The organism is Nonomuraea sp. 3-1Str (assembly GCF_031570565.1).
In the GTDB taxonomy this organism is placed as follows: Bacteria; Actinomycetota; Actinomycetes; order Streptosporangiales; family Streptosporangiaceae; genus Nonomuraea.
In genome coordinates, this window is record NZ_JALHBK010000015.1 from 1 (window position 1) to 110,940 (window position 110,940).

Sequence of the window (110,940 nt, forward strand, 5' to 3'; positions counted from 1 at the left end):
GCACCGACAACATCGACGAGAACTACTGGGTCAACGCCAGCACCTCACCCGCCAGCGGAACCTGGAAACTCCAAGCCGAAGACCTCGCCAAGGGCGACAAGGGCTACATCAACGGATGGACCCTGACGCTCTGAAGGCACCGGCCGCCCGCGCTCCTGCTGCGGGCGGCCGGTCCGCCCGGCGTACCGCACAGGCGTCGTCACACTTCGGTCGTCTGCCCATCGCGGGCGATGTCGATCATGCGAAGCGCGCGGGTCCGCCAGGTCGGCTGGTCGTGTTCGTCCATGAGGTCGTAGCAGCGCATGAAATGCTTCGCCGCTGCCTGCCGCTGGCCGTGGTCCAGGCTGATCTCGCCCAGGAGATAGGCCGAGAGCGCCTCGCTGTACATGTCACTGGCCTTGGTGGACATGAGCGACAGCCGGCGGAGCGCGGTCACCGCGTCGGCGTATCGCCCGACAGCGCGGTAACCCTCGCTCAACCGTCGCAACACATAGCGTTCTCCCGGTCCCCAGCCCAGCTCACCGATGATGTCGAGGCTCTCCTCGTAACGATCGATGGCTCCGCGGAGGTCATTCTCGCGGAAGCACACGATCCCGGTCACGAGGGTGCGCAGGAACCGCATGACCGGTTCGCCGTAGTGTTGGTCTTTGGCGAGCAGCAGCGTCTGCCGCAAGATGCGGATCGTGTCCCGGTGATCCTGCGGCTGTGCCCCGCATATGGCCACCAATGTGTCCAGCAGGGGTCCGACGATGTCGGCGGACTCGAACCGTGACATGGCCGCGCGGATTCCGGTTCGTGCCCCCTGCCCGGGCTCTACGGCCAGAAGGTCACATGCGACGAGGCCGGTGAGCGCGTAGGCGGCCGCGTGAGAGTCCTCTCCGTCGTCGAAGTGATCGAACACGGACTGGAACATGTCCCGCGCCGCCGCGAAGCGCTCGCCATCCAGCTCGATGTCGGCCAGAGCCAGTCGCGCCAGCATCGCCGTGTCCTGCTCGGGCGCTCGCCGGGCGGTGTTCTGCAGGAGGCGGACCGCGTCCGCCCGAAGGCCGCTCGTGACGAGGAACGGTACGAGGCGCAGGGCGAGCTCCGCCGCCGGTTCGGAGGGGACGGCCTGAGCGGCCGCCAGGAGGGTCTCCCGCTCGGCCGACAACCATTCGGCCGACATCCGTTCGGCTGGGCCGGGGAGATGGCCGCCGGAACGCGCCCGCGCCATCAGGGGAACCATCGGCGGCGGATGTTCGAGGCCCGCGACACGCAGTCTCGCCAGGCTCTCGTCAACCAGCCGTTGTATCGCCGTCTGACGCTGCTGGGGTGAATCCTCGGTCGCTGCTCGCTCGGCCGCGAATCTCCGCAAGAGATCATGCATGCGGTAACGAGTCTGCCCGCTTCGATCGACTGTGCTCGCGCGCAACAGTCCAGCCGCGACAAGCGTCTCCAGCGCCGCGTCCGCCTCGCGCACGGATGTGCCCAGCAGCGCGGTCACGCTCCACTCCGCGACGCTGCCGATACCGGACAGGCCGATCAGCCGGAACGCACGGCGGGGCAGCTCCGGCAACAGCTCGTAGCTCACCGAGAAGGTTGTGCGGAGGTCCAGCTCACCGAGGGTCAGTTCGTCCAGGGGGCGACCGTCCGTCAACCGCGTGGCCAGTTCCCGCAACGGCCAGGCGGGCCTGATGGAAAGCCTGGCTCCGGCCACCCTGATGGCCAGAGGCAGCTGTCCGCACGCCAGCACGATCGTCCGCGCCGCCTCAGGCTCGCCCCGTACCCGGTCCGCGCCGACGATCCGCTCGAGCAGCGACTGTCCCTCGGCCTCGGACGGCATGCCGAGCGAGACGCGGGTGGCGCCGGCCAGCGTGGCGAGGGGACCGCGGCTGGTCACCAGCACGGCGCTGCGCGGAGTGCCCGCCAGCAGACATCGCACCTGGCTCTCGTGCTCGGCGTCGTCGAGGACGACGAGCACAGCTCGATCCGCCAGCAGCGACCGATACAGCGCGGCCCTGGCCTGGACCGAGTCCGGGATGTCGGATCCGGGCCACTGCAGTGAGCGGAGAGCCTCGGCGAGGAGCGCGGCGGGTTCGCCCGCGGTGTCGCCGGATCTGAGGTTCAGGTAGAGCTGACCATCGTGAAAGTCGTCGCGAAGCCGGTGGGCGGCATGCACGGCCAGGGTGCTCTTACCCACTCCAGGAGATCCGCTCAGTACGACGACGGCCGGTGCCGTTCTCCGGGGCGCCGGGCGTAGCGCCGTGAGCACGTGGCCGAGTTCCTCGGCTCTTCCCACGAAATCTGCTATGTCCGAAGGAAGCTGGCAGATGCGCTGCCACGTCTGCGGTGCCGGGACGGCCACGGTGCCGGCCAGGATGTCCGTCTGGAGCCGCTGGAGCTGCCGGCTGGGCTCGACTCCCAGCTGGTCGACGATGACGGCGCGGGCCCGCTGATAAGCGATCAGGGCCGCATCACGATGCCCGCTGTGCGCGAGAGCGAGCATGAGCAAGCGCCACGCACTCTCGCTGAGTGGCTGCTCAGCGACCAGGGCGCGAAGGACGTCGATCACGTCGCCGGCTTCGCCCAGGCTGAGCTTCGCCTCGGCCCAGCTCAACCGGACGGCCGTGCGCCGCTCATCCACCTGAGTCGCGCGGGCCAGCGCCCAGCCCGCCAGTTCGGTGCCCTCGGCCACATGTCCCCGCCAGAGCGACAGTGACTTCTCGTACTCGCGGACAGCGCCCCGTACGTTGCCGTGTTCGTGCTCGTCCTGCGCCAGCTGGACCGCATGGTCGAACGCGAGCAGGTCCACCTCTTCAGGGGTCGCCGCGAGAAGGTATCCCGTCCCTCTGGTGAGCAGGCGGGTGTCCGGTGGGAGGGCTCGGCGCAATTGGGTGAGGTAGGCGTGCAGATTGGCGACGGCCGAGTTGGGCGGCCTCTCCCACAACGCCTCCACCAGCCGTTCCCGGGAGACCAGCGTGTTGGCATGAAGCAGCAGGCTCGCCAGCACGGCGCGCTGCTTACCGCTCAATGACGGCTCCCGCCCATCTGACCAGCGCACTTCCACCGGGCCCAGGATCGTGAAGTGCGTACCGCTCATGTCCGGCTCCCCGCCTGTGCCGACTCCATGGTGAATTTGTGGCGTCAGAGCCCCATTGTTGAGCACACGCCGTTCGCGGGTCGAGAGGAGTGGGCGCATGGAGATCAACGGCTCGCGGCGGGGCCGCCGCTCGGGCACGCCATGGGTTCAGGGCGATGGCACAGGCTTCGACGTCAATGAAACTGATCAGCCCGTTCGGAGGCATTCCATGCTGCACGGCTTCACCCTGCCCCTGTCCCCGCGCGGCGAGGCCAACCTCGTCCCGGCACCCCCGTGGCACTACGCGGGCGACGTGATCGGGGTGGAGTTCTGGACCACCCCCGAGGCCGCGGCCGCCACCCTGCCTCCAGGCTTGGCCCCGGATCCCTCGGCATCCGGGCACGGCACCGCCATGTTCATCGACTGGCAGTTCTCCGCCGATGGCCAGGACTATCTCGATCCGGTGCGCAGCCAGTACCGCGAGTTCATGGTCCTCATCGACGCCCTGTGGCAGGACACGCCCGTCGCCTGGTGCCCCTACATCTACGTCGACAATGACGCGGCCCTGGCCCGCGGCTGGATCCAGGGCTTTCCCAAGAAGCTCGGCACCGTACACCAGACCAGGGCCTTCGCCGCACACAGCCCGGCCACACCGCGGGTCGAACCGGGCGGCCGGTTCGCCGCCACCGCCTCGACCGCTGCGCAGCGCATCGCCGAGGCCCTGGTCACCTTGGAACAACCCGTCCCCGACGCGGCAAAACTGCTGACCAGGCCCACCGTCAACCTCCGCCACTTCCCTCGCCTCACCGCCGGCCAGCACGACAAGCCGGCCGTACACGAGCTGGTCATGGCCGTATTCGACGACTTGCGCATCGACAACGCGTGGATCGGGTCCGGAGAGCTGTCCTTCCTCCCGGCCCGTGGCGAGGAACTGGCCGCCCTCCATCCGGAACGCACCGGCATGGGCTTCCGCGCCTCGCTGGCCTACACGGTCAACGACCTCCAGGTTCTCGACGACTGACCCCCGTCGGCTGGTGTGGCAGGGCGTCAGGGAGTCTCTTCGGTCAGGCCGAAAGAGGTCCAGCCGCCGTCGGGGAAACCGGCCGCCACGGCGACGGCGGCCGAGGCCAGGTTGTCCGGGGCGTGCATGTACGTGGGGACCGCCCCCTCGTCGAGGACCCGGCGGGCGGCCTGGGCGACGAGTCCGCGTGCCAGCCCCCGTCCCTGAGCCTGGGGAGCCGTCACGACGGCCAGTTCGTGCCCGTACGCGTCGTGGCGCTTGATCCCGACGCCGGCGAGATGAGCTCCGGTCTCCTGGTCCCGGGCCACCAGCACGTCGCCGCCGAAGGGCCGCAACCACGCCGGGACGTGCGGGTCGTCCGCGGGGACCCACTCTCCGGCCTCGGGCAGTGTCGGGGGCCGGAGGGTCCACCGGTACACGGCGGTGAACCATCCCCGCTGCGGATACCCCACCATGGCCGGGACCTGCGGCCCCACCACGGCGAGGTCACCGTCGGCGGCGTATCGCCGCGAAACCGGCCCGGCATGCTCGGGCGGGACCGACAGGACGCCGCCTTCCGGCCCCGCCACTCCCAGAACCGGATGGAGCCTGCCGTCCCAGCCGGGCCGCGTCCGTCCCGGCTCGCCGACGATGTCAAGGCCGGAAGCGGGCGGCCACGCGCCGAGCCAGCGGGCCAGGTGCTCGGACAGTCGTCGTTCAGGTGTCATTCCCTACCTCCTCGCATATACGGTGCGGGGGTATAGTATCCCGAACCGGATGCTTGAGAAGGGAACCCACATGCGACGCCTGACCGCACTCGACCCCGCCGAAGCGCCGGGGAGATCCCGTGAGCTGCTGGACGACATCATCGCCAGGAGAGGTGGCGTCGGTGAGATGGTCGCCACCATGGCCCACTCCCCCGCGCTGCTCCAGGGCTATCTCGACTTCTCCCGCGCCATGAAGCGGTCCAAGCTCCCCCGCGCCCTCAGCCAGAAGATCTCACTGGCCGTACAGGAGTGGATCGGCTGCGGCCTCTGCCTCGACGCCCACACCCAGGGCGCCCGGGCGGCGGGGCTGAGCGAGGCGGACATCGCCCTGGCCCGCCAGGGCACCTCCACCGACGCCCGCGAGGCGGCGCTCATCGCCGTCGCCGTCCGCGTGCTCGCCGAGCCGTCCTCGATCACCGACCAGGACGTCGCCGACCTCCGGGCGCACGGCTGGAGCGACCGCGTCATCGCCGAGCTCCCCGGCCTCGTCGCCCTCAACCTGCTGACCGGCTCCTTCAACCTCCTGGCCGGGCTCGAACCGGCCGATCAGCCGGCATAGTCCCGCTGCCCCGCTCGCCGGGCCCGTTCCGTCTGCTCCGCGGTCCAGGCGTCACGCAGGTTCCGGCGGCGGCAGGCCGGCTCAGTGATCAGCGGGTTCCCACCACACCAGATTGGCGGCCGCCTGGGCCACCGGCTCGATGATCTCCCACGCCTCGGCGATCAGCCCGTCGTCGATCCGCCAGATGTCGACGACCACGATCTCCGGCCCGCCCCCGGGAAGCCGGCGCCGGGAATGCATCACGACGTGATCGCCGTCGGCCAGCACGTGATGGATCTCGACCTGCATGCCGGCGAGCGGGACGAGGGCGGCGCGTACGGCGGCGAGCCATTCCGCCTTGGTGGAGGAGGTCGAATCCGGCCTGTGGTGGACGAAGTCGTCGCTCAGCAACGGCGCGAGCGCGTCGACGTCGCCCGTCCCGACCAGTTCTGTCAGCGCCTTCTGAACGATGCTCTTGTTGTCCGTGGTCATGTTCTGCGTAGTCATGGGAGCAGTTTTTCCGCCGTCGCGACGATTGTCGATGAACTCGCATGTCATGGCGTACGGCCGCACGAGGAGTAGCATCGGCGGCCATGCACACGGTCGGGGAATTGTTGCGGGAATGGCGGCATCGCCGGCGACTCAGCCAGCTCGATCTCGCGATCGCCGCCGACGTCTCGGCTCGTCACGTCAGCCTGGTGGAGACCGGCAAGTCCAACCCGAGCGCCGACATGGTGCTCCGGCTCGCGGATCAGCTCGATGTGCCGTTGCGTGAGCGCAACCGGCTGTTGCTCGCCGCCGGCTTCGCGCCCCGCTACGCCGAGCGGCCGCTCGACGGGGACGCGCTGTCGGCGGCCTGGGAGGCGGTCGGGAGGGTGCTCCGCGCACACGAGCCGTACCCGGCGCTGGCCGTGGATCGCCGATGGAACATCGTGATGACCAATCGCGCCCTTGAGCCGTTCCTCGCGGACGTCGCCCCCGACCTGCTCCAGCCGCCGATCAACATGGTGCGGCTGGGCCTGGACCCGCGCGGGCTCGCTCCCCGGATCGTCAATCTGGCCCAGGTGCGCGCGGTGCTCCGTACCCGGATCTCGCGTCAGCTCGCCGCTGCTCCCGACCCCGAGCTCACCGCGCTCTACGAGGAACTGCTGACGCCCGGCTCCGGGGACGTGAGCCAGCCGATCGAGTCCGAGGTCGTGATCCCGATGATCTTCAGCTTCGGCGGACGGGAAGTGCGGCTGTTCTCGACCACCACCACGTTCGGCACCCCGATGGACATCACCCTGGACGAGGTCTCGATCGAGTCGTACTACCCGGCGGACGCGGAGAGCGCCGCCTACTTCACCAGGCCCGGCACCGACCCTCACACCGGCGGGTAGCCGCCTGCGCCCGGGGCACTCCGTGCCGGACGGTCCGACGTGATCGCGCGTGCTATATAGTCGAACTCGTCTAGTCGCGTTCGACTATCTGGAGCTCCGGTGCCCGCACGCCCCCTGCGTACCCCGATGACCGTGGCCGTGCTCGGCCTGCTGGCCGAGCGCCCGCGCCACGTCTACGACATGCGCGTCGAGATGCGCGAACGCGGCCACGACCGCACTCTGAAGATCAAGAACGCGTCGTTCTACGACGCCCTGCCCCGCCTCGTCGACGCGGGCCTGATCACCGAAGGCGAGACGGTTCGCGAGGGCGCCCGGCCCGAGCGGACCGTCTACCGCATCACGGAGGCAGGCGGCTCGACGCTACGTGACTGGCTGCGCGAACTGCTCGACGGTCCCGCGGACGACACCTCCGGCTTCACGGTGGCGCTGATGTTCATGTTCGCGTTGCCCAGGACCGAGGTGATCGCCCTCCTCGAACGCCGCGCCGAGCGCATGCGGGAGCATGTCGACGAAACCGGCCACGCCCTGGACGCCGCCGCGCGAGACGGCGTCGCGCCGGTGTTCCTGGCCGACCACGCCTTCCCTCAGGCCCTGCGCCGGGCCGAACTCGACTGGCTACGCGCGTTCACCACCCAGCTCCGCGACCCGGCCACGCACTGGCCCGGCCCCGGTTCCGACTCCCCGACGAAAGAGCGCAGGTAGATGAGCACGTCCTCCCCTCACGAGACCAACCGCCTCCTGGCCCGCACCGTCAACATCGGCGCCGACTTCGGCGCCGCGCTCGAACAGGGATGGACCGTCCCGGTCGGCCCGCGTCATCTGGACCTGTGCCACGAGGCCGGATTCTCCGCCGTCCGGCTGGCGACCTGCTGGGCCGCGCACACCACCGAATCCCGGGGACGATTCACCGTGGACCCGACGATCCTGGACAGCGTCGACCTTCTCCTCGACCAGGCCGCCGAACGCGGACTGAGCGTCGTCCTGAACAACCTGCAGGACCCCGAGCTGATGGCCGACCCACTCCGTCACCTCGACCGGCTGCTCGCCAGCACCCACCAGGTCGCCGAGCGCTTCTCCGGGCGCCCCGCCCAGGTGGTGCTCGAACCCCTGGCCGAGCCCCACGGCCCGCTCGATCCCCTCTGGAACGACTACCTGCGACAGGTCCTCACCGCGCTGCGCGAGGCCGACCCCGCCCGAGCCGTCGTCATAGGCCCGGCCTCCTACAACAACATGCGGCGCCTGCCCGACCTCCGCCTGCCGGAGGACGACCGCAACCTGATCGTCACGGTCCACCAGTACTGGCCGATCACCTTCACCATGCAGGGTGAGACCTGGCTCGGCACCGAGACCCCGTTCGGCGACCCCGTCTCCTGGCTGGGCACGACGTGGCAGGGCAGCCACGAGGAGCGCTCCGTGCTGTCCGACGCCTTCGCCGGCCTGGCGGAGTGGGCGCGCGCGCACGACAGGCCGATCCTCGTCGGCGAGTTCGGCACCTCCGGCAACGCCGACCCGGGCTCACGCGCGCGCTGGGCCGCCGTCAACCGGCGCCTGGCCGAGGAGCACGGCTTCTCGTGGGGTTACTGGTCCTTCGGGCCGACCTTCGCCCTGTACGACGAGAGCACCGGCGGGTGGGACCCCGCGCTGCTCCAGGCCCTCGGCCTCGGTCAGGCGGGAGACGTCACCGCGATCTAGTGCTGCGAGTCGTCCGCCGGCGGCGCGCCGAACAGGCTCAGCACGCCCGCCATCGCCCCGAGGTGGATGCCCTCGGCCGTCGTGCCGCCCTGGACGTCGCGGACATCACTGTTGAGCGCCTCCACCAGGAACGGCTCCGAGGCGCCCGGCCGGACACGGGCCAGCACCCCGGCGTGGACGACGGCGCTCAACGTGGAGCCGTGACAGGTGCGGGCCAGGTAGTAGTCCACCGTCCGCGCCGCGGCCCCGGGGCCCCAGTCGTAGGCGAGCCCGGTGAGAAGCTCCGCCACCCCTTCCTCGCCGAGCAGATGGAAGAGCATGAGCACGTCGGCCTGCTTGGAGGCCTTGTAGCGGTTGGGGGTGTCACCCTCGGCCTCCAGGATGCGGTCCAGGCGCCGGATGTCACCGTAACGGCCCCGGTAGTGCTCCCAGTCCAGCTCCCGCAGGTCGCCGTAGGCCTCGAACTGGCTGATGACCCCGTCATGGAAGTCCACCCGCATCCGCGCGGCCAGGTCGGTGAACCGTTCGGCCTCCCGATCGGTCACATCGCGGGCACCCACCAGGTTCAGGATCTCCAGTGCGCGGCGCATCAGCCAGGCGGTCATCACATTGGTGTAGGCGTTGTTGTCGATGCCCGGTGCCGCCCTGCCGGGGTAGCCGTCGTGGTACTCGTCCGGCCCCATCACGCCCCGGATCGCGTATCGGTCGCCCTCCAGGACGGCCAGCGAGGCGAAGAAGCGGGCGACCTCCAGCAGCAGCTCCCCGCCGAAGCCGGCCAGGAAGGCGATGTCCTTCGTCACCAGGTAGTGCCGCCAGACGTTGTAGGCGACGGCGAGCCCGACATGACGCTGCAGATGTGAGTGGTCGGCCAGCCAGCGGCCCGAGCGCGGGTTGTAGTGCACGCCGGGAGTCTCCTCGCGGCCGTCGCTCCCGCTCTGCCAGGGGAACATGGCGCCGGCGAAGCCCGCGTCGCGGGCGGCCCGGCGCGCCTGCGGCAGGCGGCGCCACCGGTAGCGCAGCAGTGCTTCCGCGATGTCGGGGAAACGGGGCGCCAGGTAGGGGAAGACGAACAGCTCGTCCCAGAAGACGTGCCCGCGGTACGCCTCGCCGTGCAGGCCCCGGGCGGGCAGCCCGGCGTCGAGCTCCACGACGTGCGGAGACGCCGTCTGCAGGAGGTGGAACGCGTACAGGTTGAGGATCTGCTGCACCTCGGCGTCCTCGGAGGCGACGTGCGCCCGCGACCAGAGGCGCTCCCAGGCCCGCGCGTGCCGCTCCAGGAGGACCGCGAAGCCCGCCGCCCTCATGACAGCGGTCCTGGCGGCCTCCCCGGCCGAGGCGATGGCGCGGTCCCGCGAGGTGTGCACCGCCGTGACCTTCTCCACGTGAACCGCCTCGCCGGCCCGTACCTCCACCGCGAGCTCGTCCGCGGCCCAGCCCTCGCCGGCGCGCGCGTGGCGGCGGGCGCCCGCCATCGTGGTCCGTGCGGCGAGCGCGATCTCCACCCGGGAGGTGGCCGTACGCACCAGCACCTCCGTCACCTCGCCGGAGGCGTGCGCGGAGATCGGGACCAGATGGCGTCCGTCCAGCGCCCGATAGCGGGCGACCCCGGCGTTCACGACACGGCCGTCGATCGCGGAACGCACCTCCAGCGATCCGCTCCAGTCTTCGGGCGTGATCGTGACGGCCAGGGCGGTCAGGTGCGGATCGTCCATGGAGACCAGGCGCCGCTCCTCCAGCCGCGTGGTCCGCCCGGCGCGGTCGCGCACCCGTACGAGCCAGGTCAGGGTGCCGGAGAGCATGTCGAGCCGCCGATGCCACGTCAGGATCTCGGCCCCGTCACCTGGGGCGAACCACTGGCCGCCGCCGGTGCGGAAGGTCAGCGGCAACCAGTTCGGCGCGTTGACGAGGTCCTCGTTGCTGACCGGGCGGCCGCCCACCTGGGAGGTCAGCCGGTCGTAGCAGCCCGCGAGGTAGGTGCCCGGGTAGTGGACTCCGTCGGCGCGCGCCTCGGCGGCGGCGCCCCGGGTGGCGACGTACCCGTTGCCGAGCGTCGTCAGCGCCTCCCTCAGCCCTTCCCGCACGGGGTCGAGGCCGTCATAGGTCAGGAGCCAGGGATTCACGTCGTCTCCCGTGCAGTCGGAGGTCGGCCAGGTCGGTCACGACCACGTCGGCGCCCGCGGCCAGCAGGTCCGCGCGCCGGGCGTGCCGGTCGACGCCCACCACGAGACCGAATCGGCCTCGCCGCCCGGCCTCCACCCCGGCGAGCGCGTCCTCGACCACGGCCGTCCGCTCCGGTGCCGCGCGGAGCCGCCGGGCCGCCTCCAGGAACAGCGCGGGATCGGGCTTGCCGGCCAGGCCCAGCCGGGCGGCGTCCACACCGTCGACCCGCACGTCGAACAGGCCGTCGGCCCCGGCCGCCCGCAGGACCTCCGCGCAGTTGCGGCTCGCCGAGACGACGGCCGTGCGCACGCCCCGGCGCCGCAGCTCGCGCGCCAGCTCCACGCTGGACGGGAACGCGGCCACGCCGTGGTCACGGATCTCGGCGAGGAAGCAGGCGTCCTTGCGGGAGGCGAGCTCCCGCACCGTGTCCGGGTCGTGCGGCAAGCCGCGCGAGCCGAGGAAGCCACGCACGCCATCGGTACGGGACCTGCCGTCGACATGGCGCAGATAGTCCTCCCCGGCGTCGAAGGGGCGGAACGGCTCGCCGTACCGGGTGGCCCGCTCGCGCAGGAACGCGTCGAACACCCGCTTCCAGGCGGCGGCGTGCACCCGGGCGGTGTCGGTGACGACCCCGTCGGTGTCGAACACCGCCGCCACGATCCGGGCGAGATCCACCTCGGCGCAGCAGGTCACGGCTTACTCCCTTCCCTCGGACGCTGCGAGGACACGAAGACGGCCTTGCGGAGCCGTCGGTGTCGGAGTGTCATGAAGAAGGGGACCTCAATGGACGAATACATTGTTGTCGGCACAGACGGGTCAGATCTCGCCGTAGCAGCCGTGCGCTGGGCCGCCCGCGACGCCGCCCGCCGCGCTCTGCCCCTGCGCATCGTGCACGTGGTGGATCACCGGCCCTACGGGGTGCCCGCGCCGGACCAGACCGACCCCGGAGTGTCCGCCGGGGAGCGGATGCTCCGCCAGGCGGCCGGTGCCGCCGGTGAATGCGAGCCGGGCGTCGCCGTGGTGACCGCCCTGGCCGAGGGGCCGCCGGGCGAGGTTCTTCGCGACCAGGCCGCGACGGCGGCCGAACTGGTCGTCGGCAGCCGCGGCGTGGGCGGTCCGGCCGGGGCTCTGCTGGGCTCCGTGCCCGTCCAGACGGCGGGTCACGCGCCCGGCGCCGTGGTGGTGGTCCGGCCTGAGCGCGCCGGGTCCGGCCGCGAGATCGTCGTCGGCGTCGACGACTCCCCCGGGTGTGAGCCCGCCCTGGAGTTCGCCTTCGAGCAGGCCCGGGCGCGTGGGTGCGCGCTGCGCGCGGTGCACGCCCGGCGGTCGCCGCAGGAGCGTTCGAGCGAACCCGGCACCGGATCAGTCCTCACCGACCGGCTCGCCGGCTGGCGGGAGCGGTATCCCGACGTCGAGGTGAGGGAAGATCTCCGACACGGCCCGCCGGTCCCCGCGCTGGTGGACGCCTCCGTCGGCGCCCACCTGCTCGTGGTCGGGTCCAGGGGGCTGGGCGCCGTCGGCTCGCTGCTCCTGGGCTCGGTCAGCCGGGAGGTGCTCCACCACGCGCAGTGTCCCGTCGCGGTGGTCCGTGGCGCCGCGGTGGCCGGGCGTGGCGACAGCACGTCCGGTCGGGCCTGAGCGGGAACGGGGCCGGGGCAGGCGATGGCGCTGACAGCGGAGGTGAGCGGCGAGGCCGGGCTTGATGTCGCCGCCGCGGGCGCGCTGCGCGCCGACGAGGTGCTGGCCCGTCTGGGCGGCACGGACGACGGAATGCGCCAGGCGCAGGCGGAGCGCCGTCTGGCGGCGGTGGGTCCGAACGCGCTGCGCACGCATCGGGCGCGGCGCGCCGCGGTGCTCGCCCGCCAGTTGCGCTCGCCCCTGCTGATCCTGCTGGCCGTCACCGCGGCCGCGTCGTTCTTCCTCGGCGAGCCGGCGGACGCGCTGATCATCGGCGTGATCCTGGCGGCGTCGGTCGGGCTGGGGTTCTTCAACGAGTACCGCGCCGAAAAGGCCGCCGAGGCTCTGCACTCCCAGATCCGGCACCGCTGCCTGGTACGGCGTGACGGTCACCCCGGTCTCGTCGACGTGACCGGGCTGGTCCCCGGCGACGTCGTGGAGCTGCGGCTCGGCGACGTCGTACCGGCCGATCTGCGGCTGCTGCGGGTGGCGGAGCTGGAGTGCGAGGAGTCGGTGCTGACCGGCGAGTCGATGCCGGTGGCCAAGTCCACCCGGCCCGTCGGCGCGGGTGCCGCGCTGGCCGAGCTGTCCTGCTGCGCGCTGATGGGCAGCGTGGTGCACACCGGTTCGGGAACAGGCGTGGTGGTGGCCACGGGGGGACGGACGACGTTCGGACGGATCGCGCTCCGGCTGGGCGAGCGTCATCCGGAAACCGAGTTCCAGGTCGGGCTGCGCAGATTCTCCCTGCTGCTGGTGCGGGTCGCGGCCGTGCTGACCGTCGCGATCTTCGTCATCAACATCGTCCTGCGCCGCCCGGTTCTCGACGCGCTGCTGTTCTCGCTGGCGATCGCCGTGGGCATCTCCCCCCAGTTGCTGCCCGCCGTCGTCTCGACCGGCCTGGCCGCCGGCACGCGGCGGCTGGCTCGGCACAAGGTGCTGGTCAAGCGCCTGGTCTGCATCGAGGACCTGGGCGACATCGATGTGCTGTTCACCGACAAGACCGGAACCCTCACCGAGGGACGGATCAGCTTCATGCGCTCGCCCGGCCCCGACGGCCGGCCCGCCGACGAGGTGCTGGAGCTGGGCCTGCTGTGCAACGAGGCCGTCGTCGACCGCCGGAGCGGCCAGGCCGGCGGGCCCGGTGGCGTCGCGGGCGGCAACCCGCTGGACGTCGCGCTGTGGAACGCGGCCACCGCCGGCACGCAAGCCGGTCTGAGCCGCTACCGGCGCCTGGCCATCGTCCCCTTCGACCATGAACGGCGGAGGGTGACGGTCCTGCTCGAACACGCTGACGGCCATCGCCTGATCGTCACCAAAGGCGCCCCCGAGACCGTGCTGGAGCTGTGCACCGGCATCGGGGACCAGGCCAGGATCATGCTGGAGGCCGAGTTCGACGCGGGCAACCGCGTGGTGGCGGTGGCCACCCGGCGGCTCCCGGACGCCGCCTCGCAGGTCGCCGCCCTGACTCCGGCCGACGAGCACGGCCTCACCTTCCGCGGCCTCCTGGTCTTCCTCGACCCGCCCAAGGCCGGCGCCCGGCACGCGCTGGAACGGCTCTCCGGCCTCGGCATCACCGTCAAGGTCCTCACCGGGGACAACCCGGCTGTCGCGGCGAGGCTCTGCGCCGAGCTCGGCCTCACGAGCGGACGCGTGCTGACCGGAGCGGACGTCGACGCCGCCGACGACTCCCGGCTGGCCTCACTGATCGAGCAGTGCTCCGTCTTCGCCCGCGTCAGTCCCGAGCACAAGGCGCGCATCGTGCGGACCCAGCGACGCGGCGGTCTGGACGTGGCCTTCCTCGGCGACGGCGTCAACGACGCCCTCGCGCTGCACGCGGCGGACGTGGGCGTCTCCGTCGACGCGGCCACCGACGTGGCCAAGGACGCCGCCGACGTGCTCCTGCTGGAGAAGGACCTCGGCATCCTGGCCGACGGCGTCACCCAGGGCCGACGCATCTTCGCCAACACCATGAAGTACGTCCTGATGGGCACGTCCAGCAACTTCGGCAACATGTTCTCCGCCGCCGCGGCCTCGGCGTTCCTGCCCTTCCTGCCGATGCTGCCCTCCCAGATCCTGCTCAACAACCTGCTCTACGACTCCAGCCAGCTGGCCATCCCCACCGACACCGTCGACGCCGAGCAGCTGAGCCGCCCCTCCCGCTGGGACGTGCGGCTGATCCGCCGGTTCATGCTCTTCTTCGGCCCGATCAGCTCGCTGTTCGACTTCGCCACCTTCGCGGTCATGCTCGGCGTCTTCCACGCCGCCCCGCCGCTGTTCCGGACCGGCTGGTTCGTCGAATCCCTCGCCACCCAGGTCCTGGTGATCTTCGTGATCCGGACCAGGCGGGTCCCCTTCTTCCGCAGCCGCCCCGGCGTCCCCCTGCTCCTGGCGGCCCTCGGCGTCGTGACCGCCGGCGCGGTCATCCCCTTCACGCCTGTCGCCCCCGCTCTCGGTTTCCAGCCGCTCCCCGGCCCGTTCTTCCTCATCGTGCTGCTGATGGTCGCCGCCTACCTCGCCCTCATCGAGGTGGGCAAACGGTGGTTCTACCGGACCACGCCCGCGGCCCCGGCCGGCCGCGAACGCACGCCCGCCCATCCCCTGCACCGCAGGGCGCACCGGTTCACCACCACCGCCGCCATCACCCGCGGGGCTCTCAGTCCCGCCGTGTCACGGGGTGCAGACGGGAGACGAGCGAGGTGAGGATCATGGCCGGATCTCGCGTCGTCGTCGGGTACGACGGCTCCGACTTCTCCATGCAGGCGCTCGACTGGGCTCTTGACGAGTGTGAGCTGAGACACGCGCAGCTGACGGTCGCGCACGCGTGGAGCTGGCCGTACGGGGAGGCGTCCGAAGAAGCGAAGCTGCACCTGCGCAAGGCCGCGGAGCACGTGCTCCAGCACGGCGCGGACTGCGCCCGGTCCTCCAGCGCGGTCGGCGACGTCGTCGCCGACCTGTACGAGGGCTCGGCGGCCGAGCGGCTCGTGGAGCTGTCCGTCGGCGCGCGCCTGGTCGTGGTCGGTTCGCGCGGCCTGGGTGCGCCCGCCCGCTCCGTGGTCGGCTCCGTCGCCGGCCACGTCACGGCCGGTGCCCAGGCGCCGGTGGTCGTGGTCCGTGGTCCCGGGCCCATCCCCGCGGAGGCGGAACCCGGCCCGATCGTGCTCGGGCTGACCTCCGCCACTCCCGAGGACGCGATGGAGTTCGCCTTCGCCGAAGCCGCTCTACGGGGCCTGCGGTTGACCGCCCTGCACGCCGTCGACCTCCAGGAGCCGGAGTGGGGGATGAAGGTCGCCCCTCCCCCCTGCCTGGATCAGCTCGCGGAAGCGGTCCGTGAGCGCATGGACGATCGCCTGGCGGCATGGCGTGACAGGCATCCGGGGATCCACGTCGAGATCCGCACCGTCATCGCCTCGGCGAGGGATGCGCTGCGCACCGCTTCCGGCGGAGCCGCCCTGCTGGTCGTGGGTGCGGACCGCGCCGGACCCGGCGGACAGCTGGGCACGGTCGCCAGGGCGATGACCGAGACCGCCCTGTGCCCCGTCGCGGTCGTGCCCGCCGGCCGGCCGTCGGGAAAGGGGATTTGACGAAGTTCTTGCACCGCGTTGCACGGGCGGGCGGGGGGGCCGCGCCGGGGCACGGGAAGGTATTCGCACGTGGATCCAGCCGACCGTTCCCATGCGTTCCCGGGCGAGAGCCATGGTGAGATCCTCGATCGCGACGCCTGCATGGCCCTCCTGTCGGCCGCCGTCATCGGTCGCGTCGCCTGGCCGCACCCCGACGGCCGGGTGGAGGTCATCCCGGTGAACTTCGTGGTGGACGGCGACGACCTCGTGTTCAGGACCGCGCGGGGTGACAAGCTCACCGCCGTCGAGCGGGGTGTGCCGGTGTCCTTCGAGGTGGACGACGTGGAGCCGGCCCTGCGCGTGGGCTGGAGCGTTCTGCTGAGCGGCCACGCCGAGATCGTCGACGACGCCGAGCAGGTCCGCCGTCTGGAGGCGCTCCTCGGCGCGCCGTGGGTCGCGATGACGGAGCCGGTGTTCGTACGCCTGCGTCCGGGCACGATCAGCGGCCGCCGGCTGCCTCTTCACCCAGGCGGCGTCTCGGTCCAGACCGGCGGGGACGGCTGAGTCCCGGTCTCCGGCCCTCGCACCGTCCCCGTGTCCGTGGTTCACCAAGGAGGAGCTCGGTGGTTGCCGTACCCTCGGGACTGTCGTCCGCCGAGGCGGCGGTGCGCCTGGAGCGGGACGGCCCCAACCTGCTCCCGCAGCAGCCGCCGGTCCCGCTGTGGCGGCGGGTCGCCGCCCAGCTTCGCGATCCGCTGATCGTCGTCCTGCTCGTGGCGGCGGCGTTGACCGTCGCCACGGGCGACTGGACCGACACCACCGTGATCATGCTCGTGATCGTCGTCAACACGTCCGTCGGAGTCGTGCAGGAGGTGCGCGCCGACCGGGCCATCACGGCGTTGTCACAGCTCACGGCCCCGGTGGCGCGCGCTATCCGCGACGGCTCCCAGACCGAGGTCCCGGCGGCCGACATCGTCGTGGAAGACCTGCTGGTCCTGGCCGAAGGCGACATCGTCGTGGCCGACGCCACGGTGGTGGAGTCGGCGGCCCTGCTCGTCGACGAGTCGTCCTTGACGGGAGAGTCGGCGCCGGTGGACAAGACCGGCGGCGATCCGGTCTCCTCCGGAACCGTCGTGGTGCGGGGACGTGGCCGCGCGAGGGTCACGGCCGTCGGAGCGGCGAGCGCGAGCGGCCGGATCGCGTCCATGATGGTCGAGGGGGCCGGCCTGACGCCGTTGCAGCGGCGGCTGGTGGATGTCGGCCGCCTGCTGGCCGGCGTCACGGTGGCGCTGTCCGCGGTGGTGCTGGCGCTCGGACTGGTCCGCGGGCAACCGGTCGAGTTGATGGTGGTGACCGCGATCAGCCTGGTGGTCGCGGCCGTGCCCGAGTCCCTGCCCGCGGTCGTGACGCTGAGCCTGGCCCTGGGAGCCCGCCGGATGGCCGCGCGCGACGCTCTCGTACGCAGGCTGGCCGCCGTGGAGACGCTGGGCGCGGTGACCGTGCTCGCCACCGACAAGACCGGGACCCTCACCGAGGGCCGGATGGTCGCCCGGCACCTCTGGACCCCTGCCGGAGAGGCCGTGATCACCGGCTCCGGATACGCCCCCGACGGCGAGATCGTGCGCGACGGCACCCTCGACAGTGCGAGCCTCACCGACCTGCTGGTGGCGACCGTGCTGTGCAACGACGCCAGATTGTCGCCGCCGCAGGACCCCGGCGGGGAATGGACGGCGCTGGGGGATCCCACCGAGGCGGCCCTGCTCACCGCCGCCGCCAAGCTCGGCCTGGACCGCGGGCACCTGCAGGAGCGCTGCCCCCGGGTGGCCGAACGCCCTTTCGACAGCGAACGCAAGCGCATGAGCACCGCGCACTCCCTGCCCGGCGGACACGGCAGGGTCATCTGCAAGGGCGCGCCCGACATGCTGCTCCGCCCGCCTGTCCTGGTCGACGACCCGGCGCTGCTGGCCCGCGCCGCCGAGCGCGCCGAGCGATTCGCCCAGGAGGGATACCGGGTCCTGGCGGTCGCGAGCCGCGATCTGGACACCGTTCCGCGAACAGCGCCGGAGACCGCGTTGTCGTTGCTCGGGCTGGTCGCGATCCTGGATCCGCCGCGTCCGGCCGCGGCCGCCGCGATCGCCGCCTGCGAGCGGGCCGGCATCAGGCCGCTGCTCATCACCGGCGACCATCCTGGGACCGCGCGGGCCGTCGCCACCGATCTGGGCATCATCGCCGCCGGCGATCCCGTCGTGGACCTCCGGGTCGCCGGGATGCCCGACCAAGACGACATCGGTGTGTACGCCCGCGCCACGCCCGGGCAGAAGCTCGGGATCATCGAGGGTCTACGGGCTCGTGGCGAGACCCTCGCGATGACCGGTGACGGCGTCAACGACGGCCCCGCGCTGCGGCGCGCCGACATCGGCGTGGCCATGGGCAGACACGGCACGGAAGTCGCCCGCCAGGCGGCCGACCTCGTGCTCGCCGACGACAACCTGGACACCGTCGTCGCGGCCGTCGAGGAGGGTCGCCGGGTCTACGCCAACATCCGCCGGTTCCTGGTGTACGGCCTGTCCGGTGGAGCCGCCGAGATCGCGGTGATGCTGCTGGGGCCGTTCGCCGGCCTCGCGCTCCCCCTGCTTCCCGCCCAGATCCTGTGGATCAATCTGCTCACGCATGGGCTGCCCGGTGTGGCCCTCGGCGGCGAGCCGTCCGTGCCGGGGTCCATGGCCGTCCCACCGCGGCCTCCCGGCCAGAGCATCCTGGGCGCGGGGCTGTGGCAGCGCCTGATCCGGATCGCCGTCGTCCTGACCGCCGTCACGCTCGGCGTCGCCGTCTGGGGCCATCAGACCGGACGACCGTGGCAGAGCATGGCCTTCTTCGCCCTCGGCGCCACCCAGCTCGGCGTCGCGCTGGGGTCCCGTACCCGGCCCGGCACGCTGGCCAACCCCATGCTGTTGCTCGCCGTCGCCGGTGCGCTCGTCCTGCAGCTCGCCGGGCTGTACCTCCCGCCGCTCCAGGAGCTGCTCGGCACCGAACCCCTCGCCCCGGGTGATCTGCTGATCGTCGGCGCGCTGTCGATCCTCGGCTACGCCGCCGTCCGCCTCGACCGGATCCTGCATCCCTCCCGGCCATCCGCGTCAAGGCTCTGACCGGAATGGGCAAAGCGGTCGCGATCGTGCGCCAGGAGGGCCGGGCGACGGGGCAGGGACCTTCGGCCGCAAGGCCGGGGACGTCCGGCACTCCGGTCGCGCCCGCCTTTCGGACAGCCTCGGTGGTGACTCGGCAGTGACTCGGTACTGCGCGACAGTGAGAAGCGGGAGATCCGGCATGTCTGAGGGTTACGACGTCCTGCTGCGCGACGGCGGGATCGCCCATGTGCGCCCGCTGCGGCCCGCCGACCGGCAGGCCCTGCACGAGCTGGTGGAGCGCTCCTCGGAGCGTTCGGCGTATCTGCGCTTCTTCACCGGTGGGCGCGGCACCGCGCACGCGTACATGGACCGCATCACCAGCGGCACCTATGGCGGGCATGCGCTGGTGGCCGGCCTGAGAGGTCGGCTGGTCGCGGTCGCCGAGTACATCCCCATCGACGACGGCCACGCCGACCTCTCCATTCTTCTGGACGACTCCATCCACGGGCACGGCCTCGGCACCCTGCTGCTGGAGCACATCGTGCTGGACGCGGCCGCGCACGGGGTACGGGAGCTGGTGGCCGACGTTCTGGGTGAGAACCTGCCCATGCTCCGGGTGCTGCGGGACCTGGGCCTGGACGTCTCCCGACGCTGCGACGGCGGGACGCTGCACCTGGGCATCGCCGTCGAGCCCACCCGCAAGCTGCGCGAGGCCATCTCGGCCCGCGATCACGAGGCCGGGCAGGCATCGCTGGCGCGGGTGCTCGCGCCCCGCTCCGTGGCGGTGATCGGCGCGAGCCGCGACGAGCGGGCCGTCGGGCACAAGGTGCTGCGCAACCTGCTCGACGGCGGCTTCCCCGGGACGATCCACCCCGTCAACCCCAACGCCACGTCGGTGGCGGGCCTTGCCTGCCTCCCCAGGGTGCCTGAGGGGGTCGACCTGGCGGTGGTGGCAGTGCCGGCCCGGCACGTGCTGGAGGTGGCGCGCGACTGCGCGGCGGCAGGGGTGGCCGGGCTGGTGGTGCTCAGCTCGGGGTTCGCCGAGGCCGGGCAGCGGGGCGTGGAATCGGAGCTGCTGACGATCTGCCGAGCGGCCGGTATCCGGTTGATCGGCCCCAACTGCCTGGGCGTGGTCAACACCGGGGCGTGGTTGAACGCCAGCTTCCTGCCGCACCACCCGGTGCGGGGGCGGGTGGCGCTGATGTCGCAGTCGGGCGCCGTGGGGGCGGCGTTGCTGGAGCGCCTGGAGGTCTCCTCGTTCGTGTCGGTCGGCAACAAGGCCGACGTGAGCGGCAACGACCTCCTCGAATACTGGGAGGACGACCCCGGCACCGACGTGATCGCGCTGTATCTGGAGTCGTTCGGCAACCCGCGCAAGTTCGCCCGCATCGCCCGCCGCGTCGGCGCGCGCAAGCCGATCCTGCTCGTCAAGAGCGGCCGCAGCGGGGCAGGCGGCCGGGCGGTGCGCTCGCACACCGCCGCCGCGGCCACGCCCGACGTGGCGGTGGACGCGCTGACGCGCGCTGCCGGTGTCATCCGGCTCGACAGTGTCCATGAGCTGATCGACACCGCCAGGCTCCTGGCCGCCCAGCCGCTGCCCGCAGGACGCCGCGTCGCGATCGTCGGCAACTCGGGCGGCCCGCAGGCCATGGCCGCCGACGCCTGCGAGCAGCACGGTCTCGTCGTTCCGGAGCTGCCGCCCGGTCTGCTGGAGGCCCGCGCCGCCGCCGCGCTGGGCAATCCGGTGGACCTGACCGCGGACGCCACCGCCGCCGAGATCGGCGCCGCCGTCGGGGCGCTCGCCGCCGCGCCGGAGGTGGACGTGGTCCTCGTCGTCTACACGCCGCCGTTCGGAGACGGCCTGGAGGCGAGCCGCCAGGCCATCGCGGACGCCACCAGGGACACGGCCAAGACCGTGCTGGCCTGCGTCATCGGCCATGACGAACTGATCGACGGCCGGGTACCCGCTTACGCCTTCCCCGAGCAGGCGGTCCAGGCCCTCGCCCAGGTGGTGCGCTACGCCGAATGGCGCCGCCGCCCCGCCGAACCACCCGCCGCCCCGCCCTCGGCGGACGAGAGAGCGGCGCGGGAGATCGTCGAAGCGCGGCTGGAGGCAGCACCGGACGGCGACTGGCTGTCCCCCGAGGCCACGGCCCGGTTGCTGGGCTGCTACGGCGTGCGACTGGTGGAGTCGATCGACGCGGACAGCCCCGAGGCCGCCGTCCGGGCCGCCGGGCGTGTCGGGCTGCCGGTGGTGCTCAAGGCCGTCGGTCCCGTGCACAAGAGCGACGTCGGCGGTGTCCGGCTCGACCTGCGGACCCAGGAGGAGGTACGGCTGGCGTATCGCGAGATGTCGGCCCAGATCGGCGACGACATGACCGGCGCGATCGCGCAGCCCCTGTTGCCGGGTGGCGTGGAGATCATCGTGGGCGGTGTCAACTACCCGGCGTTCGGGCCGCTGGTCATGGTCGGCATGGGCGGGGTGATGGCGGACCTGCTGGCCGACCGCGCCTTCCGGGTGCCGCCCGTCGCCGACGCCGCCGACATGATCGGCGAGCTGCGGTGCGCCCCGCTGCTGCACGGCTACCGCGGCTCGCCACCCGCCGACGTCGACGCCCTGGCCGACCAGGTCACGCGGATCGGCAGGCTGCTCGACGACCTGCCGCACGTGGCCGAGCTCGACCTGAACCCCGTCATCGTCACCCCGGACGGCGCGACCACGGTGGACGCGCGGATCAGGGTGGCGCCCTGCGAGCCGCCGCCCTCGCCGCTGCTGCGCCGCCTGCGCTGACCGGCGACTGGTCGAGGACGCCTTCCGCGAGCCGGAACGGGGGCACACGCGAAGTGGCTGCCGTCGTGCGACGCCTCCCGATCCGGCCTCCGGAGGCCAAAGCCGTCCGCGTGAGGGACCTTCGCCCCTGCCCGGTTCGGCCCCTCCCCGACGAGCGTGGGAGAGGAAAGCCGACGAGGAGGCACGATGAAGGCGCTCATCTATCACGGGCCGGGTCAGCGTTCGTGGGAGGAGACCCCCGATCCGCGACTGACCGAGGCGACGGACGCGATCGTACGGGTGGACGCTGTCACCATCTGCGGCACCGACCTGCACATCCTGAAGGGCGATGTGCCCGCCGTACGGCCGGGCACGATCCTCGGCCACGAGGCGGTCGGCACCGTCACCGCGACCGGGACCTCGGTCACCACCGTCGAGCCGGGAGACCGCGTCCTGATCTCGTGCATCTCGGCATGCGGGCGCTGCCGCTACTGCCGGACCGGCATGTTCGGCCAGTGCCTGGGCGGCGGCGGATGGATCCTCGGTCACCGCGTCAACGGCACCCAGGCCGAGTGCGTGTGCGTGCCGTTCGCGGACACCTCCGTCCACCTGCTGCCCCAGGGGGTCTCCGACGAGGCCGCGCTCATGCTGGCCGACATCCTGCCCACCGCCTACGAGGTGGGCGTCCTCAACGGCTGTGTGAGGCCCGGTGACACGGTCGCGGTCGTCGGCGCGGGGCCGATCGGACTGGCCGCCATCACCACCGCCCGGCTCTTCACGCCCAGCCACATCGTCGCCGTCGATCTCGCTCCGGCCCGGCTGGAAGCCGCCGGACGGCTCGGCGCGGACGTGGTCGCCGGCGCCGGTGACGACCCCGCGGCGGCGATCGCCGAGCTGACGGACGGGCTGGGCGCCGACGTCGCGATCGAGGCCGTCGGCGTGCCGGAGACCTTCGAGCTCTGCACCCGCCTGGTGCGGCCCGGAGGCCATGTGGCCAACGTCGGCGTGCACGGGAAACCGGCCACCCTCCATCTGGAGGACCTGTGGATCCGCAACCTGACCATCACGACCGGCCTGGTCGACACCTTCTCCACGCCGGCCCTGCTGGCCATGGTCACCGCCGGACGGCTGGATCCCGGCGGGTTCATCACCCACCGCTTCGCCCTGTGTGACATGACGGCCGCCTACGAGACGTTCGCCGACCCACAGGTGACCGGAGCGCTCAAGGTGGTCCTGTCGCGCGCCTGACCGGCTTCAGCGGGGCGACTTCTTACTCCAGAGCCTGCGTTTCACCGCGAAAGACCCGACATATCCCTTCACACGGCAGACACACCGCAACAAACGACACCCAACAACAACTCATGACAGCAGCAAACCGGCCCAGAAATATCCGGCATTGCGGTTGGACCCCTTTTAAGCGATCATCGTCGAGTGGCCGCGGCCGTACCGGTTCCCGTAGGTTCTGGGAGAGGACGCATTTCGTGATATTCGCTGTTATGGGGCTGGTGCTGGTCGGCGTCGTCAGCGTACTCAACCTGGCGTTCCTTCTGGTCATGCTCCGTCGGTGGCGAGAGCTGGAGGCCACGGGCGGTGGCACGCACGGCGCCGGCATCCGGATGGTCGATCGGATTCCGAGCTTCTCCGCCCGCGCCCTCGACGGCACCACCGTGACGGACGGCACCCTGCTCGGCAAGGAGACCCTGGTCGGGTTCTTCTCGCTCACGTGCAAGGCCTGCGTCGAGGCCGTGCCCGTGTTCGCCGGGCACGCCGAGCGGCTGCGGGCCGACGGAGGAATCTCCCTGGCGATCGTCCACGGCGACGACTCGGCCGGGAGCGAGCTGGCCGCGATGCTCAGCGACGTGATGGACATCGTGATCGCCGAGGACTCGCAGGCCACGCTGTCGAAGCGGTACGGCGTCAAGAACTACCCGACCTACGCCTGGTACGGCCCCAACGGCGTGGTGACCACGGCCGGCGCGGGCGTCGCCGCCCTGCGGACCGAGCTGGTCGCCCCTTAGCGTCCCGAAGGCCCACCCCCATGCCCGCGCGAGCCGCGGCCGCCGTGTTCACCCTTTCGTGGCGGCGCTCGGCCCGTGTGTGGAAAACCGATCCCACCATCCCAAGGAGCGACCATGTTCCAGAGTGTGACCCGGCGCGTCACCCGCGCCGTCGAGGCGCTGCTTCCCACGACCACCGCCGACGCCGGCTGCGCGCCGGACTCGTCGATGGAGTTCAAGATCCAGGGCGGCGTGTGCTTCGGCCGCACCTGCTCGACCAACGGCGCCTGCGTGAAGCACTGCGGCCCCTGGTACAGCTACAGCATGAACTACTGCTGAGGCCCGCCCGTCGCCGACCGGCGTGACACCTGCTTGACACGCCGCGTGGCCGCCCTCGCCGAGGGCGGCCACGCCGGCCCCGGCGCCCCCCGGACGCGCGCTCCCCCTCCTCCGCCAGGGCGCCGCGCGCTCACGCACCGCCGTGGCCTCGGCCGGCGTTCTCAGCGCTCTGATCGTCTTGTTCGACGACATCGCCGCGCTCTTCCCGTCCCCGGTCGCGGCAGGGGACCTCGGCCGGTGAGACGGCGCCGGAGCCGGAAAGGACATCTGTGGAATACCTGGTCGCAGGACTCGTTCTGGTCGCGGCGCTCACCGCGGTGAACCTCGTGCTGACCGTGGCCGTGACGCGTCGCTGGCGTGCCCGTATGAGCGCTCCACCGAGCCCCCACCATCACGGCCCCGCCTCCGTCCACAGGGAACCGGAGCTGGGCATCGCGCCCGGGGACCGGATGCCCGACTTCACCGCGACCACCGCCGACGGCGCCACGGTCACCCGCGCCGAGCTGGCCGGCCGGCCGGCGCTGATCGCCTTCCTGTCGCTGGACTGCGCGAGCTGCGACGACAGCGTGCCCGAGTTCGGCGAGCACGCGCGCCGGGTGCGGGACGCCGGAGGCCAGGTACTGGCCACGGTGGTCGGCGTGGACGCGGCCGGCAGTGAGCTGGCCGCCCGGCTCGTGGGCGTCGCGGACCATGTGGTGCCCGAATTCCTCGACGCGCCGGTCGGCACCGTCTTCGGTGCCCGCTTCTACCCCGGGTTCGCCCTCTACGGCCCCGACGGGGTCGCCACCGCCGCCAGTGTCGGCCTGCAGGGGCTGGCCCGGACCGCGCGGTCTTCGGCGCCGTGAGCGGCGACGATGACGTGACGGAGCCGAGCGTCTCCGTCGTCCGCGGGATGAAGGCGGCCTACGCGCTCGCCTGGCAGGCCTCCCCCGGCATGCTGCTCCTCCAGCTCGTCACGGCGGTGATCAGTGGCGTGGCGCCGGTGGCCACCGCCTGGCTGACCAAGGTCGCCCTCGACGAGCTCACCGCCACCGACCCCCGTACCGGGGCGCTGGTGTGGATGGCGGCCGGCATCGGCGCCCTGGGCATCGCGATGGCCGCCACCTCGGCCGTCACGCAGTACGCGCAGGGACGCGCCCGGCGGGCCATCGGCCTGCACTCGCAGGACCGGCTGTTCGACGCGGTCAACCGGATGAGCGGGCTGGCACGCCTGGAGGAGCCGCGCTTCCACGACCGGCTTCGACTGGCCCAGCAGTCCGCCGAGCACGCCCCGGACCAGCTGATCCACATGGGCCTGTCCAGCCTGCAGGGAACCCTGGGCATCGCCGGGTTCCTGGGCACGCTGGTGGCGATCAACCCGGTCATGACGGCTGCCGCGCTGGTGGCCGCCGCACCCGCGATGATCGCCCATCTGACGCTGAGCCGGCAGCGGGCCGGGCTGATGTGGCGCACCAGCCCCGGCATGCGGCGCAAGATCTTCTACCAGATGCTGCTGACCGACCTGCAGGCCGCCAAGGAGGTCCGCCTGTTCGGGCTGGGCAGCTTCCTGCACGGGCGGATGCTCACCGAACTGCGCGCCGCCAACAACGCCGAGGACCGGCTGGAGCGGGGCGTGGTGCGCGTCCAGGTCTCCCTTGCCGCCCTCGGGGCGCTGCTGTCGGCCGGCGGGCTGCTGTGGGCCGTGCACGCCGCGGCCGAGCGGACGATCAGCATCGGCGACGTGTCGGTCTTCATCGCCTCCCTGGCCGGCCTCCAGGGCGGGCTCAGCGTGCTGGTGCAGGGCATCGCCATGGGACATCAGTCCGCCCTGGTCTTCCAGTACTACCTGACGGTGGTCGAGGTGCGGGACGACCTGGCCGTGCCGTCGCACCCCCGGGAGCTCGCCCCGCTGACCCACTCCATCGAGCTGCGCGACGTGTGGTTCCGCTACGGCGAGGACTTCCCGTGGGTGCTGCGCGGGCTGAACCTGACCATCCCGTACGGCACCAGCGTGGCCGTCGTCGGGCTCAACGGCGCCGGCAAGAGCACCCTCGTCAAGCTGCTCTGCCGGTTCTACGATCCGCAGCGCGGCTCCGTGCTGTGGGACGGGGTGGACATTCGCGACGTTCCGGTGGCGCAGCTGCGTCAGCGGATCGGCGCGGTGTTCCAGGACTACATGGACTACGACCTCACCGCCGCCGAGAACATCGGACTCGGCGACCTGGCGGCGATCGACGACCAGGACCGGGTCCGGGCCGCCGCCGAGCGCGCCGGGGCGCACGAGATCGTCGAGCGGCTGCCGGCCGGCTACCGGACGATGCTGAGCAGGGTGTTCCACGCGGGAGAGGAGGAGGACGGGGACGAGGCCGCGCAGGTGAGCGGCGTCCACCTGTCCGGCGGGCAGTGGCAGCGCCTGGCGCTGGCCCGCGGGCTGATGCGTCAGGGCCGGGATCTGATGATCCTGGACGAGCCCAGCTCCGGGCTCGACGCGGTGGCCGAGGCGGCGGTCCACGACCGGCTGCGGGAGCTGCGCGCGGGGTCCACCAGCGTCCTGGTCTCCCACCGGCTCAGCGCCGTCCGCCGGGCCGACCGGATCGTCGTCGTGCAGGACGGCCAGATCCTGGAGAGCGGCGACCACGCCTCCCTCACCGCGTCCCCGGACGGCGCCTACGCCCAGCTCTTCCGCACCCAGGCGGAGGGGTACCAGGAGGACCCGGCCGCGTCGCCGCCCGGGGAGGACGGCGTGGTGCCGACCACGGTGGCCGCCGGATGAGCCAGGCCCTGGGCTGGGTCGGCGCGGTGGCGCTGGTGATCGGGGCCGTGCCGGCGGCCCGGCTGCTGCTGTCCACCGTCACCGTGCGGGGCGGCAGCATGACCCCGACCCTGCTCCACGGTGATGTGCTGCTGGTGCTGCGCCACCGCCGCCGGGTCCGGGCCGGCCAGATCGTGGTCGTCCGGCGGCCCGACCCGCGTACGGGGTGGGACGGCCCCGTCGCCCCCACCGGGTGGTACGTCAAGCGGGTCGTCGCGGCGGCCGGGGACCCGGTGCCGCCCTGGGTGGCGGGGGATCCGCCCGGCAGCGTGCCGCCGGGCATGCTGGTGCTGCGCGGAGACCACCCCCGCTCGGAGGACTCCAAGCAGTGGGGCCTGTGCCCGGCGGACCGGATGTACGGAGTGGTGCTGCTGCGGCTGCGCACCGGGGGCGAGCACGCCACCGCCTGACACCGGCGCTTCGCTCCGGGCTCTACGCCGGCATCCGGAAGGCCGCTCCCGCCGCGGCCGGCTTCCGCGTGACGCGGCTGCGCCGGGTCGGCAGCCCGAGCGTCGGGTTGACGACCGCCCAGTGAGATGCACTGGTTGACGTAGCGGATCGGCACGTTCGCGAGCTTTCCGCCGGTCAGGCGCGCCGCGATCGCGTCGGCGGCCTGCCACGCGGTCGGACCTCCCGAGGCGGGCGAGGCGCTCGCGCAGCCGGAGTGCTCCGGGCCGGCCGGCGATCTCATAGGCGTGCTCGGCGCGCGGCGCCGTTCGCGTCGGTGACGGTGACGGTCTTGCGGTCGACGTCGACGCCGGTGACCGTCGCGAGCCTCGGTACGACGCCGGTGCCCGCGAACATGTCGCTGAACGGCCCGAGAAGGCGATAGGCGATGGCCTCCAGTCGCGCTCTGGAGTCCTCGAAACGCTCCACGTCGTCCGCGGACAGGGGCATGGCCGGATCCTGGCCCGCGCGGCCGGCCCGGGCCCCGGCACGGTCACGTGCTCCCTACCGCCGCCCGCCGAACTCCCAGTCGTGCACCTCGATGCCGGCGTACCGGTCCGGGGTCAGGAGGGCGCGTGCCGCGTCCGGGTCCGGCGCCCGGACCAGCAGCGCCGTACCCAGCCAGGCGGTGCCGTCGTCGGACAGCAGCGGCCCGTACGCGATCAGCTCGTCCAGCTGGGCCGGGGCGGGCGGCGGGTCGAGGTCGGCGGCCTGCCCGGAGCCGAGGCCCAGCACCAGGTATCGGTTGCCGCCCTCCCGTCCGCCGGGGAACTCCCACATCGTGCGTCCCAGCACGTTGCGCCACCGGCGCAGCACCACGTCCCGGTACACACCGGCCTGATAGTTGGGCTCGTCGAAGACGAACGCGCGCGCGGTGGCGACATCCGGCAGATCGACGATGTGCACGCTGCCGGTGGCCGTGTCGCCGCCACGGCCGAAGGTCGGGCCACGGGCGATCAGCTCCGCCGCGTACCGGTCCATGTAGGACCAGTGCGCTTCCACCAGCTCGGCGCGCAGCGCCGCGGAGTCAGGCCGATCACGGTGATAACAGAAGAACTCCATGCCGAGAGTACCTACCATGGGCCTCACCGGGAGGTGCTCGTCACCATCACCTCTGTCAGGGCTTGACGAGGACCTTGAGGGTCTTGCGGTCGGCCATGTCCCGGTAGCCGGCGGGGACGCCGCCGAGGGTGGTCGTGGCGTCGAAGACCTTCCCCGGCTCGATGGTGCCGTCGAGGATGTCGGGCATCAGCTGCTCGATGTAGGCCCGGACCGGTGCCGGTCCGCCGGCGAGACGCAGGTTGTGGCGGAAGAGGCTGCCGAAGCCGACCGGGGCCTCCTCGTACTGCGGGACGCCGACACGGCTGATCACGCCGCCCGGGCGGACGACCCCGACCGCCTGCTCGTAGGCGGGCATGTTGCCGACGGCCTCCAGGACCACGTGCGTGCCGTGGCCGCCGGTCAGCCCGCGGACCTGGTCGATGCCCTCCTCGCCGCGGGCGGAGACGACATCGGTGGCGCCGAACTCCCGGCCGAGCTCGGTGCGCGCCGTGTGGCGGCCCATGAGGATGATCTGCTCGGCGCCGAGGCGCTTGGCCGACAGTACCGCCAGCAGGCCGACGGCGCCGTCACCGATCACAGTGACGCGGGTGCGCTCGTTCACGCCGCCCGCCACGGCGGCGTGGTAGCCGGTGCCGAACACGTCGGAGAGCGTCAGCAGGGACGGGATGAGGGCCGAGTCCGCAGCGACGGGGAGCTTGACCAGCGTGCCGTCGGCGAGCGGGACGCGGACCGCTTCGGCCTGGCCGCCCTCTTCCGGCTCGCCGTCCCAGAAACCGGCCTCCGGGTGGACGCACGAGGTGTGCAGGCCCTCGCGGCAGAACTCGCAGGTGTTGTCCGAGATGGCGAAGGGAGCGACGACCAGGTCGCCCTTCTTGACGGTTGTCACCTCGGAGCCGGTGTCCTCGACGATGCCGATGAACTCGTGCCCCATCCGTGCGGGACCGTCGGCCGGCGACAGCGAGCCGTACGGCCACAGGTCACTGCCGCAGATGCAGGAGGCGGTGACGCGGACGAGCGCGTCGGTGGGCTGCTTGATGACGGGGTCGGGGACCTCCTCGACCCGGACGTCGCCGGCGCCGTGCAGAAGGGTTGCGCGCATCAGGTGTTCTCCGTTTCGGGTGGTGGTGCAGAAGCAGCGTTTGCCCAGATCAGGCACTAGTTCACTGTGGCTCGTATCGGGCAAATTCCGGGCAAAGGCGGCGGCGCCGGGTGAGGGCCATGGTGACGGTGGGGATCAGGGTCAGTGCGGCGATGGCGGCGCCGACCACGGCGGGACCCGTGGCGCCGAGGGCGGAGCCGAGGGCCAGGCCGGCCAACGAGGAGCCGGCGGCGGTACCGAAGTTGAACGCCGAGACGGTGAGGGCGGACCCCAGGGTGGATGCCTTGCCCGCGAAGCGGACGGCCAGGGAGATCAGCACGGGGTTGGCGCCGAGCCCGAAGAGCCCGAGCAGGGCGACCAGCGCGGCCGTGGGCACGGCGTAGCCGGACAGCAGGCAGATCGCCAGCAGCAGGACCGTGGTCGCCGCGGCCGCCGTGATGGTCGTCGCATGCGGGCGTACGTCGCCCAGACGCCCTCCGACGAGGAAGCCCGCCAGGGCGCCGACGCCGAAGCCGACGAGCACCAGCGGCACGAGGCCGGCGGCGAGGCCGGCCCGGTCGGTCATGAGCGGCGAGACGTAGGAGTACGCCGACAGCACGCCGCCGGTCGTGGTGGCGCACGCCGCCAGCGCCAGCCACAGTCGGCCGGAGCGCAGAGCGGACAGCTCGGACCGGATCGACACCGCCTGACGGCCGGGGCCGTCGTGCGGGACGTAGCGGGCGATCAGTCCCATGGCGGCCACCGCGAGGGCCGCGAGCACCCAGAACGGTCCCCGCCAGCCCATGAGCTGCCCGGCGAGAGCGCCGAGCGGCACACCGACGACGTTGGCGAGCATGGCGCCGGAGCCCACGACGCCCAGGGCGCGGGAGCTCGCGCCGGGGCCGGCGACGCGGGTGGCCACCACGTTGGCCACCGCCCAGAACGCCCCGGTCGCCAGCGCCGTGAGGAACCGCGCCGCCAGCAGCAGCGCGAAGCTGGAGCCGAGCGCGACGATGACATGTCCGGCCGCGAAGACGCACAGGGCCAGGATCAGCGTCGACCGCCTGGGCAGGCGCAGCGTCAGCATCGCGGTCAGCGGCGCGCCGACGATCATCCCGGCCGCGAAGACCGTGATCAGCAGCCCGGCCCGGGCCACGCTCACCCGCAGGTCACCCGCGATCTGCGGCAGCAGGCCCGCCACCACGAACTCGGTCGTGCCCATGAGGAACGTGCCCAACGCCAGCACATGGATGACGAACGGGAGCCGGGCCGGCCGAGGCTCGCGGTCTTCGACGCGCACGTCGCCGGGGGCGTGGAGGACTCCTCCTCGCGTGCTCATGCTTCCATCTCCATCGGGGTCGTGTTCGAGCGGTCGATCCCACGAAACCGGCTGCGCAGCGTGTGGAGAAGGTCGGGTTTATGGGGGGTACAAGCTCAACCTCCCTCCACGGCGGCCGGCGGCTACCGTGGAAGGCATGGACCAGCGACCCGACAACCGCTCCGAGATCCGGGACTTCCTCGCCAGCCGGCGCGCCAAGATCACCCCGGAGCAGGTCGGGCTGCCGACCAGCGGCCGACGCCGGGTTCCGGGGCTGCGGCGCGAGGAGGTCGCCGTTCTCGCAGGCGTGAGCACGGAGTGGTACACGCGGCTGGAGAAGGGCCACATCAGCGGCGTGTCCGAGGACGTGGTCGACGCGGTCGCCCGGGCACTGCACCTGGGAGAGGACGAGCGCACCTACCTGTTCGACCTGGCCCGGTCAGCCCGGCCCGCCCACCGCACGCCGTCCCGGCGCAAGGATGTCGAGGTCGCGCCGCGTGTCCAGTGGCTGCTCGACTCCATGACGATGTCCTCCGCCTCCGTGCAGAACGGCCGCATGGACGTCGTCGCGAGCAACGCGCTGGCCCGAGCCCTGTTCGCGCCGGTGTTCGCCAGTGAGACCATCGGCAGGCGCGGCCGCGCCAACATCGCCCGCTACATCTTCCTCGACCCGGGCGCCCACCACTTCTTCGCCGACTGGGACGCCGCCGCTGCCGCCACCGCCGCGCTGCTGCGCGCCGAAGCCGGGCGCGAGCCCCACGACCGGGCCCTGCGTGAGCTCATCGGCGAGCTGTCCACGCTCAGTCCCGGCTTCCGAGCCCAGTGGGCCGCGCACGACGTCCGTATCCGCCACGACGGCGTCAAGCGGCTGCGGCACCCCGAGGTCGGCCACATGGAGCTGACCTACCAGTCCCTGGACCTGCCGATGTCCAACCGGGCCGTGCACGACCTGACCATCTACACCGCGGAGCCGGGCACCACCTCCGAGGACCGGCTCAAGCTCCTCGCCAGCTTGGCGGCCACCCGCTCCCGGGCAGCGGAGCCCACGAACCAGCCGCGCTGAAGCGCACCGCCCGCGCAGGCGGCATGTCCGTGACCTGCGGCGGCGACCGGACCCGTCCATCTCCATGGACACCGCCGGATCAGGCCAGATCGGCCCAAGGGCTCGGCGGGGCCGAGGCGAAGAAGCGGAGCAGGCCCAGGAGCCGGCCGGCTGGAGGCGCGGTCCAGTGGCGTTCGCCGGGGCGCGGGACGGGATCCGGCAGGCGGCCGAGCGCCCAGGTGAGGTGGAACCACAGCACGCGAGCTTCCCAGCTCGGTGTGCTGGCTGAGGCTCGCTCGCCGATCGCCTGCCGGTAGCCGTCGAGCATGGCCGGGATGCCGGTCAGGGGCATCTTGGCGAAGTCGACAGCAGGGTCGGCCCACTGGGCGTCGCCCCAGTCCACGATGCCGTCCAGCTCGGCCGTCGCCGGGGAGACAAGGAGGTTCTGCGGGGCGATGTCGCCGTGGACCAGGACCGGGGACGGGTCCGCGGGGAGATGCGCCGAGAGCCGGTCGAACCAGCCGGTGAGCCAGCGGGCGGCCTCCGCGTCGATCCAGCCCGCCACGAGAAGACGGTCGGTGAGTGCCCAGGGGTCCGCGTCGTCCTCCACGGGGACGGCAGGAAGGTCAGGCGCGGTGGCCTGGGACAGCCGGTGCAGCTTGGCCAGCTCCCTGCCCACCTGGTGGTGGACACGGGTGGCGTCGGCGGCGGGCAGGTCGAGGCCTGCGAGATCTGTTCCCCGCGCTCGGGCGAGCACCATGTACGGCACGTCCACCACCGAACACGTGTCGTCGAAGGCGACGACTTCCGGCGTCCGCACGCCCGCTTGCAGGGCGGCGGGGATGACCGCGACCTCCTTGACCAGGTCCGGGAGGAACTGCTTGGCCCGTGGGATGCGCAGGACCAGGTCGTCCCCGAGCAGGAAGACGCGGTTGGCCACCCCTGCCGGAAGGGGCCGCACCTGCTCGGCGGTGATCCCGTGCCGAGCGGCGATGGCGGCCAAGGTCTCGTCGCTCGCCTCGAATTCCGACATGATCGAGCATGGTGACACAGACGGCCGGGACCCGTCTCGCGCACCCCTCCGCATGCCGGCCCGCCGCCTCCCGCCGGTCCCCCGCGTGGCGGCTCAGTCACCACTCCCCTGCCGCACCTTGGCGTAGTGGCGGGCGGCTCGTGCCCGGTTGCCGCAGCCGGGTGAGCACCATTCGCGCCGTGGGGTGTCGCGGACGAAGTACAGGATGCAGCCCGGGCCCTCGCAGGCGCGCAGCCGGTGACGCAGGGGCCCGGCGAACAGGTCGACGGCGTCCTCGGCCACGGCTGCGAGTGCGGCCGCGACAGGGCGGCCCGCGGTGCACTCCGTCGTGTGCGGCTCGGGCGTGGTGCGCAACTCCCGCCAGCGCGTGGTGTGGCCGGCGTGACGGTTGAGGGTCGCCACCATGTCCGGATCGGGTGCGCGGTCGTTCACGGCTGCGGCGGCGAGGGCCCGTACGACATCCCGGAGCTCCCTGGCGAGGTGCAGGTCGTGGTCCGTCACGCCGTGGATGTCGGCGTCGGCGAGTCCGACCGCGAGGCGTGGGCGCATGTCGCGCAGCCACGCGGCCAGGTGCTCGACGCTGCGCAAGCCGTCCTTGGGGCGGCCTCTCACCGCGTACGAGGTGTTGCCGAGTTCGATGGCCGGCGGTTCGCCCAGGAACGGAGCGCCGCCATCCGCAAGGTGTGCCACTTCCACCCTTCTAACGCTACATCCAGGTTGACAGCGTTATAAACACCCTGCATATTCTAATGACACAAGGGGTTTCTATCCGTTAGAAACGACCTTCCCGGCAGACGGGCAGCCATGCCCGTCACCAACGCAACCGCATCCACATGGAAGGTTCCGCATGAGCACACCTGCCCTGCAGACCGGGCACGTCGGTCTGAACGTGACCGATCTGGCACGTTCCACCGCCTTCTACCGCCAGGTCTTCGGGTTCGAGATCATGGGTGAGCAGACCGACGGCGACCGCAGATTCGCCTTGCTCGGCCGCGACGGCACCCTGCTGGTCACGTTGTGGCAGCAGAGCGGCGGCGTGTTCGCCACCGACCGGCCCGGCCTGCACCACCTGTCGTTCCAGGTGCCCGACATCGAGGCGGTCCGGCGCGCCGAGGCCACCCTGCGCGAACTCGGGGTGCGGCCCTTCCACGAGGGGATCGTCCCGCACGGCGAGGGCGCGTCCTCCGGCGGTGTCTTCTTCGCCGACCCGGACGGCATCCGCTTGGAGATCTATGCGCCGACCGGCGCCGACACCGCACCGGCGCCCACGAAGGGCGCGCCGACCTGCGGCTTCTTCTGACCGATCCGACGGATGCACCTGTGCCCGGGCCGCGCGCCGCGGCCCGGGCCCACGACGGGAAGGGATCGCCCATGCTCCACCCAGGCGAACGCTCAGTACAGCGCCGCGCCGGTCTGACCGCCGACGGATGGGGGTCGGCCGGCGCGGGGGCGGCCATCCCGCCGGTGGCGGCGGAATTCCTCAGGCAGCAGCGCCTCGCGGTGATCGCGGCCGCCGATGACACCGGCGCGGCGTGGGTCAGCGTGCTCACCGGCCCACCCGGGTTCGTCACCGCCCCGGACGACCGCTCCGTCGTCGCGGACCGGCTGCCCGGCGCCGGCGATCCGCTCGCGGGCCTCTTCGACGCCGAGCGGCAGGTGGGCATGCTCATGATCGAGCCGGCAAGCCGGAGACGGATGCGGGTCAACGGCCGGGCCCGCCGGCACGGGAGCCGGCTCCTCGTCCGCACCGAACAGGTGTACTCCAACTGCCCGAAGTACATCCAGACCCGCGCCCACGTCGACGACGTGCCCCCGGGAAGCAGGACGGCGCTCGTCACCGGCGAGCTCACCGCCGGCCAACAGCAGTGGATCGGCACGGCCGACACGTTCTTCGTCGGCACGTATGCGGAGGGACTGGGAGCCGATGCGTCACATCGCGGCGGCAACCCCGGATTCGTCACGGTGGCCGGCAGCCGCCGGCTGACCTGGCCCGACTACGCCGGCAACTCGATGTACATGACGCTGGGCAACCTCGAACTCGAGCCGCGCTGCGGGCTGCTGTTCCTGGACTGGGAGAACGGTCACACCCTGCACCTGACCGGACGCGCCCGCATCGACTGGGACCCTGAGCGGGCGGCAGGGGTGCCCGGCGCGCAACGGCTGATCGACTTCGACGTCGAACGAGCCGTCCAGATCCCCGGTGGCATCCCGCAACGGTGGTCCTTCGGCAAGTACTCCCGGTTCAACCCCACAGCTGAGAAGGACTCATGATGCGCGTCCGTGTCGACATGACCTTGTGCCAGACCCACGCCCAGTGCGTGTTCGCCGCCCCTGAGGTGTTCGCCCTCGACGACGATGACGAGCTGGTGTACGAGGCCACGCCTTCCGACGCGCTGCAGCCCGCCGTGGAGGAGGCGGCTCGCGCCTGCCCCGTGCAGGCCATCCTGCTGGACGACGGCTGACCGGCGCGGCGCATCGCGATAGCCGGCGTGCGATCGGACCCCGATGCCCCAGGCGTAGTCGAGGGGTGTTCCGTCATCGAGGCGTCCAGGGGTCTGCAGGAGTGCCGAGATGCCGAGTTCGTCGGCGTTGAGCGCCTGGCTCCAGCGCAGCAGATCGCCGACGGTGCTCCACACGCCACCGTCGCCCAGGGACAGCGGGGCGGGATGAGGGCGGACAAGCGGCGCGGCGCCGGGAGGCGTGGGATCGGCCCCTGCCCAGAAGCACGTATCGGCCATCGCCAGCGGGGTGAACAGCTGACGCAGGGCGAACTCGGGCAGCGGCCGGTTCACCACTCGCTCCACCACGGCGGCAAGGCAGACATAGCCGGCGTTGGAGTAGACATGCTCGGCGCCCGGCCGGCGATCCGACGCCGGGAACCGGGCGAGAGCCTGGATGACGCCCTGGCTGGTCCGGTCGGCGTCATCGGTCATGAAGGCATCGATGGCGGAGTCGGCCGGGATACCCGACGTGTGATGGACGAGGTGCCGGAGCCGGACGGCGTCCGCCCATGCGGGCAGCTCGGGCAGCCAGTGCGACAGAGAGGACTCCATGTCCAGCTCGCCCTGCCGGGCGAGCAGCGCCGCGCAGGCAGCGGTCAGCTGCTTCGACAAGGAGGCCGCGTAGGTGAGCGTCGTCGCGCCCAGGGGGTCACCGCGGAGCGTCCGCCCCTGGGCCAGTAGGAGGGGTGGCCGGCCACCGTGCCGTATCCCGACCACGATCGGTTCGTCGAAGCGGTAGCCGGCCCTGGCTACAAGATGGTGCAACTGGGACATGTGACTGAATCATGGCCTGATCCGGTCAGCGGCGCAGCTGCTCGTTCCTGATGAGGGACGCCCCCCATCTGACGCCATGCCTTGGCAGGCGTGCTCACCGCCTGGGCGGCTTGCGGTATGTGATCGGCTTGTCCCCCTTGCCGGGGAACGCCATGATCAGCAGGCGTTGGCCGCCCTCGTGCGGTCCCTGCCACCTGAACCAGTCGTAGTGCACGCGGATCCGGTAGTGACCCGCGCGGCCGTCGAGCGACAGGTCGGGGAACTTCGTCCCGCTCATGTCGTCCCTGAGCACGATCTCGCCGGTGGGGCTTTCGTAGCCGACCTCGACGACCTGGTCCCAGCCCTTGGTCTCCACCGGCGGACGGCGGCTGTAGGTCTCCACCGTGACGCAGAGACGGTAGTCGGAGTGCGTGCGGATCATCAGGTGGCCGGGGAGGGCGGCCACCAGGCCGTCGGCACCGGCCTGATCGAGCGAGTCGTCCTCGAACGGGTCCCCTCCGTCCTCGGTCGGCTCGTACGTCTCCACGACCCCGTAGTCCGTCCACTGGGGTTCCTTCATGCGGATCGCCGTGGCCGGCTCGACGAGCGGGCGGTGGCGCGGGCTCGAGTCGCACATGCGCTGCGCGTCGGCCTGCCACTCCCGCATCTCCCGGTCCTGACTGGCCGCCGCGGCCTCGACCGCGGCGCGGGCGCTGGGGCAGATCTCCGCGAGCGGGTGGGTCAGGGCGTCGCGCTTCAGCCCCTCCGTCGCCTGGAGGCGGGCGACCTCCTGGGGATCGTTGCGGGTGTAGACGCCGCACAGCCGGCGGGCGTGGGCGAGGATCACGGCGTCGGGCGTGGCGGCGGCGAACTTGATCAGGTCGGCCTGCCGGAGGGAGCACACGAATCGCTGGTCCCGGGTGAGCTCGGGCCGCTCGCGCTCGCGCGACCGCGACCACGTCTCGCGCGGATCACAGTCCTCGGCCGCGGTGACCGGGCCGCGGGCCTGGTCGGCCACGGGCACGAAACCGAGCGCGACCAATGTGGCGAGCCCGGCCGGCAGCACGTGGTGGCGTACGCGCCGGGCGGGCGCGGCCGGGTACAGCGACAGCAGGAGCAGGGCGGAGGCGAGCAAGGCCGCGCTGTACCACGACGGTGAGATGCCGAAGAAGAGCTCACCGTCCTCTCCCTGGGAGAACAGCCCCTCCGGATAGATCTGCGTGCCTTCGTAGAAGAAGTCGCCGAACTCTCCTGACACCCGCGTCGCCGTGAGCGCGCTGACGAAGCCCACGGCCGCGGCGATGGTCAGCGTCAGCGCCGCGAACCGCACGACGCGGCGGGTCCGGCGCAGGACGGCGGCCAGGATCAGCAGCGCCGGGCCGCCGACACCGACGAAGACGTCCAGGACGAGCCACGTCAGGGCGTTCCCGCTGCCCCCGTTCAGGCGGACGGTCTCCTCGACGACGCCCCTCGGGCCGATCCAGAGATACCTGCCGTGCGCGAGGTTGACGGCGGCGGGGATCAGCGGGAGCACGATCGCCACGGCGGGCAGCGGCCATCGCCTGGCCGCCGGCCGCGCCGGCGCCTGCCGGGGTACCGGCGGTGGAAGGGGGTTCGCCAGCTCGTGGGCGGTCCTGGCGTCCCACACCAGCCCGAAGACGCTGACGGCGCCGAGGAGCGCATAGACCCTGAAGATCTCGGGGAACCCGCCGCCGAAGGAGACGACCCCGTTCGGCTGGAGAACGGACAGCACCTGCGCGATGACGCCTGTCCGGACGGTCGCCGCGCTCCAACGGGGATCCCTGGCCTGGGCTGCCAGGATCGACACGGACCACGCCAGCCAGACATAGCCGTACCCGTCGGCAAGAGCGAAGATCCTCGCGACGGAGTACAGGTCGAAAGCCCCCGTGATCTCCTGGCCGATGCTGCTCACGCCGGCGACGGTCCCGACGACGAGCGAGAACAGCCGCGGCCCGCGGGAGACGGTGTCACGGAGCACCAGGAAGAACAGCCCCACGATGGCCAGCTGCACCAGACCGGAGACGATCCCCGTCACCGACCAGAACCAGTGGATCTCCCAGGCGAGAACCAGCGGAGCGCTCGCGATGCCGATCAGGCCGTTGCCGACGCCCAGGTACAGGGCGAGCCGCAGCAGGCCGACCGCCCCGCCCCGGGGCGCCGGCTCGCCGCCGGCCCGCCCGCGCAGCACCTGCCACAGGGCCCACGCCTGAAGTGCCCCGATGAGGATCAGGACGACTGCCAGCCCCCACGAGACGCTGATTGTGTCCTCGCCGAGGCCGGGGAACCAGCTCATACCGGAGTCGCGGGTGACGACGTTCCAGAGAAGGTCGCCCCGGCCGGTGGTCAGCGCGAAGGCGCCCAGCACCGTGACTGCGGCCAGGTAGCCGAGCGCGATCAGGGCGGCGATCCTGCCGAAACGGTAGCGACGCATGGCCATCTCTTGGGGGGCGGAGCCGTCAAAGCGCCCAACCTAGCGAGCCATCAGGAAGTTGATCAAGTCGTGGCGGGTGCGCGGTCGGCCGACCGGCTCAGCGGACCCGGTCGTAGACCATGGCGATCTCACCCAGCTCGCCGGTCTCCTGGTGGGTGAGGATCCACTTCGAAGCCGGCAGGCCGTCGTCGAACAGTCGCTGCCCGCCTCCGGTGATCTCGGGGCAGATCATGAGGTACAGCCGGTCGAGCAGGTCCGCCGACAGGAGCGGCTTGATGACGCTCGGGCTGCTGTTGACGAGGATGTCGCCCGCACCGGTGGTCCTGAGGTCGGTGACGACGTCCGCGGCGGGGGCGTTCACCACGCGGGTGCGTTCCCACGGGGCTTCCGTCAAGGTGGTCGAGAGGACCACCTTCTCCGTGTCGACCAGCCACTTGGCGTATCCGCGATCACGCGGATCGGCGTTCTCGTCGGCGGCGACCGACGGCCAGAATCCCATGAATCCCTCGGCGTTGATCCGGCCGAGCAGCGCCGTCGTCGCGCCCTCCCAGATGCGGTTCATGTGGTTTCGCGCGACTTCCGTGATCACATACGGTGCGAACGCCCCGAAGTCGCTGGGCCCGCCGGGACCGTGGTAACGCCCGTCGAGGGAGAGGCTGAGGTTGGCGGTCACCCTGCGACCGGCCGGGTTCGTCATTTCGTGCTCCTTGTATCGGTGTCGTGCTCGGTGTCGCGCAGGTCCGCGGCGAGGGTCGCCGCGAGCTTGTCGAGGCTCTGGCCGAAGCCGATCTCGATGCCTGCGATGAAGTCCGCGGAGCCGACGGTGCTGCCGGTGATCCGCCAGTGGACGTCGAGGTCCGTGCCGGTGCTGCTGGGCCGGAGGTCGAGGTCGACGTGCGAGGTGAAGGCGAGGCTCCCGTCGGGCAACAGCGGGGAGAGCCGGTACGCGAGGCGCGCCCCCGGGTGTACGTCGTCCACGACGCCCTCCGCGCGCCCGGCGACCACGTCGGAGCCGTCGGCGTCCTCGGCATCGCGGTACTCGTGGATGATCCGCCCACCCGGTCGCGCCTCGAACACCAGCTCGGAGACGCGCAGGTCGTCAGGCGTCCACCAGCGGACGAGCAGGGGCGCCTCGGTGAGGTGGCGCCAGACCAGCTCGGGGGGTCCCGTCAGCGACCGGGAGAACCGGAACGAGCGGCCGTCGGCCCACCCCGGCTCCTTCGCGGCGAACCGCTCCGCGTCGAGGCTGAGCCCGTAGCGGTCGTACGTCTCGCGCGGGCCGCCGGCCTGGTCGGCGGTGTCGGCGAGCCGGCCGAGGGCGGCCGCCAGGTCGCGCAGGGGGGCGGGCTGGAGCGCGTAGACGCGGCGCTGGCCGGTGCGGTGAGAGGTGACGAGGCCGGCACGCTCAAGAGTCTGCAGGTGCTTGGTCGTCTGCGGCTGGCGCGCCTGGGCGAGCTGGGCGAGGACGCCGACCGGCCGGGGCCGCTCGGCCAACAGGCTCACGAGCCGCCAGCGGGCCGGGTCGGCCAGTGCGGTGAGGAGTGCGTCCATGCGGAGAAGTATTCTCTACAACGAATATTCTTGTCAAGGAATATCTAGAGCCGGAACGCGTCCGGTGGCGCATCTGGCGCGACGCGGGCAGGCTGGGGCCGCAGGACGATGTCCGAAACGGCGCCTCGGCTCCGACGTCCCTGCTGAGAGAAGGGAAACCGATGAAGTACATGATCCTTTCGTACGCCTCCCAGCAGGACTACGACGCCATGTCGGGCAAGGACACCGGCAAGCCGGCCTGGGCGCAGGAGGACGTGGCGGCCATGGTGCAGTTCATGGAGACGGTCAACCGGGAGCTGGAGGAGTCCGGCGAACTGGTCGAGACCCGTGCGCTGGCGGCGCCCGTACACACCCGCAGGCTCGGCTCCCGCGGCGGCGCCGGCTTCGTCACCGACGGCCCCTACGCCGAGACCCAGGAGGTCCTGGCCGGTTACTGGATCGTCGAGTGCGAGAGCTTCGACCGGGCCACCGAGATCGCCGGCCGCCTGGGACAGTGCCCGTACCCGGGCGACACCTACAACGACGCCTACGCCGACATCCGGCCCATCAGCGAGTCCGCCGGAGACATGGGGTTCTGATCGACACCGCCGCGGCCGAGAACCTGCTGCGCGACCTGGCGCCGCAGGTCCTCGGCGCGCTCGTACGCCGGTACGGGCATTTCGACATTGCCGAGAACGCCGTCCAGGAGGCGCTGCTGGCCGCCGCCACGCAGTGGCCCGAGGAGGGCCTGCCGGGACGACCCGCGGGCCTGGCTGATCACGGTGGCCGCGCGCCGGCTGACCGACCTGCTCCGCAGCGAGCAGGCGCGCCGGCGCCGCGAGGACGCGATGGCCGCCAGGGCGCTGCCGGGCGACTGGCTGGCGCCGGCTGCCGACCAGCCGCTCGCCGCCTCGGACGACACGCTCGTGCTGCTGTTCATGTGCTGTCACCCGTCGCTGTCGCCGACGTCCCGGATCGCGCTCACCCTGCGGGCGGTCGGCGGCCTGACCACCGCGGAGATCGCCCGCGCGTTCCTGGTCCCCGAAGGCACCATGACGCGCCGCATCACCCGCGCCAAGCAGCGCGTCAAGGACAGCGGCGTGCCGTTTCGCCTGCCCCGCGCGTCCGAGCGCGCCGAACAGCTCGGCGTGGTGCTGCACGTGCTCTACCTCGTCTTCAACGAGGGATACGCCAGCACGTCGGGGCCCGATCTGCAGCGGGCGGAGCCGGCCGCGGAGGCGATCAGGCTGACCCGCATGGTCCACCGGCTGCTGCCGGACGACCCCGAGGTGGCCGGGCTGCTCGCGCTCATGCTGCTCACCGACGCCCGGCGGCAGGCACGCACCGGCACTGACGGGGCGATGATCCCGATGGCCGAGCAGGATCGCAGCCTCTGGAACTCCGCCCAGATCGAGGAAGGCGTCGAACTCGTCACCGCGGCACTCACTCAGGGGCCGCCGGGACCGTATCAACTGCAGGCCGCCGTCGCGGCCCTGCATGACGAGGCGCGGAGCGCGGAGGAGACCGACTGGCCGCAGATCACGGCGCTGTACGAGCTGCTGATGCGGATGTCGGACAATCCCATGGTGGCGCTCAACCACGCGGTCGCCGTGGCCATGTCCCGCGGCCATGAGGCCGGCCTCGAGCGCCTCGAAGGACTCCGCTCCGACGGGCGCGTCGCGGGTGATCATCGGATGGACGCGGTCCGCGCGCACCTGCTGGAGATGGCCGGCGACCTGGCGGCGGCGCGGGACGCGTACGAGGCGGCGGCCAGGCGCGCCATGAGCTTTCCCCAGCGGCGCTACCTGCATGCCAGGGCCGCCCGGTTGCGGGACTGACGGGCCTGTCGTGAGCGGCTCCGGCCTGTGACGGCGGCCGGGAAGCTCGGCGAGCGGGGGCCGAGCTCGCCGGGCTGCCTGCGCGTCAGCTGTGGCCGGCCGGGTCGTCCGTGGGACGGGGGCCGCCGGGCCCTTCGGAGGCGTACTCCGCGGGGATGTCGAGGATCCGCAGGACGGCGCAGGCCAGGGTCTTGCCGGCACCCACCCCGATGAGCAGCACGTAGTCGCCGGGGGCCAGCGCCCCGTCGGCCAGCAGGTGGTCGAGGGCGACGAACTGGTCGCTGACCCCGAGGTGCCCGATGCCGGCGCCGTAGTCCCAGGTGGTGTCGGCCAGGGTCAGCCCGAACCAGCTCGCCCGCTCCTCCACGTTGTCCCAGCGCCCGTGAGGGAACGCCACGCGCTCCACCTCGTCGAGCGTGATCCCCGCCTCCTTGAGCGTCCGCTCCACCAGCTCCATCAGCGCCCTCTGCATCGCCAGCATGACGCCGGCGCCGTCGCGGGCCAGCAGTCGCTTGCGGAACTCACGGTGCCGGGCGGCGAAGTCGAGCGGCCGGCCCACGGTCGCGTCCGGCGGGAACATCGGCACCCCGCCGTCGTTGACCGACTCGGCTTCCGGCAGCACGGTCACGTTGACCGACCGCACCTGCGCGAAGCCCGGGTCCGTGGTGACCAGCAGCGCGCACCCGGCGTCGCCCACCACGTAGCCCTCGATCATGCGCCACCGGTCGACCAGCGGGCTGCCGTGATTGTCGGCCCCGACCAGCAGCGCCGTGCCGCCCGGCCGCAGGTACCCGGCGGCGAGCTGCAGCGCGCCGAACATCCCGCAGCATCCCTGCCGCAGCTCGACGGCCAGGACGTCGCCGCCGACCAGGTGCTGCTGCAGGTAGTACTGCGGCTGCCAGCCCTCCGGCCCCTGATGCCAGACGTCGGCGTACAGCATGAGGTCCAGGTCGCGCGGTGACATCCCGCCGGAGCGCCCGAACGCATGCCGGGCCGCCCGCAGCGCGAGCTCCGGAGCCGGTACGTCGCCCGCCACCGCCGCACCGCGGAGGCGGAAGTACTCCATCTCGCCGGCTGGATAGCGGCCCTCGGCGACGGCCGTCTCGATGCTGACCACCGGTGGCAGATGGACGCCGATACTGCGCAGGTAGATGTCGGATGTACGCATCCGTCCTCCTTCAGCGCGGCATGCCGCGGCGCGGACGTGGTGGAACGAACAACCCTCTGCAGGGAAGGACGAGCCTGCTGGAAGAGCTGCCGGGGTGCCGATCACGGGCCGGCGACACGTATGACGGCCTCGCGACCTGAACGTTGACAGATGTGTCCTGGGCGGTCAGCGCCGATGGTAATCGGAGAGATCATCCATGACCAGTGGTGTCATTCTTCGGACGAACCATGGATAATCTTCACCGCCGATGATCACCGGCGTGCCGGAGCGGAGACAGCGATCGCGGGCCAGGTCTGTCGGGCGGCGTGCCGACACAGTGGGGCCACCGGCCGGAAGCACACCAGCCGGCTCATTCTCGTGCTCGCGGGCCTCACCGCGGTCGCTCCCCTGTCCGTCGACATGTACGTGCCCGGCTTCCCCGGCCTGGCCAGATCCTTCGGCGCCCCGGCCTCCTCGGTCCAGCTGTCCCTGACGGCCTTTCTCGTCGGGCTCGCCGCGGGGCAGCTGCTCCTGGGCCCGGTCAGCGACGCGGTGGGCCGCCGCCGCGTCCTGCTGGCCGGCGCCGCGCTGTTCACGGTGCTGTCGCTGGCCTGCGCCGTCTCCCCCAGCATCGAGATCTTCGACGCCGCGCGGCTGTTGCAGGGCGTCGCCGGGGCGGCGGGCATGGTGGTCGCCCGGGCCGTGCTCACCGACCGCTTCCACGGCACCCCGGAGGCGGGTCGTCGCTTCGCGACCCTGTCCGCGATCGTGTTCATGGCACCGGTGGCCGCGCCGGTGCTCGGCGGAGCCATCCTCGGCATCGGCTCCTGGCGCCTCGTCTTCACCGCGCTGGCGGGCTTCGGCGTCCTGCTGATCGCAGGGCTCCTCGCCTGGGTGCCGGAGAGCCTGCCCGCCGCCCGCAGGCGATCGGGCGGGGTGAGCGGCGTGGTCAAGGCCATCGCGATGCTCGCCGGGCGGCCCGCCCTCGTGGGGTACGTGCTCGCCTCGTCCTTCACCGGGGCCGCGCTCTTCACCTACATCGCCGGCTCGACGTTCGTCTTCCAGGACGTCTACGGCCTCTCGGCCACGCGGTACAGTCTCGTCTTCGCCGCCAACGCCCTTGGCATGCTGGCCTCCAGCGTCCTGTTCGGCCGCCTGTCCGCCCGCGTCCGGCCAGGCACCCTGTTCGTCGCGGGGCTGGCCGTGTCCGGCACCGGTACGGCGGCCCTCGTCGCGTCGCTGGCCACGACCGGCGGTTCCTTCGCCGCCACCTGGGCCTGCCTGTTCGTCACCGTCGCCGGCCTCGGCACGGCGCTGCCCGCCACCACGACCATCGTCCAGTCACTCGGCCACGACGCTCCAGGAGCGGCCTCCGGCCTGCTCGGCGGCAGCCAGTTCATCCTCGGCGCGGCCGCCTCCCCCCTGTCGGGTCTCCTCGGGAACGGCCGCACGGTCTCCATGGCGGTCATCATGCTGGCCGCCTTCGGCCTCGCCGCGCTGTCCCTCAGCCTGGTGCACGGCGCTCGGGGGCGTGCGGCCACCTGGCGGCTTCGCCACTGAAAGGCGGTCCGCTGCGGAGTTCGTACGGCTTGACACATCTTTCCGAATGTGGGCGTAATAGCCGCCGCGTCGCGTGTCGCCGCCGGGAGGACGGACGGAGGCATGGAGGCGCCGAATCAAAGGGGATGACACCGTGGCCACTCACACCGTCGGTCGTGCCTGAGCACACCGCGCCCGCGCGTCGTCCCATGCCCCTTGCGGTGTCGTAGCACCCGCTCGCGTCGGCATACCCGTGCGGGTCTCCCATGTCATCGACACCCGCAACAAGGAGCCGTACTCAGCATGCCCATGGACTTCAACCAGCAGATCATCGACGAATACCGCGCCAACAAGGGCCAGGTCGGCGGCCCCTTCGAAGGAGCCCGCCTGCTCCTGCTGACCACCGTGGGCGCCAGGACCGGCGCCGAGCACACCACGCCGCTGGGCTGCCTGCCCGACGGCGACCGCATGCTCGTCATCGCCTCGGCCGGCGGCTCGCCCCGGCATCCGGCCTGGTATCACAACCTGCTCGCCAACCCGCAGGTCACCGTGGAGGACGGCGTCTGGACCTACCAGGCCAAGGCGGTCGTGCTGGAGGGCGAGGAACGCGAGCGCGTGTTCGCCCGCGCGGTCGAGGCGGATCCGGGTTGGGGCAGGTACCAGGAACAGTCGGGCCGTGTCCTGCCGGTGGTGGCGCTGATGCCGATCGCCTTCCGGCCGCCCGCCGGCGCTCTCGGCGACGCGCTGATCACCATGCACGACGGTTTCCGCCGCGAGCTGGCCCTCATCCGCGCGGAGGCGGCCCGGTCGGGGCCCCGCGTGGCCGCGCAGCTGCGCGTCAACTGCCTGACCATGTGCCAGGGTCTGCACGGCCACCACTCGAAGGAGGACGCGTACATGTTCCCGGGCCTGGAGAGCCGCCATCCGGAGCTGGCCGCGGTGATGGCACGGCTGCGGGCCGAGCACGAAGTGGTCGCACGGCTGCTCGACGAGCTCCAGGCTCTGCTGGCCGCCGACGATGTCGCCCCTGAGACCCTGCTGAGCGGGGTGAACCGGCTCACCCAGGAGGTGGAGGCCCACCTGGACTACGAGGAGGAGCAGCTCGTACCGCTGCTGAACTGATCTTCCGGAGTGCCGCGGAGGCCGGCCGGAGCGCGGTCGCCGGTGGCCACGGCCGCCGGCTCACCCCCGCTGCCGGAGGTCTCCTCGCCGCCGTGGCAACGCACCCCTCACCACTGCGCCATATCACTGTCAGTGATCATCACGTTACGTTCGGTACGCAGGACGGTGGTGATCGCCAAGTCCCGGGACGACCCCCGGGAGCAGAGCGAAGGTGAGGTGGCCGAGATGCATCTGACTCCGCACGAACAGGAACGCCTGCTGATCCATGTGGCCGCGGACGTGGCCCGCAAGCGGAAGGAGCGGGGAGTTCTCCTCAACTACCCGGAGGCGGTCGCGCTGATCACGGCGCATGTGCTTGAGGCGGCCCGGGACGGCAAATCCGTTCACGAGCTCATGACCGCCGAAGAGAAGATCCTCTCCCGTGACGACGTCATGGAGGGCGTCCCTGAGATGATCACCGACATCCAGATCGAGGCGACGTTCCGCGACGGCACCAAGCTGGTCACCATCCGGGCCCCCTTCGCCGAAGCGGAAGCGGAGACGCTGATCCATCCGGGGAAGATCGACCATCCTGAGGGCGCCGCGGAGGTGGCCTTCAACGAGGGTCGCGAGATCACGACGGTGACCGTCACCAACAGCGACGACCGTCCCGTCCAGGTGGGCTCGCACTACCACTTCTACGAGGCCAATCCCCGCCTCAGCTTCGACCGCTCCGCCGCCTACGGCAAGCGCCTGCACATTCCCGCCGGCAGTTCCGTCCGGTTCGAGCCCCGGTGCACCCGGACGGTGCAGCTCGTGCCCATCGAGGGCAGGCGCATCGTGGCCGGCCTGCGCGGCGAGGTCGGAGGGCGGCTCGATGGATGAGTCCCTGACGGACACATCGGCGGACCAGCCCGCCGAGCCGGTGGCGGAGGCATCGTCGCCGGACGGCGGGCCGGGACCGGAGATCCCGACGATCGAGCAGCCCCTCACCCGGACGCAGTACGCCGACCGGTTCGGCCCGACCGTCGGTGACCGCATCCAGCTGGCAGACACCAACCTGCGGATCGAGATCAGCGAGGACTGGTCGGGTGGTCCGGGACGCAGCGGCAACGAAGTCATCTTCGGCGGCGGCAAGGTGATCCGCGAGTCGATGGGGCAGTCGTGCGCGCCGCGCGACTCCGCGAGGTTCGGCGCCCCGCAGCCACCTGACACCGTCATCACCGGCGCGGTCATCCTGGACCATTGGGGCGTCGTCAAGGCCGACGTGGCCATCCGCGACGGCCGGATCGTCGCGCTCGGCAAGGCCTACAACGACGAGACCATGGACCGCCTGCACGACGGGCACGAGCGGGCCACGGACTTCCTGATCGGCCCCGAGACCGAGGTCGTCGCGGGCAACGGCAAGATCCTCACCGCGGGCGGAATCGACACCCACGTGCACTTCATCTGCCCCGAGCAGGTCCGCGAGGCCCTCGCCGCGGGCGTCACCACCCTGATCGGCGGCGGCACCGGCCCCGCCGAAGGCAGCACCGCCACCACCGTCACGCCCGGCGCCTGGCACATCGCCCGGCTGTTCGAGGCGCTGGACGCCTTCCCGGTCAACATCGGGCTGCTCGGCAAGGGCAGCACCATGTCCACCGAATCCCTCTACAACCAGGTGGAGGCCGGCGTCCTCGGGTTCAAGATCCACGAGGACTGGGGGGCCACCCCGGCCGTCCTGCGCCGCTGCCTGGAGGTATGCCGGGCGACCGGCGTCCAGCTGGCCCTGCACGCCGACTCGCTGAACGAGGCGGGCGCGGTCGCCGACACCATCGAGGCCATCGGCGACCACCCGATCCACGTCTTCCACGTCGAGGGCGCCGGCGGCGGCCACGCCCCCGACATGATCACCATGGCCGGCCTGCCGAACGTGCTGCCCGCCTCCACCAACCCCACCCGCCCCTTCACCGTCAACACGGTCAAGGAGCACATCGACATGGTGATGGTCTGCCATCACCTCAACCCGCTGGTGGAGGAGGACCTGGCCTTCGCCGAGTCGCGGATCCGGCCCTCCACGATGGCCGCCGAGGACATCCTGCACGACCTCGGCGCCATCTCGATCATGTCGTCGGACGCCCAGGCGATGGGACGCATCGGCGAGATGATCATACGGACGTGGCAAACCGCGCACGTGATGAAGGCCAGGCGCGGCCCGCTGGAGGGCGACCGGGCCGGCGACGCCGGGGCCGACAACCACCGCGCCCGCCGCTACGTCGCCAAGTACACGATCAACCCGGCCATCGCGCACGGCATCGATCACGAAGTGGGCTCGGTCGAGGTGGACAAGCTCGCCGACCTGGTGCTGTGGGAGCCGAAGTTCTTCGGGGTCAAGCCGCATCGGGTCATCAAGGGCGGCCAGATCTCCTACGCGCAGGTGGGCGACGCCAACGCCTCCATCACCACCCCGCAGCCGGTCCTGCCCCGGCCCATGTGGGGGGCCACGGGGCGGGCGCCGGGCGCCAACGCGGTCAACTTCGTCACCGAACAGGCCATCAGGGCCGGCTTGGCCGAACGGGTCAAGGTGAGCAAGGAGTTCAAGGCGATCCGCGACACCCGCAAGGTCTTCAAGGCCGACATGCGGGAGAACAACGCCTGCCCCGCCATCCGCATCGATCCCGACACCTTCGAGGTGGAGATCGGCGGAGCGGAGGCCAAGGACGTCAAGGCCGAGATCGACGACCAGCTCGTCGACGGCCATCAGTTCGCCGACACGCTGCCCATGGCCCAGCGGTACTTCCTCTTCTGATCACCGCCGCCTGATCGACCGCCGTGACAGCCCCATGACGGGTGACCCACGAGGATCGACCGGCGTGAACGAAAGGTGAGCCACGCACGATGAGCCGCGCCGCCCTGCTCGTCCTGGCCGACGGCCGTTTCCCCGCCGGGGGGCACGCCCATTCCGGTGGGGCCGAGGCGGCCGTCACCGCGGGACGCGTGCGTGACGTGGCGAGCCTGCAGGAGTTCTGCCGCGGCCGGCTGCACACCAGCGGCCTGGTCGCGGCAGGGCTCGCGGCCGCGGCCGCAGCCGGGTACGACCCGCTGCTGCTGGAGGAGGCGGCCGACGCCCGCACGGCCGCCCCCACCCTGCGGCAGACGTCGCGCAGGCTCGGGCGGCAACTGCTGCGGGTCTCCCGGGCCGCCTGGCCCTGCGCCGAGCTCGACGCCCTCGCCGCGGCACGGCCGCGGGGCGCTCACCAGCCTGTGGTCCTCGGCGTGGCGGCCCGCCGCGCGGGGCTTACCCCGCTGGACGCCGCGTACGTGGCGGCGTACGAGAGCGTCGGCGGCCCGGTCACCGCGACCGTCCGCCTGCTGCAGCTGGACCCTTTCGACGCCGCCGCAGTCCTGGCCCGCCTGGCCGCCGACATCGACCACGTCGCGGCCCGGGCGGCCGAGGCCGCCCAGCGCGTCCACGCCGACGGGCCCGCCGCGCTGCCGGCCGTCTCCGCGCCGCTGCTCGACATCGCCGCCGAGCAGCACGCCGCCCGCCCCGTCCGTCTGTTCGCCTCCTGACCAAGCCTTCGACCCTCCGGGAGCAGTCATGCATCTCCACCACAGCGGTACCTTCCCCGAAGGCCACGTCCACGGTCCCGGCGGCTCCTTCGAGCGTCCCGGCGGCCGCCGTCGCGCCATGCGCATCGGCCTCGGCGGGCCGGTCGGCTCCGGCAAGACCGCCACCGTCGCCGCCCTGTGCCGGGCGCTGCGCGAGGAGTTGTCCATCGCCGTCGTGACCAACGACATCTACACCCGCGAAGACGCCGAGTTCCTGCTGCGCGAGGCCGTCCTGCCCGCCGAGCGCATCACCGCGGTCGAGACCGGCGCCTGCCCGCACACCGCCATCCGCGACGACATCTCCGCCAACCTCGAAGCCGTCGAGGACCTGGAGGACCACCTCGGCCCGCTCGATGTGATCCTCGTCGAATCGGGCGGCGACAACCTCACCGCGACCTTCTCCAAGGGCCTGGCCGACGCCCAGATCTTCGTCATCGACGTCGCCGGCGGCGATGACATCCCCCGCAAGGGCGGCCCCGGCCTGACCGCCTCCGACCTGCTCGTCATCAACAAGACCGACCTCGCCCCTCACGTCGGCGCCGATCTGGCGGCCATGGCCCGCGACGCCAAAGCCCAGCGCGGCGACCTGCCCACCGTCCTGACCGCGGTCAAGACCCCGGGCGGCATCACACCCGTGGCCGACTGGGTCCGCCGGTGCCTGGCCGATTGGACCGGTGGCCCCGCATGACCCTCGCGCCCTCTCCGCCCGCAGCGGCCCAGCGCACCGCGCCCGGCGTCCGCGCCACCGCCCGCATCCGGGCGACCCGCGCGCGCGAGGCCACCGTCCTGCCCGTCCTCGCCGGTGACGGCCCCTTCGACCTGCGCCGCGCCCGCCCGCACGGCAACCAGGCACGAGTGTGCATTCTGGGCACCATGAGCGCCCCCCTCGGCGGCGACCGGCTGCGCATCGAGGCCACCGCCGAACACGACGCCCACCTGCACATCACCACCGCCGCCGCCACCATCGCCCTGCGCGGCCCCACCACCGAGCACGCCACCTACGACGTGCGCCTGGCCGTGGCCGAGCGGGCCAGCCTGCACTGGCTGCCCCGGCCGCTCATCTCCGCCGCCCGCAGCAACCTGCGCCAGAGCTGCACCATCGACCTCGCCGCGACCGCACGACTCCTCCTGCGTGAAGAAATCGTCCTCGGCCGTGTCGGCGAGCCGCCGGGCCGGCTCGCCACCCGCCTCACCGTCCGCCGCGACGGACGCTCCCTGCTGGAACAGCACACGATGTACGGCGCCGGCGCGCCCGGCTGGGACGGCCCCGCCGTCCTTGCCGGCCACCGCGCCGTCGGCCAGATCCTCGTCGTCGACCCGGCTTTGGAACGGCAACCGCCCCACGCCCGGCTGCTCGGCGACGACCCGGCAACCGGCCAGGCCGTGCTGGCCCCCCTGGCGGGCCCCGCCATCCTCGTCACGGCTCTGGCCCCCGACACGCTGCACCTGGACCGCCTGCTGGACGCGGCGCAGCAGGTCTTGCGAGCCGTCGCCCCGTCTCCGCAGCCGGCCACGGCTGACCAGCACAGCGTGGAGGCGTGCTCGCCGGCCCGTCCGGTGTGAACAGGTGAACGCCGCCGCGCTCGGCTCGCCGGCCCATCGGCAACGGCCTCCCTCATCAACGGCTTGCAGGCGCGGCGGCTCTTCGACCGCGACTCGGCCGCTGGCACGGAACCGGTCAGGGAGCGGCGACGTCGATGTTCTTGGCCTGCATGTCCTTGTTGTTGAACATCCTCCTGCCCATGGCCCTGGTCCAATTGGTCAGTCACCTTGGCAGGCCGTTCCAGACCGGGGAGATGACCGGCCCAGGGCGGTTCGAGATGCCGCGCGGAAACCCGCGACCGAAGATCGCTAGGCGTCGCGGCGCAGCGTGAACCAGAAGGTCGGCACCGGGTTGGTGCCCGGTGTGACGTCGAGCAGCTCCCAGCCGGCGAACCTGGCGCGGAGTTCGTCGGCTGTGACGCCCGCCGCCCACGACTTGACCTCGGGGATCGGATTGCCGAGCGGCTCGGGGCCGTACCCGAACATCAGCAACCGCGCTCCCGGGGCGGCGCGGTGGGTGAGCCCGGCGGCGTAGGCGTCACGGCGGTGCAGCGGGATCCCGCAGTAGCAGCTCAGATCGAAGAACAGGTCGAAGGGGCCGGGCACGTCCAGCTCGCCGAGGCGGGTGGCGTCTCCGTGCAGGAGGCGGACCGCCACCCTGGCCGCCTCGGCCTTCTCCCTGGCCTGATCGACGGCGCTGTCGATCAGGTCGACGGCCGTCACCTCCCAGCCGTGTCGTGCGAGGTAGATGGCGTTGGTCCCCGTGCCGCAGCCGAGTTCGAGGGCGCGGCCGGGCGGCAGCGCGCCGTGCCCCTCTACCAGGGCGACCAGTTCGGGCGGCGTCACGCCGGTGTCCCACGGTGCCTTGCCGGTGCGGTAATAGGCCTCCAGCGCGCGATGGACGGACTCCTCCTCCTGGTCTCGCTGCGTCGGGGTCACGTCCAGGTCGGGCCTCTGGGCGGCGGCGGGCTGGTCCATCGTCTCCTCCAAGTTATTAGAGTTGAACTCTAGTGGCATGCACTAGAGATACACTCGCCGTATGGATGGAGTCAAGCGGACGGACAAGCGAGCCGAGCGCTCACGCCGCACCCGCGAGAAGATCGTCGAGGCGGCTCGCGAGCTGTTCGTCGCGCAGGGTTACGGGGCGACGAGCCTGCAGGAAGTGGCGGACCGGGCGGGCGTGGCCGTCCAGACGGTCTACTTCGTCTTCCACAACAAGCGCACGCTGTTCAAGGACGTGGTCGACACGTCCATCGCCGGGGACGCCGAGCCGGTCGCCACCATGGATCGTGAGTGGTTCCGCGCCGCGTGCGCCGAGCCCACCGCAGCCGGGCAACTGCGCGCGCACGTCCACGGCACCCGCGAGATCCTGGGCCGGGTCGCCCCGATCATGCCGCTGATCGCGGCTGCCGCGGCCACCGACCCTGAGATCGCCGCGCAATGGCCGGACGGCCCCGACCCGCGTTACACCGTGCAGTACGCGGCGGCCGAGGCCCTGGCCGGCAAGCCCGACGCCCGTCCCGGCCTCTCCGTCGAGATGGCGGCGGACCTGCTGTTCGGCCTGCTCAGCCCGCAGCTCTACCTGATCTTCGTCCGCGACCGCGACTGGTCACCGGACACGTGGGAGGAGTGGGCCCGCACCGCCTTGACCTCCCAGCTCTGCGCCGATCCCGGCTGAGCGGGCGGACGTTTCACGATCGTCCGCCGGCCGCGAGGCCGGCGACCGACCACCGGGCCGGCCTCCCGCGGGCGGGGGGCCTGCCTGACGTACCGCTCTAGTACTATCGGTCATAGTTGTCAGCGACCGACGTCCATGACGGGTGGTCGGTTTCTCGAACACCAGGCAGCGGCAGCGGGAGGAGGGGGCACATGGGCGGATCGGCCCGGCGCCTGCCTCTTTCCTGGCTGCGATGGCTGCTGCCGGTCGTTCTCGCGCTGGGTGTGTGGGGCATGCACACGCTGGGGCACGTGTCCTCGCACCACGGCCAGGCCACCGCTTCGAGTTCGCACGCTCCGGCGGACGCGGGCAAGGCGGCGAGGACGGCGCCCGGCGAGACGATGCCGATCCACCGCACCAGCATCGAGCCGATCCCGTCCGCCGACGCGTCCAGTGGACTCTCGGCCGGCTCTGGATCACCGCCATGGCTCGATCCGACCGTCGTGTGCCTGGCCGTGCTGTCCTCGGTCGTCGTTCTGCTGCTCATGGCGGCACAGGCGGCGGCCTGGCGGTGGATGCGGAAGATCGCCGGCAGCACAACCTGGGCCGGCGGGGTGGCCAGGTCGCCCCCGCGCCGCCTGGCACCGCCCCTGGCGAGCCTCTCGGTGATGCGTACTTAGGCCGAGCCATCCCCGGACGACCTGGCGGTCGACCGGGACGCAGGCTCATGTACCTCGTTCACCAGAGAGAGCACCATGTTCATCGACATCAGGAAGAACTTCGCTGCCGTGATCACGGCGGGAGCCGTGCTGGCCCTGCTCACGGCGTGCGGGGGCACGGACAACGGCTCCATGGGCGGACACGACGCCTCCACCATGTCCGGCAGCGCACCCGCCACGACCACGGCGAGCGCGCGGCCGGAGGCCGTGGCCAACGACGCGGACGTCATGTTCGCGCAGATGATGATCCCGCACCACCAGCAGGCCGTCGACATGGCCGACCTGGCCGGCACCCGGGCCGCGGACAAGACGGTCAAGGACCTGGCGGAGAAGATCAGAGCGGCCCAGGATCCGGAGATCCGGACCATGCAGGGCTGGCTCACCGCCTGGGGCAAGCCGATGCCCTCCGGCGGCATGAGCCACGGCATGCCCGGAATCATGTCCGAGGAGGACATGACGAAGCTGGAGAAGGCCGAAGGCACCGCTTTCGACAAGCAGTTCCTGCACCTGATGATCCTGCACCACACCGGGGCGATCGAGATGGCACGCACCGAGCAGTCACAGGGTTCCAACCCGGAGGCGAAGGAGCTCGCCAGGACCATCGAGACCGCCCAGCAGGCCGAAGTCGAGCAGATGAGGAAGATCCTCGCCCGGCTGTAGGCGTGAACATCGGCTGCCCGGGTCGCTCCCGGGCAGCCGGCGGGCCTGTCGCCGCAGGCGAATCGGCAGGTCAGAGCGTGAGGAGCGAATGGCAGTGGTGGGCGAGGAAGGAGCTGAAGCCGGGCACCAGCGCGACCGCCGCCGGGCCCGCGAGCAGCATCGCCACCGTCAGCAGCCCGGCGACGCGCTCGCGGCGGCCGAGCGGCGCTTCGGGGTTCAGCATGCGGCGCACGCGCGTGAGCGCCGTCTCGCCGCCCGCGCCGAGCGTGGCGGCGGGCGCCCGGCCGGTGGCCAGGCGGACCAGTGCGGCGGCGAGCTGCGCGCGGGGATGACGGCGGGCGGCGACGTCGTCGGCCAGCAGCTCGATCAGCCAGGCGATCTCCGTCCTGCCCCGCTCGAACAGCGGCACGCCGGGAAACGCCCTGGCCAGGGCCTCCGCACCGGCGAGCGCGAGGTGATGGCGGCCGCGCAGGTGCGCCCGCTCGTGCTCCAGCACCGCGGCGACCTGCTCGGGCGCCAGCGTGCGCAGCGCACCGGTGGTGATGACCGCCTGGGCGCGCCTCCCGGGCACGCAGTACGCCAGCCTCTCCTCGTGGTCGATCACGATCGCGTCCAGGCCGGCGTCGCGCCGGCCCAGCAGGGCGAGCAGCGCCGCGTGCTCGCGACGCTCCATCGCGGCTCGGAGCAGGACAACCGCACCGCAGCAGGCCACCCTTGCCGGCACCGCACCCGCCACGAGCAGGACCGCCACGCCCGCCGCGCTCAGCCCGGAACCGTCGTTCAGCATGGCGGCACACACCTCGAACAGCCCGGCCAGACCGTGCCCCACCATGTCGGCGGGAACGGCGAAGGCCAGCGCGGCGAGCACGGCGGACGCGACCACCGACACGCCCGCCGCCTGCCACAACACGATCGCCAGCCGCGGCGCCCGGTCCGCCCAGCTCGCGACCCAGCCGGGCCTGGGCAGCCAGATCGCGGCCACGATCGTGTAGAGCGCCAAAATTACGGCGGCGCTCATGCCGGCCGCCCCTTGGGCGGGAAGACCTGCAGCGCCGCCTCCAGCGCGGCGGCCTCCTCGGGTGTGAGCCGCTCGAGGAAGTGCACGAGCGTGGCGGCCTGGTTGCCGCCGCCCGCGAGCACAGTGCGCATCAGGTCGGCGGTGTACGCCTCCTTGGAGGCGACCGGCTCATAGACGTAGGCCCGGCCGACCGGCCGGCGCTTGAGCAGACCCTTGGTGTGCAGCTTGTCCATCACGGTCATCACGGTGGTGTACGCGATCGTCCGCTCCTGCTTGAGGTCCTGGAACACCTCGCGGACGGAGGCCGGCCGGCGTCGGGCCCACATCCGATCCATGATCGCGGACTCGAGCTCGCCCAGACCTCGTATCATGCCGCCGATGCTACCGGCGATCGTAGACGCGGCTGTCGCGGTGGCCCGGGCGGCGCCGCGCCTACGTGGAGGGGAGCCCCGATCAAGGATCGGCTCGGTGCTCAGCCGGCGACCACCTCGTAACCGGCCTCTTCCACGACATCCCTGATCCGCTCGTCGTCGAGCGGGCCATCCGAGGTCACGGTCACCTGGCCGGTCGCCAGTTCGACATCCACCGAGGAGACCCCGGCGACCTTGCCGATCTCGGTCGTCACCTTGCCGGCACACCCGCCGCAGGTCATCCCGGACACCTTGTACGTGCTCGTGCTCATCACCATGCCTCCCTTGTTCATACCCCTACCGGGTAATGGTCATGCGAGAGGGTACGCCGCGATGATCGCAGAGGCAAGGGGCAGGATCACCATTGTCGGCGCATCCCTGGCGGGCCTCCGGGCCGTGCAGGCGCTGCGCCGGGAGGGCTTCGAGGGCGACGTCACACTGGTCGGCGCCGCGCCGTATCCCATGCATGCCGGGCTGGGTGAGGAGGCCTCACGCTGGCTGGCCGCGCACCATGAGCGCAACGGCGTCGAGCTCGTCTCCCAGGCGCGGGTCACCGCCGTGGACGGCGGCCTGGTACTGCTCAGCGACGGCCGTTCCCTCGCCGCGGACCTGGTCGTCGGCGGCATGGGCGTGGTGCCGAACACCGAGTGGCTGGACGGCGCCCTGGCCGTGAACGACGGCGCGCTGTGCGGACCGACGCTGTTCGCCCAGGGCGCGGACAACATCGTGGCCGCAGGGGACGTCGCACGCTGGCCGCACGGTCTCTTCGGCGGGGAGATGGTGCGCGTCGAGCACTGGTCCAACGCCAACGAGCAGGGCGCGGTCGCCGCCCGCAACCTCCTGACCGGACCGGAGAACGCCCAGCCATTCCTGGAGGTGCCGAACTTCGCCACCCATGTGCACGGCGCCCGCATCCAGACGGCGGGGCTGCCGCATCTCGCGGACTCGGCGAGCATCGTCACCGGCTCACCGGAAGAAGATCGCTTCGCTGTGGCGTTCACCCGGGACGGTGTGCTGGTGGGCGCCCTCGCCGTCAACTCCCCCAAGGAGCTGATCAAGCTCAAGCGGGCGATCACGGCACGCGAAACCGCCGCCCGCGACGCTTAGGAGGCCGCGCCGGCACTACTATGCCCTATAGGAGGGGAGATCATGCCGGCCCAGCCACAGACCGCCATGGCAGCCGGCTTGCGTCATCACTCAGCCACTTTCCTTATATACCCCGTACTCGTATGATGCTGGCTCCACTACTAAGGAGCCTCATCATGGACCACAGTGGTCACCATCCGTCCCCGGAACCCGCTCTCCCAGCGGAGCACGATCACCACACCGCGCCCACGGCCACCTGGGCGATGGCTGCGCAGGCGACGCTGCACTGCCTGACGGGTTGCGCCATCGGCGAGGTTCTGGGCATGGTCATCGGCACCGCCGCCGGCCTTTCCAATCTCGCCACCGTGGTTCTGTCCGTGGCGTTGGCCTTCGTGTTCGGCTATGCACTGACCATGCGCGGCGTGCTGCGGGCCGGGGTCGACTTCCGCACGGCGTTGAAGGTGGCGCTGGCCGCGGACACGATCTCCATCGCGATGATGGAGATCCTGGACAACGGAGTGATGCTGATCGTGCCCGGCGCCATGGACGCGGGTCTGGGCAACTGGCTGTTCTGGGTGGCGCTGGCCGGGTCGTTGCTCGTGGCCTTCGTGCTGACCACACCGGTGAACAAGTGGCTGATCTCCCGCGGCAAGGGTCACGCGGTGACACACCAGTACCACCACGGCCACTGAGGCCCGCCTCACGCCATGCGGGCCCGTAGAACGCCGGCGCTCCTGGGAAAGATCCGTACCGGCTCGTCGCCAGGATGCCCGACATGCGAGGATGCCTCATGAGCAAACTGACCGGCCGGCAGATCGCGGACGAAGGGCTGGACGGGTGGGCATACCTGCTCGGCGGCCTGCAGGCCCGTATCCACACCAAGAACTTCGCGGCCGGGCTGTCGGTCGTCAACGCCATCGGCGCGGCAGCCGAGGAGATGGATCATCATCCCGATCTCAACCTGCGCTACACCCACGTAGACGTTCGGCTGACCAGTCACGACGAGCGCGCGGTCACGGACCGCGACATCCGGTTGGCCCGCGTCATCTCCTCCATCGCCGCCGACGCCGGGGCTCAGTTGGAAGCCTCGAAGGTCTCCAGGCTCGAGCTCGCCCTCGACACCGCGGCCCGGGAGGCGATTCTGCCGTTCTGGGCCGCGGTGCTGGCGATGGAGCATCTGTCCGGCCCCGACTTCGGCGACGAGCTCCGCGACCCGGCCGACGTTCTGCCGACCGTGTGGTTCCAGACGTCCGACAGCGAGGAACCCCGCCAGCGCTGGCACCTCGACGTGTGGGTGGATCCTGCGCAGGTCCAGCCACGCATCGACGCGGCGCTCGCGGCCGGCGGCACGCTGGTCAGCGACGCGGAGGCGCCGAGCTTCTGGGTGCTCGCCGACCCCGAGGGCAACCGGGCCTGCCTGTGCACCTGGCAGGCCCGTCGCTGAGAGCAGCCGGCATCGCTGCCGGCGATACGTCCGGGAGTGCGGAACGAACAGGCGGCCGTCGGCGCTGACCTTGCATGACGGGTCGACGGAAGCGCGCGCCAACCGCTGTCAGAGGCCGGCCTGTGCCAGGACGTTCGCGAGTCCGGACGCGTCCAGCCTGGTCGAGACGTACCAGGCGGTGCCCGCGCCTGCCTGGTGCCGGGTGATCGCCGGGCCGCCGCCGGCGTAGGTCACGGTCGCCGTGGCGCCGGTCAACTGGACGGTCTCGCTCCAGAAGGCGCCGGCCGTCCCGTCGGACAGCGCGACGGGGCCGGTCAGGGGGCGGAACTCCTCGACGCGGACGCCGAGCAAGTCGCGCAGCGCGCCGGGGTAGCCGCCCAGCCGGACGCGGGTGTCGGGGTCGGCGATGCCGCTGAAGTACGACACGATCAAGGTGCCCCCGCCCTCGACGTACGCGGTGAGGTTGGCGACGGCCTCGTCAGAGATCAGGTACAGGGACGGCATCAGCACCGCCCGATAGCGCGAAATATCGTGAGAAGGGTGGACGAAGTCGGTGGCGAGACCGCGCTGCCACAGCACCCGGTGCGCCTGCTCCACCGACGCGCGGAAGTCCATCCCGGTCACGGGCAGGGCCGGGTTCCGCAGCGCCCAGGCGGCCTCGTCGTCCCAGAGAATGGCCACCTCGGCCTCGGCGGGCTCCGCAGGCGGAAGGGCGCTGAGCGTCCGGCCCAGGTCGGCGATCTCACGGAAGACCCGGCTGTCGGCGCCCGCGTGCGGGACCATGCCCTGGTACCACTGCTCCGCCCCGCCCTGGGAGGCGCGCCACTGGAAATGCAGCACGCCGGTGGCCCCGCGGGCCACGTACTCCAGGCTGCGCCGCGCGTGCTCTCCCGGTTTCAGCGGGAGCGTCCCATCAGGGGTGTACATGGCCGCGACGCCCTGCTCCATCAGCAGCCACGGCTTCCCGCGCGCCCAGGAGCGGGCCAGGTCGGAGGCGAAGGCCACCTGGGCGAGCCCGCCGTCGCCCGGCTCGTCGGTGTAGTGGTCGATGCCCACGAGATCGACCTCGGCCGACCATTTCCAGTGGTCCAGCGGCGTCCAGCCCGCCATGACGTAATTGGTGGTCACCGGCTGCCGCCCATGGACGCGCAGGATGTCACGCTGCTCGCGGTAGTGGGCGAGCAGCGCGTCGGAGCAGAAGCGGCGGTAGTCGAGCAGGTGGGCGGGGTTCGACCGGTACTGGGTGGCCCGCGGTGGCATGATCTGCTCCCACGCCGAGTAGTGCTGGCTCCAGAACGCCGTGGTCCACGCGTCGTTGAGCGCGTCGAGGGACTCGTGCCGGTCACGCAGCCAGGCGCGGAAGGCCGTCGCGCAGTGATCGCAGTGGCAGATCGTGCCGTACTCGTTGTGCACGTGCCACATGGCCGTCGCCGGGTGGGCGCCGTACCGCTCGGCGAGCACCGTCGCGATGCGGCGCGAGGCCGCCCGGTACGCGGGCGCGTTGACGCAGTACGTGTCACGGCTGCCATGGGTGAGCCGGGTCCCGTCGGCCCGCACCGGCATCGCGTCCGGATGAGCCAGGCCGAACCAGGGCGGCGGAGAGGCCGTCGGGGTCGCCAGGTTGACCTGGATGTCGTTGTCGTGCAGCAGGTCCATGACGCGATCGAGCCAGCCGAAGTCGTGGACGCCCTCCGACGGCTCAAGCCGGGCCCAGGAGAAGACCCCTACGGTGACGAGGTTGACCTTCGCCTCCCGCATCAGCCGGACATCCTCCGGCCAGACGTCCTCCGGCCATTGTTCGGGGTTGTAGTCTCCGCCGAAATACATGCTCTCTCCAACTGGGGGTGTCGCGGCCGCTGATCAGTCGCTGCCGGTTACGTAACTCTGGATGGCCACGACCGCGCCGCCACGGGCCCATTCGCGAAAGTCGTCCACTTCGATCAGCACGTCGACCGAGTTCGCCTGGCCGCGCCGGTTCTCGCTGAGCGCCCGGTCGAGACCGTCCTTGGCGACGCGGGCCAGCTCCACACCCTCACCGGCCACGATCACCGTCTTGACCATGGAGAACGTCGCGACGTGGGCGATGAGCCTGCCGAGCGCGTCCGCGGCTTCGGTGACGACGCCGAGACACACCTTGTCCCCCTCCGTGGCCAGGCGCATCACCTCCTCGTACGTCACCGGCCGCCGCAGCCCCTGTCCGGCGGCGGTCACGATGGACCCGCTGGCCAGGTAGGCGGAGGCGCAGCCGCGGTGGCCTTCCCCGCACATCGGCCCGCCCGCGTTCAGCACCAGGTGGGCGAACATGCCGAGGTCCGACTCGGCCGCCGTCACCAGATGATCGTGTACGACCAGGGCGTAGCCGACTCCCGCCCCGATCGAGACGAGCGCGAAGTCGCGCAGCCCGCGGGCCGCCCCGAACCAGTGATGCTGGTGGCCGAGCGCCGCCACGTCGTTCTTGACCACGCACGGGATGCCCAGAGCCTGCTCCAGCAGCGACTTGAGCGGGACCTGCCGCCAGCCGAGAAACGACGAGTCGACCAGCCGCTCACCGCCGAGCTGGACCGCCGAGCGGGCGTCGCCGCCGAGCGTGACGCCGGCCCCGACCGGCGTCCGCTCGCCGCCGGCCAGCTCATCGAGCAGCCCTCTGATCTGGCGGCACACGGCCTGGGGGCGGTGGTCGGAGATCGGCTCGTCGCGGGACGCGACGATCTGGGCGCGCAGGTCGGTGACGACCGCGTGGACGCGGTCCGCGGTCAGCTTGACGCCGAAGAAGCAGTGCTCGCCCGCGGCCACGTCCAGCGGGCGGGTCGGGCGGCCGTTGACCGGGTCGTGGACCACGTCGCCTTCGACGAGGAGCCCGGCGTCGACCATGGGCTTGGTCAGCCGCGTCAGGCTGCCGGTGGACAGGCGCAGGGTCCTGGCCAGGGCGGTCCTGGACTGCGGACCGTGGATGATGAGCTCCTTGACGATGGAGCGTGCCGCGTCGGGCAAGGCGTCCCACATGCCGCACCATCTTTGGGGCTCCACCCACATCAGCGCCAGCCTCTCTCACTTGATTTCGCGGCAAAGCTAGCATGTCCACCACGTCACGAAGCGTTCACATAACACGCACGAAATCTATGCACAAGTAGTGACATGCCTCTCACCTTCTCCCTAGGTTGGCTCTGTTGCAAAGCTCGTCCGCTTTGTAGGAAGAAGGCACGGATGCGTATCACGAGGCTCGCCGGCTCGATCGCGGTGCTCAGCACGGCTGCCGTCCTCACGGCCTGCTCGTCGAGCACGTCGGGGAGCACCAGCACGCCGGCAGCGGCCGCAGGGCCGGTCACGCTGGAGTTCTGGTGCTGGGGCACGACTCAGAAGCCCAAGGTCGAAGCGTTCAACAAGTCCCACCCGGACATCCAGGTCAAGCACACCGACGTGGGAGGCGGCACGGACACCGCCGCCAAGCTGCTCACGGCGACCCGGGCGGGCAACGGCCCCGACGCCGCCTGCATCGAGTACGACACCCTGCCTTCCATGATCGTGGCCGGTGCGCTGGCCGACATCTCCGCCCACACCGGCGACGTCAAGACCGCCTTCAGCCCGGAAGTGTGGAACCTGACCAGCTTCGACGGCGCCGTGTACGGGGTGCCGCAGGACGTCGGCCCGATGGTGCTGGTCTACAACAAGAAGCGCTTCCAGGAGCTGAAGATCGAGCCGCCGGCCACGTGGCAGGACTTCGCGAAGGTCGCGGCGGACGTACGCAAGAAGGACCCGGAGACCTACCTCGCGACCTTCGCGCCCGCGGAGTTCGGCAACTTCGCCGGGCTGGCGCAGCAGGCCGGCGCGTCCTGGTGGAAGGTCCAGGACCAGACGTGGACCGTGGGGATCGCCGACCAGCCCTCCCTCGAGGTGGCCGACTTCTGGCAGGGGCTCATCGACAAGGACCTCGTCAAGGCCGAGCCGCTGCTCACCCCGGAGTGGAACAACAAGCTGAACCAGGGCAAGATCCTCACCTGGCCGAGCGCGCTGTGGGCGCCGGGCGTGCTGTACGGCATCGCGGAGAAGCAGGCGGGCGACTGGGCCATCGCGCCACTTCCCCAGTGGAAGGAGGGCGACGACCGGGTGGCCTTCCAGGGCGGGTCCGCGCTGACCGTCACGAAGACCTCCAAGCACACCGAGGCCGCGGCCACGTTCGCCAAGTGGATGAACACCGACAAGGCGGCGAACGCTGTCCAGATCGAGCTGGGCGAGTACCCGGCGTCGCTGGCCGGGCAGCAGGCCGCGACAACCAGCGCGCCGCCCAAGCTGACGGCGAACCAGAAGGACTACTGGGACATCGCCACGAAGGCGGCCCAGCACACGATTCCGCACATCAGCTGGGGCCCGAACGTCAGCACCGCCAGCAGCGCGTACCAGGACGCCGTCGCCACCGCGGTCCGTGACCACACGCCGCTGCGGGACGCGCTGACGAAGACGCACAACCTCGTGGTGGCGGACATGAAGACCACCGGCTTCAAGGTCGCCGGCCCATGACCGCCCTGCCCAGGGCGGAGCGCAGGTCCCGGGCTCCCTATCTCTTCGTGGCGCCCGCCGTGCTGCTCTTCGTCGCCTTCCTGGCGGTCCCCATCGGCTACGCGATCCACCTCAGCGCGCGCGGCCTGAGACTGACCGGCAAGGGCATCTTCGGCACGCGCGAAGAGGTCTTCGTCGGGCTCGACAACTACGTCAGGACGCTCACCGATCCCGAGTTCTTCGCCGGCTTCGGCAGGCTCGCGATCTACGGCCTGATCAGCGTGCCGCTCACGCTCGGGCTGGCGCTGCTGTTCGCGCTGCTCCTCGACCACGCCGGTTCACGGGCCAGGAGGTTCTCGCGCACGGCGATCTTCGTCCCGTACGCCGTACCCGGCGTGACGGCCTCGCTGCTGTGGGGCTTCATGTACCTGCCCTCGACCAGCCCGTTCAGCTACCTGACCCGGGAGCTGGGGCTGGGCGAGATCCCGTTTCTCGGGGCGGGCGGCATCTACCCGTCGCTGGCCAACATCGCGGTGTGGGGCGGCGTCGGCTTCAACATGATCATCATCTTCACGTCGCTGCGCGGCATCCCGCCGGAGCTGTACGACGCGGCGCGCATCGACGGCGCCTCCGAATGGCAGATCGCCTGGCGGATCAAGATCCCGCTGGTGGCGCCCGCCCTCGTGCTCACCGGGTTGTTCGCGCTGATCGGAACGCTGCAGGTGTACGGCGAGCCGACCACCGTGAAACCGATGACGCCGGAAATCTCCGGAGACTGGGTGCCCTTGATGCACATCTACCGCGACGCCTTCGTCCGCGACGACCTGGCGCTGGCCTCGGCCGCCTCCGTCCTGCTGGCGGTGGGCACGCTCGTGGTCTCGGTCGTGCTCCTGAAGGTCACCCAGAAGCGCGCGTTCGGAGGCATGCAATGAGCGCCGCCAACAGCGTGCTCACGCACCGGCGCGCCCAGATCCTGCCCACCATCGTCCTGCTCCTCGGCTCGATCTACTGCCTGGTGCCGGTCGCCTGGGTGCTGGTGGCCTCGACCAAGTCGAGCGGCGAGCTGTTCTCGACGTTCACCTTCGCGCCGGGAACGGGCCTGCTGGACAACCTGCGCGACCTGTTCGCCTACGGGAACGGCCTCTACCTGCGGTGGACGGCCAACAGCGCCCTGTACGCGATCGCCGGCGCCGCGGCCTCGACCCTGATCTCGGCGCTGGCCGGGTATGCCATGGCCAAGTACGAGTTTCGCGGCCGGAGCGTCCTGTTCTACGCCATCCTGGCCGGCGTCCTCGTGCCCGGCATGACGCTGGCCATCCCGCAGTATCTGCTCATGTCCGAGCTCGACCTGGTGGGCGGCTACTGGTCGGTCCTGCTGCCGAGCCTCATCTCCCCGTTCGGCATCTACCTGGCCAGGGTCTACGCGATGGCCTCCGTCCCGGACACGACGATGGAGGCGGCCAGGATCGACGGAGCGAGCGAGTATCGCATCTTCGGCTCGATCGGGCTGCCCATGATGGTGCCCGGCATGGTGACGATCTTCCTGCTGCAGTTCGTCGGGAGCTGGAACAACTTCCTGCTGCCCTACATCATGCTGTCGGACGAGACCAAGTTCCCGATCACCGTGGGCCTGTACACCGTGCTCAGCAAGGGGTCGGGCCAGCCCACCCTGTACGGCATCGCCATCGTGGGCGCCGCCGTGTCGGTGATCCCGCTCATCGTCCTGCTGCTGACCCTGCAGCGCTTCTGGCGGCTGGACCTGCTCAGCGGAGGACTGAAAGGATGAAACCGCCGTCCATGGAGATTCTGCACTTCAGAGCCGCCGGCGTGTCCGTGGTGATCGAGTGCCCGCCCGATGCCCTGCCCGCGATCCTGCACTGGGGTCCGGACCTGGGCCCGCTCGAGGACGCGGCACTGGCCCACCTGACGGCCGATCTCCGTCCGCGGCTCGACGCCGGCGTCGACGTGCCCGTACGGGTCCCGCTGGTGCCCGAGGCGCGTACCGGCTGGATGGGCCTGCCCGGTCTGTCCGGGCATCACCTGGGACAGAACTGGTCCCCCGCCTTCACCAGCGTCGCCTACCGGCGGACCGGGCAGACCCTCACCGCCACCGCCAGGGACGAGCACGCCCTCCTCTGCCTCACGATCGTCATCGAACTCGGCGACTCCGGCCTCCTGCGGGCCCGCGCGGACCTGCGCAACCAGTCCGAGTCCCCCTACAACCTGGACACGCTCAATCTCGCCTTCCCCGTGCCCGGCACCCCCACGGACCTGTTCGACCAGGCCGGGCGGTGGGCCAAAGAACGCATCCCGCAGCGCCGCTCCCTCACCACCGGCATCCACCTGCGCGAGAACCGCCGCGGCAGGACCGGCCCCGACGCCGCCACCGTCCTGTTCGCGGGCACCTCCGACCTCGGCTTCCGGCGCGGCGAGGCCTGGGGCCTGCACGTCGGCTTCAGCGGCAACCACCGCCACTACGCCGAGCGCACCTCCAGCGGCCGGACCATGCTGGGCGGCGGCGAGCTGCTGCTGCCCGGCGAGATCATCCTGGCGCCGGGTGAGAGCTACGAAAGCCCCTGGCTCTACGCCACCTACGGGCGCGGCCTGGACGCCGCGGGCCGCCGCTTCCATGAGCACCTGCGCGCCAGGCCCGCGCACCCGTCCGGGCCCAGGCCCGTGATGCTCAACACGTGGGAGGCCGTCTATTTCGAGCACGACCTCGACCGCCTGCTGGAGCTGGCCGGCCGGGCCGCCAGGGTCGGGGTCGAGCGGTTCGTGCTGGACGACGGCTGGTTCCACGGCCGCCGCGACGCCCGGGCCGGGCTCGGCGACTGGACCGTGGACGCCGCCGTCTGGCCGGACGGGCTGACGCCGCTGGTCAAGCGGGTCAGGGAGCTCGGCATGCAGTTCGGGCTCTGGTTCGAGCCAGAGATGATCAACCCGGACTCCGACCTGGCCCGTGCCCACCCCGGCTGGATCATGCAGACCGGCGACCGCCTGCCGCCGCTCGCCCGCGATCAGCAGGTGCTGGACCTGACCAACCCCGAGGCGTACGCGTACGTCAGGACGCGGCTGCTCGCCTTGATCGGCGAGTACGACCTCGACTTCATCAAGTGGGACCACAACCGCGACCTCGTGGACGCGGGCTCCCCGGCGAGAGGCGGCCGGGCCTCCGTCCACGCCCAGACGCACGCCGTCTACCGGCTGCTCGACGAGATCAGGGCCGAGCACCCCCGCCTGGAGATCGAGTCCTGCTCGGGCGGCGGCGGCCGGGTGGACCTCGGCATCCTGGAGCGGACCGACCGCGTCTGGGCCAGCGACTGCATCGACCCGGCCGAACGCCGGCAGATCATGCGCTGGACCGGGCAACTGCTGCCGCCTGAGCTGATCGGCAGCCACATCGGCGCCGGCCGCTCCCACACCACCGGCCGCCGCCACGATCTCGCCTTCCGGGCCGCCACCGCGTTCTTCGGCCACTACGGGATCGAATGGGACCTCACCACGCTCACCGACGGCGAGCTGGACGACCTGGCCTCGTGGGTCGCCCTGCACAAACGGCACCGCCACCTGCTGCACACGGGCGTGGTGGTCCGCGTGGACGACGCCCCGGAGAGTGTGGAGGCCCATGGCGTCGTCGCCGCCGACGCCTCCGAGGCCGTCTACGAGATCGCCATGCTGGACCGCCCGTCCACCTGGCCGCCGGGCCGGCTCCGGCTGCCCGGGCTCGACCCGGCGACCGTCTACTCGGTCCGCCCGCTCATGCCCGTGACCTCGCACGGGACCGCCCCGGCCTGGACGACCGGCGACTTCGCCCTGCCCGGCTCCGTGCTGGCCGGCTCGGGCATCGCCGTGCCGCCGCTGTTCCCCGACGAATCCGTGCTGGTCCACGTCGTCGCCAGGAGCCGCTGATCAGGTCGCAGGCGATCCGAGCCGCCCGGGCGTGCGAGCACGACGCCCGCCCGGGTGCCGAGGTGGTATCTCGCCGTCGCCCTCCTGCTCAGAGGAGGCCGGCATCGCGGACCTTCATCGCGACCTGGACGCGGTTGTCGGTGCCGAGCTTGGCGAAGATACGGGTGATGTTGGCCTTGACCGTGGCGACGCTCATGTAGAGCTGCTGCGCGATCTCGGTGTTGGAACGGCCTTTCGCCACCTCGACGGCGACCTGCCGTTCGCGGTCGGTCAACGTGGCCAGCTCGCGCTGGGCCTCCTCGCGGCGCGGCTCGTGGCCCCCGGTGGCGGCGGCGATCACCTGGTGGGTGACACTCGGCGACAGCACCGGCTCGCCGGCGGCCACGGCGCGGACCGCCGCGACCATCCTGGCCGGCGGGGTGTCCTTGAGCAGGAACCCGGCGGCACCGATGCGAAGCGCCCGCAGCACCATGTCGTCGGCGTCGAAGGCGGTCAGCACGAGGATCCGCGGCGGCTCCGGCCAGGACAACAGCGTCTCGGTCGTGGCCAGGCCGTCCTGGCCCGGCATACGGATGTCCATCAGCACGACGTCGGGCCGCAGCTCGCGGATCACGCCGGTCGCCTCACGCCCGTCGCCCGCCTCGCCGATGATCTCCATGTCGGACTCGCCGCCCAGGATGAGGCGCAGGCCCGTCCGCACCATCGGGTCGTCGTCGACGATCACCACTCGGATCACGGGGTCAAGCCTTCCACGGCAGCTGGACGTCGAGGACGAAGCGTCCGTCGTGGCGGGCGTGCGCCATCGTGCCGCCCGCCATCCGGACCCGTTCGCCCAGGCCCACCAGGCCGAGCCGGCCACCGGGACCGGCGGACGCGCCGTAGGGCGTCGGGTTGGTCACGCGGATACGCAGCGCGTCGCCCGGCCGTCCGTCGAGCTCGACCACCACGCTGCTCCCTGGCGCGTGCTTGCGCGCGTTGGTGAGCGCCTCCTGCACGACCCGGTACGCGTTGCGCCCGGTCTGCGTGGGCAACAGGTCGCGCTGCTCGACGGTGTCGGCCACGACGACCTTCTGCCCGGCGGCCCGTACCTCGTGGAACAGCTCCCGCAGATCGGCCAGGGTCGGCTGCGGCGGCGCGGTGGCGCCGTCGGAGCGCAGGGTGCCGAGCACGGTGCGAAGCTCGTTGAGCGACTGGTGGGCGTTCTGCCACGCCCACGACGATGGCCGGCTGGACGGCCGCCAACGTGCTCTTCACCCTGATGGGGGTGGCTCTGGGCACGCTGCTGCTCAACGCCCCGGCCGCGATCGTCGTCTACCTGGCGAGCACCGGCGTGTGGAACGCCGTCGCCATGCTCGGAAGCGCCGGCGAGACGCTCGCGCGATGGCTCGACCTCAACAGGACCATCGCGCCGCTCGCCACCGGCGACTGGGCGGACATCTCCCCCGCCCGCCTCGCCGCCTCGGTTGCCGTGTGGATCGTCATTCCCCTGCTGCTCGGCACTGCCCGTGTGTCGCGCAAGGAAGTGAAATGACAGCACATCGATGATGAGGGCACCTACCGGCTCACGGGGTACGTCCCCGGGCATGCCGGAAGGACATCTCATTCACCGTCACGCCGCTGAACAGCGGGCGGACCTGGCCGGGCGAGCGGTGCGCGTGTCGGGGCCGCAGGGACGGTTCGACGCGCGGCCGTGGGACGGGCGGACGCTGACGGAAGTGGAGGCGGTCGGCAAGCACCTGCTGTACCACTTCGAGGACACCCCCACCGTGCACGTGCACCTGGGCATGCGGGGGATCTTCCTGCGGTACGACGTTCCGGGCACATCGCCGCGGCCCGGGACGCGGTTGCGGTTGGCCACCGACGAGGTGGCCTACGACCTCATCGCCCCGTCCCGCTGTGAGGCATTGCCGGCGGCGCAGGTGGCGGCGCTGCGGGGCTCGCTCGGGCCCGATCCGTTGCGCGCGGACGCCGTTCCGGAGCAGGCCGTGGCCCGGTTGACGGCCTTCACCGGGCCGGTGGGCGCGGCCGTGCTCGACCAGGGAGTGTGGTCGGGGATCGGGAACGCGTGGCGGGCCGAGTTGCTCTTCCTCGTCGGTCTGCACCCGAACGCCCGCGGCGTCTCCCCGGAAGTCGCCGGGCGGCTCTGGGACACCGCGGTCACGTACCTCGCTCTCGGCCGGGACGCCGGGCAGGTGGTGAGCGACCCGGACGCGCCTTCGGAGCGCTGGGTGTACCGGCGCGAGCACTGCCGCAGCTGCGGCGCACCCGTCCTGACCTGGCAACTCGCTTCCAGGACCGCATATTCTTGTCCCATGGAACAGCAGGAGTGCCGTTGACCGGCCTCCTCGACATCCGGCGTGTCTACGTCGAGCCCGAGGCGGCCGTCCTGCCGCGTGGGCGGCAGATCCTCGCTCGATTCCCCGGCGCCGAGATCGTCGAAGTCGAGAGCCACCACCGCATCCCGCAGTTGTACGGCGACGAGGCGAACGTGGCCCGCTGGGTGCGGATCAAGACCGAGGCGCTCGTGCTCGGCGTCAAGAAGTCGCTGACCGCCCGCCCCAACGGCCGTTCGGCCGACTTCATCGCGCCGTCCACGGCCAACGGCTGCGCGATGGCGTGCGCCTACTGCTATGTGCCGCGCCGCAAGGGCTACAGCAACCCCATCACGGTGTTCGCCAACATCGACAAGATCGCCGGCTATCTGCGGCGGCATGCCGGTCGCCAGGGCGACAAGCCCGAGCCCGATCAGGTCGATCCCCGTCTGTGGGTGTACGACATCGGCGAGAACTCCGACTGCTCGGTCGACGCCATGATCTCCGAGAACGTACGGGACCTGGTGGAGCTTTTCCGTGACCTGCCGAACGCCAAGGCCAGCTTCGCCACCAAGTACGTCAACCGCGACCTGCTCGACTGGGACCCGCGGGGGCACACGCGCATCCGCTTCAGCCTCATGCCCGCCGCCGACTCCAAGCTGCTGGACATCCGCACCTCCCCCGTCGCCGAACGCATCGACGCGATCAACGACTTCGTGGCGGCCGGTTACGAGGTCCACGTCAACCTGAGCCCGGTGGTGGTCCGGGACGGCTGGCTGGAGGACTGGGCCGAGCTGCTGGACCGGCTCGACGACTCGGTGTCTCCCGAGGCCCGTGCCCAGCTCGCCGCCGAGGTGATCTTCCTGACCCACAACGACCGGCTCCATCAGGTCAACCTGGGCTGGCATCCCAAGGCGGAGGAGGTGCTGTGGCGGCCGGAGCTCCAGCAGGCCAAGCGCTCCGAGACGGGCGGCTGGAACGTCCGCTACCGCAACGGTCACAAGGGCCGCTATGTCACCGCCCTCACCGACCTGCTCGCCGCCAAGCTCCCCTACTGCCGCGTTCGCTACGCCTTCTGAGAGCCAGTGCAACGCACACAGGTGTCGTTCCTCAGTCGAGCCGGGAGACCTGGTAATGGCTGATGAGCCAGCCCTCCTCGATCCGCCGGACCAGCACGCTGAGGTAGACGTGCAGGGTGGGGCGGTCCCGGAAGGAGAAGTCGACGGCCAGGTAGCCGAGGACGAGGTCGTCAGCGGGGGCCCTGGTCTCCAGGATGCGGTACGCGGCCGTCAAGCCGGGTGGCTGGGAGGCATAGTAGGCGGCGATGCCCGGCCGCCCGACGTCGTAGGGGTGCAGCCCCTGGAAGATCGCGTCCTCGGTGAACAGGGCCGCGATCTGCTGGGGTTCGTCCGCGTCGATGCCGGCCTTCCACCGGTCGAGGACGTCGCGGAGGACCGTTTCCCGGTCCTTGACACTGGTCATCAGACTTCTCCTGTCGCTGGAACGGAACTCACATGGTTGGGCACGGTGAGTGGTCCCCGGTCAGTGGCCGGCGCTCATGCCGCCGTCCACGTGGAGGATTTCGCCGGTGACAAAGGGGGCGTTCTCCAGGAAGACGACCGCGTCCACGATGTCCTTCGTCTCACCCATCCGGCCTGCCGGGTGCAGCGCCGCGAGGGCCTCGTGGGTCTCCTGCGCATGCATGGGGGTTTTGATGGTCCCCGGTGAGACGGCGTTCACGCGGATGCCGCGCGTGGCGTACTCGATGGCGAGGGACTTGGTGGCGGCCTGCAGGCCGCCCTTGGTCAGTGAGGCCAGCACGGACGGGACCCGGGAGTCGGGGTTGTCGACCAGGCTGGTGGTGATGCTGACGACGTGGCCGCCGCCCTGGGTGAGCATGCGCGCGATGGCGAGCTGGGTGAGGTGGAAGAAGCCGTCGAGGTTCACGTCGGTCACCACGGCGTAATCGTCGAGGGTGTAGTCGGTGAACGGCTTGGCGACGAAGATGCCCGCGTTGTTGACCAGGGTGTCCACCCGGCCGAATCGCTCGACGGCCGCGGCTGTCGCACGTTCGGCGGTGACACGGTCGGCGATGTCGCCCTGGACGGTGACGACGCCGGGGTCGTCCGAGGGAGCGATGGTGCGGGAGACAGCAACGACGGCGTAGCCCAGGTGGCGATATGCCTCGACGATGCCGGCCCCGATGCCCTGCGACGCACCGGTGATGATCGCGACCTTCTGACCGTGGTTGTTCATGATGACCTTCTCTGGTGGTCGAGGATGCTTCCGGGCGGACTAGCCGACCGGTCGTCTATGACGGTAGACGACCGGTCTACAATCGTCAAAGTGAGCCGGCGCACATCCGTCCAGGGAGTGGTCCCAGCCTTTCGGTCGCATGCGAAACCTGTTGACCTGCACCTCTCCACCATCGATGGTAATAGGCGACCGGTCTAGTAAAAGTAGATGACCGGTCGTACACTAGTAATGTGGGACGAACGAGTGACGCCAAGGAGAGGATCCTCAGCGCCGCGCAGATGCTCATCGAGCTGCGTGGCTACTCCGCGTTGGGTGTGGCCGAGATCTGCAAGGCGGCGGGCGTGCCGAAGGGTAGCTTCTACTACTTCTTCAGCTCCAAGGAGGACCTCGCCCTGGCCGTCATCGACGAGCACTGGGCCGCCCAGCGCAGCAACTGGGACCGTATCCTGCGCAACGATGACCCGCCGCTCCAGCGCCTTCGGCAGCTGTTCGAGGCGACCCAGGCCGACCAGCGCGCCGGGCAGCAAAGCTGCGGCACCGTCTCGGGCTGTCTCTTCGGCAACCTGACCCTGGAGATGAGCAACCAGACAGAAGCCCTCCGTGTACGCCTGCAGCAGATCTTCGACGCGCAGGTCGACATGGTCGACAAGGTCATCGCTGAAGCCCGGGAGCGCGACGAGGTCATCGTCGCCGACACCCACGAGGCGGCACGATCCGTCGTCGCCCAGCTTGAGGGCCAAGTGCTCTTCGCCAAGCTCTACAACAACACCCAACGCCTCGACGCTCTGTGGACCAACTGCCTGGCCATTCTCGGCGCCACCGCATCCGTCGGAGGTCAGGAGGCGCCGGTGACCCCGGCGCGGTGAAGAACCTGCACCCGTCCATCCCGGCAGTTCCCGGCCGCGGCACGGGCTTCACGGCGACCATCATCACGCCCGAGACCTCACGAGCCAGCGCCACGCCAAGGTTGTGACACAGGCACTCAGCCGGCCGATCAGGACAGGGCGGCGCCTGAACGCACAGGGACCTGGAGATACGGCTTTGCCCCGCGTTGAGGTAGGGCGCAGGCACACCGGGCAGGCTGCGGGGGTGCACGGGGTCGATGCATGGCAGGGGGTCCCGGTCACCGGCAGCGGATACGCCGGTCGCGCTTGCCCTGACCGTTCGCGGCGACAGCGCAGCCGGTGGCCGCTGGTCCTCCGCCACCTGGCACGCCCAGCGGCAATCAGCGAAAGGACACCGTGATGACTTCTGTGAGGGCCGACGCGTCCGGCCAATTCATGATCGACGATGCTCTCCCCGTCAACCGCCTCGGCTACGGAACCATGCAGCTGACCGGCCCCGGCGTATGGGGACCTCCGGCCGACCCGGACGGGGCTGTGCGGGTGCTGCGCCGGGCGGCGGAACTCGGTGTGACTCTCTTCGACACCGCCGACTCCTACGGCCCGTTGGTCGCCGAGCCGCTGCTCCGCCGCGCCCTCGCCCCGTACGGCGAGGACATCGTCATCGCCACCAAGGCCGGGCTCACCCGGCAGGGGCCCGACAAGTGGACACCTGTCGGTAGGCCGGCCTATTTGCGCCAGCAGTGCGAGATGAGCCTGCGCATCCTCGGAGTCGACCACATCGCGCTGTTCCAGCTGCACCGCGTCGATCCAGAAGTGCCCCTGGAAGACCAGGTCGGCGAGCTGAAAGCGCTGAAGGACGAAGGAAAGATCGCGCACATCGGCCTGTCGGAGGTGAGCATCGACCAGATCGAACAGGCCCGCGCCATCGCCCCGATCGCTTCCGTGCAGAACCTGTACAACCTGGCCAACCGCACGGCCGAGAACGTGCTCGAGTACTGCGAAGACCATCACATCGCCTTCATCCCGTGGTTCCCGCTGGCCACCGGCGGCCTGGTGAAGTCCGGCGGACCGTTCGAGGAAGTCGCCTCCCGGCTGTCGGCCACGCCGTCACAGCTCGCGCTCGCGTGGCTGCTCCACCGCTCACCGGTCATGCTGCCCATTCCTGGCACCTCGTCGGTGGAGCATCTCGAGGAGAACGTGGCAGCTGCCGGCCTCCAACTGACCGATGAGGATGTCGCCGAGATGACCGCGGCCGTCACGTCGCCGAGCTGACCCCTGGCGGCACGGATGGCCGGAACATCCTATAGATCATGCGCAGGGTGGTATTTGACCAGGTATTTCTTGACTCTGTGGATGGTAGGAACGAGCTTGTCAGCCATAGTTTCTCACTGTCCGAGGCAAGGGGCAGAGCCATGTCCCAGGCGTATGACCCCCGCCACACGGCGGTTCTGCTGGTCGACCCTTACAACGACTTCCTGTCTGAGGGCGGCAAGGTCTGGCCGCGCGTGGAGTCCGTAGCGCAGCAGGTCGGGCTGCTGGATCACCTGCGCTCTGTGATCGCGTCCGCCCGGGAGACCGGCATACGGGTGGTGATCGTTCCGCATCGGCGCTGGGAGCCGGGCGACTACGAGACATGGGATCACCCCAACCCCACGCAACGCGCCATCATGCAGCGGCATAGCTTCGCCCGCGGGACCTGGGGTGGGGAGTTCCACCCCCACTTCCAGCCGCAGCCCGGCGACGTCGTGGCCCGGGAGCACTGGGCGCAGAGCGGGTTCGCCAATACCGACCTTGACTTCCAGCTCAAGCAGCACGGCATCACCCATGTCGTGCTCGTCGGCCTGCTGGCGAACACCTGCATCGAGTCCACCGGCCGCTTCGCCATGGAACTGGGCTACCACGTCACGCTCGTGCGTGACGCCACCGCGGCGTTCCTCCCCGAGATGATGCACGCCGCGCACGAGCTGAACGGCCCCACCTTCGCCCACGCCATCATCACTACCAGGGAGCTCACCACCGCATTCGAGGACGCGGCCCCGTCCGTGCCGCGGACGCCGCCACAAGCGCAAGCGGGAAGCTTCGGTGAGTGAGCGCCGCCACATCCGACGCCCTGCCGGATCGGCCGCGTGGTGCGCACCACTCTCCGCGCTGGTCGAGTTCATCGCGAGCACCTCAAGCCGGCGCCGGGGCGGGCGTGGGTGCCTGTGGCGCAAGCGCGCGTTCTCATGGAGCGGCGCATCGCGGGCCGACGTGATCAGGGGTCCCGTTCCAGGCACTCCAGGTCGTCCCTGCTCGGCTGTCAGCCCTGTTGAGGATCGCACCTACGGGCCTCGGTGCTCTCGAGTGACGCGTCCTGTCTTGGGCGGCCACTGAGTTTCCCCGGGGCGACCCCGGGGCACGCTGCACGAATCTCATCATGTCGGCCTTGTTATGAGCACAGGGGGCGCAGGTCATGGACATGAAACTCGAAGTCGTCGTGGTGCCGGTCGCTGATGTCGACCGGGCCAGGGACTTCTACACGGGGCTCGGCTGGCGGCTCGACGCCGACATCTCCACCGGCGAGGACTTCCGGGTGGTGCAGGTCACTCCGCCCGGCTCCCCGGCCTCGGTCATCTTCGGCACGTCGGTCACGTCCCAGACACCGGGCTCGACCCAGGGCATGCATTTGATCGTGGACGACATCGACGCCGCCCACGCGGAGCTCAAGCGGCTCGGTGCCGAGCCGAGCGAGGTGTTCCACGACGCCGGCGGCGTCTTCCACCACGCGGGTGCCGACGCCCGGGTGCCCGGCCCGGATCCGCAGCGTACGAGCTACGGCTCGTTCCTGTCGTTCAGCGACCCGGACGGCAACGGCTGGATCCTGCAGGAGGTCACCACCCGGCTCCCCGGACGGGTGGACCCATCGGTCACCGGCTTCGCCTCGACGGCGGACCTCGCGGCGGCGCTGCGCCGCGCCGCCGCCGCGCACGGCGAGCACGAGGCGCGCACCGGCGCCGAGGACCCGAACTGGCCGGACTGGTACGCCGACTACATGGTGCGCGAACAGGCCGGAGGCGAACCGCCGTCATGAGCGCGGCCACCTACCGTGCCATCGCGGTCACACCGGCCGGCGATGGACGAGCCGGCGATCGGTAGGAGCCGGCTCGACCAGCCCTTCACCGGCTGGTCCATCCGCGAACTGCCCCTGGCTTCCGCGGCCTGAAATCCTCCCGCCCAACTGGAGATCGTTCCCGGTCACAGCATTGGGGACGCCGCTCCGGCTGCCGCCGTGCGAGCCGGTGCACCGATGCGGCTCGGTTTATCCGGTGATGCTCATGCGGGTTCTTCCAGTTTGCGGGCGATGCTTTCCAGGGCGGACAGGTCCGCGGGCGAGAGCCGGTCGATGACGTGGCGGCGGACCGATTCCAGGTGGGCCGGGGCGGCGTCCTCAAGCGTCTCCAGGCCCTGCTCGGTGAGGACGAGATAACAGCCCCGGCCGTCGTCCGGGTCGGGCTCGCGCCGCACGAGACCGCGGGTCTCCATGCGGCTGGCGTGCCGCGACAGGCGGCTGCGCGACCAGCCCATCTTGGCGGCCTGCTCGCGCAGCGTGCTGGCGTGGCCCGGGCGCTCGGAGAGCGTGCTGAGCACCTCGTAGTCGGGGTCGGACAGGCCGATCGCGGCCAGGTCCTGGGCGGTGCGCGACTGGATCGCGATCATCATCCGCCGCAGGGCGCGCCAGGCGCGCTCCTCGTCCGCGTCGAGCCAGCGCACCGTCTCGCCGGACCATGTCTTTGACATGTAAACAAATTACCAGCTAGGTTCGTTTCCATGTCAACGAAACCTGTGCGGGTCCTCGTCCTCGTGTGCAGCACCCGCCCCGGCGCTCTCGGCCCGGTGGTGGGCCAGTGGCTGATCGACACCATCGCGCCACGGGCCGCGGAGCAGGGCGTGGAACTCGTGCCGGTGTCCCTTGGCGACCTCGACCTGCCGTTCCTCGACGAGGAGGACGTGCCGGCCGCCGGCGTCTACCGGCACGAGCACACCAAGCGGTGGAGCGCGATGGTGGACGCGGCGGACGGCTTCATCGCGGTCACCTCCGAGTACAACTACGGCATGCCGGCGGCCTTCAAGAACGCCCTCGACTACCTGGGCCGGGAATGGGCGTGGAAGCCGATGGGGTTCGTCAGCTACGGCAACACCTCGGCGGGCACCCGGTCGGTCCAGCACGCCAAGCAGGTGGTGACCACGCTGCGGCTGGTGCCGCTGGGTGCCACGGTCGCCCTGCGCATCGCCGACACGGTGGACAGCGGGCGGCTCCGCCCGGACGCCGGCCGCGGCCAGGCCGCCATCGGGGTCCTGGACGAGCTCGTCCGCCTCGCCCACGCTCTGCGGCCGATGCGCGAGCGAACCCGCTCAGGTTCGGAGGCGGTGCCGCTGCCGGGGTCGTACGTGAGAGCGCTGACCCCGGACGACGCTCCGGAGGCTCTGGTGCTCCAGCGTTGCTGCTGGGTGGAGGAGGCGCTGGCCAACGACACCCTGGCCCTCTCCGCCCTGGAGGAGTCGCTGGAGCAGGTACGCGCATGGCTGGCCACATGGCAGGCCACGGGCCTGTGGCGGGACGGCCGGCTCCTGGGCATGGTGCGGACGCGACGCGTGGACGACGACTGGCACGTGGGCCGCCTCGGCGTCGTCCCCGACCTGCGCGGCCAGGGCGTGGGGCGCTGGCTGCTGCGCGAGGCCGAAGCCGCGGTCGACGCCGGGTGCCGCCGCATCGTGCTGTCCACCGGCGCCCGGAGCCGGCACAACATCCGCCTCTACCACGCCCAGGGTTACCGCACGGAGTCGTCCGACGGCGCGACAGCCTTCCTCACCAAGCCCGTGCCCGCGGATGGCGGCGTCGGCGTTCCTAGGCGCGTGGTCCGGCGCCGTGCAGCAGGGTGTCGATGATACGGGCGGCGAGGGTGTCCGGGTCGGCGCCGTCCGTGTTGCCGTGCAGGGACTCACCGATGAGCGCGTAGTAGACCCGGCGCACCCAGTCGAGGTCGGCCGCCTGGTCGATGAGCTTGTCGTCCTGGGCCCGCTTCAGCACGGCGGTGCAGCTGCGGGCGATGTCCTGGTGGAGGGCGGCGGCCTCGCTGCCGGGGTCTGCCGGCAGCCCCAGCGCGAACGCCCAGGCGCCCTTGATCTCGAGCACGTTGGCGGTGATCCGGTGCATCGCCACCAGCGGCGGCGCGGTGTCCGGCCGGCCGTCGTCGACCGCCTGGGCGAGCTGGCGGGCCGCGGACGAGGCCAGCGCCTCGACCAGCGCCTGACGGCTGGCGAACCGCCGGTGAATGGTCGTGCGGGCCACTCCCGCGGCTGCGGCGATCTGCTCCATGGAGGCGCCCGGCTCCTGGGCGAGCACCCGCTCGGCCGCCTCCAGGATCGCGCGCACGCTGCGCTCCGCGTCCGCCCGCAACGATCGCGCCACTGTCTCACCCATCACGCCTCCTGTTCGACCACTTATCCAGAAACACATTACATCGCTGATGCCGTCACGTACTTATCTGCATCATCCCTGTTGCATATAGACGGTTTGCTGGTACATTCTCCTTCCAGTTGACACCGGCTCAGGTGCCACCGGCCAAGGAGAACCACATGCACAGCACCGCCCTCATCACCGGAGCGTCGTCCGGCCTCGGCAAGGAATTCGCCACCCAGCTCGCCGCCCAGGGCCACGACGTGATCCTGGTGGCGCGCTCCGGCGACCGGCTCACCGCCCTCGCCCAGCGCCTGACCGCCGAACACGGTGTCCGCGCCCATGTGCTGGTCCAGGACCTCGCCGAGCCGGACGCCGCCCGCCGCGTCGCCGACCAGCTGACCACCCGCGGTCTGGACGTCGACCTCCTGATCAACAACGCCGGCTTCGGCACCTGCGGCCGCTTCGAGGAGATACCCGCGGCCCGCGACCACGACCAGCTGATGGTCAACGTCGTCGCACTCGTCGACCTCACCCACGAGGTGCTGCCCGGCATGCTGGAGCGCGGCCGCGGCGCGATCGTCAACGTCGCCTCCAACGCCGCCTTCCAGCCCTCCCCGTACTTCGCCGTCTACGGCGCGGCCAAGACCTTCGTGCTGAACTTCGGCCTCGCCCTGCGACAGGAGTACCGCCGGCGCGGCATCCGCGTGCTCACCCTGTGCCCCGGCCCGGTCGAGACCGCCTTCTTCGACACCATCGGCACCCGCAACGCGGCCGTCACCGGCTCCATGACCACCCCCGAGCCCGTCGTCCGCGCGGCCCTGCGCGCGCTGGAGCGAGACCGCGGCTACGTCGCTCCCGGATTCAGCAACGCCCTCACCGCGCACCTGACCCCCCGCCGCCCCCGGACCCTGGTCGCCGCCATCGCCGAACGCATCACCCGCAAGGTCCTCACCCCCTCGGCTGCCGCCCCCTCGACCGTGGCGGAGCACGTCGCATGAGATCCTCCGCCGCCTCCGTCGGCGCGGCCTCGGCGATGCTGCTCGTCGGCACCTCCACCGCGGTCTCCGCCACCATCGCCGACTACCCGGTCTTCACCGGCCAGGCCCTGCGCTATGCCATCGCCGCGGCCATCCTGCTCGCCGTCGTGGGCCACCAGCGCCTGCCCCGCGTCCGCCTGACCGCACGTGACATGCTGCTCCTGATCGCGCTGGCCGCCACCGGCCTGGCCGGTTTCAACCTCTTCCTCGTCGAAGCCACCCGGCACGCCGGCCCCGCCATGATCGGCACCGTGATCGGAGCCGTCCCCCTCGTCCTCGCCCTCGTCGGGCCCCTGATGGAACGCCGGCGCCCGGCCCCCCGCACCGTCGGCGCCGCGCTCGTGGTGGCACTCGGCGCAGCCGTCGCCGCCGGCCTCGGCTCGGGCAGCCTGACGGGCCTCCTGCTGTCCCTGGGCGCGCTCGCCGGCGAGGTGGCGTTCTCCCTGCTCGCCATCCCCCTGTTGCCCAAACTCGGCCCCCTGAGGGTCGCCGCCTATCCCGCCGCCCTGTCCGTCCCCATGCTGCTGGCCGCAGGGCTCGCCCTGGACGGCACGGCCTCCCTGCGGCTGCCCACACCCGGCCAGGCAGCCGCCTTCGGCTACCTCGGCGCGATCGTCACCGCAGCCGCCTTCTTCCTCTGGTACGACGCGCTGCGCCGCCTCGGCGCCGACCGCGCGGGCCTCTTCGCCGGCCTCGTACCGGTAGGGGCGCTGCTCACCACCCTCGCGCTCGGCCTCGGCCAGGCGGGCCCCGCCGACGTCACCGGCACCCTGCTCGTCGCGGCAGGCGTCGTCCTCGGCCTGCGGCGACCGAAGGGCTGGTCACGGGCTCGCCACCGGGCCACGGACGCGGCCGAGCGAACGATCCCGGCTCCATCTCCATGAGGGCGCCCTCGACGAAAAGGGACATCAACTCGCGCAATGCCCTCTCAGCCCGGCGAAGAGGGCTTCGAGAACGCGGTCGACGTAGGTATGTGTCAGCTGTTCGTTGGTGATCAGGTACCTGAAGTACAGAGGTCCGGACAGGATCGCCATCGCCAGGTCCAGGTCGAGATCGGGTGAGATCTGCCCCTGCTCGCGCGCCCTTTCCAGGCGGGCGACGGTCTTGGCCTCCTGCGGGGCGATGAAACGCTCGCTGAGCGCGGCGGCGATCTGGGGATCGTACTGGGCTTCGCCCACGAGCGCCCGGACCAGCGGGCCGAACGGCGGCCGGCCCAGCAGGTCGACGGCCGCGTGGATCTGCGTGCGCAGGTCGGCGACGATGTCGCCGGTGTCGGGGTAGTCCAGTCCCGATTCGTTCAACGACATGAGGGAATCGAGGAACAGGGCTCCCTTGGACGACCAGCGGCGGTAGATCGTGTGCTTGCCGACGCCGGCGCGGGCCGCCACCGCCTCGATGCTGAGTTTGGCGTAACCGATCTCCTGGCCCAGCTCCAGGGTGGTCCGCATGATGGCCACGGTCCGGTCGGCGCTCTTCTCCCTCATTTTCGCCACCATAGCAGCACGGCACGTGCCGTATTGACACCGCACCGGCCTTCCTGGCCGCATGGCAGGGCCCGATCTGGGCCGGACCGGTGGTCGGGGTGGCCGGCGGGGCGGCCATGGCGTGGCTGCTGGGCCGGATCACGGCCGCCCGGCTGCGGAGCACCGCGCCCGACCTCCTCCTGCGCTTTCGATCCGGCACGCGACCCGCACGCAGGCGCCCGGCGATCGCCCTGACCCGGCACCCTGGCCTGCCGCACCGCCCCCAGCCTTCAATGGCCGGACGATCATCACGATGGTCGTCATCGGACTTGTCCTGCTCACCACGGGTCTGGGGATCGGGCTCCACTACCTGGTCAGATCACGCCGATCGGTCGCCTGGCGCGACCCGTCAGAGCACCTCTGATGTCGTCAGGCGACCGATTCACGGCAGGGCCTAACGCTCGCCGGGAGTGACAACGCCGGATTCGTACGCCAGGACCACCGCCTGGACCCGGTCGCGCAGCCCGAGCTTCGTCAGGATGCGCCCCACGTGGGTCTTGACCGTGGTCTCCGACAAGAACAGCTCGACCCCGATCTCGGCGTTGGACGCGCCTCGGGCCAGGCTGAGGAACACTTCACGCTCGCGCTCCGTGAGCACCTTGAGCACGGCGTCCGGGTCGGTGTCGGCCTTCGCGACGAGCCGCCCGATGAGCCGCCGGGTCGTGGCGGGCGCGATGATCGAGTCGCCCCGGTGCACGTGCCGGATCGCCGCGATGATCTCCTCTCCCGGCGCGTCCTTCAGCATGAAACCGCTCGCACCGGCGCGCAGCGCGGCCAGGGCGTGCTCGTCCAGGTCGAACGTGGTCAGCACCAGCACCTTCGGCGGGTCGTCCAGCCGCTGGATCTCCCGGGTGGCGGTGACACCGTCCATCCGCGGCATGCGGATGTCCATCACCACCACGTCGACGCGCCGCGACTCCAACGCCTTCAGGGCCGCCAGGCCGTCAGCGGCCTCGGCGACCACCTCCACGTCGGGCTGGGACCTGACGACCATGGCCAGGCCGTTGCGCAGCAACTCCTGGTCGTCGACGATCATAATCCTGATGATGGAAGACTCCTCGGCTCATAGGGCACGGTGGCCGACAGCTCGAAGCCGGCGCCGGGGCGTCTGCCTGCCTCCAGGGTGCCTCCCACCATGCTGAGACGTTCGCGCATCCCGGTCAGCCCGACGCCGGCCTCTTCGGGGGGCGGCCCGGCGCCGTCGTTCGTGATGGTGATGTGCACTCCGTCCGAACGCCACGCCAGCGTCATGTCCGCGGCGGCCGTCTCCCCCGCGTGCTTGATGACGTTGGTCAGCCCCTCCTGGATGACGCGATAGGCGGTCAGGTCGGCGGCGGGGCGTAGCGGCCGGGCGTCCCCGACCTGCTGGACGGCGAGGCGTACGCCCGCATCGCGCACATGGTCCAGCAGGTCGGACAGGTCGCCGAGGCCCGGCTGCGGAGCGGTGCCGCCGTCGGCGCGCAGCACGCCCAGCAGCCCGCGCATGTCGCGCAAGGCATCGCGCCCGACCTCGGCGATGGTGGCGAACACCCCCGCCCCGGGCGAGTCCGGATCGGACAGCCGGCCGCCCTCCGCCTGGCTGACCATGACGGCGAGCGAGTGGGACACCACGTCGTGCATCTCGCGGCTGATGCGGTCGCGTTCCGCCCGCGCCGCCTCCTGCCGCTCCCGCGCACGGTCGGCCTCGGCGCGCTCGGCCTTCGCTCTGAGCTCGGACAGGAACAACACCCGCATCCGGCTGAGACGCCCCAGCGACCAGAGACACGCCGCCGCAGCGACCAGGCCGACCGACAGGCCGATGCGCCACGCGACCAGCTCGTAGGAGCCCGACGAGCCGCCCCACGAGGCCGGGTCCCACAGCCGCGCCAGAACCAGGCCCACTCCGGCCACGGCGACGGCCAGGCAGACCAGGCCGGGCAGCAGTTCGAGCCGGCCGGACGCCGTGTACAGCAGCAGCCCGAAGACCAGCGTGCTCGGCAGCAGCACCGCCGGATAGTAGGCGCCGCCCGGGTCGTGCAGGGGCGGCAGCGCCACCAGCAGCAACATCGCCGCGGCGGCCAGCGCGTACGCCGGCAGCGGGCGTAGCCGACGCAGGACGACGCAACCATGCAGGAGAAGCAGGCCCGCACCCGCGAGCAGGCGGAGCGACAGGGGACTGTCCGAGGCCCGGAGCAGGCTCAACGAGACCAGGCCGAGCGGCAGGAGGAGCAGGACGGCGAGCACGGCATCGGCACTCACCTGATGCCGGTTGAGAAACGAGTCCACTGCGACGCCGGCAGGGGACGAGGACTCTCCCACGCCCACCATTATGGTCGGCGTGCGTGGGCGAGGTGCCGGCGGCGGGCGAGGTAGGCCAGGGCGGCCACCGCCAGGGCCGGCCCCCACAGCGGCCACAACATCTCCGGCAGCCAGGCGCCCAGCTCCGCGCCCGCGCCCGTCGGGCCGATCTGCTCGCCGGTGAGCTTCTTGCGGACGTACATCAGTCCGGCGGAGGTGATGGGGAGGGAGACGGCCAGAGCCGAGTAGGCCGGGAACCGCGCCGGGATCGGCCGCCCGCGCAGGAACGGCACCCAGCGCGGCCAGATCTCACCCCACGGCCGGACCAGGCCGACGGTGAGGACCGCGCCGACGAGACCGAGCGTGCTGAGACCGGCGCCGATCGGGGTGATCTCGGCGATGTAGGCCAGGAAGTGGTCGCTGATACCGACGGGCACGCCCAGGAGCCAGCCGAAGCGGGTGACGGCGTAGACGACGGGGACGGCGACCGCGACAGCGGTCGCGTACCGCCCGATCCGTAGCGCGCCGGCGGCGCTGCCGGACCGCCCGGGCCCTCCGATCAGCGTGCGCGTCCCCAGGACCAGCAGGCTGACGCCGGCCGCCATCAGGATGAGCAGGTTGACGCTGGGCCACGTCAGCATGGTCGCGATCAACGAGAACTCGACCTGGCCGGCGAGCGCGGCGGCCAGCATCACCGGCAGGTACCCGGCGCTCATCATGATGCGCACGTCGGGCAGGAGCACCGCCAGCCCGGCGCCGGCCACGACGGCCACGACGGCGGGGGCCCGGTTGAGCGGACCTCTGGCGGCGAGCACCGCGACGACGGCGGCCACCAGCGCCGTCATCGCCAGCACACCCCCGCCGGCCGCCGCCGGAAGAGGGTCGAGCAGCGTGCTGCCCGGACCAGCACGGCCGGCGTCGAACGGATAGCCGGGCCCTCCGAGGGCCCAGAGCAGGCCGAGGACCAGATAGCTCACCGACCAGACGGCGACGATCAGGACCGGCACGATCGTCCGGCGGCTTCGTGGAGAAGAGGTGTTCACCCGGCCCAATCTGCCGCCGCGGCGGTGCCCCGCACATCGTCACCGGGTCTCGGCCGCCTCCTCCGGAGGTCGCGACGGCGTCGTCCCCGAGGAGGACCCCTCAGCCGCGGTGACCCCTTGGTTGCAGACGCAGCGGGCACTTGACGCTGTCGGTGAGATCGGCGCGCTCGCATCGGTGCCGGACCCGTGCTGCCCCCGTCGGAGTGCCGTTACAGCGACAGAGGATCAGCGAGCAGGCACACCGCTGACGGAACGCACAGGGGTTCAGATGCAGGCATGAGAGTGTCAACGGCCAGGTGCGTGTCACCGCTGGTGGCCATGCAAAAGTCTCTCCATTCGGACATCATCCTCGGAATGGGACTCTTCAGTTTCGGGGTGATCATGATCGCGTCCGTATTGATGGCCGGTGCCGGCGGATGCCCATCCCCAGCGGCCGTGCACGCGGCTGACCTGGCAGTGGAAGCGAGGACGTGATGAGTGTCGACATCTTTCCCTTTGATCCGGACAAAGCTTCTGACGCCGAGCTCCGTGGCCAGTACGAGCTGGCGATCGCCGCGTTCTCGGTGGATCGGCCCGACGCGCCGAAGCCCGGCTACGACACGTTCGTGGGCCGGTTGCGTGCCATTCCGCCGGGCGTGGGCAGGCAGCGGTTCTGGGCGGCGCGCAGGCAAGGTCACCTGGCGGGCCTCGCGATCACGCAGTTGTCACGGTCGGAGGACGACAACAGCATTGTCGTCGACGTCCGCGTCCATCCTGAGCTGCGCCGGCAGGGGATCGGGACGGCGCTGCTCCGCCGAGCGCTCGGCGGCTCATCCGCCGAAGGCCGTGAGCTCATCGTGGGACGAGGCGTGACGGCCGGCGGCGACGGCGAGCAGTGGATCCGCGCACGGGGCTTCACCGTCGTGCAACGGGTGGCCCTACAGGTGCTCAGGGTTCCTGAGGTGGACCCGGCGCTCTGGGAGGTCCCCGTGCCGGCCGGTCACCGCTTGGAACAATGGACGGGAGCCGCACCCGACACCCTCGTGGAGTCCTTCGCACGAGCGCGCGGCGCCATCCATGACGCCCCCGTCGGAGACTCCAGCTACCGGCACCCGCACTGGTCCGTACCGCGAGTGCGGCAAGCCGAGCACGACGCGCGCCGGCGCGGCGTCGAACACCGGGCCGTCGTGGTCGTGCACGAGGCGAGCGATGCCGTGGTCGGCCTGACAGAGCTGGAGATCTTCCCCGGCATGCCCGACACGGCCGTCCAGCAGGACACGGCCGTGCTACCCAGGCACCGGGGTCGCGGGCTGGGCCGCACCGTGAAAGCCGCCATGATGCGGTGGCTGCTGGCCGAGCGACCGGAAATCCGCCTGGTAGTGACGAACGTGGACGCGGGCAACGACTACATGACGCGCGTCAATCATCAGCTGGGATATGTCACGACGCGGATCATGCTCACCGCCGAAGCAGCTCTCGGCGCACTCGAATCCCGGCTCAGCGCACTGGCATGGGAACGCGGCATGCCGTAACGGCTTGGCTGCGGCCGCAGTTCCGGCGGCACGATTCGCGACGGTAATCCGAATCACGGTGATCCGTGCCGTTCGTCCCACAGGATGGAGAAAGGTCGCTCTATCCGGCCGGAGCCGCTCTGAGCAGCCATCCGTCCGCCGGCTGGTCCCCAGGTCAGAGATCGCGAAGGAGGCCGCGATCACGGCTACGACAACGAGAATGAGAAGGGCCGGCCTACCTGGGCTTTCACCCAAGCCGACCGGCCTTGTGTCACCGTCGGGACGACAGGATTTGAACCTGCGACCCCTTGACCCCCAGTCAAGTGCGCTACCAAGCTGCGCTACGTCCCGGTGTGTGTCCGTCCCTGTGGGGCGAGACGTCATAACCTTAGCGCACATCGGAGGTGCCCGTGCACAGCGCGGGCGGGAGCGGAGGCGGCCTTGGGGCGTAGGGCGGCGATCGATCGCGGGGAGCTGGCGAGGCTCGTGGCCGAGGGGCGGAGCGTGCGGGAGATGGCCGCGCACTTCGGCGTGAGCGAGTCCGGGGTGCTCCAGGCGAAGCGCGCCGCCGGGCTGGTGAAGCCGACCCTGGATCATGGTCGTGCCGTGCCGTGGAAGGTGTCCCGGGAGCACATCCAGTCGGGTCCCGCGACGAACCTGCGCAACCTGTCCGCCGCCGCGCAGGGCAAGCCGCCCGCGTCCGAGCGGCTGAACACCGCCCTGCGGTGGGCGCAGCGGCTCGTCGACGCCGGGCTGGATGTGGCGTACGACCCCGTGGAGGGGTTCCGGGAGGTGCCGGTGGGACCTGGTCGTTCGCATGTTGCCGCGGTGCTGGCGGAGGCCAGGGAGGCGCTGGACGGCGGGTGATCCTGTCCCGGGGGGCAGGGGCGGTTCCGCGGTCCCGGAAAGCGCGGCCGGCAGGGGGTTGCGGGCCGTTCCCAAGCGTTTCGAGAGCCGGTTCGGGGGCAGGCGCTGGTCTCAACACAGAGACCGGAGGCGAACATCATGTCCACCTTGATCTGGGTGGCCGTCGTCGTGGTCGCGGTGGTGGCGCTCGCCGCAGTCGGCTACGTGGTGCTCCAGCAGCAGCGCCGTAGCCGCCTCCGCGCCCGTTTCGGCCCCGAGTACGAACGCCTGATGGCCGAGCACGACAACAAGAAGGAAGCCGAGCAGGAGCTGCTGGCCCGGGAGCAGCGGCACGCCGAGCTCGACATCCGCCCCCTGTCGGAGGAGACGCGCAACAGCTACGCCAAGCGGTGGACCGAGGTGCAGGAGCGCTTCGTGGACGCGCCCGGGTTCGCGGTGACCGAGGCGGACCAGCTCGTGACGTCCGTCATGGCCGACCGCGGCTATCCGACGGAGAACTTCGAGCAGCGACTGTCCGACTTGTCCGTGGTGCACGCGTCGACGCTCGACCACTACCGCAGGGCGCACGAGATCAGCGGGCGCGCGGCCCGTAAGGAGGCCTCCACGGAGGAGCTCCGGCAGGCGATGGTCCACTACCGCGCGCTCTTCGAGGAACTGCTGGAAGAGACGACGCGAGGACGGTGAGGGACGTGGGTGACGAGATGAGAGTGCCGCCCCAGCGGGCCGACGAGCAGCCCGGGGACGAGCACGTGGGTGACGAGCACGTGGCTGACGGACGCCCGGGCGGCGGGCACTGGAGCGGGGAGCGGCGGGACCCGTCGGACGACCACCGTCACGGTGCGCTGGACGACGTGCGCGGCGACGACGACGTGCGGGCCGCGCGGACCGAGGACGACGATCTGCGCATGATCGTGGACGACGACCGCGACCGCGACGGCGGCCGGGCGGCCCTGGGTGACGAACCGGCGCGCGGCACGGGTGACGACGTCCTGGTGCACAGCGCCGGCGACGGGGACAGCGCCCGCGGAGGGCGCGACGGCCTCGACCACGGCGGTCCCGGGCGTGACGGGCTGGATGACGAGGACGACGTACCGGGGCCGAATGACGACGGCGTGCGGCGGGAGCCGTACGCGACCGGCGTCTCCACCGGACCTGGTCCCGCGGTGGACGAGGACGTGGCGGGAGCGGACGGCGGCGCGGCCCCGTCCCACGCGGCGCCGGCCGAGATCGTGCTGTTCGACCAGGACCCGGCCGAGGTGCAGGCGCGCTGGCGCGAGCTGCAGGCCGGCTTCGTGGACGACCCGAACGAGGCCGTCAAGCGGGCCGACGGGCTCGTCGGCGAGGTCGTCGAGGCGCTCACGAGCGCGCTGACGTCCCGCACGGGCGAGCTGCGCCGACGCTGGAACGACTCCGACGGGAACGGCGGCGGGCGGACCGACACCGAGGAGCTCCGCCTGGCGCTGCGCGAGTACCGGACCGTGCTGGAACGGCTGCTGGCCCTGTCCGGCGGCGGCACCACGGCATCGCCCGCCACCACGACAACGCCTGCCACCACAGGGACGAGGTGAGCGGCTCATGCTGGCGATCGTCGCGGCCATCGTGTTCGGGCTGGGGTTCCTGCTCGACCTGGTCAACGTACGGATACCGGGTGGCATCTCCGGTACGACGTTCATGCTCCTCGGTCTGATGTTCCTCGCGCTGCACCAGGCCGGTGTGGGGACGGCGAGCGTCCGCAGCTACAGCGGCTGGCGCGGGCGGACCAGGAGGTAGGACCGGCCGGCGTGACCGGCCAGACCCCCGGACGGCAACGGTCCGGGGGTCTTTCGCATGAATCACTTGGCGGGGAAGCGCATGATGACCGTGCTGCCGCCGGCGCCCACCCGGAGGTCCAGGTCGGAGGAGAGCATGCGGGCGACCCACAGTCCCATCCCGCCGACCGAGCCGGGCATGGGGCCGGGCTTCCAGGCGCCGCGGTCGTGCACCTCCACCAGGACGTCGTCGCCGTCCGCCCACATCCGCGCGCGGGCCTCGACATGGCCGTGGGTGACGGCGTTGGTGGCGACCTCGTTCACCGCGATGACGAAGTCGCCGACGGCCTCCTCGGGCATGCCGGCGCCGCGGGCCTCGGTCTCGGCGAGCTCCCGGACCCGTGGCAGGTCCTGCAGCCGGAAGGTGATGTTCCTGATGGGCGTGCCGGGTGGCGGGCCCGTCAGACCCGCGTCGTGAGGATGCCTGTCCTCGTGCACCCGGCGTTCCGCCCTCTCAGCCGACAAGCTCGGCGCGCAACTGGTCGAGGACCTTGCGCAGGATCCGGGACACGTGCATCTGCGAGATGCCGAACTCCGCCGCGATCTCGGCCTGCGTCATGTTGCCGAAGAAGCGCAGGAGCAGGATGTGCTTCTCGCGGGAGGGCAGGGCGTCGATGAGCGGCTTGACCGCCTCGCGGTCAAGCATGGTGCTGAGGGTGTCGTCGTCCTCCGGGATGACGTCGCCGAGCGAGGCGGCGTCGTCGTCGGTGCCGAGCGGCGCGTCCAGCGACAGCGTGCTGTAGGCGGCGGAGGCGTCCAGCGTGAGCAGGACGTCCTCCTCGCTGATGTTCATCTTGGCGGCGAGCTCGGCGACCGTCGGCGAGCGGCCGAGCGTCTGGCTGAGATCGGCGACGAGCCGGTTCAGCTCGGAGCGGCGCTCCTGGTAGAGGCGGGGGACGCGGATGGCCCAGGTGCGGTCGCGGAAGTGGCGCTTGACCTCGCCGGTCATCGTGACGACGGCATAGCCGCGGAAGGCGTGGCCGAGGGTCGGGTCGAAGCCGTTGATGGCCTTCATCAGACCCACGTACGCGGCCTGGAGCAGGTCCTCCAGCGGCTCGCCGCGGTAGCGGTAGCGCCGGGCGATCTCCATGGCCAGCGGGCGGTGCATCTCCACGATGCGCTCGCGCAGCCGTTCCCGCAGGCTGTCGGGGGTGTCGATCCTGACCATCTCGGCCAGGAGCTCTTCGGCGGTCAACTCCTCGAGAACGAGTTCCTGCAGGGCCATCGCTGCTCCTCATATGGGTCGCAGGGCGGCCTCCACCGAAAAAAAGCCCATGCAGAGGCACGCCTCGCGTCTAACTTCGAGACGAAAGCCCTCTGCTGGACTTCAGCTTCCAGTATGCCTCATCCCGCGGGGCGTATGCCTCCCCACCGCGGTGACAGTAGGGTTGCCCCGTGACAATGCCGGAGAACGGTGAGGGCTCTGTGGCCGCTCTGAGCCTGACGTCGTCGACCGTGAACGAGATCACTGTGGTCAAGGTCGACGGGGTGCTCGACGCGACGACGCGCGAGCAGTTCGCCGACTACCTGTCCCTGTCGGGCCCGGATCTGATCCTGGACCTGGCCGGAGTGACGTTCATGGACTCGCGCGCCCTGGGGCTGATCGTGCACCAGTGGCAGACAAGCCTGGCCGCCAGTTCCAGGTTCGCCCTGGTGGGGGTCGAGTACTCGAAGTCCAAGGTGATGTGGATCACCGGCCTGGCGCAGCGGCTGCCGCTGTACGACACGCTGGACGACGCGCTGGCGGCGTTCGGCTAGCCGGGTGGCGCCCCTCGGCGGCGTGACCATCTACGGCGTGACCCTCAGCGGCGTGACTTCCGCTGGTGCTCGTCCACGAGCAGCCTGGCCAGGTCGGCCACCTTGACCTGGTGGTGCTGGGAGATCCGGCGCAGCTCCTCGAAGGCGGCCTCGGCGGTGCAGCCGCTGGTCTGCATGATGATGCCCTTGGCCTGGTCGATGACGGCCCGGCCGTTGAGCGCCTCCTGGAGCTGGGCGGCGTCGGTGCGGACCTCCTCGAAGTCCCACATGTTCGCCATGGCGACGCCGACCTGCTGGGTCAGCATCTCGGCGAGCGCGTGCGCGGCCACCTGGGAGAACGCGCCGGGCCGTACGGAGTAGAGGCCGACGAGCAGCAACGCGGGGGCGACCTTGATGGGCAGGACGAGGACCGAGCGGACCCCCCAGCGGTTGGCCAGGGCGGCGTAGCGGGGCCAGCGGCCCTCGTCGAGCACGTCGCCGACCACCACCTGGCCGGCGGTGCGGCGCGCGTCAGCGGAGGGCCCCTCCCCCAGGCGGCGCTCCTCCTCGGCCAGCGTGATCAGCTCGCTGTGCGAGCCGGAGACGAGGACGCGCTGGTCGCGCCAGTGCTCGGCCGAGCTGCCCGAGCAGCCGGGCACGCCGTCGGCCAGCGCCGTGGTGAGGCCGCGCAGCACGCTCTCGGTCGAGGTGGCCTCGTCCAGGCGGCCGAGTGCCGCGAGGTCACGCGCGAGGCCGGGGGTGATCATCGTCACGGTCGATTCCATAGCTTCGCCTCCCTACCCCTTATAGCTAGCATTATCCCGTGTGGCGTAGCGTCAGAGCATGACTGTGCCGGACCTCGAACACGCTCTGGACGCGCTCTCGGCGCGCGTCACGTCTCTGCGTGAGGCGAGGACGGCCTACCCGTCCGAACTCGCCCCTACCCTCGACGCCGCGCTCGCCGAGCTCGACACCGCGACCGAGCTGCTGGCCGAGGCGCGCGCCGAGCTGAGCAGGGCCTCCGACAGGCGGCAGGGCGGCAAGAAGGACGGCCCCCAACGGGAGCTGAAGCTGCTGCGGCAGGTGTTCCGCGCGTTCCCGGTGCCGGTGATCGTGCTGGACGGCGGCGGCGTGGTGCGGCGCGTCAACGGCGAGACCTCACGGGTGCTGGGCAGCCCCGACGGCTATCTCGTGGGCCGCTCGTTCCCGCTGCTGGTGGACGTGTCGCGGCGGGCCGCGTTCCGCTCGCACCTGACGTCGGTGCTGCAGACCGGGCAGCCGGCCGCGTTCGAGACGCGGCTGGCGCACCAGGGACGCACGCACACCGTCCAGCTCGCCCTGACCCGGCTGACGATGCCGGGCGAGCCGCAGCAGATGGTGGCCGCCGTGGCGCTGCCGACCGAGGTGCAGCTCCCGGGGCCGGCGGCGGAGCGGCCGGAGCAGTCCGACGGCGCGCTGCTGATGGCGGCGGCCCGGCGGCAGGACCTGCTGGCCCGCATGGGCGCGCTGCTGCTGGACGAGGAGGCGCTGCGGCAGCCGGTCGCGCTCCCCCGCGCCACGCGGCTGCTGGCGGCCGGCTGGGCCGACTGGGTGATCGCCGACGTCGTCCGCGACGGGCTGCCGCGCCGCTCGGTGGTGGTGGCGCCCAAGGACCATCCTCTCGGCGGACTGGTACGGCAGGTCGAGGGCGCGGAGCCGGCGGCCGCCCAGGTGGTGGCGCAGGTGCTGGCGCGCGGCTCGGGCGTCGTCCACGAGATGGTGGACGACGAGACGCTGCTCGGCTTCTGCGCGGACGGGCCGCTGCTGACCGCGATGGGCGCGGGCTCACTGCTGTGCGTGCCGATCGGCACCGGCGACGGCACGCTGACGCTGGTGCGCGAGCACCACCGTCCGCCGTTCACGCTGGCCGATCTGGGAGTCATGCAGGAGGTGGGGCTGCAGCTCGGGCTCGCCGTACGGGCGCAGCGAAGCTTCCAGCGGCGCTCGCGGGCGGCGGACGCGCTGTCGGCCAGTGTCGCGCCGCGCAACCTGCCGGACGTGCCGGGGTACGAGGCGAGCGCCATCTACCATCCGGGCGCCTCGGTGGGGGCGGAGTTCTACGACGTGTTCCCCGTGGAGGGCGGGTGGGGGTTCGCCCTGGGCGGGGCCGTCGGCAAGGGCGAGGAGGCCGCCTCGGTCAGCGCCCTGGTCAGGGGCGGGCTGCGGGTGCTGAGCGCCTGGGAGTCCGACCCGGACGTGGTCGTGCGCAAGGTGAACGAGGCCCTGATGAAGCAGGGCTCGGGCATGTTCGTCATGGCGGTGGCGGGGTTCGTGCAGGGGCGGCGGATCCGGCTGTCGTCGGCCGGGCACCATCCGGCGGCGCTGATGCAGCCGGACGGGAGCGTGCGGTTCGCGGCGGGCGGCGGCGTTCCGCTGGGCATCTCACCCGCGGCCGAGACCGCGGTGGAGGAGATCACGGTCGGCATGGGCCAGACCCTGGTGCTCTACTCCGAGGGGCTGGTCTCCTCCCGCAACGAGGCCGGTGAGCCGTACGGCGAGGAGCGGCTGGCGGACGTGCTGGGCCGGTGCGCGGGGCAGTCCCCGGCGACGGTGGTCAAGGCCGTGGAGGCGGACCGCAGCGCGTTCTCGGGTGGCCAGGTGTGGGACGAGATCGTCGTCCTGGCGCTGCGCGGCGTCTGACCTCGCGGTTTCCGCCGGAGTCCGTCCCGGCGTGGCCGGAATTCTTGGAGCTCCAGCGGGTAGTACGCGGTATTTGGGCGAGAAGTCGGTTCTGTCGGGGTTTGCGCGTGGGCCCGTTCCGGGTAAAGTCTTCAGCACAGATATCCGTGCCTAAGACGCAGGCACACCTTGAAGGCTGTTCTTTGTGCTTTCCACCTGAGGTGTGCCATGAATATCGCGATCGTCGCTTCCGTCAACGGCAGCAAGCGCCACCAGATCCACGCCGTAGCCCGCGAGCTGGGGCGTGAGCACCACGTCACGATCTACTCCCGCCGGGACAGCGCCGAGGGCAAGCCCAGGACGCGGGTGGCCCCGGGGGTCACGGTGGAGCACATCGACGTGGGCCCGGCCCAGGACCTGCGGCCGGACGACGTCATGCCGTACCTCAACGAGATCGGCCGTCACCTGACCAATCGCTGGAGCCAGGAGCGCCCGGACGTGATCCACGCCCACTCCTGGACCGGCGGGCTGGCCGCCGTGGCCGGCGCCAAGGGCCTGGACGTGCCGGTGACGCAGACCTTCCACTCGGTCGACGCCGCCCACATCAAGCTGGAGCGGGCGCTCGGCCGCCGCGCCAACGCGGTCATCGCGGGCTCCAACGACGAGGAGTCGGCGCTGATCCGGCTCGGCGTGCCGCGCAACAACATCGCCATCGTCCCCTACGGCGTCGACACCGAGCGCTTCCACCGCACCGGCCCGGCCGCGACGCGCGGCTCGCACAAGCGGCTGCTGCACGTCGGAGCCCTCTCCCCCGACCGCGGCGCGCACACGATCATCCGGGCCCTGCAGGGCCTGACGGACGTCGAGCTCGTCATCGCCGGCGGGCCGGACCCTGAGCAGCTCGGCGACGACCGGGAGGCGCGCCGCCTGCGGGCCCTGGCCGAGCAGCTCGGCGTGGCCGACCGCGTGACCCTGCTCGGCCAGGTCAAGCGGACCGCCGTCCCCAAGCTCATGCGCGGCGCCGACGCCGTGGTGACCGTCCCCCGCGAGTCCACGACCGGCATCGTCGCCCTGGAGGCCATGGCCTGCGGCGTTCCGGTGATCGCCTCCGCCGTGGGCGCCCACCTCGACTCCGTCATCGACGGCGTGACCGGCCTGCTGGTGCCGCCGGACCGCCCGGCCCAGACCGCCCGCCTGGCCCGCGAGCTGCTCGCGGACGGCACGCTGCGGACCGCGCTCGGCTACGCCGGCGCCGACCGCGCCCGCTCCCGCTACTCCTGGGAGCGCGTCAGCCAGGAGCTCGTCCGCGTGTACGAGGCCGCCTGCGCCTGATCCCCCGGGCCGGACCCGCTCCCCGTGTCCGGCCCGTACGGGACGTATGATCCCCCGCATGCTGATTCACCCCTGGGACGCCGGCGACGAGCAGCAGTCCCTCGCCTACGTCAGGGCCAACTCGTTCGGGCAGCTCATCGCCGCCGGCCGGGGCCGCGATCTCCCCGTGGTGGTCCCCACCCAGTTCCTCCTGTACGACGACCGGACGGTTCTCCTCCACCTGGCCCGGCCCAACCCCGTCTGGGCGGCCGTCGAGGAGAACCCGAAGGTGCTCCTGTCCGTCGCCGGCCCCTGGGCGTACATCCCGGGCTCGTGGCGGGCCGAGCCGGGCACCGACCCGGCGCTCGGCGTCCCGACCACCTACTACTCGGCCGTCCAGCTCGCCTGCCACGCCGAGATCGTCGCGGACCCCGAGGGCAAGCTGGAGATCCTCCGGGCCCAGCTCGGCGACCTCGACGCGGAGGCCGGGGACCCCGCCGCCATGCCACGGCTGCTGTCGGGGCTCCAGGGGCTGCGGCTCACCGTCGAGGAGATCCGCGGCAAGTTCAAGTACGACGGCCACAAGGACGCCGGGCACCAGGGCCGGGTGGCGGGGCTCCTGGCCGCGCGGGGCGGCCCCGGCGACGCCTCGGCCCTGCGCCACCTGTCCTGAGCGCCTCGCCGAGGACCCGCCCTCAGACGAGCCGGGCGGCCTTGAGGCCCAGGTGGACGGCCAGGCGGTCGTCGCCGTCCGACAGGTCGCGGCCCAGCAGCCGCTCCGCCTTGCCCAGCCGGTAGTAGAGCGTCTGGCGGTGGATGCCCAGCTCGGCCGCCGTCTTCTGGGCGTGGCCGCCGAGGTCGAGGTACGTCTCCACGGTGTGGCCCAGCTCCGGGTCCAGCACGGCGGTCTCGGCCGCCAGCTCCGTCAGGTCGGCCTGGCCGAGGCGGGCCAGCAGCCGGTGCGCGCCCAGGTCCTCCCAGCGGGCGACGGGCGCGAAGCGCGGGAAGTGCTCGGCGATGCGCAGCGCCTGCCGCGCCTCCCGCCAGCTCTGCCACGCCTCCCCCGGGTCACGCCGGGTCGCCCCGATGCCGGCCGCCGTTCCGTACGCGGCCTGGACCGTGCGCGCGACCTCGGCGGCCAGGTGGGCCGGGGCGAGCAGCGCGACCGGCGAGCCGGGCCGGGCCAGCACGCCGCGCGGCAGTGTCCACAGGGCCGCCACCCGCTCCTCCGACTCGCGCACCGCGATCGCCGCGACCGGGCCGAGCACCTCCAGCGAGGCGCCCGCGCGCTCCTCGGGGTCGGCCGAGAGCAGCGCCCGCAGGTCGCGCCCGGCGTCGCGGCGGCCGCGGGCCTCCTGCGCCAGCGCGGCGGCGGCGCGTCCCACCAGCGGCTCGGCCCGCCTCAGCACCTCGTCGGTGAGGCTGCCGGAGTCGAGCAGCCACAGGTAGCCGTAGGTGACGTCCTGGTGCCGCAGCGGCCAGCAGACCCGGGCCAGCACCTTGAGGTCGGCGTCGGCCGGGATGCGCACCGGGTGGCCGGCGCGGGCGATGCCGTACCGTTCGAAGTAGTCGCGGACCTCCGGCGTGGCGCGGCGGCGCAGGATCGACTCCTGCCGCACGGTGTCGATGTCGCCGTGCTGCGCGCCGTACGCGAGCAGGCGGAACGAGCGGTCCTCCAGCGTCGCGGAGGCCCCGAGCAGGCGGGCGAGCTCATCGACGATGTCCTGCAGATCAGCCGAGTTGTCCATGTGTATGACAGCCTGCCACATTGGGCGTTACGAGTGTGGATGGCCCCGGTTGAGCTGCGGTTTTAGGCTGATTACATGCTCGGTCAAGTATTGCTCGCCACGTCCCGGAGCGCGCTGGTGCGCCGCTCCGTGTCCGGTTTCCCGCTCACGCGGAAGGTCGTCGACCGGTTCGTCGCCGGCGAGAGCGTCGAGGAGGCCCGTACGGCCATCCAACGGCTCACCGACGCGAAACTGACCGTGACCGTGGATCATCTCGGCGAGGAGACCCGCGACGCGGGCGCCGCCGCCGCGACCGCCAAGGCGTACGTCACGCTGCTGGAGTCCCTGCGCCCCCTCGGCCTGGGCCCGAGCGTCGAGGTGTCCGTCAAGCTCTCGGCCGTCGGCCAGCGGCTCGACGACGCGATGGCGCTGGACCACGCCCGCGAGATCTGCGCCGCCGCCGGCGCGAACGGCTCGACCGTCACCCTCGACATGGAGGACCACACCACCGTCGACTCGACGCTCGGCATCCTGCGCGCGCTGCGCGAGGACCACCCGTCGACGGGCGTGGCGATCCAGGCGTACCTGTTCCGCAGCGTCCAGGACTGCCGCGACCTGGCCGTCGAGGGCAGCCGGGTGCGGCTGGTCAAGGGCGCCTACCGGGAGCCCGCCTCGGTCGCCCACCAGAGCAAGGGCGACGTCGACCGGGCGTACGTGCGATGCCTGCGGATCCTCATGGCGGGGAAGGGGTATCCCATGGTGGCGACGCACGACGACCGGCTGATCGCCGTCACCGAGCTGCTCGCCGACCGGTTCGGCCGCTCCGTCGGGGACTACGAGTACCAGATGCTCTACGGCATCCGGACCGACCGGCAGGAGGCCCTGGCGGGGGCCGGCCACACGGTCCGCGTCTACGTCCCGTACGGCGACGACTGGTACGGCTACTTCATGCGCCGCCTGGCCGAGCGCCCGGCCAACGTCGCCTTCTTCCTTCGTGCCCTTGGGGGTAAGTAAATGGACGCCATCACCAACGTGCCCACGCCGGCCAACGAGCGGGTGTACTCCTACGCGCCGGGCAGCGCCGAGCGCTCCACGCTGGAGAACCGGATCAAGGAGCTGTCCGGGGCGTCGATCGACCTCACGATGACGATCGGCGGCCGGCAGCGGATGGGCGGCGGCGCCCCGATCGACGTGGTGCAGCCGCACAACAAGGCGGCCGTGCTCGGCCGCACCCACGACGCCACCGTCCAGGACGTCGAGGAGGCCGTCTCCACCGCGCTCGCGGCCGCCCCCGCGTGGCGGGCGCTGTCGTTCGACGAGCGGGCGGCGATCTTCCTCAAGGCCGCGGACCTGCTGGCCGGGCCGTGGCGGGCGACGCTGAACGCCGCGACCATGCTCGGGCAGTCCAAGTCGGCGCAGCAGGCGGAGATCGACTCCGCGTGCGAGCTGATCGACTTCCTGCGGTTCAACGTGGCGTACGCGCGGCAGCTGTACACCGACCAGCCGGCGTCGTCGCCGGGTGTGTGGAACCGGATGGAGTACCGGCCGCTCGAAGGCTTCGTGCTGGCGATCACGCCGTTCAACTTCACCGCCATCGCCGGGAACCTCCCGACCTCCGCCGCCCTCATGGGCAATGTCGTCGTCTGGAAGCCGTCGCCCACGCAGCAGTTCGCGGCGCACTTCACGATGCGGCTGCTGGAGGAGGCCGGCCTGCCGCCCGGTGTGATCAACATGGTCACGGGCAACGGCCAGGCCGTCTCCGAGGTGGCGCTGGCCCACCCCGCCCTCGCGGGCATCCACTTCACCGGCTCGACCGCGACGTTCCAGCATCTGTGGAAGACGGTCGGCACGAACATCGGCTCCTACCGGAGCTACCCGCGCCTCGTCGGCGAGACCGGCGGCAAGGACTTCGTGCTCGCCCACCCGTCGGCCGACCTCGGCGCGCTCCAGACCGCGCTGATCAGGGGCGCCTTCGAGTACCAGGGCCAGAAGTGCTCGGCGGCGTCGCGGGCGTACGTGCCGCGCTCGCTCTGGACGCGCATGCGCGACGAGTTCGTGGCCGTGGCCGAGTCCCTGACCGTGGGCGACGTCACGGGCGACCTGTCGACGTTCATGGGCGCCGTGATCGACGAGCGGGCCTTCGCCAAGCACAAGGCCGCCATCGACCGCGCCCGCCAGGCGTCCCATGTGGACGTGCTCACCGGCTCCTACGACGACTCCGCCGGCTACTTCGTCAAGCCGACCGTCATGGAGTGCGCCGACCCGACGGACGAGGTCTTCGTCAAGGAGTACTTCGGCCCGATCCTCGGCGTCCACGTCTACGACGACGGCGACTTCGACCGGGTGCTCGACCAGATGGAGTCCGTCTCGCCGTACGCGCTGACCGGCTCGCTCATCGCCCAGGACCGCTACGCGATCGCCTCGGCCTCGGAGCGGCTGCGCTTCTCGGCGGGCAACTTCTACGTCAACGACAAGCCGACGGGCGCGGTCGTGGGCCAGCAGCCGTTCGGCGGCGCCCGCTCCTCGGGCACCAACGACAAGGCCGGCTCGATCTTCAACCTGATCCGCTGGGTGAACGCCCGCACGGTCAAGGAGACGTTCGTGCCGCCGGTCATCACCGGCCCGTACCGCGGCGACGTCCCGCAGTCGGGCGCCGAGCAGCCCGACCTGAAGCGCCTCGGCTACTAGCAGCCTCGGTCTCCAACAGGCTCGGCTGCGGATCGGCCTGCCCCGACGCCGTCAGCCGACAATCCCCGGGACTCGTCCACCGAGTCCCGGGGATCTCTCTTTCCAGCGGTCAGGGCCTGGGCAGGGGGATGATCCTGCGGAACTTGGCGCCGGGTGACCGCTGCGGCGGTTCGCCGGCGCGTTCGAGGGTGATGTCACCGGCCTTGTGCTCGGTGAGCAGCCGGGTGATCTCGTCGCGCACGGTCTCCCACACGCGGTCGGTGTCGGCGGCGTCGCCGGACCGCAGGCGGACGCGCAGGGTGGTGTCCGCGGTCTGGAGGATCTGGAACTGGCCGACGCCGGGTATCCGGTCCAGCAGAGCGCCGAACAGCATGGGCGAGAGGCTGACGTGCTCGCCGCGCTCGGTGGGGAAGGTGAGCAGGTCGGCGGCGCGGCCCTGCACGCGGATGGCCGGGAGCGGGCTGCCGCACGGGCAGGGGTCGGGGCGGAGCAGGACGCTGTCCCCCAGGTCGTAGCGCAGGATCGGCTGGACCCGGTTGGCGAGGTTGCTCACCAGGACCGTGTGCGACTGGACACCCGGCGGGACAGGCCGGTGGTCGGCGTCGACCGGCTCCAGCACGGCCCAGTCGCTGTTGACGTGGTACCAGCCGTGCGCGCAGCCGGAGCTGAGGAATCCGCACTCGGTGGAGGCGTAGGCGGCGCGCACCTTGGCCTGGAACGCGGTGGCGATCCGCTCCCGGGCCCCCGGGGTCAACGTCTCGCCGCCGGGGATGACGATCGCCGGGCGGACGTGCAGACGGCCCGCCTCCTGCTCCCCGGCCAGCAGCGTGAGCATGCCCGTGAAGCCGGCGATGCTCGCGGGGTCGTACCGGTTGAGCTCGTCGACCAGCCCCGCCATCGGCTGGTCGATCGAGAAGATCCGCATCATCCGCCCGAGCCACGGCCGGTCCAGGCCGAACCGGACCGTCGCCGCGACGGTGGAGAAATGGCCGCCGGGCGCGGTGACGACGGCGGTCCGGCCGGCGCGGGCGAGGGTCCGGACGACATCGCGGGCCGACAGCCCGCCGACGCGCACGCCGAGCGCGGTGCGCACGGCCAGGTCGCGGTCGTCCATCACGAAGAGGCCACGCAGGCCGCTGGTGCCGGAGGTGGTCGCCACCAGGTACCGGCCCTGGAACCGCTGCCCCACGAGGCCGGGGTCGGCCACGAACGCCTCCACCCGCTCCAGGGTCACCTCGCGGTCGGTGACCCAGTCGTCGAAGGCGGCCATCAGCGTCTTCTTGCCGGTGACCGGCAGCAGCGCCGGGTCGTCGACGTGCTCCGGCAGGTCCTGGTACAGCGCGCGGTAGTAGGGCGAGCGGGCGCGAGCGTGGGCCACCATCCGGGCCAGGCGGTCGCGCTGCCGCCGCGCGATCTCCCCGGGGCCGTCCCGCATGACGCGCCGTGCGTCGCGGGCGAGGTGCCGGATGCTCTTTTGGCCGTCCATGACGAGCCGATCCTCTCTCGTGCCTGGTCTCATGGCTGCTCGGTGGGCTGCCGCACCGAGAGCAGGCCGTGCTTGGCGAGGTCGAGGCCCTGACCGGCGGCCTCCCACAGCTCCTCCTGCGAGCGGCCGAGCCGGACACTGGTCAGGCTCGCCTGCTGGATCGCGCCCATCACGGACCCGATCATCGCCGCCGCGGTGATCGGATCAAGCCCGGGGAACGCCTTCAGCAGCTCGCCGGCGACCCGTTGCTGCAGGTCCTGCAGCAGGTAGAGGCCCTTGGCCTGCAGCGCCGGCGTCGTCAGGGCCAGCCGGGCCGCCGCCGGCAGCTCCTCGGGCTCCCTGACCGGAGCCTTGGGCCGGCGGTGGGCGGCGTATTCCTGGAACCCCCTCGCCAGCACCTCGCCCGGGCTCTCGTGTGGCCGGCGCCGCGCGATCGCCCCGAGCAGCACGTCGAAGTCCTGTCCGATGTCGACGAACAGGACGTCGTCCTTGGTACGGAAGTAGTTGAAGAACGTCTTGGGGTCGACGTCCGCCGCCGCGGCGATCTGCGCCACCGTGGTCCGCTCGTACCCCTGCTCCTCGAACAGCCTGATGGCGGCCAGGACGATCCGCCGCCGGGTCTCGCGCTTCTTCCGTTCACGCCGCGACTCCTGCATGGCGCCAATGTACGCCCGATGGAAACTTCCAGCAACTGGAAAATTCTATTGGCTGGCCTCACCATGCGGCCGTTCCCGGCAGGAACAAGATCGTGTCAAAAGTTCGCCGGTCGGCCGGTGTCACGTCCCGGCCGGTCGTCCCGCCGGGCGAACCTGCCATGCGGTGCCAGTGCCGGTTGCCCGGCGCTGGTGGACGGAGGCGGTTTCCGCCCGACGAGAGGAACATCACCATGAGGCACATCCGCGGGATGTGTTACCCGGTCGCCGCGCTGGCGGCGATGGCCCTGCCACTGACGCTGTCCCCTGCGGTGCTGGCCGACACCGCGCCGGCGGCCGGCACCCACGCCGGCCCGGCCCGGGTGGCCGCGCCGGATCCGGCCTCCTGCCCCGAGCGGGTGGCGTTGGTCAACGGCGGCTTCGAGCAGCCCGTCATCACCGGCGCGTCGTGGCTCCAGTTCCCCGACGCCACGCAGAACCGCCCGAACTCGGTGCCGGGCTGGCGGACGACCGCCTCCGACCACATGATCGAGCTCTGGAGCACCCGGATGGGCGTCCCGCCCCTCGAGGGGGGCCAGTTCGCCGAGCTGAACGCGACCCAGGTCGCCACCCTGTACCAGGACCATGCGACCACGCCGGGGCAGAAGCTGTACTGGCGGCTGTCCCACCGCGGGCGCTCCGGCACCGACACGATGGCACTGGACATCGGCGATCCAGCCGGCCCGGCGCAGCAGGCGACCATGTCGGACGGCACCACGAAGTGGGGCACCTACTCCGGCGCCTACACCGTGCCCGCCGGCCAGACGACCACCAGGTTCGCCTTCCGCTCCCTCTCCGCCGCCGGAGGGAGCCGTAGCGTGGGCAACTTCCTCGACGACGTCTTCTTCGGCACCGCGCCGTGCGTCATCGTGACCAAGACCGCGAGCCCGCAGGGGCCGGTCGACGTGGGGGATGTGATCACCTACCGGCTGACCGCGGTCAACAAGGGCGGCGGCGTGGCCGAGAACGTCCGACTGAGCGACGCCGTCCCGCCGGGTACCTCCCTGGTGCCCGGCTCGCTCCAGGTCGTGAGCGGCCCGAACGCCGGCGCCAAGACCGACGTGGCCGGCGACGACCAGGCCGCGTTCGACCCGGGCACCGGGAAGATCGCCTTCACGCTGGGCAACGGCGCGACGGCCACGGCCGGGGGCAACCTGCCCAACAGCGACATCCTGCCCGGCGGCACCACCGTGGAGTTCCGGGTCAAGGTCGGCGTGGCCGCCGCGGGCAAGCGGGTCACCAACCAGGGCACGGTCACCTACGACAACCGGCTCGGCCCCCAGCCCGAGCCGCTGACCTCCACCAGCGGTGACACCGTCACCGAGGTCAACCCGGCCGTCGACCTGAGCGTGGTCAAGTCGGCCGAGCAGGTCCGGGTCTCCGTCGGCGGGATGGTCGCCTACCACGTGACCGTCCGCAACGCCGGGCCGAACGACGCGACCGGCGTCGTCGTCAAGGACGCACTCCCGGCCGGGCTCGGCCTCCTGTCGGCGACGCCGTCCACCGGCACGTACGCCGGCGGGGCCTGGACGGTGGGCACGCTCGCCGCCGGCGCCACGGCCACCCTGGTCGTCCAGGCCAAGGCCACCACGGTCGCCGAGACCGTCAACACCGCCACGGCCGGCAGCAAGGAGATGGAGCTCGACCCGTCGAACAACAGCGACTCCGTCAAGGTTTGCGTCGACCCCGCGCCCGCCTGCCCGTACTGCAACCCGGAGAAGGAGAAGGAGCAGAAGGCCCAGGGCTGAACCGCTGACGCCGGCCTGGTCTACAGGTCCAGGACGACGTCCTCGCGCGGCCGGGAGCAGCAGATGAGCGTGTCGCCCTCGGCGGGCGCGTCGAGCGGCTCGGGCGAGTAGGCGACGCTTCCGGCCAGCAGCCCGCTCTCGCAGCTGTGGCAGACGCCTGTCCGGCACGACCAGCGGGTGGGCACGTCGCAGGCCTCCGCCAGCTCCAGCAGGCTCGCGTACGCGCTGCTCCAGCTCACCGTCAGGCCGCTGCGCGCGAAGGAGACCACCGGCCCGTCACCCGGCGGGCCGGTGGGCGGGTGGACCGGCCGCTGCGAGGCGGCCGCGACGCCCGGCGTCAGCGCGGGGCCGGCGCCGAAGACCTCCGTGTGGACGTGGGACGGCGCGAGCTCCGAGGCCGCGAGCGCGCCGGGGAGGTCGCGCATCAGCGCGGGAGGGCCGCACACGTAGGCGTCGGCGCCGTGTGGCACGCCGAGGTCGCGGAGCAGGCCGGCGGAGATCCGGCCCGCGGCGTCGTAGTCGCGCCCCTGCCGGTCGCCGGGCGCCGGGCGGCTGTAGGAGACGTGCCGGTGGGCGTTGGGGAGCCGGCCCAGCAGGGTGCGGCTCTCCTCGGCGAAGGGATGCTCGGCGCCGTCGCGGGCGCCGTACACCCACCACACCTCTCGCGTGGAACGGCCGGCGGCCAGCGCGTGCAGCATGGCGAGGACGGGCGTGACGCCGATGCCGGCCGAGATCAGCAGGACGGGGCCGTCGCCGGCCGTGAGGGTGAAGGCGCCGCGCGGGGCGGCGCAGTCGAGGAGGTCCCCGGCCCGCAGACGGGCTCGCAGCCATCCGCTGGCGGCCCCGTGCGGTTCCCGCTTGATGCTGAGGCGGTACTCCCCGCGGTCCGGCGGGCCCGACAGCGAGTAACTGCGGACGAGCGCCGGCCCGCCGCCGGGCCGCAGCCGGACGGTGAGGAACTGGCCGGGCAGCGCCGCGGGGACCGGCGTGCCGTCGGGGGCGGTCAGGGTCACGGAGAACACGCCGGCGCTCTCCACGTCGATCCGCCTGACCCGGAGCGGCCGGAACCCGGTCCAGGCCGGGGGCGGGGCGGCGGGGGCCAGCCCCGCGTTGCCGGCCGGCGCGCCGGAAGCGCCGGCCTGGTCGAGCAGCGCCCGCAGCGACGCCTTCCAGCCGGGACTGAGCGCGGGGACGCGCAGCGCCCGGACGAGGTCGTCGCGGGGGTGGCCCGGCAGGTACAGGAGCGCGTCGATGTCCGCGACCGTCATCTCCTCGGGGCCGGAGGCGATCTTGACGATCTCCTGCCCCGCCTCCACCCGCCCCTCGGCGAGAACCCTCAGGTAGAAACCGGGACGCCGGTGGGCCACCAGCAGGGCGGCCATCCGCGGCTCCCCCATCCGCAGCCCCACCCGGTAGCAGGTGACGCGCGGCTGGGTGACCTCGAAGAGCGCCTCACCCACCCGGAACCTGTCGCCGATGCGGACCTCGTCGTCGGGCAGCCCGTCGACGGTGAAGTTCTCGCCGAACTGCCCGTAGGCGAAGTCGTCGCGGCGCAGGTGCTCCTGCCAGTGGCGGTAGGAGTCGAGCTGGTACACCAGGACGGCGCGGTACTCGCCGCCGTGCCCGGCGAGATCGCCCTGGCCATCGCCCTCGACATTGAGCCGCCGCACCATCCGGGGGCCGGTCACGGCCCGCTTCCACACGCCGGTGCGCACCGTCCTGCCCTGCCAGGCGACGTCCTGGGGAAGGCCCACGTTGACCGACAACAGCTTGGCCATGGCTCTCCTACTTCGCCCCCGCGGCGTCCTCGATCGTCTTCGCGACCGCGGCGGGGCGCGAGAGCATCACGACGTGTGAGGCTCCCTTGACCTCGACGGTCTCCTTGGCGCCGGCCCGCTTGGCCATGAACGCGTGGACGGCCGCCGGGATGTTCTTGTCCCGCTCCCCGTAGACGAACCAGGAGGGTATCGTCTTCCACGCGGGCGCGCCGGTGGCCGGCTCGCCGAGCGCGGCCTCCGTGACGGGGCGCTGGGCGACGGCCATCAGCCTGGCCTGCCCCTCCGGCAGGTCGGCGGCGAACTGCTTCCAGAACCTGCTCTGCCGGATGTAGAGGTCGGCGCCGCCGCCGGGGATCCGCACCGGAGGCGTCAGCGCGGGACCGAGCGTGCTGCCGGGGAACCGGCCCGACAGCTTCAGGGCGCTCTCCCCGGCGGCCGGGGCGAAGCCGGCCACGTAGACGAGACTCTTGACGTTCTTGGCGCCGGCCGCGGCCTGGGTGATCACCATCCCGCCGTACGAGTGCCCGACGAGCACGACGGGGCCCTTGACCGTGCCGAGGACGGAGGACACGTAGGCGGCGTCGCTCTTGACGCCGCGCAGCGGGTTGGCCACGGCGATCGCCGGATAGCCGTCCGCGGCCAGCCGGGACACGACCCCGTTCCAGCTGGAGGAGTCGGCGAACGCCCCGTGGACGAACACGATGGTCGGCCGCGCGGGCTGACGGCCCTCCGCCGCGGCGTCGGCCGACGCCGCCGGGACGAGCGCGGAGCACCACGGGAGGAGGAGAGGGGCGACGGCCGTCGCGATCAGCCACGGGATGCCGCGGCGGGAAGTCGTTGTGCCGGGCACGTCGTGGTGCTCCATGGGTCGCTCCTCTTCGGTTCCGGGTGGGGTGTCGAGGGCCCAAAACCGAACGTACAGAACGTATGGTCATAAAACGGTCAGCTCATCGGCGGGAGGGCGGGCATGGAGATCCCCGGCACCCGTGCGGCGGATTCCGGGGATCTCGTGCGCTCGGTGCTCCGGACGAGCTAGACGGCGCCCTGCACCATCTCGCGGAGCTGGGCCTCCTCCTCGTGGCTGAGCGACGTCTGGAGGACGTTCCCGCCGAAGGGCTTGATCTCCGGGATGACCTTGTCCGGGGTGCTCCGGACGACCAGGACGAACAGCGCGGCCATGCCGGGCTCCAGCCGCTCGGAGACCTGGCGCATGAAGTCGTCGTTGACGCCGATGTCGGCCATCGCGCCGCCGGCGGCACCGGTGGCGGCGCCCAGGGCCATGCCGAACAGCGGCATGAAGAACAGCAGCCCGATCAGGCCGCCCCAGAGGGCGCCGCTGGCCGCCCCCATGCCGGCCATGTTGCTGGCCTGGTGCATCTTGATCTTGCCGTCCCGCCGGCGCTCGACGACGGCGACGTCCTCCATCGTGATCAGGTTCTGACGCTGGAGGTCGAGCAGGCGATCACGCACCGCTGTGGCGGTGGCGACGTCGGGATAGGAAATGACGATGAGGTTGCTCATGATTCATCCTTTGAACGGCTGCCTGGGAAGCTTTCCCGACGCCGTCTCGGTATATAGCCATAAAGAGGTAAAACGACCCAATTGATGCCATGCGCCGAACTTTCCGGCCGATAGAGTTTTTTGCATGTCGTGCGGAATTCGACGGAGGCGTCACCGGGGGGACTGAGCAGCCGATGTGCAGATGGATGGCGTACTGCGGAGATCCCGTTCTCGCCGGGGCCCTGCTCTTCCAGCCGGTTCACTCGCTCATCGAGCAGAGCCTGCGCTCCCGGCTCGGGCACACGACCACCAACGGCGACGGTTACGGCATCGGGTGGTACGGCGAGGGGCCGGCGCCCGCCGTGTTCAAGAGCATCCTGCCGGCCTGGAACGACGAGAACCTCCGGGAGATCGCCGGGCAGATCCGCACACCCCTGCTGTTCGCGCACGTCCGCGCCTCGACCGGCAGCCCCGTGCAGCGCAGCAACTGCCATCCGTTCGCGTACGGACGCTGGCTGTGGATGCACAACGGGCACGTGGAGGGATTCCCGGAGCTCAAGCGCGATCTGTCGCTGGCGGTGGACCCGGCGCTCTATCCCGAGATCGAGGGCTCGACCGACTCGGAGCTGCTGTTCTTCCTGGCCCTCACGTTCGGCCTGGCCGACGACCCGCCGGGCGCGGTCGCCCGCGCCGTCGGCCTGGTGGAGGAGCTCGCCCGTCGCCACGGCATCCTCCAGCCGGTCCAGATGACCGTGGCCACGAGCGACGGCGAGTCCGTCTGGATCTTCCGTTACTCCAGTGAGGGACACACCCGGACGCTGTTCTACTCCACCGACATCTCCCAGCTCCGGGAGCTCCACCCGGAGCTGGCGAGCCTGCGGCGGCTGGGGGCCCGGGCGCGCTTCGTCGTCTCGGAGCCGCTGCTCGACCTCACGGGCGCGTGGAACGAGCTGCCCGAGAGCTCCTGGGCGCTGATCCGCGACGGGCGGTACGAGATCAGCGCCTTCGACCCGGTGGCCGGCCTGTAGAACCCGCCAGTAGAACCCGCCCGTAGAACCCGGTGGTCAGCCTGTGGAGGGGTCGAGCTGCTCGTCGAGGGCGATGGCCGCGGCGATCAGCGCCAGATGGGTGAAGGCCTGCGGGAAGTTGCCGAGCTGCTCGCCGGACGGGCCGATCTCCTCGGCGAACAGGCCGACGTGGTTGGCGTAGGTGAGCATCTTGTCGAAGGCGTAGCGCGCCTGCCGAACCCGGCCGGCGCGGGCGAGGGCCTCGACGTACAGGAAGCTGCACAGGTTGAAGGTGCCCTCGGAGCCGCGCAGCCCGTCCGGGGAGGCGGCGGGGTCGTAGCGGTAGACGAGGCTGTCGCTGACCAGCTCCTGGTCCATGGCGTCGAGAGTGCTCAGCCAGGCCGGGTCGCGCGGCGAGACGAAGCCGACCCGGGGCATGAGCAGCAGCGAGGCGTCCAGGACGTCGGTGGTGTAGTGCTGGACGAACGCCTGCCGTCGCGGGTTCCAGCCCCGGTCGATGATCTGGTTGAAGACGGCGTCACGGGTGGTCGTCCAGCGGACGACGTCGGCGGGACGGGAGTAGGTGGTGGCCATGCGGATGCCACGGTCGAAGGCGACCCAGGTCATCAGGCGGCTGTAGGTGAAGTCCTGGCGTCCGCCCCGGGTCTCCCAGATGCCCTCGTCCGGCCGGTCCCAGGTGTCGGCGAGCCAGTCCAGGACGCCGACGAGAGCCCGCCAGCCACGGATGCCTCCGATGTCCTGCGCCTGGGCGAGGGCGTCGGCGGCCTCGCCGTAGATGTCGAGCTGGATCTGGTCCGCGGCCGCGTTGCCGGCCCGGACCGGGGCGGACTTCTGGTATCCCTCCAGGTGGTCGAGGACCTCCTCGGTCAGGTGGGGGTCACCGTCGATCCGGTACATGATCTGCAGGGGCTCGCCCGACGCGGTGCCGCCGGCCTCGAGGCGCTCACGCAGCCATCCCCGGAACGCCTGGGCCTCGTCGGTGAAGCCCAGGTCGATCAGCGCCCTGACGGACAGGGAGGCGTCGCGGATCCAGGTGTAGCGGTAGTCCCAGTTGCGCTCCCCGCCGATCTGCTCCGGCAGGCCCATGGTCGCGGCGGCGATCGGCGCGCCGGTCGGCGCGTACGTGAGCAGCTTGAGGGTGATCGCCGAGCGGTTGACCATCTCCTGCCAGCGGCCGTGGTAGCGGGAGGAGCGCAGCCACCGGAGCCAGAAGTCGTGGCAGCCCTCGATGCTGTCGCGCACCTCGCCGGCGGTCAGCGGCGTCATGGTGTGGTTGCCGCTGTCGGCGCTGGTGAGGGCGACGGCGGCGGTCTCTCCGGCCTGGAGGGTGAAGTCGGCGACGATGTCGTCGCCGTCCCGGCGCAGGGCGATGGGCTCGGTGGCCTGCAGGTGCAGGTCCGTGCCGGGGCCGCGGAAGAGGGCCGAGCCGTCGTCGAGGAGGGACAGGGTGTGCGGCGCCCGCCCGTAGTCGAAGCGGGGGCGGCAGACGAGCGTGAAGGGCAGGCTGCCGCGCACCACCCGGGCGACCCGCAGCAGGCGGTGCCGGTCGGTGGGCGTGGAGGAGGTGTTCGGCTCCATGAAGTCGGCCACCTCACCGACACCGCTGGGGGCCATGTAGCGGGTGACGAGGATGGCGGTGTCCGGCAGGTAGAGCTGCCGGACGCTCTCTCCGGCGATGCGCTCGACGTCGGCCGCGAACCGGCAGTGGCCGCCGCGCTCGCTGTCGAGGATGGAGGCGAACAGGCTCGGCGAGTCGAAGCGGGGGGTGCACCACCAGTCGACGGTCCCCGTTCCGGAGATGAGTGCGGCGGTCTGCAGGTCCCCGACCATGCCGTGGTCCGCGATCGGCGGATAGTCGTTCATGGATGTCCCCGTCCTCACGCAATACCCGTGTCGAGAGGCATACCCCCACCAGAAACGGACACAACACCACATATCGCAGCTTCTGCGGGTGAGGCGGGACCCGCGGTGCCGACGACGCTCGCCGACCGGCTCCTGTCGCAAGGGGAGGACCGTGGAACGAGAGCAGGACGGCCACCCCGCGTGGCACGAGGCCGACACCACGACGGTGATCCGGGAGCTCGACGTCCGCTTCGATCGCGGGCTCAGCCCCGAGGCCGCCCGCGAGCGCCTGCGGACCCACGGCCCCAACAGGCTGGAGACCGCGAAGAAGGAGTCCGCCATCCAGGCGTGGCTCCGCCAGTACCGGGACTTCATGCAGATCGTGCTGCTCGCCGCCGCGGTGATCAGCCTGGTCGTCACGCGCGACGTCGGGACGTTCGTCGTGCTGGCGGGCCTCACCGTCTTCAACGCGGTGATCGGGCTGCGCCAGGAGGCGAAGGCGGAGGAGAGCGTCAAGGCGCTCTCCCGGATGATGAAGACGGTCGCCCGGGTCCGCAGGGACGGCCAGGCCGTCGAGATCGACGCCGAGGAGCTCGTACCGGGTGACGTGGTGCTCGTCGAAGCCGGCGACCGGATACCGGCGGACGGCCGGATCTGCGTCGCCGCCTCGCTGGAGATCGAGGAGGCGGCCCTCACCGGCGAGAGCCTGCCGGTCGCCAAGAGGACCGATCCGGTGCCGGGCAAGGACGTGCCGCTCGGGGACCGCACCTGTCTCGGCTACATGAACACCTCCGTCACGCGGGGGCGGGGCGAGATGGTCGTCACCACGACCGGGATGGGGACCGAGATCGGCCACATCGCGGGGCTCCTCGCCGGCACGGAAGCCGAGAAGACGCCGCTGCAGAAGCAGCTGGACTCCCTGTCGAAGATCATCGCGACGATCGCGGGGATCGCCCTCGCCCTGGTGGTCGTGCTCGGGTTGCTCCAGGGCAAGCCGTTCGACGTCCTGTTCATCACGGGGGTGGCGCTCGCGGTCGCCGCCATCCCGACGGGCCTCCCCGCGGTCGTGACGGCGCTGCTGTCGATCGGCACCCAGGAGATCGCCCGCCGCAACGCGATCATGAAGCGCCTGCCGGCGGTGGAGACGCTCGGCTCCACCTCGGCGGTCTGCTCGGACAAGACGGGCACGCTGACGCTCAACAAGATGACGGCCCGCGAGTTGGTGATCCCCGGCCTGAACCGGTTCACCGTGTCGGGCGAGGGCTACGGCACGGCCGGCGAGATCAAGCACGTCGCCGGCGCGCACATCGACCTCGACCCGTACCTGCTGCCGATGATCCTGTGCGCCGACGCCGTGCTGGACGGTGACACTCTGATCGGCGATCCGACGGAGGGCGCGCTGATCGTGCTGGCCGCCAAGGGCGGCCTCGACGTCGAGAGCACGCGCGGCACCTATCCGCGCGTCGGGGAGGTCCCGTTCGACGCCGACTACAAGTTCATGGCGACGTTCCACCAGATGACCGGCGCGAACGGTGAGCCGGTCGTCCGTTGCTACGTCAAGGGGGCGCCGGACGTGCTCATCTCCCGGGGGACGTCCTACCGCTCCCCCGACGGAACCCTCGTCACGGTGACGGACGAGAACCGCCCGCTCGCGCTGGAGGCCAACGACCGGATGGCACGGGCGGGCGAGCGCGTCATGGTGGTGGCCCAGCGTGACCTCGCCCCGGCCGCGTTCGACCCCGGCGCGGACCTCATCGACCTGGTACGGGACCTGACGCTGCTCGCGATGGTGGGCATCGTCGATCCGCCGCGGTCGGAGGCGAGGGCCGCGATCGCCGAGTGCGCGCAGGCCGGCATCCGGGTACGGATGATCACCGGCGACCACGTGACGACCGCGGGCGCGATCGCCGCCGAGCTCCGCATCCCCGGCCGGGCGATCACCGGGGCGGAGTTCGCGTCGCTGAGCGACGAGGAGCTGCGCGGGCAACTGGACGACATCGGCGTCATCGCGCGGGTCTCGCCGGAGGACAAGCTGCGCCTGGTCCGGCTGCTCAAGCAGGACGGCAACGTGGTGGCCATGACGGGCGACGGGGTGAACGACGCCCCCGCCCTGAAGGCGGCGGACATCGGCGTGGCGATGGGCATCACCGGCACCGAGGTGTCGAAGGAAGCCGCCGTGATGATCCTCACGGACGACAACTTCGCGACGATCGTCGGCGCCGTGGAGTACGGGCGTTCGCTCTACGACAACCTGCTCAAGTACCTCCGCTTCCAGATGTCGACCCTCGTCGCCTACATCGCGATCTTCATCGGGGCCGCCGCCCTGGGCGTCGCCGGCGGCATCCCGCTCACCCCGCTGCAGATCCTGTGGGTGAACATGCTCGTGGACATCCCGGTCGCCGTCGCCCTGGGCTTCGACGAGCCGACGCGCGGCCTGATGAGCCGCCCGCCCCGGCCGGTCGGCGCGCCCGTCCTGTCCCGGGCGAACTGGGTCAGGCTGTGCTTCCAGGGGTTCGTCATGACGGCCGGATCGCTGGCCGCGTACCAGATCGGCGCCCGGCAGGGTGGCGCCGCCGTGGCGTCCACCATGCTGCTGACCACGCTCTCGCTCTTCCACGTCGCGGCCGGGCTGCTGGCGCGCGACCAGACGAACACGATCTTCTCTCGGGCCGCCATACCGGGCCCGACCCAGCTGCGCCGGTACGCCCTCGCGCTGATCCTCATCATCGCGGTCACCGGGATCGGGCTCCTGCAGCGCGTCTTCGGGACGACCGAGCTGAGCGGCGCCCAGTGGGCGGCGTGCGCCGGGCTCGCGGCGAGCCTCGTCGTGGTCGAGGAGCTGGTCAAACTCGTCCTGCGGCACCGCCGGCCCAGGGGCCGGGTGGTCGCGCGCGCCCCGCGGGCCGTGTCGCTGACGCCCGGGAGCTAGCGGTGAACGGGACCTCCGGCTCCGCCGCCTCGTCGCGGAGCATGCTGGCGCCCCTCGCGCTCGCCCAGTTCATCTGCAGCTTCGCGGGCTCGAACATGAACGTGATGATCAACGACATCAGCGAGGACCTGGACACGACCGTGAAGGGCGTGCAGATCACCATCACGCTGTTCCTGCTGATCATGGCCATCTGCATGATCCCCTGCAGCAAGCTGACCGACCGCTGGGGGCGCAAGCGGTGCTTCTTCGCCGGGCTCACGCTGTACGGCGCCGGGGCGCTGCTCAGCATGGTCGCGCCCGGCCTCGGTGTGCTCATCCTCGGCAACTCGGTGCTCGAAGGGGTGGGCACGGCGCTGCTGATCCCGCCCGTCTACATCTTCGCGACGCTGGCCTACGGCGACACCGTGTCGCGGGCGCGGGCCTTCGGCGTGATCAGCGGGATGGGCGGCATCGGCGCCGCGGCGGGTCCGCTGATCGGGGGGCTCATCACCACGGCGATCAGCTGGCGGGCCGCGTTCTTCTTCCAGGTCTGCGTCATCGCGGCGATCATGGTGCTCGGCCGCCGGATCGTCGACCCGGTGGAGCCGGATCCGACGCGCCGCTTCGACACCGTGGGGGCGGTCCTGTCGGCGGCCGGCATGTTCTTCGTCGTGTTCGGGATCCTGCAGGCCGACACCAACGTGGTCCTGATGAC

General features: G+C 71.5%; 107 protein-coding genes, 1 tRNA gene and 1 pseudogene (1 of these 109 only partly in view). 66 read left to right on the forward strand and 43 right to left on the reverse strand.

The genetic code is table 11. The features are described 5' to 3' along the window. The first annotated feature begins 11 nt into the window (after positions 1 to 11). On the forward strand, positions 12 to 134 hold the full coding sequence (locus MTP10_RS42025) for a proprotein convertase P-domain-containing protein (RefSeq protein WP_397334483.1): 123 nt from the start codon (positions 12 to 14) through the stop codon (positions 132 to 134). 65 nt (positions 135 to 199) lie between these two features. Here MTP10_RS42025 and MTP10_RS23470 read toward each other — a convergent pair whose 3' ends face one another. Beyond that, complete coding sequence (locus MTP10_RS23470; RefSeq protein WP_310711746.1) at positions 200 to 3,079, reverse strand: BTAD domain-containing putative transcriptional regulator; 2,880 nt, start codon at positions 3,077 to 3,079, stop codon at positions 200 to 202. 97 nt (positions 3,080 to 3,176) lie between these two features. On the opposite strand from MTP10_RS23470, the gene MTP10_RS23475 reads away from it, so the two are divergent. Then, entirely contained in the window at positions 3,177 to 4,079 is a 903-nt protein-coding gene (locus MTP10_RS23475) for an acetoacetate decarboxylase family protein (RefSeq protein ID WP_310711747.1), read from the forward strand. A 26-nt stretch (positions 4,080 to 4,105) separates the two neighbouring features. On the opposite strand, the gene MTP10_RS23480 is transcribed toward MTP10_RS23475, so the two are convergent. Further along, complete coding sequence (locus MTP10_RS23480; protein WP_310711748.1) at positions 4,106 to 4,786, reverse strand: GNAT family N-acetyltransferase; 681 nt, start codon at positions 4,784 to 4,786, stop codon at positions 4,106 to 4,108. Between the two features lie 70 nt (positions 4,787 to 4,856). Between MTP10_RS23480 and MTP10_RS23485 the strand changes: the two genes are divergently transcribed. Beyond that, a complete protein-coding gene (locus MTP10_RS23485; protein WP_310711749.1) occupies positions 4,857 to 5,384 on the forward strand; it encodes a carboxymuconolactone decarboxylase family protein in 528 nt (175 codons plus the stop codon). A gap of 81 nt (positions 5,385 to 5,465) precedes the next feature. On the opposite strand, the gene MTP10_RS23490 is transcribed toward MTP10_RS23485, so the two are convergent. Next, a complete protein-coding gene (locus tag MTP10_RS23490) occupies positions 5,466 to 5,936 on the reverse strand; it encodes a nuclear transport factor 2 family protein (RefSeq protein WP_310711750.1) in 471 nt (156 codons plus the stop codon). A gap of 20 nt (positions 5,937 to 5,956) precedes the next feature. On the opposite strand from MTP10_RS23490, the gene MTP10_RS23495 reads away from it, so the two are divergent. From MTP10_RS23495 to MTP10_RS23505, 3 genes are all read left to right on the forward strand, one after another. After that, a complete protein-coding gene (locus MTP10_RS23495) occupies positions 5,957 to 6,742 on the forward strand; it encodes a helix-turn-helix transcriptional regulator (protein WP_310711751.1) in 786 nt (261 codons plus the stop codon). 99 nt (positions 6,743 to 6,841) lie between these two features. Continuing rightward, entirely contained in the window at positions 6,842 to 7,444 is a 603-nt protein-coding gene (locus MTP10_RS23500; RefSeq protein WP_310711752.1) for a PadR family transcriptional regulator, read from the forward strand. Further along, the gene (locus MTP10_RS23505) at positions 7,445 to 8,434 is read left to right on the forward strand and encodes a cellulase family glycosylhydrolase (protein ID WP_310711753.1); all 990 of its coding nucleotides are present in this window, start codon (positions 7,445 to 7,447) and stop codon (positions 8,432 to 8,434) included. Here the strand turns inward: MTP10_RS23505 and MTP10_RS23510 are convergent. Continuing rightward, on the reverse strand, positions 8,431 to 10,554 hold the full coding sequence (locus MTP10_RS23510; RefSeq protein ID WP_310711754.1) for a glycoside hydrolase family 65 protein: 2,124 nt from the start codon (positions 10,552 to 10,554) through the stop codon (positions 8,431 to 8,433). The two genes, MTP10_RS23505 and MTP10_RS23510, sit on opposite strands and share 4 nt — an antisense overlap. Then, the gene (locus tag MTP10_RS23515; RefSeq protein ID WP_310711755.1) at positions 10,529 to 11,287 is read right to left on the reverse strand and encodes an HAD-IA family hydrolase; all 759 of its coding nucleotides are present in this window, start codon (positions 11,285 to 11,287) and stop codon (positions 10,529 to 10,531) included. The genes MTP10_RS23510 and MTP10_RS23515 overlap by 26 nt, the downstream gene beginning before the upstream one ends. A 90-nt stretch (positions 11,288 to 11,377) precedes the next feature. On the opposite strand from MTP10_RS23515, the gene MTP10_RS23520 reads away from it, so the two are divergent. From MTP10_RS23520 to MTP10_RS23575, 12 genes are all read left to right on the forward strand, one after another. Beyond that, positions 11,378 to 12,232 (forward strand): universal stress protein, encoded by an 855-nt coding sequence (locus tag MTP10_RS23520; RefSeq protein ID WP_310711756.1) that lies wholly within the window; start codon positions 11,378 to 11,380, stop codon positions 12,230 to 12,232. A gap of 24 nt (positions 12,233 to 12,256) precedes the next feature. Next, positions 12,257 to 14,971, forward strand: a complete 2,715-nt coding sequence (mgtA, locus tag MTP10_RS23525; RefSeq protein WP_310711757.1) for a magnesium-translocating P-type ATPase — start codon at positions 12,257 to 12,259, stop codon at positions 14,969 to 14,971. Positions 14,972 to 14,976: 5 nt separating this feature from the next. Continuing rightward, positions 14,977 to 15,852: a universal stress protein gene (locus MTP10_RS23530; protein WP_310711758.1), complete on the forward strand. Its 876-nt coding sequence runs from the start codon at positions 14,977 to 14,979 to the stop codon at positions 15,850 to 15,852. 69 nt (positions 15,853 to 15,921) lie between these two features. Beyond that, complete coding sequence (locus MTP10_RS23535; RefSeq protein WP_310711759.1) at positions 15,922 to 16,395, forward strand: pyridoxamine 5'-phosphate oxidase family protein; 474 nt, start codon at positions 15,922 to 15,924, stop codon at positions 16,393 to 16,395. A gap of 59 nt (positions 16,396 to 16,454) precedes the next feature. Next, on the forward strand, positions 16,455 to 18,977 hold the full coding sequence (locus MTP10_RS23540; protein WP_310711760.1) for a cation-translocating P-type ATPase: 2,523 nt from the start codon (positions 16,455 to 16,457) through the stop codon (positions 18,975 to 18,977). A 178-nt stretch (positions 18,978 to 19,155) separates the two neighbouring features. Continuing rightward, the gene (locus MTP10_RS23545; protein ID WP_310711761.1) at positions 19,156 to 21,747 is read left to right on the forward strand and encodes a GNAT family N-acetyltransferase; all 2,592 of its coding nucleotides are present in this window, start codon (positions 19,156 to 19,158) and stop codon (positions 21,745 to 21,747) included. Between the two features lie 186 nt (positions 21,748 to 21,933). Next, positions 21,934 to 22,974 (forward strand): zinc-dependent alcohol dehydrogenase family protein, encoded by a 1,041-nt coding sequence (locus MTP10_RS23550; protein WP_310711762.1) that lies wholly within the window; start codon positions 21,934 to 21,936, stop codon positions 22,972 to 22,974. Between the two features lie 233 nt (positions 22,975 to 23,207). Next, a complete protein-coding gene (locus MTP10_RS23555; protein WP_310711763.1) occupies positions 23,208 to 23,744 on the forward strand; it encodes a TlpA disulfide reductase family protein in 537 nt (178 codons plus the stop codon). A gap of 114 nt (positions 23,745 to 23,858) precedes the next feature. Then, positions 23,859 to 24,062 (forward strand): hypothetical protein, encoded by a 204-nt coding sequence (locus MTP10_RS23560; RefSeq protein ID WP_310711764.1) that lies wholly within the window; start codon positions 23,859 to 23,861, stop codon positions 24,060 to 24,062. Between the two features lie 269 nt (positions 24,063 to 24,331). After that, a complete protein-coding gene (locus MTP10_RS23565; RefSeq protein WP_310711765.1) occupies positions 24,332 to 24,907 on the forward strand; it encodes a redoxin domain-containing protein in 576 nt (191 codons plus the stop codon). Continuing rightward, a complete protein-coding gene (locus tag MTP10_RS23570) occupies positions 24,904 to 26,814 on the forward strand; it encodes an ABC transporter ATP-binding protein (RefSeq protein WP_310711766.1) in 1,911 nt (636 codons plus the stop codon). The genes MTP10_RS23565 and MTP10_RS23570 overlap by 4 nt, the downstream gene beginning before the upstream one ends. Then, positions 26,811 to 27,263, forward strand: coding sequence for a S26 family signal peptidase (locus MTP10_RS23575; RefSeq protein ID WP_310711767.1), 453 nt, complete (start codon positions 26,811 to 26,813; stop codon positions 27,261 to 27,263). Before MTP10_RS23570 ends, MTP10_RS23575 begins: the two co-directional genes overlap by 4 nt. A 277-nt stretch (positions 27,264 to 27,540) precedes the next feature. Here the strand turns inward: MTP10_RS23575 and MTP10_RS23580 are convergent, their stop codons facing one another. The 4 genes from MTP10_RS23580 to MTP10_RS23595 form a co-directional block, all read right to left on the reverse strand. Beyond that, positions 27,541 to 27,750 carry a hypothetical protein gene (locus MTP10_RS23580; protein ID WP_310711768.1) on the reverse strand — a complete coding sequence of 70 codons (210 nt, stop codon included), beginning with the start codon at positions 27,748 to 27,750 and terminating at the stop codon, positions 27,541 to 27,543. 54 nt (positions 27,751 to 27,804) lie between these two features. After that, positions 27,805 to 28,380, reverse strand: a complete 576-nt coding sequence (locus MTP10_RS23585; protein ID WP_310711770.1) for a YciI family protein — start codon at positions 28,378 to 28,380, stop codon at positions 27,805 to 27,807. Between the two features lie 37 nt (positions 28,381 to 28,417). Then, positions 28,418 to 29,461 (reverse strand): zinc-dependent alcohol dehydrogenase family protein, encoded by a 1,044-nt coding sequence (locus MTP10_RS23590; RefSeq protein WP_310711771.1) that lies wholly within the window; start codon positions 29,459 to 29,461, stop codon positions 28,418 to 28,420. 61 nt (positions 29,462 to 29,522) lie between these two features. Further along, entirely contained in the window at positions 29,523 to 30,779 is a 1,257-nt protein-coding gene (locus MTP10_RS23595) for an MFS transporter (protein WP_310711772.1), read from the reverse strand. 136 nt (positions 30,780 to 30,915) lie between these two features. Here MTP10_RS23595 and MTP10_RS23600 point away from each other — a divergent pair, with 136 nt between their 5' ends. Then, the gene (locus MTP10_RS23600) at positions 30,916 to 31,821 is read left to right on the forward strand and encodes a helix-turn-helix transcriptional regulator (protein WP_310711773.1); all 906 of its coding nucleotides are present in this window, start codon (positions 30,916 to 30,918) and stop codon (positions 31,819 to 31,821) included. A 79-nt stretch (positions 31,822 to 31,900) separates the two neighbouring features. On the opposite strand, the gene MTP10_RS23605 is transcribed toward MTP10_RS23600, so the two are convergent. Next, on the reverse strand, positions 31,901 to 32,833 hold the full coding sequence (locus MTP10_RS23605; RefSeq protein WP_310711774.1) for an aminoglycoside phosphotransferase family protein: 933 nt from the start codon (positions 32,831 to 32,833) through the stop codon (positions 31,901 to 31,903). Between the two features lie 93 nt (positions 32,834 to 32,926). Next, positions 32,927 to 33,529, reverse strand: a complete 603-nt coding sequence (locus tag MTP10_RS23610) for a CGNR zinc finger domain-containing protein (RefSeq protein WP_310711775.1) — start codon at positions 33,527 to 33,529, stop codon at positions 32,927 to 32,929. Between the two features lie 151 nt (positions 33,530 to 33,680). Here MTP10_RS23610 and MTP10_RS23615 point away from each other — a divergent pair, with 151 nt between their 5' ends. The 3 genes from MTP10_RS23615 (at position 33,681) to MTP10_RS23625 (ending at position 35,295) form a co-directional block, all read left to right on the forward strand. Beyond that, positions 33,681 to 34,133: a VOC family protein gene (locus tag MTP10_RS23615; RefSeq protein ID WP_310711776.1), complete on the forward strand. Its 453-nt coding sequence runs from the start codon at positions 33,681 to 33,683 to the stop codon at positions 34,131 to 34,133. Between the two features lie 71 nt (positions 34,134 to 34,204). Further along, positions 34,205 to 35,104, forward strand: coding sequence for a pyridoxamine 5'-phosphate oxidase family protein (locus MTP10_RS23620; protein ID WP_310711777.1), 900 nt, complete (start codon positions 34,205 to 34,207; stop codon positions 35,102 to 35,104). Then, positions 35,101 to 35,295 carry a ferredoxin gene (locus MTP10_RS23625; protein ID WP_310711778.1) on the forward strand — a complete coding sequence of 65 codons (195 nt, stop codon included), beginning with the start codon at positions 35,101 to 35,103 and terminating at the stop codon, positions 35,293 to 35,295. The genes MTP10_RS23620 and MTP10_RS23625 overlap by 4 nt, the downstream gene beginning before the upstream one ends. A 33-nt stretch (positions 35,296 to 35,328) precedes the next feature. Here MTP10_RS23625 and MTP10_RS42030 read toward each other — a convergent pair. The 4 genes and pseudogenes from MTP10_RS42030 to MTP10_RS23640 all read right to left on the reverse strand — a co-directional run. Then, positions 35,329 to 36,108: pseudogene (locus tag MTP10_RS42030) on the reverse strand (serine hydrolase domain-containing protein); the annotation flags it as partial. Between the two features lie 94 nt (positions 36,109 to 36,202). Further along, positions 36,203 to 38,539 carry a hypothetical protein gene (locus MTP10_RS23630; RefSeq protein ID WP_310711779.1) on the reverse strand — a complete coding sequence of 779 codons (2,337 nt, stop codon included), beginning with the start codon at positions 38,537 to 38,539 and terminating at the stop codon, positions 36,203 to 36,205. Positions 38,540 to 38,636: 97 nt separating this feature from the next. After that, the gene (locus tag MTP10_RS23635) at positions 38,637 to 39,236 is read right to left on the reverse strand and encodes a dihydrofolate reductase family protein (RefSeq protein ID WP_310711780.1); all 600 of its coding nucleotides are present in this window, start codon (positions 39,234 to 39,236) and stop codon (positions 38,637 to 38,639) included. Further along, the gene (locus tag MTP10_RS23640) at positions 39,233 to 40,090 is read right to left on the reverse strand and encodes a metalloregulator ArsR/SmtB family transcription factor (protein WP_310711781.1); all 858 of its coding nucleotides are present in this window, start codon (positions 40,088 to 40,090) and stop codon (positions 39,233 to 39,235) included. Before MTP10_RS23640 ends, MTP10_RS23635 begins: the two co-directional genes overlap by 4 nt. Before the next feature lie 161 nt (positions 40,091 to 40,251). Here MTP10_RS23640 and MTP10_RS23645 point away from each other — a divergent pair, with 161 nt between their 5' ends. Next, positions 40,252 to 40,668 carry a YciI family protein gene (locus tag MTP10_RS23645; protein ID WP_310711783.1) on the forward strand — a complete coding sequence of 139 codons (417 nt, stop codon included), beginning with the start codon at positions 40,252 to 40,254 and terminating at the stop codon, positions 40,666 to 40,668. A 183-nt stretch (positions 40,669 to 40,851) separates the two neighbouring features. Continuing rightward, positions 40,852 to 41,907: a DUF6596 domain-containing protein gene (locus tag MTP10_RS23650; RefSeq protein WP_310711784.1), complete on the forward strand. Its 1,056-nt coding sequence runs from the start codon at positions 40,852 to 40,854 to the stop codon at positions 41,905 to 41,907. An 85-nt stretch (positions 41,908 to 41,992) separates the two neighbouring features. On the opposite strand, the gene MTP10_RS23655 is transcribed toward MTP10_RS23650, so the two are convergent. Then, the gene (locus MTP10_RS23655; protein ID WP_310711785.1) at positions 41,993 to 43,075 is read right to left on the reverse strand and encodes a ketoacyl-ACP synthase III family protein; all 1,083 of its coding nucleotides are present in this window, start codon (positions 43,073 to 43,075) and stop codon (positions 41,993 to 41,995) included. 174 nt (positions 43,076 to 43,249) lie between these two features. On the opposite strand from MTP10_RS23655, the gene MTP10_RS23660 reads away from it, so the two are divergent. From MTP10_RS23660 to MTP10_RS23690, 7 genes are all read left to right on the forward strand, one after another. Beyond that, the gene (locus MTP10_RS23660; RefSeq protein ID WP_310711786.1) at positions 43,250 to 44,614 is read left to right on the forward strand and encodes a multidrug effflux MFS transporter; all 1,365 of its coding nucleotides are present in this window, start codon (positions 43,250 to 43,252) and stop codon (positions 44,612 to 44,614) included. A gap of 282 nt (positions 44,615 to 44,896) precedes the next feature. Next, positions 44,897 to 45,715, forward strand: coding sequence for a nitroreductase/quinone reductase family protein (locus MTP10_RS23665; RefSeq protein WP_310711787.1), 819 nt, complete (start codon positions 44,897 to 44,899; stop codon positions 45,713 to 45,715). Between the two features lie 42 nt (positions 45,716 to 45,757). Then, entirely contained in the window at positions 45,758 to 46,579 is an 822-nt protein-coding gene (locus tag MTP10_RS23670) for an urease subunit gamma (protein ID WP_397334498.1), read from the forward strand. After that, a complete protein-coding gene (locus MTP10_RS23675) occupies positions 46,572 to 48,482 on the forward strand; it encodes an urease subunit alpha (RefSeq protein ID WP_310711788.1) in 1,911 nt (636 codons plus the stop codon). Before MTP10_RS23670 ends, MTP10_RS23675 begins: the two co-directional genes overlap by 8 nt. Before the next feature lie 89 nt (positions 48,483 to 48,571). Continuing rightward, positions 48,572 to 49,246 carry an urease accessory UreF family protein gene (locus MTP10_RS23680; RefSeq protein ID WP_310711789.1) on the forward strand — a complete coding sequence of 225 codons (675 nt, stop codon included), beginning with the start codon at positions 48,572 to 48,574 and terminating at the stop codon, positions 49,244 to 49,246. Between the two features lie 118 nt (positions 49,247 to 49,364). Then, positions 49,365 to 49,973 (forward strand): urease accessory protein UreG, encoded by a 609-nt coding sequence (gene ureG, locus MTP10_RS23685; RefSeq protein WP_310711940.1) that lies wholly within the window; start codon positions 49,365 to 49,367, stop codon positions 49,971 to 49,973. Next, entirely contained in the window at positions 49,970 to 50,848 is an 879-nt protein-coding gene (locus tag MTP10_RS23690) for an urease accessory protein UreD (RefSeq protein ID WP_310711790.1), read from the forward strand. Before ureG ends, MTP10_RS23690 begins: the two co-directional genes overlap by 4 nt. A 288-nt stretch (positions 50,849 to 51,136) precedes the next feature. Here the strand turns inward: MTP10_RS23690 and MTP10_RS23695 are convergent, their stop codons facing one another. After that, entirely contained in the window at positions 51,137 to 51,817 is a 681-nt protein-coding gene (locus MTP10_RS23695) for a methyltransferase domain-containing protein (RefSeq protein WP_310711791.1), read from the reverse strand. 49 nt (positions 51,818 to 51,866) lie between these two features. Between MTP10_RS23695 and MTP10_RS23700 the strand changes: the two genes are divergently transcribed. The 3 genes from MTP10_RS23700 (at position 51,867) to MTP10_RS23710 (ending at position 53,863) form a co-directional block, all read left to right on the forward strand. Beyond that, positions 51,867 to 52,505 (forward strand): helix-turn-helix domain-containing protein, encoded by a 639-nt coding sequence (locus MTP10_RS23700; protein ID WP_310711792.1) that lies wholly within the window; start codon positions 51,867 to 51,869, stop codon positions 52,503 to 52,505. Between the two features lie 191 nt (positions 52,506 to 52,696). After that, entirely contained in the window at positions 52,697 to 53,164 is a 468-nt protein-coding gene (locus MTP10_RS23705) for a DUF6153 family protein (protein WP_310711793.1), read from the forward strand. Positions 53,165 to 53,239: 75 nt separating this feature from the next. After that, complete coding sequence (locus MTP10_RS23710; protein ID WP_310711794.1) at positions 53,240 to 53,863, forward strand: DUF305 domain-containing protein; 624 nt, start codon at positions 53,240 to 53,242, stop codon at positions 53,861 to 53,863. Between the two features lie 70 nt (positions 53,864 to 53,933). On the opposite strand, the gene MTP10_RS23715 is transcribed toward MTP10_RS23710, so the two are convergent. The 3 genes from MTP10_RS23715 to MTP10_RS23725 all read right to left on the reverse strand — a co-directional run bounded on the left by MTP10_RS23715 (position 53,934) and on the right by MTP10_RS23725 (position 55,563). Continuing rightward, the gene (locus MTP10_RS23715; protein WP_310711795.1) at positions 53,934 to 54,881 is read right to left on the reverse strand and encodes a M56 family metallopeptidase; all 948 of its coding nucleotides are present in this window, start codon (positions 54,879 to 54,881) and stop codon (positions 53,934 to 53,936) included. After that, the gene (locus tag MTP10_RS23720) at positions 54,878 to 55,252 is read right to left on the reverse strand and encodes a BlaI/MecI/CopY family transcriptional regulator (protein ID WP_310711796.1); all 375 of its coding nucleotides are present in this window, start codon (positions 55,250 to 55,252) and stop codon (positions 54,878 to 54,880) included. Before MTP10_RS23720 ends, MTP10_RS23715 begins: the two co-directional genes overlap by 4 nt. A gap of 101 nt (positions 55,253 to 55,353) precedes the next feature. Beyond that, positions 55,354 to 55,563, reverse strand: coding sequence for a heavy-metal-associated domain-containing protein (locus MTP10_RS23725; protein WP_310711797.1), 210 nt, complete (start codon positions 55,561 to 55,563; stop codon positions 55,354 to 55,356). 61 nt (positions 55,564 to 55,624) lie between these two features. On the opposite strand from MTP10_RS23725, the gene MTP10_RS23730 reads away from it, so the two are divergent. The 3 genes from MTP10_RS23730 to MTP10_RS23740 all read left to right on the forward strand — a co-directional run bounded on the left by MTP10_RS23730 (position 55,625) and on the right by MTP10_RS23740 (position 57,821). Next, positions 55,625 to 56,398 carry an FAD-dependent oxidoreductase gene (locus MTP10_RS23730; RefSeq protein WP_310711798.1) on the forward strand — a complete coding sequence of 258 codons (774 nt, stop codon included), beginning with the start codon at positions 55,625 to 55,627 and terminating at the stop codon, positions 56,396 to 56,398. 155 nt (positions 56,399 to 56,553) lie between these two features. Continuing rightward, on the forward strand, positions 56,554 to 57,069 hold the full coding sequence (locus tag MTP10_RS23735) for a DUF4396 domain-containing protein (protein WP_310711799.1): 516 nt from the start codon (positions 56,554 to 56,556) through the stop codon (positions 57,067 to 57,069). A gap of 98 nt (positions 57,070 to 57,167) precedes the next feature. Beyond that, on the forward strand, positions 57,168 to 57,821 hold the full coding sequence (locus MTP10_RS23740) for a 4a-hydroxytetrahydrobiopterin dehydratase (protein ID WP_310711800.1): 654 nt from the start codon (positions 57,168 to 57,170) through the stop codon (positions 57,819 to 57,821). Between the two features lie 108 nt (positions 57,822 to 57,929). Here the strand turns inward: MTP10_RS23740 and MTP10_RS23745 are convergent, their stop codons facing one another. Both MTP10_RS23745 and MTP10_RS23750 read right to left on the reverse strand, forming a co-directional pair. Continuing rightward, complete coding sequence (locus MTP10_RS23745) at positions 57,930 to 59,648, reverse strand: beta-galactosidase (RefSeq protein ID WP_310711801.1); 1,719 nt, start codon at positions 59,646 to 59,648, stop codon at positions 57,930 to 57,932. Between the two features lie 33 nt (positions 59,649 to 59,681). Then, positions 59,682 to 60,824, reverse strand: a complete 1,143-nt coding sequence (locus MTP10_RS23750) for an ROK family transcriptional regulator (protein ID WP_310711802.1) — start codon at positions 60,822 to 60,824, stop codon at positions 59,682 to 59,684. A gap of 201 nt (positions 60,825 to 61,025) precedes the next feature. Between MTP10_RS23750 and MTP10_RS23755 the strand changes: the two genes are divergently transcribed. From MTP10_RS23755 to MTP10_RS23770, 4 genes are read left to right on the forward strand one after another with little or no spacing between them, the layout of a single operon-like run. Continuing rightward, on the forward strand, positions 61,026 to 62,336 hold the full coding sequence (locus MTP10_RS23755) for a sugar ABC transporter substrate-binding protein (protein WP_310711803.1): 1,311 nt from the start codon (positions 61,026 to 61,028) through the stop codon (positions 62,334 to 62,336). Then, positions 62,333 to 63,247 (forward strand): sugar ABC transporter permease, encoded by a 915-nt coding sequence (locus MTP10_RS23760; protein ID WP_310711804.1) that lies wholly within the window; start codon positions 62,333 to 62,335, stop codon positions 63,245 to 63,247. The genes MTP10_RS23755 and MTP10_RS23760 overlap by 4 nt, the downstream gene beginning before the upstream one ends. Next, on the forward strand, positions 63,244 to 64,101 hold the full coding sequence (locus MTP10_RS23765; protein ID WP_310711805.1) for a carbohydrate ABC transporter permease: 858 nt from the start codon (positions 63,244 to 63,246) through the stop codon (positions 64,099 to 64,101). Before MTP10_RS23760 ends, MTP10_RS23765 begins: the two co-directional genes overlap by 4 nt. An 11-nt stretch (positions 64,102 to 64,112) precedes the next feature. Continuing rightward, positions 64,113 to 66,224: an alpha-galactosidase gene (locus tag MTP10_RS23770; protein ID WP_310711806.1), complete on the forward strand. Its 2,112-nt coding sequence runs from the start codon at positions 64,113 to 64,115 to the stop codon at positions 66,222 to 66,224. Between the two features lie 88 nt (positions 66,225 to 66,312). Here MTP10_RS23770 and MTP10_RS23775 read toward each other — a convergent pair whose 3' ends face one another. Next, on the reverse strand, positions 66,313 to 66,960 hold the full coding sequence (locus tag MTP10_RS23775; protein WP_310711807.1) for a response regulator transcription factor: 648 nt from the start codon (positions 66,958 to 66,960) through the stop codon (positions 66,313 to 66,315). 4 nt (positions 66,961 to 66,964) lie between these two features. Further along, a complete protein-coding gene (locus MTP10_RS23780) occupies positions 66,965 to 67,393 on the reverse strand; it encodes a hypothetical protein (RefSeq protein WP_310711808.1) in 429 nt (142 codons plus the stop codon). 50 nt (positions 67,394 to 67,443) lie between these two features. Here MTP10_RS23780 and MTP10_RS23785 point away from each other — a divergent pair, with 50 nt between their 5' ends. From MTP10_RS23785 to MTP10_RS23795, 3 genes are read left to right on the forward strand one after another with little or no spacing between them, the layout of a single operon-like run. Further along, a complete protein-coding gene (locus tag MTP10_RS23785) occupies positions 67,444 to 67,755 on the forward strand; it encodes a hypothetical protein (RefSeq protein ID WP_310711810.1) in 312 nt (103 codons plus the stop codon). A gap of 52 nt (positions 67,756 to 67,807) precedes the next feature. Further along, positions 67,808 to 68,560 (forward strand): DNA-formamidopyrimidine glycosylase family protein, encoded by a 753-nt coding sequence (locus MTP10_RS23790; protein ID WP_310711811.1) that lies wholly within the window; start codon positions 67,808 to 67,810, stop codon positions 68,558 to 68,560. Further along, complete coding sequence (locus MTP10_RS23795; RefSeq protein WP_310711812.1) at positions 68,557 to 69,615, forward strand: spore photoproduct lyase family protein; 1,059 nt, start codon at positions 68,557 to 68,559, stop codon at positions 69,613 to 69,615. The genes MTP10_RS23790 and MTP10_RS23795 overlap by 4 nt, the downstream gene beginning before the upstream one ends. A gap of 31 nt (positions 69,616 to 69,646) precedes the next feature. Here MTP10_RS23795 and MTP10_RS23800 read toward each other — a convergent pair whose 3' ends face one another. Both MTP10_RS23800 and MTP10_RS23805 read right to left on the reverse strand, forming a co-directional pair. Then, positions 69,647 to 70,018 (reverse strand): nuclear transport factor 2 family protein, encoded by a 372-nt coding sequence (locus MTP10_RS23800; RefSeq protein WP_310711813.1) that lies wholly within the window; start codon positions 70,016 to 70,018, stop codon positions 69,647 to 69,649. A 60-nt stretch (positions 70,019 to 70,078) separates the two neighbouring features. Then, positions 70,079 to 70,792 (reverse strand): SDR family oxidoreductase, encoded by a 714-nt coding sequence (locus MTP10_RS23805; protein WP_310711814.1) that lies wholly within the window; start codon positions 70,790 to 70,792, stop codon positions 70,079 to 70,081. Positions 70,793 to 71,022: 230 nt separating this feature from the next. On the opposite strand from MTP10_RS23805, the gene MTP10_RS23810 reads away from it, so the two are divergent. From MTP10_RS23810 to MTP10_RS23825, 4 genes are all read left to right on the forward strand, one after another. Further along, entirely contained in the window at positions 71,023 to 71,658 is a 636-nt protein-coding gene (locus MTP10_RS23810) for a TetR/AcrR family transcriptional regulator (protein ID WP_310711815.1), read from the forward strand. A gap of 378 nt (positions 71,659 to 72,036) precedes the next feature. After that, entirely contained in the window at positions 72,037 to 72,909 is an 873-nt protein-coding gene (locus tag MTP10_RS23815) for an aldo/keto reductase (protein WP_310711941.1), read from the forward strand. A gap of 140 nt (positions 72,910 to 73,049) precedes the next feature. After that, positions 73,050 to 73,727, forward strand: a complete 678-nt coding sequence (locus tag MTP10_RS23820) for an isochorismatase family cysteine hydrolase (protein WP_310711816.1) — start codon at positions 73,050 to 73,052, stop codon at positions 73,725 to 73,727. Between the two features lie 368 nt (positions 73,728 to 74,095). Beyond that, on the forward strand, positions 74,096 to 74,707 hold the full coding sequence (locus MTP10_RS23825; RefSeq protein ID WP_310711817.1) for a VOC family protein: 612 nt from the start codon (positions 74,096 to 74,098) through the stop codon (positions 74,705 to 74,707). A gap of 242 nt (positions 74,708 to 74,949) precedes the next feature. On the opposite strand, the gene MTP10_RS23830 is transcribed toward MTP10_RS23825, so the two are convergent. Then, positions 74,950 to 75,414: a MarR family transcriptional regulator gene (locus MTP10_RS23830; RefSeq protein ID WP_310711818.1), complete on the reverse strand. Its 465-nt coding sequence runs from the start codon at positions 75,412 to 75,414 to the stop codon at positions 74,950 to 74,952. Positions 75,415 to 75,444: 30 nt separating this feature from the next. Here MTP10_RS23830 and MTP10_RS23835 point away from each other — a divergent pair, with 30 nt between their 5' ends. After that, complete coding sequence (locus tag MTP10_RS23835) at positions 75,445 to 76,563, forward strand: bifunctional NAD(P)H-dependent oxidoreductase/GNAT family N-acetyltransferase (protein WP_310711819.1); 1,119 nt, start codon at positions 75,445 to 75,447, stop codon at positions 76,561 to 76,563. On the opposite strand, the gene MTP10_RS23840 is transcribed toward MTP10_RS23835, so the two are convergent. Continuing rightward, complete coding sequence (locus MTP10_RS23840) at positions 76,523 to 77,098, reverse strand: helix-turn-helix domain-containing protein (RefSeq protein WP_310711820.1); 576 nt, start codon at positions 77,096 to 77,098, stop codon at positions 76,523 to 76,525. The two genes, MTP10_RS23835 and MTP10_RS23840, sit on opposite strands and share 41 nt — an antisense overlap. A 155-nt stretch (positions 77,099 to 77,253) precedes the next feature. Between MTP10_RS23840 and MTP10_RS23845 the strand changes: the two genes are divergently transcribed. Then, positions 77,254 to 78,075: an SDR family oxidoreductase gene (locus MTP10_RS23845; protein WP_310711821.1), complete on the forward strand. Its 822-nt coding sequence runs from the start codon at positions 77,254 to 77,256 to the stop codon at positions 78,073 to 78,075. Next, complete coding sequence (locus MTP10_RS23850; protein WP_310711822.1) at positions 78,072 to 78,998, forward strand: DMT family transporter; 927 nt, start codon at positions 78,072 to 78,074, stop codon at positions 78,996 to 78,998. The genes MTP10_RS23845 and MTP10_RS23850 overlap by 4 nt, the downstream gene beginning before the upstream one ends. 24 nt (positions 78,999 to 79,022) lie before the next feature. Here MTP10_RS23850 and MTP10_RS23855 read toward each other — a convergent pair whose 3' ends face one another. From MTP10_RS23855 to MTP10_RS23870, 4 genes are all read right to left on the reverse strand, one after another. Continuing rightward, a complete protein-coding gene (locus MTP10_RS23855; protein ID WP_310711823.1) occupies positions 79,023 to 79,598 on the reverse strand; it encodes a TetR/AcrR family transcriptional regulator in 576 nt (191 codons plus the stop codon). Positions 79,599 to 80,031: 433 nt separating this feature from the next. Continuing rightward, entirely contained in the window at positions 80,032 to 80,673 is a 642-nt protein-coding gene (locus MTP10_RS23860; protein ID WP_310711824.1) for a response regulator transcription factor, read from the reverse strand. Then, positions 80,670 to 81,875, reverse strand: a complete 1,206-nt coding sequence (locus MTP10_RS23865; protein ID WP_310711825.1) for a histidine kinase — start codon at positions 81,873 to 81,875, stop codon at positions 80,670 to 80,672. Before MTP10_RS23865 ends, MTP10_RS23860 begins: the two co-directional genes overlap by 4 nt. 68 nt (positions 81,876 to 81,943) lie before the next feature. Then, positions 81,944 to 82,957 (reverse strand): hypothetical protein, encoded by a 1,014-nt coding sequence (locus MTP10_RS23870; protein ID WP_310711826.1) that lies wholly within the window; start codon positions 82,955 to 82,957, stop codon positions 81,944 to 81,946. A 473-nt stretch (positions 82,958 to 83,430) separates the two neighbouring features. Here MTP10_RS23870 and MTP10_RS23875 point away from each other — a divergent pair, with 473 nt between their 5' ends. Beyond that, positions 83,431 to 84,468: a GNAT family N-acetyltransferase gene (locus MTP10_RS23875; protein WP_310711827.1), complete on the forward strand. Its 1,038-nt coding sequence runs from the start codon at positions 83,431 to 83,433 to the stop codon at positions 84,466 to 84,468. 256 nt (positions 84,469 to 84,724) lie between these two features. Here the strand turns inward: MTP10_RS23875 and MTP10_RS23880 are convergent. Continuing rightward, a tRNA-Pro gene (locus tag MTP10_RS23880) sits at positions 84,725 to 84,798 on the reverse strand. Positions 84,799 to 84,888: 90 nt separating this feature from the next. Here MTP10_RS23880 and MTP10_RS23885 point away from each other — a divergent pair. The 4 genes from MTP10_RS23885 to MTP10_RS23900 all read left to right on the forward strand — a co-directional run bounded on the left by MTP10_RS23885 (position 84,889) and on the right by MTP10_RS23900 (position 87,084). Continuing rightward, on the forward strand, positions 84,889 to 85,314 hold the full coding sequence (locus tag MTP10_RS23885; RefSeq protein ID WP_310711829.1) for a hypothetical protein: 426 nt from the start codon (positions 84,889 to 84,891) through the stop codon (positions 85,312 to 85,314). A 138-nt stretch (positions 85,315 to 85,452) separates the two neighbouring features. After that, positions 85,453 to 85,998: a hypothetical protein gene (locus tag MTP10_RS23890; RefSeq protein ID WP_310711830.1), complete on the forward strand. Its 546-nt coding sequence runs from the start codon at positions 85,453 to 85,455 to the stop codon at positions 85,996 to 85,998. A 5-nt stretch (positions 85,999 to 86,003) separates the two neighbouring features. Then, the gene (locus MTP10_RS23895; RefSeq protein ID WP_310711831.1) at positions 86,004 to 86,882 is read left to right on the forward strand and encodes a hypothetical protein; all 879 of its coding nucleotides are present in this window, start codon (positions 86,004 to 86,006) and stop codon (positions 86,880 to 86,882) included. 7 nt (positions 86,883 to 86,889) lie between these two features. Next, positions 86,890 to 87,084 carry a hypothetical protein gene (locus MTP10_RS23900; RefSeq protein WP_310711832.1) on the forward strand — a complete coding sequence of 65 codons (195 nt, stop codon included), beginning with the start codon at positions 86,890 to 86,892 and terminating at the stop codon, positions 87,082 to 87,084. A 62-nt stretch (positions 87,085 to 87,146) separates the two neighbouring features. On the opposite strand, the gene MTP10_RS23905 is transcribed toward MTP10_RS23900, so the two are convergent. Together MTP10_RS23905 and MTP10_RS23910 are read right to left on the reverse strand one after the other, a co-directional pair. Then, the gene (locus MTP10_RS23905; RefSeq protein ID WP_310711833.1) at positions 87,147 to 87,560 is read right to left on the reverse strand and encodes an ATP-binding protein; all 414 of its coding nucleotides are present in this window, start codon (positions 87,558 to 87,560) and stop codon (positions 87,147 to 87,149) included. A gap of 16 nt (positions 87,561 to 87,576) precedes the next feature. Further along, entirely contained in the window at positions 87,577 to 88,347 is a 771-nt protein-coding gene (locus MTP10_RS23910; RefSeq protein ID WP_310711834.1) for a SigB/SigF/SigG family RNA polymerase sigma factor, read from the reverse strand. A gap of 176 nt (positions 88,348 to 88,523) precedes the next feature. On the opposite strand from MTP10_RS23910, the gene MTP10_RS23915 reads away from it, so the two are divergent. Further along, positions 88,524 to 88,880, forward strand: coding sequence for an STAS domain-containing protein (locus MTP10_RS23915; RefSeq protein ID WP_310711942.1), 357 nt, complete (start codon positions 88,524 to 88,526; stop codon positions 88,878 to 88,880). Between the two features lie 44 nt (positions 88,881 to 88,924). Here MTP10_RS23915 and MTP10_RS23920 read toward each other — a convergent pair whose 3' ends face one another. Then, entirely contained in the window at positions 88,925 to 89,644 is a 720-nt protein-coding gene (locus MTP10_RS23920; protein ID WP_310711835.1) for a GAF and ANTAR domain-containing protein, read from the reverse strand. Between the two features lie 58 nt (positions 89,645 to 89,702). Between MTP10_RS23920 and MTP10_RS23925 the strand changes: the two genes are divergently transcribed. The 3 genes from MTP10_RS23925 to MTP10_RS23935 all read left to right on the forward strand — a co-directional run bounded on the left by MTP10_RS23925 (position 89,703) and on the right by MTP10_RS23935 (position 93,501). Continuing rightward, positions 89,703 to 91,538: a SpoIIE family protein phosphatase gene (locus tag MTP10_RS23925; RefSeq protein ID WP_310711836.1), complete on the forward strand. Its 1,836-nt coding sequence runs from the start codon at positions 89,703 to 89,705 to the stop codon at positions 91,536 to 91,538. A gap of 207 nt (positions 91,539 to 91,745) precedes the next feature. Continuing rightward, positions 91,746 to 92,849, forward strand: a complete 1,104-nt coding sequence (locus MTP10_RS23930; protein WP_310711837.1) for a glycosyltransferase — start codon at positions 91,746 to 91,748, stop codon at positions 92,847 to 92,849. Between the two features lie 58 nt (positions 92,850 to 92,907). Beyond that, a complete protein-coding gene (locus MTP10_RS23935; RefSeq protein ID WP_310711838.1) occupies positions 92,908 to 93,501 on the forward strand; it encodes an FMN-binding negative transcriptional regulator in 594 nt (197 codons plus the stop codon). Positions 93,502 to 93,523: 22 nt separating this feature from the next. Here MTP10_RS23935 and MTP10_RS23940 read toward each other — a convergent pair whose 3' ends face one another. Next, complete coding sequence (locus MTP10_RS23940) at positions 93,524 to 94,576, reverse strand: helix-turn-helix domain-containing protein (RefSeq protein ID WP_310711839.1); 1,053 nt, start codon at positions 94,574 to 94,576, stop codon at positions 93,524 to 93,526. Positions 94,577 to 94,651: 75 nt separating this feature from the next. Here MTP10_RS23940 and MTP10_RS23945 point away from each other — a divergent pair, with 75 nt between their 5' ends. Next, positions 94,652 to 95,569 (forward strand): proline dehydrogenase family protein, encoded by a 918-nt coding sequence (locus tag MTP10_RS23945; RefSeq protein ID WP_310711840.1) that lies wholly within the window; start codon positions 94,652 to 94,654, stop codon positions 95,567 to 95,569. Beyond that, a complete protein-coding gene (pruA, locus tag MTP10_RS23950) occupies positions 95,570 to 97,243 on the forward strand; it encodes an L-glutamate gamma-semialdehyde dehydrogenase (RefSeq protein WP_310711841.1) in 1,674 nt (557 codons plus the stop codon). Between the two features lie 109 nt (positions 97,244 to 97,352). Here the strand turns inward: pruA and MTP10_RS23955 are convergent, their stop codons facing one another. Beyond that, positions 97,353 to 98,729 carry a hypothetical protein gene (locus MTP10_RS23955; RefSeq protein WP_310711843.1) on the reverse strand — a complete coding sequence of 459 codons (1,377 nt, stop codon included), beginning with the start codon at positions 98,727 to 98,729 and terminating at the stop codon, positions 97,353 to 97,355. 29 nt (positions 98,730 to 98,758) lie between these two features. Beyond that, positions 98,759 to 99,385: a helix-turn-helix domain-containing protein gene (locus MTP10_RS23960; RefSeq protein ID WP_310711844.1), complete on the reverse strand. Its 627-nt coding sequence runs from the start codon at positions 99,383 to 99,385 to the stop codon at positions 98,759 to 98,761. 230 nt (positions 99,386 to 99,615) lie between these two features. Between MTP10_RS23960 and MTP10_RS23965 the strand changes: the two genes are divergently transcribed. Then, positions 99,616 to 101,169, forward strand: coding sequence for a hypothetical protein (locus MTP10_RS23965; protein ID WP_310711845.1), 1,554 nt, complete (start codon positions 99,616 to 99,618; stop codon positions 101,167 to 101,169). A gap of 20 nt (positions 101,170 to 101,189) precedes the next feature. On the opposite strand, the gene MTP10_RS23970 is transcribed toward MTP10_RS23965, so the two are convergent. The 3 genes from MTP10_RS23970 to MTP10_RS23980 all read right to left on the reverse strand — a co-directional run bounded on the left by MTP10_RS23970 (position 101,190) and on the right by MTP10_RS23980 (position 104,468). Beyond that, positions 101,190 to 102,947, reverse strand: coding sequence for an MOSC and FAD-binding oxidoreductase domain-containing protein (locus MTP10_RS23970; RefSeq protein WP_310711846.1), 1,758 nt, complete (start codon positions 102,945 to 102,947; stop codon positions 101,190 to 101,192). A gap of 7 nt (positions 102,948 to 102,954) precedes the next feature. Continuing rightward, positions 102,955 to 103,812 (reverse strand): alpha/beta hydrolase, encoded by an 858-nt coding sequence (locus tag MTP10_RS23975; RefSeq protein ID WP_310711847.1) that lies wholly within the window; start codon positions 103,810 to 103,812, stop codon positions 102,955 to 102,957. A 167-nt stretch (positions 103,813 to 103,979) separates the two neighbouring features. Beyond that, positions 103,980 to 104,468 carry a DUF1269 domain-containing protein gene (locus MTP10_RS23980; protein ID WP_310711848.1) on the reverse strand — a complete coding sequence of 163 codons (489 nt, stop codon included), beginning with the start codon at positions 104,466 to 104,468 and terminating at the stop codon, positions 103,980 to 103,982. A 185-nt stretch (positions 104,469 to 104,653) separates the two neighbouring features. On the opposite strand from MTP10_RS23980, the gene MTP10_RS23985 reads away from it, so the two are divergent. Beyond that, entirely contained in the window at positions 104,654 to 105,475 is an 822-nt protein-coding gene (locus MTP10_RS23985) for a class II glutamine amidotransferase (protein WP_310711849.1), read from the forward strand. A gap of 36 nt (positions 105,476 to 105,511) precedes the next feature. On the opposite strand, the gene MTP10_RS23990 is transcribed toward MTP10_RS23985, so the two are convergent. Continuing rightward, positions 105,512 to 107,338, reverse strand: a complete 1,827-nt coding sequence (locus MTP10_RS23990; RefSeq protein WP_310711850.1) for a glycoside hydrolase family 15 protein — start codon at positions 107,336 to 107,338, stop codon at positions 105,512 to 105,514. A 151-nt stretch (positions 107,339 to 107,489) separates the two neighbouring features. On the opposite strand from MTP10_RS23990, the gene MTP10_RS23995 reads away from it, so the two are divergent. Together MTP10_RS23995 and MTP10_RS24000 are read left to right on the forward strand one after the other, a co-directional pair. Next, entirely contained in the window at positions 107,490 to 110,246 is a 2,757-nt protein-coding gene (locus MTP10_RS23995) for a cation-transporting P-type ATPase (RefSeq protein WP_310711851.1), read from the forward strand. A gap of 2 nt (positions 110,247 to 110,248) precedes the next feature. Next, positions 110,249 to 110,940: the 5' end (the start) of an MFS transporter gene (locus tag MTP10_RS24000; RefSeq protein ID WP_310711852.1), read on the forward strand. Its footprint extends 712 nt past the window's final position; the window shows 692 of its 1,404 coding nt (coding positions 1-692); its start codon is at positions 110,249 to 110,251; its stop codon lies off the right edge, out of view.

Bases quoted from the DNA above. Each gene is read 5' to 3' on its own strand.
- MTP10_RS23470 (WP_310711746.1), bottom strand. From the start codon at position 3,079: ATGAGCGGTACGCACTTCACGATCCTGGGCCCGGTGGAAGTGCGCTGG.
- MTP10_RS23475 (WP_310711747.1), top strand. From the start codon at position 3,177: ATGGAGATCAACGGCTCGCGGCGGGGCCGCCGCTCGGGCACGCCATGG.
- MTP10_RS23480 (WP_310711748.1), bottom strand. From the start codon at position 4,786: ATGACACCTGAACGACGACTGTCCGAGCACCTGGCCCGCTGGCTCGGC.
- MTP10_RS23485 (WP_310711749.1), top strand. From the start codon at position 4,857: ATGCGACGCCTGACCGCACTCGACCCCGCCGAAGCGCCGGGGAGATCC.
- MTP10_RS23495 (WP_310711751.1), top strand. From the start codon at position 5,957: ATGCACACGGTCGGGGAATTGTTGCGGGAATGGCGGCATCGCCGGCGA.
- MTP10_RS23505 (WP_310711753.1), top strand. From the start codon at position 7,445: ATGAGCACGTCCTCCCCTCACGAGACCAACCGCCTCCTGGCCCGCACC.
- MTP10_RS23520 (WP_310711756.1), top strand. From the start codon at position 11,378: ATGGACGAATACATTGTTGTCGGCACAGACGGGTCAGATCTCGCCGTA.
- mgtA (WP_310711757.1), top strand. From the start codon at position 12,257: ATGGCGCTGACAGCGGAGGTGAGCGGCGAGGCCGGGCTTGATGTCGCC.
- MTP10_RS23530 (WP_310711758.1), top strand. From the start codon at position 14,977: ATGGCCGGATCTCGCGTCGTCGTCGGGTACGACGGCTCCGACTTCTCC.
- MTP10_RS23545 (WP_310711761.1), top strand. From the start codon at position 19,156: ATGTCTGAGGGTTACGACGTCCTGCTGCGCGACGGCGGGATCGCCCAT.
- MTP10_RS23550 (WP_310711762.1), top strand. From the start codon at position 21,934: ATGAAGGCGCTCATCTATCACGGGCCGGGTCAGCGTTCGTGGGAGGAG.
- MTP10_RS23560 (WP_310711764.1), top strand. From the start codon at position 23,859: ATGTTCCAGAGTGTGACCCGGCGCGTCACCCGCGCCGTCGAGGCGCTG.
- MTP10_RS23575 (WP_310711767.1), top strand. From the start codon at position 26,811: ATGAGCCAGGCCCTGGGCTGGGTCGGCGCGGTGGCGCTGGTGATCGGG.
- MTP10_RS23580 (WP_310711768.1), bottom strand. From the start codon at position 27,750: ATGCCCCTGTCCGCGGACGACGTGGAGCGTTTCGAGGACTCCAGAGCG.
- MTP10_RS23585 (WP_310711770.1), bottom strand. From the start codon at position 28,380: ATGGTAGGTACTCTCGGCATGGAGTTCTTCTGTTATCACCGTGATCGG.
- MTP10_RS23590 (WP_310711771.1), bottom strand. From the start codon at position 29,461: ATGCGCGCAACCCTTCTGCACGGCGCCGGCGACGTCCGGGTCGAGGAG.
- MTP10_RS23595 (WP_310711772.1), bottom strand. From the start codon at position 30,779: ATGAGCACGCGAGGAGGAGTCCTCCACGCCCCCGGCGACGTGCGCGTC.
- MTP10_RS23600 (WP_310711773.1), top strand. From the start codon at position 30,916: ATGGACCAGCGACCCGACAACCGCTCCGAGATCCGGGACTTCCTCGCC.
- MTP10_RS23605 (WP_310711774.1), bottom strand. From the start codon at position 32,833: ATGTCGGAATTCGAGGCGAGCGACGAGACCTTGGCCGCCATCGCCGCT.
- MTP10_RS23615 (WP_310711776.1), top strand. From the start codon at position 33,681: ATGAGCACACCTGCCCTGCAGACCGGGCACGTCGGTCTGAACGTGACC.
- MTP10_RS23620 (WP_310711777.1), top strand. From the start codon at position 34,205: ATGCTCCACCCAGGCGAACGCTCAGTACAGCGCCGCGCCGGTCTGACC.
- MTP10_RS23625 (WP_310711778.1), top strand. From the start codon at position 35,101: ATGATGCGCGTCCGTGTCGACATGACCTTGTGCCAGACCCACGCCCAG.
- MTP10_RS23630 (WP_310711779.1), bottom strand. From the start codon at position 38,539: ATGCGTCGCTACCGTTTCGGCAGGATCGCCGCCCTGATCGCGCTCGGC.
- MTP10_RS23635 (WP_310711780.1), bottom strand. From the start codon at position 39,236: ATGACGAACCCGGCCGGTCGCAGGGTGACCGCCAACCTCAGCCTCTCC.
- MTP10_RS23640 (WP_310711781.1), bottom strand. From the start codon at position 40,090: ATGGACGCACTCCTCACCGCACTGGCCGACCCGGCCCGCTGGCGGCTC.
- MTP10_RS23645 (WP_310711783.1), top strand. From the start codon at position 40,252: ATGAAGTACATGATCCTTTCGTACGCCTCCCAGCAGGACTACGACGCC.
- MTP10_RS23655 (WP_310711785.1), bottom strand. From the start codon at position 43,075: ATGCGTACATCCGACATCTACCTGCGCAGTATCGGCGTCCATCTGCCA.
- MTP10_RS23660 (WP_310711786.1), top strand. From the start codon at position 43,250: ATGGTAATCGGAGAGATCATCCATGACCAGTGGTGTCATTCTTCGGAC.
- MTP10_RS23665 (WP_310711787.1), top strand. From the start codon at position 44,897: ATGCCCATGGACTTCAACCAGCAGATCATCGACGAATACCGCGCCAAC.
- MTP10_RS23675 (WP_310711788.1), top strand. From the start codon at position 46,572: ATGGATGAGTCCCTGACGGACACATCGGCGGACCAGCCCGCCGAGCCG.
- MTP10_RS23680 (WP_310711789.1), top strand. From the start codon at position 48,572: ATGAGCCGCGCCGCCCTGCTCGTCCTGGCCGACGGCCGTTTCCCCGCC.
- ureG (WP_310711940.1), top strand. From the start codon at position 49,365: ATGCGCATCGGCCTCGGCGGGCCGGTCGGCTCCGGCAAGACCGCCACC.
- MTP10_RS23690 (WP_310711790.1), top strand. From the start codon at position 49,970: ATGACCCTCGCGCCCTCTCCGCCCGCAGCGGCCCAGCGCACCGCGCCC.
- MTP10_RS23700 (WP_310711792.1), top strand. From the start codon at position 51,867: ATGGATGGAGTCAAGCGGACGGACAAGCGAGCCGAGCGCTCACGCCGC.
- MTP10_RS23705 (WP_310711793.1), top strand. From the start codon at position 52,697: ATGGGCGGATCGGCCCGGCGCCTGCCTCTTTCCTGGCTGCGATGGCTG.
- MTP10_RS23710 (WP_310711794.1), top strand. From the start codon at position 53,240: ATGTTCATCGACATCAGGAAGAACTTCGCTGCCGTGATCACGGCGGGA.
- MTP10_RS23715 (WP_310711795.1), bottom strand. From the start codon at position 54,881: ATGAGCGCCGCCGTAATTTTGGCGCTCTACACGATCGTGGCCGCGATC.
- MTP10_RS23720 (WP_310711796.1), bottom strand. From the start codon at position 55,252: ATGATACGAGGTCTGGGCGAGCTCGAGTCCGCGATCATGGATCGGATG.
- MTP10_RS23725 (WP_310711797.1), bottom strand. From the start codon at position 55,563: ATGAGCACGAGCACGTACAAGGTGTCCGGGATGACCTGCGGCGGGTGT.
- MTP10_RS23730 (WP_310711798.1), top strand. From the start codon at position 55,625: ATGATCGCAGAGGCAAGGGGCAGGATCACCATTGTCGGCGCATCCCTG.
- MTP10_RS23735 (WP_310711799.1), top strand. From the start codon at position 56,554: ATGGACCACAGTGGTCACCATCCGTCCCCGGAACCCGCTCTCCCAGCG.
- MTP10_RS23740 (WP_310711800.1), top strand. From the start codon at position 57,168: ATGAGCAAACTGACCGGCCGGCAGATCGCGGACGAAGGGCTGGACGGG.
- MTP10_RS23745 (WP_310711801.1), bottom strand. From the start codon at position 59,648: ATGTATTTCGGCGGAGACTACAACCCCGAACAATGGCCGGAGGACGTC.
- MTP10_RS23750 (WP_310711802.1), bottom strand. From the start codon at position 60,824: ATGTGGGACGCCTTGCCCGACGCGGCACGCTCCATCGTCAAGGAGCTC.
- MTP10_RS23755 (WP_310711803.1), top strand. From the start codon at position 61,026: ATGCGTATCACGAGGCTCGCCGGCTCGATCGCGGTGCTCAGCACGGCT.
- MTP10_RS23760 (WP_310711804.1), top strand. From the start codon at position 62,333: ATGACCGCCCTGCCCAGGGCGGAGCGCAGGTCCCGGGCTCCCTATCTC.
- MTP10_RS23765 (WP_310711805.1), top strand. From the start codon at position 63,244: ATGAGCGCCGCCAACAGCGTGCTCACGCACCGGCGCGCCCAGATCCTG.
- MTP10_RS23770 (WP_310711806.1), top strand. From the start codon at position 64,113: ATGGAGATTCTGCACTTCAGAGCCGCCGGCGTGTCCGTGGTGATCGAG.
- MTP10_RS23785 (WP_310711810.1), top strand. From the start codon at position 67,444: ATGGCCGGCTGGACGGCCGCCAACGTGCTCTTCACCCTGATGGGGGTG.
- MTP10_RS23790 (WP_310711811.1), top strand. From the start codon at position 67,808: ATGCCGGAAGGACATCTCATTCACCGTCACGCCGCTGAACAGCGGGCG.
- MTP10_RS23800 (WP_310711813.1), bottom strand. From the start codon at position 70,018: ATGACCAGTGTCAAGGACCGGGAAACGGTCCTCCGCGACGTCCTCGAC.
- MTP10_RS23805 (WP_310711814.1), bottom strand. From the start codon at position 70,792: ATGAACAACCACGGTCAGAAGGTCGCGATCATCACCGGTGCGTCGCAG.
- MTP10_RS23815 (WP_310711941.1), top strand. From the start codon at position 72,037: ATGACTTCTGTGAGGGCCGACGCGTCCGGCCAATTCATGATCGACGAT.
- MTP10_RS23820 (WP_310711816.1), top strand. From the start codon at position 73,050: ATGTCCCAGGCGTATGACCCCCGCCACACGGCGGTTCTGCTGGTCGAC.
- MTP10_RS23825 (WP_310711817.1), top strand. From the start codon at position 74,096: ATGAAACTCGAAGTCGTCGTGGTGCCGGTCGCTGATGTCGACCGGGCC.
- MTP10_RS23830 (WP_310711818.1), bottom strand. From the start codon at position 75,414: ATGTCAAAGACATGGTCCGGCGAGACGGTGCGCTGGCTCGACGCGGAC.
- MTP10_RS23835 (WP_310711819.1), top strand. From the start codon at position 75,445: ATGTCAACGAAACCTGTGCGGGTCCTCGTCCTCGTGTGCAGCACCCGC.
- MTP10_RS23840 (WP_310711820.1), bottom strand. From the start codon at position 77,098: ATGGGTGAGACAGTGGCGCGATCGTTGCGGGCGGACGCGGAGCGCAGC.
- MTP10_RS23845 (WP_310711821.1), top strand. From the start codon at position 77,254: ATGCACAGCACCGCCCTCATCACCGGAGCGTCGTCCGGCCTCGGCAAG.
- MTP10_RS23850 (WP_310711822.1), top strand. From the start codon at position 78,072: ATGAGATCCTCCGCCGCCTCCGTCGGCGCGGCCTCGGCGATGCTGCTC.
- MTP10_RS23855 (WP_310711823.1), bottom strand. From the start codon at position 79,598: ATGAGGGAGAAGAGCGCCGACCGGACCGTGGCCATCATGCGGACCACC.
- MTP10_RS23860 (WP_310711824.1), bottom strand. From the start codon at position 80,673: ATGATCGTCGACGACCAGGAGTTGCTGCGCAACGGCCTGGCCATGGTC.
- MTP10_RS23875 (WP_310711827.1), top strand. From the start codon at position 83,431: ATGAGTGTCGACATCTTTCCCTTTGATCCGGACAAAGCTTCTGACGCC.
- MTP10_RS23890 (WP_310711830.1), top strand. From the start codon at position 85,453: ATGTCCACCTTGATCTGGGTGGCCGTCGTCGTGGTCGCGGTGGTGGCG.
- MTP10_RS23900 (WP_310711832.1), top strand. From the start codon at position 86,890: ATGCTGGCGATCGTCGCGGCCATCGTGTTCGGGCTGGGGTTCCTGCTC.
- MTP10_RS23910 (WP_310711834.1), bottom strand. From the start codon at position 88,347: ATGGCCCTGCAGGAACTCGTTCTCGAGGAGTTGACCGCCGAAGAGCTC.
- MTP10_RS23915 (WP_310711942.1), top strand. From the start codon at position 88,524: ATGCCGGAGAACGGTGAGGGCTCTGTGGCCGCTCTGAGCCTGACGTCG.
- MTP10_RS23920 (WP_310711835.1), bottom strand. From the start codon at position 89,644: ATGGAATCGACCGTGACGATGATCACCCCCGGCCTCGCGCGTGACCTC.
- MTP10_RS23925 (WP_310711836.1), top strand. From the start codon at position 89,703: ATGACTGTGCCGGACCTCGAACACGCTCTGGACGCGCTCTCGGCGCGC.
- MTP10_RS23930 (WP_310711837.1), top strand. From the start codon at position 91,746: ATGAATATCGCGATCGTCGCTTCCGTCAACGGCAGCAAGCGCCACCAG.
- MTP10_RS23935 (WP_310711838.1), top strand. From the start codon at position 92,908: ATGCTGATTCACCCCTGGGACGCCGGCGACGAGCAGCAGTCCCTCGCC.
- MTP10_RS23940 (WP_310711839.1), bottom strand. From the start codon at position 94,576: ATGGACAACTCGGCTGATCTGCAGGACATCGTCGATGAGCTCGCCCGC.
- MTP10_RS23945 (WP_310711840.1), top strand. From the start codon at position 94,652: ATGCTCGGTCAAGTATTGCTCGCCACGTCCCGGAGCGCGCTGGTGCGC.
- pruA (WP_310711841.1), top strand. From the start codon at position 95,570: ATGGACGCCATCACCAACGTGCCCACGCCGGCCAACGAGCGGGTGTAC.
- MTP10_RS23955 (WP_310711843.1), bottom strand. From the start codon at position 98,729: ATGGACGGCCAAAAGAGCATCCGGCACCTCGCCCGCGACGCACGGCGC.
- MTP10_RS23960 (WP_310711844.1), bottom strand. From the start codon at position 99,385: ATGCAGGAGTCGCGGCGTGAACGGAAGAAGCGCGAGACCCGGCGGCGG.
- MTP10_RS23965 (WP_310711845.1), top strand. From the start codon at position 99,616: ATGAGGCACATCCGCGGGATGTGTTACCCGGTCGCCGCGCTGGCGGCG.
- MTP10_RS23970 (WP_310711846.1), bottom strand. From the start codon at position 102,947: ATGGCCAAGCTGTTGTCGGTCAACGTGGGCCTTCCCCAGGACGTCGCC.
- MTP10_RS23975 (WP_310711847.1), bottom strand. From the start codon at position 103,812: ATGGAGCACCACGACGTGCCCGGCACAACGACTTCCCGCCGCGGCATC.
- MTP10_RS23980 (WP_310711848.1), bottom strand. From the start codon at position 104,468: ATGAGCAACCTCATCGTCATTTCCTATCCCGACGTCGCCACCGCCACA.
- MTP10_RS23985 (WP_310711849.1), top strand. From the start codon at position 104,654: ATGGCGTACTGCGGAGATCCCGTTCTCGCCGGGGCCCTGCTCTTCCAG.
- MTP10_RS23990 (WP_310711850.1), bottom strand. From the start codon at position 107,338: ATGAACGACTATCCGCCGATCGCGGACCACGGCATGGTCGGGGACCTG.